This window comes from Gemmobacter fulvus (assembly GCF_018798885.1).
GTDB lineage: Bacteria > Pseudomonadota > Alphaproteobacteria > Rhodobacterales > Rhodobacteraceae > Gemmobacter > Gemmobacter fulvus.
The window spans coordinates 57,672-173,014 of the sequence record NZ_CP076364.1; the positions used below are offsets into that span (position 1 = coordinate 57,672).

At 61.4% G+C, this 115,343-nt stretch carries 97 protein-coding genes and 6 pseudogenes (2 of these 103 cut by a window edge); 56 read left to right on the forward strand and 47 right to left on the reverse strand.

The window, feature by feature from the left end:
• Positions 1 to 734, forward strand: partial view of a histidine kinase N-terminal 7TM domain-containing diguanylate cyclase gene (locus tag KM031_RS20270; RefSeq protein WP_215507832.1) — the final stretch only. The gene continues 922 nt to the left of window position 1, outside the view; 734 of the gene's 1,656 nt are visible here — the last part of the coding sequence; the start codon falls outside the window, past its left edge; its stop codon occupies positions 732 to 734.
• Positions 735 to 993: 259 nt separating this feature from the next.
• Positions 994 to 2,055 carry a GGDEF domain-containing protein gene (locus KM031_RS20275; protein WP_215507824.1) on the forward strand — a complete coding sequence of 354 codons (1,062 nt, stop codon included), beginning with the start codon at positions 994 to 996 and terminating at the stop codon, positions 2,053 to 2,055.
• Positions 2,056 to 2,175: 120 nt separating this feature from the next.
• On the opposite strand, the gene KM031_RS20280 is transcribed toward KM031_RS20275, so the two are convergent.
• The 6 genes from KM031_RS20280 to KM031_RS20305 all read right to left on the reverse strand — a co-directional run bounded on the left by KM031_RS20280 (position 2,176) and on the right by KM031_RS20305 (position 11,157).
• Positions 2,176 to 3,579, reverse strand: coding sequence for a tetratricopeptide repeat protein (locus KM031_RS20280; RefSeq protein WP_215507822.1), 1,404 nt, complete (start codon positions 3,577 to 3,579; stop codon positions 2,176 to 2,178).
• A complete protein-coding gene (locus tag KM031_RS20285; RefSeq protein WP_215507820.1) occupies positions 3,576 to 4,661 on the reverse strand; it encodes a family 8 glycosyl hydrolase in 1,086 nt (361 codons plus the stop codon). Before KM031_RS20285 ends, KM031_RS20280 begins: the two co-directional genes overlap by 4 nt.
• Positions 4,658 to 7,087 (reverse strand): cellulose biosynthesis cyclic di-GMP-binding regulatory protein BcsB, encoded by a 2,430-nt coding sequence (locus tag KM031_RS20290; RefSeq protein ID WP_215507818.1) that lies wholly within the window; start codon positions 7,085 to 7,087, stop codon positions 4,658 to 4,660. Before KM031_RS20290 ends, KM031_RS20285 begins: the two co-directional genes overlap by 4 nt.
• Positions 7,084 to 9,417 (reverse strand): UDP-forming cellulose synthase catalytic subunit, encoded by a 2,334-nt coding sequence (gene bcsA, locus KM031_RS20295; protein ID WP_215507816.1) that lies wholly within the window; start codon positions 9,415 to 9,417, stop codon positions 7,084 to 7,086. The genes KM031_RS20290 and bcsA overlap by 4 nt, the downstream gene beginning before the upstream one ends.
• A 50-nt stretch (positions 9,418 to 9,467) precedes the next feature.
• Positions 9,468 to 10,145, reverse strand: a complete 678-nt coding sequence (locus tag KM031_RS20300; RefSeq protein ID WP_215507814.1) for a hypothetical protein — start codon at positions 10,143 to 10,145, stop codon at positions 9,468 to 9,470.
• A gap of 85 nt (positions 10,146 to 10,230) precedes the next feature.
• Positions 10,231 to 11,157 carry an EAL domain-containing protein gene (locus KM031_RS20305; RefSeq protein ID WP_215507812.1) on the reverse strand — a complete coding sequence of 309 codons (927 nt, stop codon included), beginning with the start codon at positions 11,155 to 11,157 and terminating at the stop codon, positions 10,231 to 10,233.
• A 15-nt stretch (positions 11,158 to 11,172) separates the two neighbouring features.
• On the opposite strand from KM031_RS20305, the gene KM031_RS20310 reads away from it, so the two are divergent.
• From KM031_RS20310 to KM031_RS20320, 3 genes are all read left to right on the forward strand, one after another.
• Positions 11,173 to 11,550 carry a hypothetical protein gene (locus KM031_RS20310; protein ID WP_215507810.1) on the forward strand — a complete coding sequence of 126 codons (378 nt, stop codon included), beginning with the start codon at positions 11,173 to 11,175 and terminating at the stop codon, positions 11,548 to 11,550.
• A gap of 108 nt (positions 11,551 to 11,658) precedes the next feature.
• The gene (locus KM031_RS20315; protein WP_215507804.1) at positions 11,659 to 11,895 is read left to right on the forward strand and encodes a hypothetical protein; all 237 of its coding nucleotides are present in this window, start codon (positions 11,659 to 11,661) and stop codon (positions 11,893 to 11,895) included.
• 11 nt (positions 11,896 to 11,906) lie between these two features.
• Positions 11,907 to 12,860, forward strand: coding sequence for a sensor domain-containing diguanylate cyclase (locus KM031_RS20320; RefSeq protein WP_215507802.1), 954 nt, complete (start codon positions 11,907 to 11,909; stop codon positions 12,858 to 12,860).
• Positions 12,861 to 12,865: 5 nt separating this feature from the next.
• On the opposite strand, the gene KM031_RS20325 is transcribed toward KM031_RS20320, so the two are convergent.
• Complete coding sequence (locus KM031_RS20325; protein ID WP_215507800.1) at positions 12,866 to 13,738, reverse strand: hypothetical protein; 873 nt, start codon at positions 13,736 to 13,738, stop codon at positions 12,866 to 12,868.
• A 181-nt stretch (positions 13,739 to 13,919) separates the two neighbouring features.
• Positions 13,920 to 14,756 (reverse strand): hypothetical protein, encoded by an 837-nt coding sequence (locus KM031_RS20330; RefSeq protein WP_215507799.1) that lies wholly within the window; start codon positions 14,754 to 14,756, stop codon positions 13,920 to 13,922.
• Between the two features lie 345 nt (positions 14,757 to 15,101).
• On the opposite strand from KM031_RS20330, the gene KM031_RS20335 reads away from it, so the two are divergent.
• Both KM031_RS20335 and KM031_RS20340 read left to right on the forward strand, forming a co-directional pair.
• On the forward strand, positions 15,102 to 15,416 hold the full coding sequence (locus tag KM031_RS20335; protein ID WP_260692224.1) for a hypothetical protein: 315 nt from the start codon (positions 15,102 to 15,104) through the stop codon (positions 15,414 to 15,416).
• Positions 15,417 to 15,443: 27 nt separating this feature from the next.
• Complete coding sequence (locus KM031_RS20340) at positions 15,444 to 16,058, forward strand: SRPBCC family protein (protein ID WP_215507795.1); 615 nt, start codon at positions 15,444 to 15,446, stop codon at positions 16,056 to 16,058.
• 97 nt (positions 16,059 to 16,155) lie between these two features.
• Here KM031_RS20340 and KM031_RS20345 read toward each other — a convergent pair whose 3' ends face one another.
• Together KM031_RS20345 and KM031_RS20350 are read right to left on the reverse strand one after the other, a co-directional pair.
• On the reverse strand, positions 16,156 to 16,971 hold the full coding sequence (locus KM031_RS20345) for an IS3 family transposase (protein ID WP_260692143.1): 816 nt from the start codon (positions 16,969 to 16,971) through the stop codon (positions 16,156 to 16,158).
• Positions 16,947 to 17,312 carry a hypothetical protein gene (locus KM031_RS20350; protein ID WP_246567528.1) on the reverse strand — a complete coding sequence of 122 codons (366 nt, stop codon included), beginning with the start codon at positions 17,310 to 17,312 and terminating at the stop codon, positions 16,947 to 16,949. The genes KM031_RS20345 and KM031_RS20350 overlap by 25 nt, the downstream gene beginning before the upstream one ends.
• A 50-nt stretch (positions 17,313 to 17,362) precedes the next feature.
• Between KM031_RS20350 and KM031_RS20355 the strand changes: the two genes are divergently transcribed.
• From KM031_RS20355 to KM031_RS20395, 9 genes are all read left to right on the forward strand, one after another.
• A complete protein-coding gene (locus KM031_RS20355) occupies positions 17,363 to 18,244 on the forward strand; it encodes a recombinase family protein (protein ID WP_215507742.1) in 882 nt (293 codons plus the stop codon).
• Positions 18,245 to 18,693: 449 nt separating this feature from the next.
• Positions 18,694 to 19,896, forward strand: a complete 1,203-nt coding sequence (repA, locus tag KM031_RS20360) for a plasmid partitioning protein RepA (protein WP_246567424.1) — start codon at positions 18,694 to 18,696, stop codon at positions 19,894 to 19,896.
• Positions 19,886 to 20,842: a plasmid partitioning protein RepB gene (repB, locus tag KM031_RS20365; RefSeq protein WP_215507744.1), complete on the forward strand. Its 957-nt coding sequence runs from the start codon at positions 19,886 to 19,888 to the stop codon at positions 20,840 to 20,842. The genes repA and repB overlap by 11 nt, the downstream gene beginning before the upstream one ends.
• A 230-nt stretch (positions 20,843 to 21,072) precedes the next feature.
• On the forward strand, positions 21,073 to 22,251 hold the full coding sequence (locus tag KM031_RS20370; RefSeq protein ID WP_246567426.1) for a helix-turn-helix domain-containing protein: 1,179 nt from the start codon (positions 21,073 to 21,075) through the stop codon (positions 22,249 to 22,251).
• Between the two features lie 150 nt (positions 22,252 to 22,401).
• On the forward strand, positions 22,402 to 24,594 hold the full coding sequence (locus KM031_RS20375; RefSeq protein WP_215507746.1) for a ParB/RepB/Spo0J family partition protein: 2,193 nt from the start codon (positions 22,402 to 22,404) through the stop codon (positions 24,592 to 24,594).
• Positions 24,595 to 24,693: 99 nt separating this feature from the next.
• On the forward strand, positions 24,694 to 25,167 hold the full coding sequence (locus tag KM031_RS20380) for a UCP036055 family protein (RefSeq protein ID WP_215507747.1): 474 nt from the start codon (positions 24,694 to 24,696) through the stop codon (positions 25,165 to 25,167).
• A 106-nt stretch (positions 25,168 to 25,273) separates the two neighbouring features.
• Positions 25,274 to 25,534, forward strand: a complete 261-nt coding sequence (locus KM031_RS20385) for a type II toxin-antitoxin system ParD family antitoxin (protein WP_215507749.1) — start codon at positions 25,274 to 25,276, stop codon at positions 25,532 to 25,534.
• Positions 25,534 to 25,872 carry a type II toxin-antitoxin system RelE/ParE family toxin gene (locus tag KM031_RS20390; protein WP_119136406.1) on the forward strand — a complete coding sequence of 113 codons (339 nt, stop codon included), beginning with the start codon at positions 25,534 to 25,536 and terminating at the stop codon, positions 25,870 to 25,872. Before KM031_RS20385 ends, KM031_RS20390 begins: the two co-directional genes overlap by 1 nt.
• 450 nt (positions 25,873 to 26,322) lie before the next feature.
• Entirely contained in the window at positions 26,323 to 26,487 is a 165-nt protein-coding gene (locus KM031_RS20395; RefSeq protein WP_165375273.1) for a hypothetical protein, read from the forward strand.
• 274 nt (positions 26,488 to 26,761) lie between these two features.
• Here the strand turns inward: KM031_RS20395 and KM031_RS20400 are convergent, their stop codons facing one another.
• Complete coding sequence (locus tag KM031_RS20400) at positions 26,762 to 27,082, reverse strand: H-NS histone family protein (protein ID WP_215507751.1); 321 nt, start codon at positions 27,080 to 27,082, stop codon at positions 26,762 to 26,764.
• Between the two features lie 437 nt (positions 27,083 to 27,519).
• On the opposite strand from KM031_RS20400, the gene KM031_RS20405 reads away from it, so the two are divergent.
• Positions 27,520 to 27,924 (forward strand): single-stranded DNA-binding protein, encoded by a 405-nt coding sequence (locus tag KM031_RS20405; protein ID WP_028030787.1) that lies wholly within the window; start codon positions 27,520 to 27,522, stop codon positions 27,922 to 27,924.
• A gap of 87 nt (positions 27,925 to 28,011) precedes the next feature.
• Here the strand turns inward: KM031_RS20405 and KM031_RS20410 are convergent, their stop codons facing one another.
• The gene (locus KM031_RS20410) at positions 28,012 to 28,524 is read right to left on the reverse strand and encodes a thermonuclease family protein (RefSeq protein ID WP_215507752.1); all 513 of its coding nucleotides are present in this window, start codon (positions 28,522 to 28,524) and stop codon (positions 28,012 to 28,014) included.
• 173 nt (positions 28,525 to 28,697) lie between these two features.
• Between KM031_RS20410 and KM031_RS20415 the strand changes: the two genes are divergently transcribed.
• Together KM031_RS20415 and KM031_RS20420 are read left to right on the forward strand one after the other, a co-directional pair.
• Positions 28,698 to 28,871 (forward strand): hypothetical protein, encoded by a 174-nt coding sequence (locus KM031_RS20415; protein ID WP_246567429.1) that lies wholly within the window; start codon positions 28,698 to 28,700, stop codon positions 28,869 to 28,871.
• A 30-nt stretch (positions 28,872 to 28,901) separates the two neighbouring features.
• A complete protein-coding gene (locus KM031_RS20420; RefSeq protein ID WP_246567431.1) occupies positions 28,902 to 29,084 on the forward strand; it encodes a hypothetical protein in 183 nt (60 codons plus the stop codon).
• 50 nt (positions 29,085 to 29,134) lie between these two features.
• On the opposite strand, the gene KM031_RS20425 is transcribed toward KM031_RS20420, so the two are convergent.
• From KM031_RS20425 to KM031_RS20440, 4 genes are read right to left on the reverse strand one after another with little or no spacing between them, the layout of a single operon-like run.
• Positions 29,135 to 32,506: an error-prone DNA polymerase gene (locus KM031_RS20425; RefSeq protein WP_215507754.1), complete on the reverse strand. Its 3,372-nt coding sequence runs from the start codon at positions 32,504 to 32,506 to the stop codon at positions 29,135 to 29,137.
• Positions 32,503 to 34,026: a Y-family DNA polymerase gene (locus tag KM031_RS20430; RefSeq protein WP_215507756.1), complete on the reverse strand. Its 1,524-nt coding sequence runs from the start codon at positions 34,024 to 34,026 to the stop codon at positions 32,503 to 32,505. The genes KM031_RS20425 and KM031_RS20430 overlap by 4 nt, the downstream gene beginning before the upstream one ends.
• Complete coding sequence (locus KM031_RS20435) at positions 33,953 to 34,540, reverse strand: ImuA family protein (RefSeq protein ID WP_215507758.1); 588 nt, start codon at positions 34,538 to 34,540, stop codon at positions 33,953 to 33,955. Before KM031_RS20435 ends, KM031_RS20430 begins: the two co-directional genes overlap by 74 nt.
• Positions 34,530 to 35,210 carry an SOS response-associated peptidase gene (locus KM031_RS20440; protein ID WP_215507760.1) on the reverse strand — a complete coding sequence of 227 codons (681 nt, stop codon included), beginning with the start codon at positions 35,208 to 35,210 and terminating at the stop codon, positions 34,530 to 34,532. Before KM031_RS20440 ends, KM031_RS20435 begins: the two co-directional genes overlap by 11 nt.
• Positions 35,211 to 35,424: 214 nt before the next feature.
• Here KM031_RS20440 and KM031_RS20445 point away from each other — a divergent pair, with 214 nt between their 5' ends.
• The 14 genes and pseudogenes from KM031_RS20445 to KM031_RS20505 all read left to right on the forward strand — a co-directional run bounded on the left by KM031_RS20445 (position 35,425) and on the right by KM031_RS20505 (position 47,096).
• The gene (locus tag KM031_RS20445; protein WP_215507762.1) at positions 35,425 to 36,624 is read left to right on the forward strand and encodes a DUF932 domain-containing protein; all 1,200 of its coding nucleotides are present in this window, start codon (positions 35,425 to 35,427) and stop codon (positions 36,622 to 36,624) included.
• Between the two features lie 153 nt (positions 36,625 to 36,777).
• Positions 36,778 to 37,218: a JAB domain-containing protein gene (locus tag KM031_RS20450; protein ID WP_215507764.1), complete on the forward strand. Its 441-nt coding sequence runs from the start codon at positions 36,778 to 36,780 to the stop codon at positions 37,216 to 37,218.
• A gap of 113 nt (positions 37,219 to 37,331) precedes the next feature.
• Entirely contained in the window at positions 37,332 to 37,850 is a 519-nt protein-coding gene (locus KM031_RS20455; RefSeq protein ID WP_215507766.1) for a DNA repair protein RadC, read from the forward strand.
• 99 nt (positions 37,851 to 37,949) lie between these two features.
• Positions 37,950 to 38,441: a DUF6878 family protein gene (locus KM031_RS20460; RefSeq protein ID WP_215507768.1), complete on the forward strand. Its 492-nt coding sequence runs from the start codon at positions 37,950 to 37,952 to the stop codon at positions 38,439 to 38,441.
• Positions 38,442 to 38,451: 10 nt separating this feature from the next.
• A pseudogene (locus KM031_RS22720) lies at positions 38,452 to 38,595 on the forward strand (DUF6915 family protein); the annotation flags it as partial.
• A gap of 195 nt (positions 38,596 to 38,790) precedes the next feature.
• Positions 38,791 to 40,200, forward strand: a complete 1,410-nt coding sequence (locus tag KM031_RS20465; RefSeq protein ID WP_215507997.1) for a tyrosine-type recombinase/integrase — start codon at positions 38,791 to 38,793, stop codon at positions 40,198 to 40,200.
• Positions 40,197 to 42,020: a hypothetical protein gene (locus KM031_RS20470; RefSeq protein WP_215507996.1), complete on the forward strand. Its 1,824-nt coding sequence runs from the start codon at positions 40,197 to 40,199 to the stop codon at positions 42,018 to 42,020. The genes KM031_RS20465 and KM031_RS20470 overlap by 4 nt, the downstream gene beginning before the upstream one ends.
• Positions 42,017 to 44,164, forward strand: coding sequence for a site-specific integrase (locus tag KM031_RS20475; RefSeq protein WP_246567494.1), 2,148 nt, complete (start codon positions 42,017 to 42,019; stop codon positions 44,162 to 44,164). The genes KM031_RS20470 and KM031_RS20475 overlap by 4 nt, the downstream gene beginning before the upstream one ends.
• Complete coding sequence (locus KM031_RS20480; protein WP_215507992.1) at positions 44,161 to 44,598, forward strand: hypothetical protein; 438 nt, start codon at positions 44,161 to 44,163, stop codon at positions 44,596 to 44,598. Before KM031_RS20475 ends, KM031_RS20480 begins: the two co-directional genes overlap by 4 nt.
• 157 nt (positions 44,599 to 44,755) lie before the next feature.
• A pseudogene (locus KM031_RS20485) lies at positions 44,756 to 44,986 on the forward strand (DUF6915 family protein); the annotation flags it as partial.
• Position 44,987: 1 nt separating this feature from the next.
• Positions 44,988 to 45,182, forward strand: coding sequence for a hypothetical protein (locus KM031_RS20490; RefSeq protein ID WP_215508036.1), 195 nt, complete (start codon positions 44,988 to 44,990; stop codon positions 45,180 to 45,182).
• Between the two features lie 68 nt (positions 45,183 to 45,250).
• A complete protein-coding gene (locus tag KM031_RS20495) occupies positions 45,251 to 45,688 on the forward strand; it encodes a hypothetical protein (protein WP_215508034.1) in 438 nt (145 codons plus the stop codon).
• Positions 45,685 to 46,563 carry a DUF7007 domain-containing protein gene (locus tag KM031_RS20500; protein WP_215508033.1) on the forward strand — a complete coding sequence of 293 codons (879 nt, stop codon included), beginning with the start codon at positions 45,685 to 45,687 and terminating at the stop codon, positions 46,561 to 46,563. The genes KM031_RS20495 and KM031_RS20500 overlap by 4 nt, the downstream gene beginning before the upstream one ends.
• A 104-nt stretch (positions 46,564 to 46,667) precedes the next feature.
• Complete coding sequence (locus KM031_RS20505; protein ID WP_215508031.1) at positions 46,668 to 47,096, forward strand: antirestriction protein; 429 nt, start codon at positions 46,668 to 46,670, stop codon at positions 47,094 to 47,096.
• Between the two features lie 14 nt (positions 47,097 to 47,110).
• Here KM031_RS20505 and istB read toward each other — a convergent pair whose 3' ends face one another.
• Both istB and istA read right to left on the reverse strand, forming a co-directional pair.
• Positions 47,111 to 47,905: an IS21-like element helper ATPase IstB gene (istB, locus tag KM031_RS20510; protein ID WP_215508045.1), complete on the reverse strand. Its 795-nt coding sequence runs from the start codon at positions 47,903 to 47,905 to the stop codon at positions 47,111 to 47,113.
• Positions 47,895 to 49,430 carry an IS21 family transposase gene (istA, locus tag KM031_RS20515; RefSeq protein WP_215508047.1) on the reverse strand — a complete coding sequence of 512 codons (1,536 nt, stop codon included), beginning with the start codon at positions 49,428 to 49,430 and terminating at the stop codon, positions 47,895 to 47,897. Before istA ends, istB begins: the two co-directional genes overlap by 11 nt.
• A 50-nt stretch (positions 49,431 to 49,480) precedes the next feature.
• Between istA and KM031_RS20520 the strand changes: the two genes are divergently transcribed.
• The gene (locus tag KM031_RS20520) at positions 49,481 to 49,603 is read left to right on the forward strand and encodes an antirestriction protein (RefSeq protein ID WP_215507970.1); all 123 of its coding nucleotides are present in this window, start codon (positions 49,481 to 49,483) and stop codon (positions 49,601 to 49,603) included.
• A 48-nt stretch (positions 49,604 to 49,651) separates the two neighbouring features.
• Here the strand turns inward: KM031_RS20520 and KM031_RS20525 are convergent, their stop codons facing one another.
• The 4 genes from KM031_RS20525 to KM031_RS20540 form a co-directional block, all read right to left on the reverse strand.
• Complete coding sequence (locus KM031_RS20525; protein WP_215507969.1) at positions 49,652 to 50,569, reverse strand: nucleotidyl transferase AbiEii/AbiGii toxin family protein; 918 nt, start codon at positions 50,567 to 50,569, stop codon at positions 49,652 to 49,654.
• Positions 50,559 to 51,380 carry a type IV toxin-antitoxin system AbiEi family antitoxin gene (locus tag KM031_RS20530; protein WP_215507968.1) on the reverse strand — a complete coding sequence of 274 codons (822 nt, stop codon included), beginning with the start codon at positions 51,378 to 51,380 and terminating at the stop codon, positions 50,559 to 50,561. The genes KM031_RS20525 and KM031_RS20530 overlap by 11 nt, the downstream gene beginning before the upstream one ends.
• 325 nt (positions 51,381 to 51,705) lie before the next feature.
• Positions 51,706 to 51,954 carry a helix-turn-helix domain-containing protein gene (locus tag KM031_RS20535; protein WP_215507971.1) on the reverse strand — a complete coding sequence of 83 codons (249 nt, stop codon included), beginning with the start codon at positions 51,952 to 51,954 and terminating at the stop codon, positions 51,706 to 51,708.
• 238 nt (positions 51,955 to 52,192) lie between these two features.
• Positions 52,193 to 52,852, reverse strand: a complete 660-nt coding sequence (locus KM031_RS20540) for a flavin reductase family protein (RefSeq protein WP_215507967.1) — start codon at positions 52,850 to 52,852, stop codon at positions 52,193 to 52,195.
• 87 nt (positions 52,853 to 52,939) lie between these two features.
• Between KM031_RS20540 and KM031_RS20545 the strand changes: the two genes are divergently transcribed.
• The 4 genes and pseudogenes from KM031_RS20545 to KM031_RS20560 all read left to right on the forward strand — a co-directional run bounded on the left by KM031_RS20545 (position 52,940) and on the right by KM031_RS20560 (position 55,065).
• On the forward strand, positions 52,940 to 53,626 hold the full coding sequence (locus KM031_RS20545; protein ID WP_215507966.1) for a GntR family transcriptional regulator: 687 nt from the start codon (positions 52,940 to 52,942) through the stop codon (positions 53,624 to 53,626).
• 87 nt (positions 53,627 to 53,713) lie between these two features.
• Positions 53,714 to 53,899, forward strand: a pseudogene (locus KM031_RS20550) (DUF8835 domain-containing pootine); the annotation flags it as partial.
• Positions 53,900 to 53,965: 66 nt separating this feature from the next.
• Positions 53,966 to 54,367, forward strand: coding sequence for an MbcA/ParS/Xre antitoxin family protein (locus KM031_RS20555; RefSeq protein ID WP_215507963.1), 402 nt, complete (start codon positions 53,966 to 53,968; stop codon positions 54,365 to 54,367).
• Positions 54,364 to 55,065, forward strand: a complete 702-nt coding sequence (locus KM031_RS20560) for an RES family NAD+ phosphorylase (RefSeq protein WP_215507961.1) — start codon at positions 54,364 to 54,366, stop codon at positions 55,063 to 55,065. Before KM031_RS20555 ends, KM031_RS20560 begins: the two co-directional genes overlap by 4 nt.
• 220 nt (positions 55,066 to 55,285) lie before the next feature.
• On the opposite strand, the gene KM031_RS20565 is transcribed toward KM031_RS20560, so the two are convergent.
• The gene (locus KM031_RS20565; RefSeq protein WP_215507959.1) at positions 55,286 to 55,582 is read right to left on the reverse strand and encodes a hypothetical protein; all 297 of its coding nucleotides are present in this window, start codon (positions 55,580 to 55,582) and stop codon (positions 55,286 to 55,288) included.
• A gap of 176 nt (positions 55,583 to 55,758) precedes the next feature.
• On the opposite strand from KM031_RS20565, the pseudogene KM031_RS20570 reads away from it, so the two are divergent.
• Positions 55,759 to 58,350: pseudogene (locus KM031_RS20570) on the forward strand (strawberry notch-like NTP hydrolase domain-containing protein); the annotation flags it as partial.
• Between the two features lie 269 nt (positions 58,351 to 58,619).
• On the forward strand, positions 58,620 to 61,061 hold the full coding sequence (locus KM031_RS20575; protein ID WP_215508018.1) for a TOTE conflict system archaeo-eukaryotic primase domain-containing protein: 2,442 nt from the start codon (positions 58,620 to 58,622) through the stop codon (positions 61,059 to 61,061).
• Between the two features lie 70 nt (positions 61,062 to 61,131).
• Here KM031_RS20575 and KM031_RS20580 read toward each other — a convergent pair whose 3' ends face one another.
• Genes KM031_RS20580 through KM031_RS20590 form a run of 3 tightly spaced genes read right to left on the reverse strand, consistent with a single transcriptional unit; the run spans position 61,132 to position 64,579 of the window.
• The gene (locus tag KM031_RS20580; protein ID WP_215508017.1) at positions 61,132 to 62,142 is read right to left on the reverse strand and encodes a tyrosine-type recombinase/integrase; all 1,011 of its coding nucleotides are present in this window, start codon (positions 62,140 to 62,142) and stop codon (positions 61,132 to 61,134) included.
• Positions 62,139 to 63,050: a tyrosine-type recombinase/integrase gene (locus KM031_RS20585; protein ID WP_215508015.1), complete on the reverse strand. Its 912-nt coding sequence runs from the start codon at positions 63,048 to 63,050 to the stop codon at positions 62,139 to 62,141. The genes KM031_RS20580 and KM031_RS20585 overlap by 4 nt, the downstream gene beginning before the upstream one ends.
• The gene (locus KM031_RS20590; RefSeq protein WP_260692214.1) at positions 63,047 to 64,579 is read right to left on the reverse strand and encodes a tyrosine-type recombinase/integrase; all 1,533 of its coding nucleotides are present in this window, start codon (positions 64,577 to 64,579) and stop codon (positions 63,047 to 63,049) included. Before KM031_RS20590 ends, KM031_RS20585 begins: the two co-directional genes overlap by 4 nt.
• A 121-nt stretch (positions 64,580 to 64,700) precedes the next feature.
• Between KM031_RS20590 and KM031_RS20595 the strand changes: the two are divergent.
• The 4 genes and pseudogenes from KM031_RS20595 to KM031_RS20610 all read left to right on the forward strand — a co-directional run.
• Positions 64,701 to 66,494 (forward strand): annotated as a pseudogene (locus KM031_RS20595) (strawberry notch C-terminal domain-containing protein); the annotation flags it as partial.
• 11 nt (positions 66,495 to 66,505) lie between these two features.
• Entirely contained in the window at positions 66,506 to 67,537 is a 1,032-nt protein-coding gene (locus KM031_RS20600) for a DUF7146 domain-containing protein (RefSeq protein ID WP_215507952.1), read from the forward strand.
• 359 nt (positions 67,538 to 67,896) lie between these two features.
• On the forward strand, positions 67,897 to 68,832 hold the full coding sequence (locus KM031_RS20605) for a DUF2493 domain-containing protein (protein ID WP_215507953.1): 936 nt from the start codon (positions 67,897 to 67,899) through the stop codon (positions 68,830 to 68,832).
• Between the two features lie 338 nt (positions 68,833 to 69,170).
• Complete coding sequence (locus tag KM031_RS20610; RefSeq protein ID WP_215507954.1) at positions 69,171 to 70,379, forward strand: MFS transporter; 1,209 nt, start codon at positions 69,171 to 69,173, stop codon at positions 70,377 to 70,379.
• A 263-nt stretch (positions 70,380 to 70,642) separates the two neighbouring features.
• Here KM031_RS20610 and KM031_RS20615 read toward each other — a convergent pair whose 3' ends face one another.
• On the reverse strand, positions 70,643 to 72,226 hold the full coding sequence (locus tag KM031_RS20615; protein WP_215507955.1) for an ABC-F family ATP-binding cassette domain-containing protein: 1,584 nt from the start codon (positions 72,224 to 72,226) through the stop codon (positions 70,643 to 70,645).
• Between the two features lie 622 nt (positions 72,227 to 72,848).
• Here KM031_RS20615 and KM031_RS20620 point away from each other — a divergent pair.
• Together KM031_RS20620 and mauJ are read left to right on the forward strand one after the other, a co-directional pair.
• Entirely contained in the window at positions 72,849 to 73,526 is a 678-nt protein-coding gene (locus KM031_RS20620) for a hypothetical protein (protein WP_215507956.1), read from the forward strand.
• Positions 73,527 to 73,534: 8 nt separating this feature from the next.
• Entirely contained in the window at positions 73,535 to 74,263 is a 729-nt protein-coding gene (gene mauJ, locus KM031_RS20625) for a methylamine utilization protein MauJ (RefSeq protein WP_215507957.1), read from the forward strand.
• A 506-nt stretch (positions 74,264 to 74,769) separates the two neighbouring features.
• On the opposite strand, the gene KM031_RS20630 is transcribed toward mauJ, so the two are convergent.
• Positions 74,770 to 75,630 (reverse strand): hypothetical protein, encoded by an 861-nt coding sequence (locus tag KM031_RS20630; protein WP_215507958.1) that lies wholly within the window; start codon positions 75,628 to 75,630, stop codon positions 74,770 to 74,772.
• Positions 75,631 to 76,316: 686 nt separating this feature from the next.
• Here KM031_RS20630 and KM031_RS22725 point away from each other — a divergent pair.
• Positions 76,317 to 77,459, forward strand: a pseudogene (locus KM031_RS22725) (transposase); the annotation flags it as partial.
• Between the two features lie 284 nt (positions 77,460 to 77,743).
• Here the strand turns inward: KM031_RS22725 and tnpC (KM031_RS20645) are convergent.
• From tnpC (KM031_RS20645) to KM031_RS20720, 16 genes are all read right to left on the reverse strand, one after another.
• Entirely contained in the window at positions 77,744 to 79,312 is a 1,569-nt protein-coding gene (gene tnpC, locus KM031_RS20645) for an IS66 family transposase (RefSeq protein ID WP_215502983.1), read from the reverse strand.
• Positions 79,313 to 79,366: 54 nt separating this feature from the next.
• Positions 79,367 to 79,561, reverse strand: coding sequence for an IS66 family insertion sequence element accessory protein TnpB (tnpB, locus tag KM031_RS20650; RefSeq protein WP_260692135.1), 195 nt, complete (start codon positions 79,559 to 79,561; stop codon positions 79,367 to 79,369).
• A gap of 38 nt (positions 79,562 to 79,599) precedes the next feature.
• Complete coding sequence (locus KM031_RS20655) at positions 79,600 to 81,690, reverse strand: recombinase family protein (protein WP_035714956.1); 2,091 nt, start codon at positions 81,688 to 81,690, stop codon at positions 79,600 to 79,602.
• Positions 81,668 to 81,871, reverse strand: a complete 204-nt coding sequence (locus tag KM031_RS20660; RefSeq protein WP_035714909.1) for a hypothetical protein — start codon at positions 81,869 to 81,871, stop codon at positions 81,668 to 81,670. Before KM031_RS20660 ends, KM031_RS20655 begins: the two co-directional genes overlap by 23 nt.
• A 284-nt stretch (positions 81,872 to 82,155) precedes the next feature.
• Entirely contained in the window at positions 82,156 to 82,341 is a 186-nt protein-coding gene (gene tnpB / locus KM031_RS20665) for an IS66 family insertion sequence element accessory protein TnpB (RefSeq protein ID WP_215507579.1), read from the reverse strand.
• Complete coding sequence (locus KM031_RS20670) at positions 82,338 to 82,748, reverse strand: transposase (protein ID WP_260692076.1); 411 nt, start codon at positions 82,746 to 82,748, stop codon at positions 82,338 to 82,340. Before KM031_RS20670 ends, tnpB (KM031_RS20665) begins: the two co-directional genes overlap by 4 nt.
• Positions 82,749 to 83,020: 272 nt before the next feature.
• A complete protein-coding gene (locus KM031_RS20675) occupies positions 83,021 to 85,630 on the reverse strand; it encodes a DEAD/DEAH box helicase (RefSeq protein ID WP_215508003.1) in 2,610 nt (869 codons plus the stop codon).
• Positions 85,627 to 86,700 (reverse strand): HamA C-terminal domain-containing protein, encoded by a 1,074-nt coding sequence (locus tag KM031_RS20680; protein WP_215508004.1) that lies wholly within the window; start codon positions 86,698 to 86,700, stop codon positions 85,627 to 85,629. The genes KM031_RS20675 and KM031_RS20680 overlap by 4 nt, the downstream gene beginning before the upstream one ends.
• Before the next feature lie 465 nt (positions 86,701 to 87,165).
• Positions 87,166 to 87,651: a DUF5615 family PIN-like protein gene (locus tag KM031_RS20685; RefSeq protein WP_215508008.1), complete on the reverse strand. Its 486-nt coding sequence runs from the start codon at positions 87,649 to 87,651 to the stop codon at positions 87,166 to 87,168.
• Positions 87,652 to 87,660: 9 nt separating this feature from the next.
• On the reverse strand, positions 87,661 to 88,344 hold the full coding sequence (locus tag KM031_RS20690) for a DUF433 domain-containing protein (protein WP_215508009.1): 684 nt from the start codon (positions 88,342 to 88,344) through the stop codon (positions 87,661 to 87,663).
• Between the two features lie 400 nt (positions 88,345 to 88,744).
• Complete coding sequence (gene tnpC / locus KM031_RS20695; RefSeq protein ID WP_215502983.1) at positions 88,745 to 90,313, reverse strand: IS66 family transposase; 1,569 nt, start codon at positions 90,311 to 90,313, stop codon at positions 88,745 to 88,747.
• A 54-nt stretch (positions 90,314 to 90,367) separates the two neighbouring features.
• Complete coding sequence (tnpB, locus tag KM031_RS20700; protein WP_260692135.1) at positions 90,368 to 90,562, reverse strand: IS66 family insertion sequence element accessory protein TnpB; 195 nt, start codon at positions 90,560 to 90,562, stop codon at positions 90,368 to 90,370.
• Positions 90,563 to 90,600: 38 nt separating this feature from the next.
• Entirely contained in the window at positions 90,601 to 92,691 is a 2,091-nt protein-coding gene (locus KM031_RS20705; protein ID WP_035714956.1) for a recombinase family protein, read from the reverse strand.
• On the reverse strand, positions 92,669 to 92,872 hold the full coding sequence (locus KM031_RS20710) for a hypothetical protein (RefSeq protein ID WP_035714909.1): 204 nt from the start codon (positions 92,870 to 92,872) through the stop codon (positions 92,669 to 92,671). The genes KM031_RS20705 and KM031_RS20710 overlap by 23 nt, the downstream gene beginning before the upstream one ends.
• A gap of 284 nt (positions 92,873 to 93,156) precedes the next feature.
• On the reverse strand, positions 93,157 to 93,342 hold the full coding sequence (gene tnpB / locus KM031_RS20715; protein WP_215507579.1) for an IS66 family insertion sequence element accessory protein TnpB: 186 nt from the start codon (positions 93,340 to 93,342) through the stop codon (positions 93,157 to 93,159).
• A complete protein-coding gene (locus KM031_RS20720) occupies positions 93,339 to 93,749 on the reverse strand; it encodes a transposase (protein WP_260692076.1) in 411 nt (136 codons plus the stop codon). Before KM031_RS20720 ends, tnpB (KM031_RS20715) begins: the two co-directional genes overlap by 4 nt.
• Positions 93,750 to 93,899: 150 nt before the next feature.
• Here KM031_RS20720 and KM031_RS20725 point away from each other — a divergent pair, with 150 nt between their 5' ends.
• On the forward strand, positions 93,900 to 94,532 hold the full coding sequence (locus tag KM031_RS20725) for a tyrosine-type recombinase/integrase (protein WP_215507625.1): 633 nt from the start codon (positions 93,900 to 93,902) through the stop codon (positions 94,530 to 94,532).
• A gap of 244 nt (positions 94,533 to 94,776) precedes the next feature.
• On the opposite strand, the gene KM031_RS20730 is transcribed toward KM031_RS20725, so the two are convergent.
• Complete coding sequence (locus tag KM031_RS20730) at positions 94,777 to 96,360, reverse strand: LA2681 family HEPN domain-containing protein (protein ID WP_215507618.1); 1,584 nt, start codon at positions 96,358 to 96,360, stop codon at positions 94,777 to 94,779.
• 122 nt (positions 96,361 to 96,482) lie between these two features.
• Positions 96,483 to 101,348: an NACHT domain-containing protein gene (locus tag KM031_RS20735; RefSeq protein ID WP_215507616.1), complete on the reverse strand. Its 4,866-nt coding sequence runs from the start codon at positions 101,346 to 101,348 to the stop codon at positions 96,483 to 96,485.
• A 606-nt stretch (positions 101,349 to 101,954) separates the two neighbouring features.
• On the opposite strand from KM031_RS20735, the gene KM031_RS20740 reads away from it, so the two are divergent.
• Positions 101,955 to 105,470, forward strand: a complete 3,516-nt coding sequence (locus KM031_RS20740) for an NACHT domain-containing protein (protein ID WP_215507615.1) — start codon at positions 101,955 to 101,957, stop codon at positions 105,468 to 105,470.
• Positions 105,471 to 105,840: 370 nt separating this feature from the next.
• On the opposite strand, the gene KM031_RS20745 is transcribed toward KM031_RS20740, so the two are convergent.
• The gene (locus tag KM031_RS20745; RefSeq protein WP_215507613.1) at positions 105,841 to 106,503 is read right to left on the reverse strand and encodes a TetR/AcrR family transcriptional regulator; all 663 of its coding nucleotides are present in this window, start codon (positions 106,501 to 106,503) and stop codon (positions 105,841 to 105,843) included.
• 134 nt (positions 106,504 to 106,637) lie between these two features.
• Here KM031_RS20745 and KM031_RS20750 point away from each other — a divergent pair, with 134 nt between their 5' ends.
• The 7 genes from KM031_RS20750 to KM031_RS20780 form a co-directional block, all read left to right on the forward strand.
• Positions 106,638 to 107,783 (forward strand): ATP-NAD kinase family protein, encoded by a 1,146-nt coding sequence (locus tag KM031_RS20750; protein ID WP_215507611.1) that lies wholly within the window; start codon positions 106,638 to 106,640, stop codon positions 107,781 to 107,783.
• Positions 107,784 to 107,814: 31 nt separating this feature from the next.
• Entirely contained in the window at positions 107,815 to 109,218 is a 1,404-nt protein-coding gene (gene gcvPA / locus KM031_RS20755; protein WP_215507609.1) for an aminomethyl-transferring glycine dehydrogenase subunit GcvPA, read from the forward strand.
• A complete protein-coding gene (gene gcvPB / locus KM031_RS20760; RefSeq protein ID WP_215507607.1) occupies positions 109,215 to 110,759 on the forward strand; it encodes an aminomethyl-transferring glycine dehydrogenase subunit GcvPB in 1,545 nt (514 codons plus the stop codon). The genes gcvPA and gcvPB overlap by 4 nt, the downstream gene beginning before the upstream one ends.
• A gap of 177 nt (positions 110,760 to 110,936) precedes the next feature.
• Complete coding sequence (locus KM031_RS20765; RefSeq protein WP_260692217.1) at positions 110,937 to 112,385, forward strand: APC family permease; 1,449 nt, start codon at positions 110,937 to 110,939, stop codon at positions 112,383 to 112,385.
• A gap of 92 nt (positions 112,386 to 112,477) precedes the next feature.
• Complete coding sequence (locus tag KM031_RS20770) at positions 112,478 to 113,257, forward strand: SDR family oxidoreductase (protein ID WP_215507597.1); 780 nt, start codon at positions 112,478 to 112,480, stop codon at positions 113,255 to 113,257.
• A gap of 78 nt (positions 113,258 to 113,335) precedes the next feature.
• Positions 113,336 to 114,979: an acyl-CoA synthetase gene (locus tag KM031_RS20775; protein WP_246567381.1), complete on the forward strand. Its 1,644-nt coding sequence runs from the start codon at positions 113,336 to 113,338 to the stop codon at positions 114,977 to 114,979.
• Between the two features lie 132 nt (positions 114,980 to 115,111).
• Positions 115,112 to 115,343, forward strand: the 5' end (the start) of a protein-coding gene (locus KM031_RS20780; RefSeq protein WP_215507595.1) for a primary-amine oxidase. The gene runs 1,763 nt beyond the window's last position; the window shows 232 of its 1,995 coding nt (coding positions 1–232); the start codon lies at positions 115,112 to 115,114; its stop codon lies beyond the right edge, outside the window.

Consider the following 115,343-nt stretch of genomic DNA (forward strand, 5'->3'; position numbering starts at 1 on the left):
CGGAGCCGGTAACTGGGCCAACGGAGATGATGATCGGCGAGCGGGAGTTCGAGGTCTCCTCGACACCTCTCACCCAGACCATCCGCGCCGGTCGGCAGATCGTCATCGGCTATGCCTTCGTTTTTTTCGAAGTGACGGCCTACCGGCAAATCGAGCGCGAGCTCGCCCATGCGCTCAGCACCACCGACGCCCGGCTGGGCGAGCTTGCCCTGCAGAACCGCCGCATCTCGGACGAGGTCCGGACCGATCCTCTGACTGGACTGCTGAATCGCCGGAGCCTGAGCGACGCTTTTACCGCCATGTCCAGGACGGAAGAAGATACCATCTTCGCCGTGCTGATCGATATCGACCACTTCAAGAAGATAAATGACCGGCTTGGTCACGGTGTCGGCGACCAGGTTCTTGCCGCATTCGGAATCGGCCTGAAGAGGGCCTTTCGAAGCGAGGACAAACTGTATCGGCTTGGCGGTGAGGAATTCCTCGCTCTTCTGCCCAATATCGGGCTGCAGGAACTGCATGGCAGGATCGCCGGCCTGCGGCTGGAAATTGGCCAGATGGGCAGCCAGTTCCTGCCCGCTGACATGGATCTGCAATTCTCGGCCGGTATCGCCGTCATGCCGACGGATTCGCACGATCTGGCCGAGTTGCTGGATCTGGCCGACAAGCGGCTCTATTCGGCCAAAAACCGCGGTAGAAATCGAACAGTCGGTCCTCTGGCGGAGAAGCGGGTGTAATTCACTTGGGTCGGGCCATATTGCGCAGGGCCTGACGGTCAGCTGCATGATCATGCTGTCGGGCATGAGGTGCTGACGATCCTTTGGATCAACTTCCCCCTGCGACCGACCCTACCTCGGCGTGGTCGAGGGACGATCGGGGGTCAGGATCCTGCGGGGGGCAGGTCAACATCATGGCTGCATTTGGCCACATAACCGCCGTGTTGCGCCGCCACTTCTTGGAACCTGAGATCAGTAGAATTTTCTCCGGATTTTCATGATGATGTCGCAAGAACTGCTCTTCGCCGGATTGCATGCAGTTGGCCTGGTTGCGATATGCACCATGGCCTATGGCTGGTTTCAGCGCTTCGTGCCGCACCGGATTGTTCGCCAGCTTGCCATCGGAGGGCTGCTTGGGACAGGCGCGGCGCTGTCCATGACGCAGCCGTACATCATGATGGATGGCTATCAGGCTGACAGCAGGAACCTGTTTCTGGCCATTTCTGCCGCTTTCGGTGGCGCTCTGTCGACATTGGTATCCTTGACAATAGCCGGCCTGTTCAGGATCAGCATGAGCGGACATGGCGTGCTTGTCGGCGTGGCGACCATGACCATTGCCTGCATCTCGGCCGCAATCTGGACCCAGGCAACGCGCAGCAAGCGTCGGAGAAGCTGGGAGGCCTGGGTCATGCTTGGCGCGATCCTCAGCGCACCCTCGCTGGTCATCATGGCGGTCTTCGATCTGATGGACCCCTCTGTCGTCGCCGCTCGCATTGCGGCTGACATGATCGGTGCAGTCTTCTTCGGCAGGATGTTCGAGAGCGAGTTGCGCCGCGGCAATCGTGAAAGGCAGCTCAACCTTGAAGCCAGCACGGATCCCCTGACAGGTCTGCCGAATCGCCGGGCCTTGATGGACTATATTGATCACATCAGCCCGTCAGAGCGGGAAAGCATGGCGCTGCTGGTTGTAGACGCGGATCATTTCAAATCCATCAATGACCAGCATGGCCACGATGTCGGCGACGAGGTTCTTAAAATGATTGCCAGTTCACTGTCAGCATCCATCCGCCAAGGAGACTTCGCCGAAAGGTTTGGCGGCGAAGAGTTTGCAGTCTTGCTTCGGGTCGACCGGCCTGAAAACGGTTATGAAATGGCCGAGCGGCTTCGCAGGGAGCTGTCGGGTTTCCATGAAGTCTCCGGCAAGCGGATAAATGTGACTGTGAGCGTGGGCGGTGTATCCCTGCCACCGACAAAGTTCGACTTTCAGAAAGTGTTTCGCAAGGCGGATGCAGCCCTTTATGCGGCCAAACGTCTGGGACGAAACTGCGCGGTCTTTGTCTGATCCGCCTCCCGGCTGCGAAACAGGGCGGAAGTCGCTCCTGCCATGCATCGGACGCCAGAAAGCTGGCCCTCAAGACCGTCCTGATGACCCTGAAAAATTCTGGTTTCGATCAGCTCGCCTTTATTCGCCCTTCGTGGCCCGCAATCCGCGACGGGTTTCGTCGGTCGAAAGCTCGTTGTTGAGCTTCTCGAACTGGCGACGGGCCTCGGCACGGTTGCCGGCATTCAGCCAAGCATAGGCGCGCAACACCGCAAGATCGCGACGGATCCCGCCTGTCAGTTGCTCCAGCGCGTCGAAATAAGCGATCGCCTTCCTGTAATCCTTGCGTTTATAGGCGTTTACCCCGCGCTGATCCAGGATCTGCCGCTCGATATCCACCCGCTGCTTGCGCGTGAAATCGGTCGCGGCGGCGATACGAGAGGCGTCTTCCGTCATGCCCATCTTCAGATAGGCAAGCGCAATACCGTAAGCCGCATCGCGGCGCTGCTCACCGTTCAGCCCGGCCTTCAGCGCGGCCTGGAAGGTCGCAACGGCCTCCATCGGCTGATCAAGGTTGAAGGCGCACCAGCCGCGCTGGTACATCACGGATGCCGCCCGTGATCCGGCTGAGAGGGCGAGGCAGCGCGACCAGTCACCCGCATTGACCGCCGCCTGAAAACCGCCTCCCCCCCCGCCTCCGGATGGCGCCGGGGCGGCGCCGGCGGGTGGCGCGGCACTGGCCGTCGGAGCAGCAGGAGCGGGCGGTGCGTTGGGTTTCTTGCCGGCCTCGGGTGATGGGGTTGGCGCCTTTTCGGCGACGTCAGGGATCGTTGCGACTTGGCCCCGACCGGCCAGAAGTTTCTGGCGCAAGACCTCAAGTTGGGGTTCCATGGCCGGAATCCTTTGTCCGACCTGTGCGATCAGGGCGAGGATTTGCTCCTCACTCGCGACTGCATCCGCTTTCTCAAGCGTCGCGATCAGATCGGCAGGCGACGTGCAGGTGCCGGCCACGGCGGTATAGGTGCCAAGCGCATCCGCATCTCGTCCGGCCGCTGCCTGCGCCTCACCGATCCGCCAGGCATTGTTGATCCGGTCGCAGCGCAAAAGTCCGGGGACGGAGGAGGCCACGGAAATCGCCTGATTGAGGTTGCCCGCCGCGAGCGCGCTGTCGAAACGCGCCTGACCCTCGCCGGTTTCGAGCAGCGCGATCATCTCGGCGGGCGGCTCCCAAGCCGGAAATTCAGCCTGCGCAGCTGCGATCATGGCTCGTGCCGCGTTGAAATCCTGCGCCGCGATCAGGCGAAAGATCTCATCTATCTCGGTCGAAGGGCCAGTCATGGCAAGCCGGGCCAGATCCTCGGGTGGCTGCCAATAGGGATACTTCAGCTGCAGGCGGCGCATTTCTGCGTCGATCGCGGCCTGATCCTGCTGCTGCACGTAGAAATTCAACGCCAGCAGTTCCTCGGTCGGAGGTGCGGTATCCTGGGCAATGGCGGCCCCGGCACTGGCCATCAGCAAGCCGCATATCAGAAGGGAACGGATCATATCGGCACACATCTTGGGAAAGTGGAGGCCTGGGCGACCAACGCCATCAGATGCAACGTGGCCGGGTAATAGGGCTGATCGGCAGTAAAGCCCGGCATCAGGGCGCCGACCTCGTTGGTGGTAACACAGTTCGCAAGTGCCGCAACCGCACCATAGCCGGGATGGGTACTGCGCTCGAATACGCCCTGCCCCGCTGGGTCAAAGACCGTGGGGGCACCACCCACATCCTCCGCCGCAGCCGTCATGTCGGCATAAGACCTGACCGCCGGGCTTTGCGCCTGACCGGACCAGAGCGCGAAGAGCGGCACCCGCACTGCCTCATACCCTGAGACGCCGGAGAAGGGCTGCGGCGCAGGGGCAATACCCGCCGCTGTCAGCATCACCCAGTCGGGAATCGGGCCCCGCGCGGCCAAATCCGCGATAAGCGCATTACCGTCGTCGGCCAGCCGCGAAAGTTCGGGCATGGCACATGCGCTGGCCAGCTCGTGCATCGCAAGGGGCATGTAATAGGAAGGATTTACCACGATCCCTTCGGGTCGGCGAAAACCACTTACCCCCGGCAGCAAGACTTGCCGTGACGACCCATCAGGCCAAGGGGCCGTGCAGCGCCGGACCAGATCGCGTGTAATTTGTTCGGCCCGCGCAGTTTTGGCCTCTGCCTCGCCCTGCGCGGCCGAAAGGATCAGTCCCCAAGCGTAGAAGAGATCTCCATCGCTGGCATTGTTGCGGTCCGGAATACGGGGTGTCCTGTCCGGAAGCCAGCGCCAGGCAAGCAGCGCATCCTCGCGGACCGCGAGATTGGTCTCTGTCCAGTCGATGATCCGCGATACGGCCTCACCATCGCCAAAAAGCGCGGCGAGGGCCAGACCATAGCCCTGCCCCTCGGAATGGCTGGCGTTGCCCTGAAAGCCGTCCACCACCCGGCCCTCGGGGGCGAGGCAAAGCGTTTTCCAGGCCTGCCAGCTTTGTTGAAGCGGGTGATCCGCGCCAAAGGGCGCGGCCAGACCGCCGGTCTGTGACGATGCCGGCCCGCACAGCATTGGCGCGGCCAAGGCAGCACCAAGGAACGACCTGCGGTTCATAGTCCCATTCCTTTTCTGCGGCTCAGAAGCACATAGAGCAATGCAGGCACCGCCGAGACCAAGGCCAGCCCCAGCATCGCGAGGGTGAACAGCAGCGGCGACCAGGAGGCGTAATTCCCAAGCGCCGTGCGCAGCTCGCCTGCATCGGGCGTGACCAGAAGGCGTGGCGGACGGATCGGGTTCCAGATTTGCCAGCTGCCGTCGGCTTGCAAAAGTGCGGCCTCGCCCTGCGCCAGAGAATCCTCGCGCAGCCGGTTCAGCGCGCTGCCAACCTCCGCGGCCGAAACGCCCGGTCCAAGCATCAGCCACAGCTCGCCACTTTGCTCAAACTCCGGCCGCAGCAACAAGGCCTGGCCGCTGCGCCCTTCCAACCAGGCCGGCAGGCTTTGCGCAGTTCCTACGAATGCACTGTCCCGCAGCGCCCGAAGCTCGCCCTCCAGATAGCTGCGTGGTGACAAGTTCTCCCAAAGGTCACTTACAAACTCGGAAGCCGCGCTTGGTTCCTCAACCGGCAGGGGTTCTTCGGCTTCATCGGTCAAACTGAATGTCGGCGCCGCCGGCGTTGGCGTCGCTGTGACAGTGGCCGCCGCGGTATCCGGTTCAGGGGCGCGCGGGAAAAGCACGCGCTGAACGGCAGTCAGCGAAAGTCCGGTTTCTTCAAACGGAACCAGCCCGAAATCACCAAGGCCCACGACCTGCAGCCGGACGAGCGTGGAAACCTCGGCTGCAGGGGCCAGTTCGGCCGCAATCTGCGTTGCCTCACTCTCCAGCTTGTCCCGCTCGACAGCATCTTCGGGGGCAACGACCCCCGCAGGATCAAGCCTGAGCAGTGCCGTAACAAGTCCCGGCAGCACCATGGAGGGCGATGGCGGAATGGTCAGACTGCTTTCATCAAGAACCACCAGCATATCGGCGCGCATGACCGGACAGGCCCCCTCGGGCGGGTTTCCGGGAACCATCATCTCGAAGGAAAGGGTATTCTGCCCCGGATGCAACAGGTTGGCGTTGAATCCGACTGGCAGGACCGGAAGAATCTCTCCGCCCTCTTCGTCCAGCGGCAAAAGGCGGATCGTCTCATCATTGACTTTGACGAGCAGGATCGCGCCCGACGGCAAGCCGCGCGCAAAGCCATAGGACAGGTCAAGGCGGGCCTTTTGGTTGGCCATCAAAAGCCAGTCCGTCGGCAGGGCGAAGGTGATATCACGGCGAAAATAGTGCGTGTTACCAATGACGTCGCCTGAGCGAAGCTCGGAGATCGGTGTTTTCACGCCGGGGCGGATCTCTGCCTCCGTCACCGGAGGGGCCGGGGGAAAGGCGGCAAGGAAAGGCGTCAGATCGGGCAAAGCATCATCCAGGTATTCGATTTGCAGCACCAGCCCGCGGCTTGCACCCTGCCGAACCCAGGCGCGCGGCGCGTCCGAGGAGATCAGGGCGATCGAGGCGATCGGATGCTGTCCCAAACCATAGAAAGACCCCTGGGCGACACGTGCGCCGGGACCAAGCACCCGGCTCAGCTGCTCTGAAACCCTTCGGACCAGCGCCGGATCCGTGGTTTCATCGGTCAGCAACAAGATGCTGCGGCCGCCGGATGTTTCGCTTCGGGCAGCGATCGCAAAGCCCGCAGCGTCGGGCTTCAGCGCCGCATCGGGAACTAAAACCCCGGTCTGGGTGAGGTCGATCTCGGTCCAGACGCCAAAACTTGCCTCCGGGCCGCAGAAGATGCGGTGCGGCTGCTTGAGATTCAGCGCAATGCGGTTTGAGCCCGCCAACAGCGCATCCGTCGGAACCTCAATCGAGGCAAAGTCGCCCAGCCTGTCAAGCGGCACCGCCACCGGCTCGGCATCATTCACCGTGATCTGCATCGAGGCCTGTTCGGGCAGGACATTGACGCTGGAACGCAGGGTCAGCTGCAGGGAATCCGGTGTCTCAGAAGCTGGCGGCAAATCAAGAACAAGCTCGACCTCGGCTGTTTCACCCGTCAGCCGCACGATGCCCGGCGCCGACAGGCTTGCTCCCATTAATACACCCTCAGGCAAACGCCTTGCGGGCAGCGAGCGTATCAGCCAGCCCGCACCGTCAACCGCGCTGCCTGCGCCGCGATCTCGCAAAACCGGGATCGCCGGGGGTTCGGCCGCGGGTTCAGGGCTGTCTGCCGGACCCTCCGCTTCGGGGATGGTCGCGGCAGGTGGTGGCAGCCGGATGAGCCCGCTATCGGGCTCGGACGGCAAAGGTTTCGATATGGGCCCAGTTTCCGGGGTAGGATCAGTCTCCGGCGTGGGCGCCGTATCGGCCATGTCCTCGGGAACGGGCAGTTCGATCACCGGCGCGTCGCTGTCCTGGGCCAAGGAAACACCCGCAACGCCGCACAAGGCGGTTGCCAGCAGCAGGGCGACCAAAATGCCTTGGCGGGGACAAAGCGCGGTCATTGCGGTTTCTCCGCGCCGATAAAGGCCTCAGGCGCCAGTCTGTCATTGGCCAGCCGATACTCTTCGGCATCGAAATCGGCGCTGAAGGTGATCAGATGGGCGGGCCTTGGGCTTTGCTTCTCATACAGCGCCGAACGGCGGCGGCGGGCCGGTTCGCGGACGAAATCTCCGATCGTTTTGGGAAAAGAGCTCAGCGTAAGCCACAGCACATAGAACAGCCCGGCCAAAAGCCCCTTGTGTCGGCGGCTGCGTTGCCGGATCTCCAGCCAGTTTTCGGACGAGCCAAACAACAGCTGCGCCACCGCTTCGCGCACGATCATCGGCTGTTCCGGCAAGTATTGCAGGCCAATGCCGATGCCATTTCCTGTCTCGTTGAAGACAGCGCGGACCAACGCGCGGACCTCGCGCTCCAGATGCGGTGCGTGGGGGAAACTCGGACGAAACACGACCTCATCCCCCTTCACCACCATCCGACTGCCCGGTTCCTGAGGCAGGCCCACCATCCGCATCCTGAGACCACTGGTTGAGGCGTCATAGACCTCGACCGGCAGCATTTTCTCGCCAGACCCTTCCCAACGGACAAAACCAGCCTCATGCATCGCCACACGGGGCGAACTGCGGCGTTGCTGCTTTTCCGAAACCGCCCGCAAGGAAAGCGAAACAAGCAGGAAGTTGATGATCGCCCAGGTGCCGACCACGGACAGCACCGAATGGTCACCCGGATAGGCGATCCAGCGCACCGTCAGCGCCACAACCCCCGCCAGCATCAGGAAGAAAAGCCCCACAAGCGGCCCGGAAACAGGCGAGATGTAATCCTCGACCAGGGTCTCATCCTTGGCGGTCACGTTGAATTTCGCGCCTCGCGGCCTCAGGATGGTGCGGATGATCGCACCGGCAAGATAGGGGGCCTGCGCGATCTCATAGACCTCGGATATCAGTGGCCATCTGTGGCGCGAGAAGACAGCGTTCTGCACCAGAAGGCTGACGGCCATATAGCTTAGCGTGTAGGCCATCGCTTCGCGGAAGGTGGTCACGAAGATTTCGATGCTGAAGAAAAGATAGGCCAGCGGCGCCAGTAGATAGGTCATCCTGACCAGGGGGAACAGCCAGAAGGCCATCGAGTTCAGGTAGCAAAGGCGCTGGAACGGTTTGAGCCCCGGGCGGAACAGCGGGTTCTTCAGCATGAACATCTGCATCATGCCCGAGGCCCAGCGACCACGTTGCTGAATAAACGAGGCGAACGTCTCGGGTTGCAGGCCAGCGATCATCGCCCGGTCAAGATAGATGCTGCGCCAGCCCTTGGAATGGATCTCCAGCGCGGTTTCGGCGTCTTCGGTGATGGTCTCACCGGCAAAGCCGCCCACGGAATCCAGCGCCTTGCGCCGCAAAAGGGCGGCGGAGCCACAGAAGAAGGCCCCACCCCACCGGTCAAGGCCGGGGTGGATCTTGCCGTAGAACATCTCGTTCTCGGGCGGGCATTTCAGATCAAGGTTCCGCTCGATCGGGTCCTTGTTGATAAAGAAGTGCGGGGTCTGGACGAGGAACAGCTTCGGGTCCTCGACGAAATATCCCACTGTCCGGGCCAGAAAATCGCGCGAGGGAACGTGGTCGGCATCGAACACCACCACCAGATCGCCGTTCAGCTTGGCCAGAGCCGCGCTCATGTTGCCGGCCTTGGCATGTTCGTTCTTTGCACGGGTGGAATAGACCACGCCCAGTTCCGCACAAAGCGCCTGCAATTCTGCGCGCCGGGCCTTCGACTTCGCCGCCAGTTCGGCATTGGGCGAGTTGCACCGCTGATCCGTGCCACCATCGTCGCACAGCACCACCGTTCGCAGGCGCGCCGGGTAGATCATGTTGCGCGCCGCCGACAAGGTCACAGCCAGCATCTCGGTCGGCTCGTTGTATGATGGTACAAGGATGTCGACCGAGGGCAGGTTCTCCGGCTCCACCCGCGGCGGCAGCGCGCGCTCGACCGGGTCCGCCGTGATGAAGGCGTTCAGGAAGAAGACGAGAATCGAATAGGTCTCGACCACCAGAAGCGCGATGGCGAGGATAAAAGAAGCGTTGAGCCCCGGGTCCGGCAGCGTCGACGTCACGCGCCAAATCCAGTACCGCAGCGCGATCACGCTCGCGACACTCATCATGCTGATGCGACAGATGATGTTCCCGGCGAAGGGCTTTAGAAGAAGCACAATCACGAGGGCGGCAATCCCAAACATGCCCTGCGCCGCATTCGATACCGGAATCGATGCCAGGACCATAACTGGAAGCATCGCAGTGAGCCAGAACAGCAGCAGCACGATGTTGCGAATACGGTCAGATGTCATGCGCGCCTTCTCTTCGCTGCGGTGGGATCCCCATTCGCATCCTGCCGACCTTAGTCCATTCCCGGCGCCGCAAGGGGCGACAACATGCGGGTCCCCCCACCGGTGCCTGTCCCTGCAAGCGCGCTATAACCGATTCCCGCGTCAAGGACGGGCGCCAGAGCCTCGGCCTCGGTGCCCGCAATGCAGTTGCGCAGCATCACATCCATCACGCGCGCATCCTGTGGCAGACTGCGCTCGGACACCGTCAGCCGTCTGACTGCAAAGACGCAGGTGACATTGCTGCCGACGATCTCTTGCGACCAGAAATAGGTGCCAAGACTGTCGTCGGCCGTGATCAGCTCTCCAGGCTCTATATCCTGAAAGGGTGCCGGCGCACCGCCGGTCCGGGTCATGAACTCTTCAAACCTGAACCTTCCTGCCGCCAGATGGCCTGATCGGGTGCGAAGAACGAGAATATTGTCGCCGGCGACCGGCACAGTGTTCTTCAGGCCAATGCGCTGCTCGGCACCGTTCACAAGCCCCCGCTGCATGACAAACGTCATGCCTGGCGGGTTGGCCCACGCATTTGATATTGAAACCGACTGGAACGTCTCACGGTCCTCGGCCTGCCTCTGCGTCAGTCCAAGGTCGTCCAGTTCATGTTCATATCCGCACCCGGCAAGCAGGGCGCATAGAATGGCCCCGGCGATCATGCTGCAACAACGGGGATAACCTGCTCTTTTCGTCATGCTTCCGTGCCGGATCAGGACATTGTGATGCTCTGGATCGCCCACGCAATCCGCAACCGCAAGATGAGCCGATTATACCGGATAATCAACGCTCCCGGAAAATATCTTCAAGCGGCCGTGGCATACCGACCTCATATCCCTGAACCCGCGAGACGCCCATCCCGGCCAGCGCGGCCAGTATCTCGGCGCTGCTGACATGTTCGGCTACGACCTCGATGTTCAGGCGACGCGAAAGCGACATGATCGAGCGAACGATTTCAGCCTCGATACTGCTTTCATCGACCACGTTGGGAACCAGCGCCCCGTCGATCTTGATACTGTTCACGTCGAAGGCCCTCAGGTAGCCATAGCCCGAAAGCCCCGCCCCGAAATCATCCAGCGCCACGCCCAGACCGAACGACCTTGCCGCCCGAACCGTCGCAATCGCCTGCGGCATGTCTGCGATTTTCGTTGTTTCGGTGATCTCAAGATGCAGGCGGGACGGCGCGATGCCCGAGGCGCTGATGGTTTCTTCCAGAAAGGCCCATGTCTCGGCCTGGCCAAGCGTCCGGCCCGACAGGTTCAGCGAAAGCGAGATCCAGGGGCGTTGGCGCAGCGCCTCACCATATCCAAGCAGCACCTTCCGGAACACCCAGCGATCCAGATATTCGATGAGCGCGCTGTTTTCCGCCAATGGCAGGAAACGTGAGGGCGGCTGCACGCTGCCGTCGCAAGCGGTCATCTGGATCAGGATCTCGTAATGGCGCGCTTCGGATCCGTCGGGTGCCGGACTGCGGATTTCCTGACCAAGGATCGTCAGCCTGTCGTCAGCCATCGCAGCGCGCAGATCGCACAGCAATCTCGCGCTTTGCAGCGCCGCCTCACTCTGCTGACCGCGGATGCACAGGCTTTTGAGACCGGCCGAGGCCGCGTTCGCGGCGGCAATCGCCGCGATGGCAAGGGCGGCGCTGTCCTGCCCCTCACCATCATTTCTATCGGTTTCGCGCCAGGCTATGCCCGCGAAGACTGTCACTGGTGATCCAGCGAAATGACTGTCATCGTTCAGCAAAGCCAGCGAACGCTCGATCAGGGCCAGACTTTCTGCCTGATCCGACTGCCGCAGCGTTGCGATGAAGCCGCGGACAACACGCCTTACTGCGACATTTCCAGCGCCAAACACCGACTGAAGCAGCGCATGGCGCGCATCGAGAAAACGCTCTGCTTCCTCGTCCCCGAGGGCGAGGGCCAGCTGATCCAAGTTGTCGAACCCAAAATAGCAAATGCCTGTCAGCGACAGATCCTGAGGCAGTACGTCGAAAACTGGCAAGGTCTGATGCCTCATGTAAGTTCATGTCCGGCGAACGTCCGGCAGATCACCCATGTTAATCAATGGCGCGCCGTGGTAAAGATGCTTCCATCGGCCTGAGATCCGAAGTTGAGGCCGGGCCGCGGACACATCCTTCAGCTACGCCATATTTACCCCCAAATTCAGGGTAAAGGATGGTCCATCATACCTTCGGTCCGAAACGGAAGAATGACCATGGAAGCAAGTCAAGTGCTCGCCGCTGAACTGGACCGCAGCCTGCCGAAATGGGAGAGCTTACCTTCCGAACTCCGCCGCGCGCTTGAACACCACTGCGAGAACCTTGCCGGTCTCGTGTCCTCGTTGCGGGCAGCGGGACGTGATCACGATGAAATCCGCGTCCTTGTCGGTGAGCTGCTGCGCAGCTACGAGGCAGATCTGGTCGCGGTCTTGGAGTCAGGACAATAAGTATAAAGCATATGTTCCATCTGAACGACGAACCGGCACGACTTGCAGCTCTTCGCCGTTATGAAGTCCTCGATACGAAGCCCGAAGTCGAGTTTGCCGAGATCGTCACTCTGGTGAAGTCCATCTTCAAAACCAAATATGCTGCGATCAACCTGATCGATGTTGACCGGCAGTGGATGAAGGCAGCCGCGGGGCTGGAGGTCTTCGAATGCGCCCGGGAAGATGCCTTTTGCGCCCATACGATCCGTGCCACCAGACCGCTCGCGGTCGAGGATGCCACCGTAGACCACCGCTTCATGAACAACCCGTTCGTGACGGGGGATGCCTCTATCCGCTCGTATCTCGGTGCGCCTCTGACCAGCCCCGATGGCTATAACATCGGCGCGATCTGCGTTTTCGACACCGAACCGCGCCAATACAGCGTTGCGGACGAAGCCGTACTGGCGAGTTTCGCCAAGGTTGTAATGTCGCAGCTGGAATTGCGGCTGATTGCGCGACAGGACAGCCTGACGGGCAGCCTGACCCGCCGCGCTTTCGTGGATCGCATGGACCGCCTGCTTGAAAAGCAACAGACGGCAACGTTGCTTCTGATCGATCTTGACCGCTTCAAATCGGTCAATGATACCTTCGGGCATCCGATTGGCGATCTTGTGCTCAAAAGCTTAGCTGCGACGGTTCAGGCCAGTCTGCGGCGAACGGATGCTTTCGGGCGCCTTGGAGGGGAGGAGTTCGCAGTCCTCTTGCCCACTACGGACGAGCAAGGTGCGCTGGCGTTTGCCGACCGCCTTCGCGCCGAGGTTGCGGCCCGCGCTTTGCCCGAAATTGCCGGCGGCAGTATCACTCTCAGCATCGGAATAGCTGGACACAGAGAGGGTGAAAGCCGCGATGGTTGGATGGCGCGGGCAGATGACGCGCTCTATGCGGCCAAGAAGAACGGGCGCAATCGCTGCGTTGTGGCAGCCTGACCTCTTCAGCGTAGCAGATCGCTGAACCGGATATCCAAGGAGATCTGTTCGTAATCCGCAATTGCTGCGGTGGATCGGCTTGACATCAGCCCCAGCCGTGCGGTGACGCCGGGGCGAAGCGCGACCGACAGACCAAGACCCTGGCTGCGGTCTTCGCGCGCAACGCCAAGGAACACGCCACCATCGGCGCGCTGGTACCAAAGATCGGCACGCCAGTCGCGGTCAAGTGCGATCCAAGAAAACCCGACATCAAGCCTTTGCCGCAGTACGGTCGCCCCGTCGACCGGCATCCCCAGCGTCAGGCCAAGATCGGTTACGCCTGCAGTGCCAATCCTTTCGAGGGAAAGGTGCACACGATCCTGCATTCCCCCAGTGGTTGAAACGCTGTCATAGCGAAGGCCCGCTTCCTGCACTCCGCCCGCCGCGGCGAAAACCTTCGACAACCCAAGTGAGAGGCGATGCGCATTCCCGGTATCCAGGTCGCGCCAACTGCGCGTTCCAAGTGCGCAGAGATCCAGAAACGTCCAGTCGCGCAGATGGTTGCGCGAGCACAGGCTGATCATCGCATCGGCGCGCCCGATTTCATGCCGGGGGGACCAGGCGAGTTCGGTGCCAGCTGAGAGCTCAATCACTCGGCCCTCATCCCAGGCGAGGCGGACCGTAGCGCCGACAGACCCGCCGAAGACCAGCCCCGCTTTCGCCCGGAAGGCAGGATCGGCCTCCAGCACGATGCCCCCGATCGACAAGCGGTCCTGCAACACCCCGCCGTTTATATTCCCGTCCCAACCAAAGATCGGTGCGAAACTCAGCCGTTTCAGGGTGATCTCCGGCCTGCCGGGCGTGACGCCATAGCCTTGGGCCAAGAGATCACGGCGCATGAACGCGGTTTCGCGTGCGCCAAGCCGGCCTGCCTCTAGCGCCGAGCCAAGTGCGCGGAGGCGCAGCCTCTCGGATTGTCCCAGAAAGGCATTCCGCTCCAGATCCGCCGGATCGGCCCAGGTCGGCAGCGCGGCCAGTGTCGCGGAAAGACACATGGCCAGCAGCGCCGATTTGACAGCTTTACGGAGACGCATTCGGATCGCGGCCGAAGTAGATCCCGTAGACCGACACGGTGTGATCCCCGTCCAGGTCGGTCAATGTGCCGCTGCCGGAGTAAAGGCCCGACGTGGTCATGTCGTGTTGGTTATCGGTGTACTCTGGCGTTCCGCCGACATTGCCGCGCAGCGAGCCTTGAATCTCGCCCTCAAGGGCCGGATCCAGGACCTGAATGGTGACATCACCGCCATAGGCGCCGGTCCGGATGTTGAACGGCAGGTCTACGCCGGTCAGCTCGACCCGCGTCTCGGACCCGTCCTGTACGCCGGTACGCATGTTGATCGACGCGGTCTGCGCGTCGAAATCGAGCACCAGATTCACCAATCCGTCTCTGTCATATCCCGACAGCAAAGCCTGATCGTCGATCGCGACCCAGGCGTAGCTTGCGCCGCGGAAGTAATATTTGCCCGAAGCCTCGATCAGCGTTCCGCCACGTTCATTGACGAATTCCGACTGGTCGGCGGTCAACCGCAGAAGCCGGGTCGCCTTGCCGTCTTCGTCCACCTCGGCAATCACCTCGATCGTCATCTTGGAGTCGTAGAGCGTGTCGCTGATGTCGATCATGCTGAGATAGCCGGCCGGCCCGCCCGCGGGTGAGTCGAACGCGTCCAGAACCGCCTGTTCCTGCGGGGTCACGGCGATCTTGGATCGGACGCGGTTTCGGCCGTTATGCGCGGTGGTGTATGTTTCGAACTCCGGAGTGACGACGTTTTCTCCCGGGGGCAATGCCGTGCCGCCGCCCCCGCCGCCACAGCCCGATATCATCACTGCCGCGACGAGACAGATCACGATGCGCTTCATGCTGCGGCTCCATATGCTTCTTGCGCGGCTTTCCAGAAAGCCAATCTCCTACTGATTGTGTCCGCGCGCAACTCCCCGGCCGAAGTTATCCGGCATAGGGGCCTTCTCGGCCCGGCACACGTTGAGGATTTAACCGCCTTCATTCAGGCGGGCTACCGGGCGATCACCATCGATGCCTGCGGCTTTGGCGACACATCGGCCAAGTGGGATGACTTTTCCGCTCGCGCCGTGGGCCGTGATGCAGTGGCGGTGCTGAGACACCTTCGCGCGGTGCAAGCGACCATTTTTGGCAACTAGTTTGCCGCAGGGTCAGCGCTTTGGGCCGCGCAGGATGCGCCCGAGATTGTGAATGGCGTGGTGCTCCTGGGGCCGATCGTGCGGGATCTGGAAGCTTCTCTGGCTCAGAAACTGTCGCTGCTGGTGGGTTTCGCGGGGCCGTGGCGCGTCGAGTTCTGGACGATGTACTGGGACAGCCTGTTCCCCACGCACAAACCGGCCGATCAGGCGCAGGTCATGGCCGCCATCACTCAGAACCTGCGCGAACCGGGCCGCATGGATGCGCTGCGGGCGATGCTCGCGCTGTCCAAGGCCGAAACGGAGGCCATCCTTGACAAGACCCGCGTGCCGTCGCTGGTCGTCATGGGCACCAACGATCCGTAATTTGCCGATGCGATGGAAGAGGCGAGGATGCTGGCCGGCAAGCTGAATGCCGAGACGATGATCGTAGACGGTGCCGGGCACTACCCCCATACCGAGATGCCCGAGCTTGTCGCGCCACGCATCCTGTCGTTTCTTGAGGGTCTGCGAGCCGCCAGCAAACTGCCGGAAGCCCCAGTCATTAAGGTCCACAGCCATGAGCATCGTCATCGCCAACACCATCCAGATCGACTCTACACCGCAATAGGTCTGGGAGGTGCTGTCCGACTTTCCGACCTTTGGGGATGGAACAATTTCTCCCAATTCGACGGGGTGGCCCAGGTCGGAACCCGGCTGGAGCTGAAGATGGCCGGCAAGTTCTTTGGGTCCACGGTCTCAGCGGCCAGCCAGCAGGCCAGGCTGGAATGGGCCGCCACGCTGTTCCGCTCAGGCCAGTTCTGCAGTCGTCATATCTCAGTGCTGACTGCCAATCCCGATGTAACCACGCATCTGGACAATGTCGAAACCTTTTTGGGCGCGCTCGTCTGGCCGTTTAAGGGCCAGTTCAAACAGGGCAAGAAGGGTCGCGACAAAGGCTATGACGGATTCAAAGCGGCCCTGAAAGCCAGTGTCGAATGCAGATTCGCTGCTGCATTTCGAGTTTGAGCGCATGGATCCGTCGACACCCCCTGCTGCGCGGGACGACTGACCAACCCGAACTGGAGTGAACCCCTCGGGCTGGACCATAGGGGTGCCATCTGAGCTAAGCCGCCTTTTGGGCGAATAGGGTTTCGAATTCCTCGGGGGTTCGGTAGCCGAGGGCGGAGTGCAGTCTCTTCGAGTTGTAAACCTGCTCGATGAATTTGGGCAAGCGGGCCGCGACGTCGGCGAAGGTTTCGTATCCGGCCCTGTAGACTTCCTCGACCTTCAGCGTCTTCATGAAGCTTTCGGCCTGTGCGTTGTGATAGGGGTTTCCGACGCTGCTCATGGAACCGCGCAGACCTGCGGCCTGAAGAGCATCGCGATAGGTTTGAGATGCGTATTGGCAACCCCTATCCGTATGATGGAGACAGCCTTCGGGAGGGTTTCGGTTGGCCACGGCCGAGTGCAGAGCCGCAAGTGCCAAGGGCGTGTCGAGACGCTGCGACAGCGCATAACCGACAACTTTGCGGCTGCAGGCATCCAGAATGACCGCCAGATAGCAGAACCCTGTCGCAACGCGGATGTAGGTGAAGTCTGCGACCCAAACCCTGTCCGGGTGATCAGGGATGATGTTGCCGTAAAGGTTCGGGAATATTGGGGAATCGTGCCTGCTGTCCGTCGTTCTGACAAAGCGCCTGCGGGGTTTGATGCCAAGTCCCGCCTCCCGCATCACCCGTGCTATCCTCTTGTGATTGACTACAAACCCGTGGCGACGAAGCTCATGGGTCACGCGGCGGTAGCCGTAGCATGGCAGTTCATCCTGGATGTCTTCGATGATGGCCGTGAGTTCAGCGTCTGTAAGCCCTTCGGCCTTGGCGGCGGGGCGGTAATAATAGGTGCTGCGAGGCAGGTTCATGGCTTTGCACCCCCGCCTGATGGAGCAGGTGCGGGGCCGCTGATCACGAAGGACTTCTCGCTGTTGTTGGCGGTCGGCATCCGCGGTGTTTTTTTGGCAAGATCCAGCTCCATCGTGAGCTGGCCCACCTTGCGCTCGAGGGCTGCGATGCGGGCCTCGTATTCGGCGATGACGCTGGCTTCGGCCTCCTCGTCCGTCAGCTCGCCACGGTCGAACTGGGTCAGCCAAAGCTGGATGAGGTTGGCAGAGATGTTATGGCTGCGTTGCGCATCGCGTCGCCCGATGACGCCGGCCCGGATATCTTGGCAGAGCTGCAGCTTGAATGCGGTCGAATGTCGACGGTAGGGACCTCGTGATGTCATGAGCCTTCTCCAAACAAGGCCCGTTCAGCGTATCAGATCTTCAGGCTCCTGTGGTCCAGCCCGAGGGGTTCACTCCAACCGAAGATCAAACCGCCCTGCCCCAAGTTCAGGAGCTGCGCTCCGCAGGCTGCGTGGAAATAGTGGAGGAACAAGCATCTGGCGGCAGTCGCACGCGGCCAGTTCTGGCGCGCGTGCTGGATCAGCTGCGCATCGGCGATACGCTCGTCGTGGTTCGGATCGACCGCCTTGCCCGCTCGCTTTCTCACCTCTTGGAAATCATCGAGCGGCTGGAGGCGAAAGGCGCACATTTCCGGTCCTTGCAGGATCCAATCGACACGGCGTCGCCTCAGGGCAAGTTCACCTTGCAGGTTCTGGGCGCAGCCGCCGAGTTTGAACGGGCCTTGATACGCGAGCGCACCAAGGCCGGGTTGCGATCTGCCAAGGCAGAAGGGCGGGTTGGCGGCAACCCAGGCCTAAAGGCTGGCGACCCCGTGGCAATCCGCAAGGCAAGGGCCGCGCGAGTGGAAAGCCATTTCCATAAACTGAACGCCAATGCCGACCAATGGGTGCCGGAGGTGCGCCGTCTGAGACCGGGCCTGCCATGGGAAGACGTGCTGCGCATCGTCAATTCAGGTCTGCCGAGCGAGGCGCAGCCTTGGTCCCTGCCCCGCCTGATCCGTGCTGCCAAAACCTTCGTCCGCGAAGGCCTGCTGCCAGACACTGTCCTTTCCCGTGCCACCGCATCCGACAAAGATGATCGCCTGCCCGCCATCGTCGCGGGCATCAAAGGCGCAGATCCCAAGATGACTCTTCAAGCCATCTGCGACCGGCTAGAGACCATGCGCGAACGGACACCTAGGGGCCGCAGCAAGTGGGAGCCGTCATCGGTCAAGATGATCTTGGAGCGGGCGAAGAAGTTGAGACTGTTGTAGTAGGTAACGCTTTTCGGTGCCCAATAGGCCAAAAGGCATTCTACCGACGGGCTCAGACGAAGAATCGATTGCGATGCTCACGCGAACACGATTGCCGTGGTCAGGTCTGCTACAGCGTTACTGAGCCTGGTCAGAGATTTTCCAAGCATCACGCTTGGGCTCAAGGGCGTCGGGTCCTGTGGATAAGTCTCGCGACATTTTCTGTAATCTTTACAATACACTACACCCAATCTTTAACAGGTCACTTTAGCCTTTTCGCATCATATGGTGCCATGGTCCGCAGAAAGCACAAGATAGCTGCACAAGATTTGCCTTGAGTTTCTTCCCGACGGGCGTCATATCTGTAACGCGAAAACTAAGAAAACGACGTCCACTGCGTTCCTGCTGGCACCGATCGACTGCAGATCACGGGTAACGCTTAAGAGATGTCTCGAGACAGGCGAATTATGATGCACCAAGTGTTGCATGACAAGCTCAAGGCAGACGCAGAGCGGCTTTCTGAAGCCCTTGAACATATGTCGAAGCTTTTTCTGGCACCGAAGGAAGAAAAGACACTCCGCGCCTTCACAAGCGCAGAAGTCGGAGAGTTGTTGCGGGTGAGCGACGGCTATCTGCGCAAGGCGCATTTCGACGGCAGAATTCCAGAAGTCGAACAGGGACCGGGTAACAAGCGCCTTTATTCCGCCGAGAACATTCTCCAGATCCGCAACATTCTGGCTCAGAATGCAAAGGATCCGTTTCAGTTCCTTCCCGGTCGGCGACAAGGTGACAAGCTTCAGATCTGGTCAACCGTCAACTTCAAGGGCGGATCCAGCAAAACTACGACCACCGTGACTCTCGGGATGAGACTGGCCCTGCGTGGATACCGTGTGTGTCTGGTCGATGCAGACCCTCAGGCCTCACTGACGACCTTCTTTGGATACCAGCCAGAGATCGACTTCCGTCACGGCGGCACGCTGTATGATGCAATTCGCTACAACGATGGCGAAACGTCCCGGGTGCCTATCGTGGAAGTTTTGCGCAAGACCTACTTCCCGAACCTCGATCTAGTGCCCGGCGGGATCATGCTATCGGAATTCGAAACCGAAACTCCAACCGCGCTGAGCCGTGGCGAACAACCTGTCTTCTTCAATCGGATCCGCGACTCGCTACGACAGGTTGAAGACGATTATGACATCGTTTTAATCGACTGCCCGCCTCAGCTTGGCTATCTGACGATGGCGGCGGTCTGTGCATCGACGTCGCTTCTCATGACCATCATCCCTGAGCGTGTCGACCTGGCCTCGGCCAGCCAGTTCCTGACGATGGCGTCGGGCGTGTTGGAAGTCCTGTACTCGAACGGTGGCATCGGCGCGTATGACAATTTCGCCTACCTCCTGACGCGCTTCGACACCGCTATCAGCACGCAGCAGGACTTGTCTGAATGGCTCAGGCAATTGCTAGGCGACAGTGTGATCAAGACGCCCTTCGTGAAGTCTTCGGCGGTTAGCGAGGCCGGCCTTTCGCAGAAGACAATCTTCGAAGTGGACCTCGCTACGACCAAGAACCGAAAGACTTATGAGCGAGCCCTAGAGTCGGTGATGAGCTTTTCAAATGACATTGAAAAGATGATCCAGTCAGCATGGGGTCGAGGGGGCACAAATGAAGCGTGATCTTCTTGCCAAGAGCCTAGCACAAATGGGCTCAAAGCCTTTGATTGCTGCCGAGGCCGGGTCGAAGGTGGACGAAAGCTCGCCTCGTTCCCTGAAGAGCATGTCAGACGTCCTTTCTCAGGTCTCGGCACAGGCAGCCCAGGACGTGGATGTCAATGAGATCGGCGATTCTGAAATCGCGGATCGTTTTGACGTATCAGAAGGGCTCGATGATCTGATCGAGTCCATCAGGACATCAGGACAACAGCTCCCTGCCCTGCTCCGCTACCGCCGCGGCCCTGGCCCTCGCTATGAGGTAGTTTACGGACGCCGCAGAATTGCCGCGTGCCGAGTGCTTGGGATCAAGGTCAAGGCTTATGTCAAGGAAATGGACCACCGCGAGGCGCTTGTCTCGCAGGCCCTGGAAAACTCTGCGCGCCTAGAGCGCAGCTTCATCGAACAAGCCATCTTCGCCACCAAGCTGGAGGACCAGGGCTTCACCCGGGCCGAGATCGGCGATGTGCTAGCTGTCGACAAGGGAACGCTAAGCAAGCTGATTGGCGTTGCCCGAGACGTGCCCGACGCAGTGATCTACAAAATTGGTGCCGCGCATGAAGCAGGCCGTCGCCCATGGTTGGAACTGCGTCGTCTGGTCAAAACCGAAAACGCCCCTTCAGACAGTTCTGTCCTCTTGCTTGTTCCTGAAGAAGGCACCGCGGCCGAGAAGCTCAGCGCTGTCATCGATGCGCTGCAGAAGGTTGCGGATGCACAGCAGAACGCATCGGAGTCTGCCGCTAAGGGACCCTCCCCTGCCCCGCTCAACAAGATGCCCGCAACTTCGGTGGCTTTCAGGTCCAAAGGCCAGCGTCTTTTGATCGAGGTTTCCGACAAAAAGGAGCGAGGGTTCATCAACTTCGTGGAGACGCAGCTTGAGCGCCTCTACAAGGAGTGGAAAGAAAAATCATGACGCCGAAACGGTTAAGTGATTGATTTTTATAGGGTTGGCCATGGTCAACCCTGATCAAACAGGCAAGAAACAATCAAAAAGGAGGCAGACGTAGCGCAAAAAGAAACCCCCCGAAGGCGGTGAAGCACTCCAGAGGGTCCCGATTTACTCGCAATCTATTGGTACCCAAAAAATCGAATCACTGCAACACCGATTTCGGTGACCGGTATCCTTTTGCTGTCTGAAAACAGATGGAACAAAAAGCAGTCACGACCATCGAGGTCGAGGCACAGTTGGGTTGTGCGCCTTCAATCTTCGATTCTTTCGCCGGTATTGGCACGATCGAACACCAGCCACACTTCGTACCTGTAACGCGGCGCGCGCTTATGGCGGCGGTCAACACCGCAAGTCGCGCACTGAGCCTGCGGCCGTCTTCAGTCGTTGTGCTTGACGCACTCTTGAGCTGCCTTCCCTGCAACGATCCGAAAACCGGGAATGACAGCACAATCACGCCACTCACCCTGCTGACCGTGTTCGCTTGCAACGACACTTTATGTTTTCGCGCGAAAGGCATAACGGACAGGCAACTTCGGCGGCACCTTGAGAAACTTGAAGCTGCGAAGCTGATCCAACGGCGTGACAGCTCCAACGGCAAACGATTCCCAATTATGCGCAACGGTAAAGTCATCGGCGCGTTTGGCATCGACTTGTCGCCCCTGCTCGTACGGTCTGGTGAAATCCTTGCACTGTCTCAGAAACATCGTCAGGAAGCCGACGAACTTCGAGGCATGAAAGCCTACATCCAAAAACTGCGCGGTGAATGCCTCTCCCTTTGCCTGCAAGGCGAGGCCTTAGAGTTCGTCGAAGCTGCCCGCAACTTTATGCGTCGAACCGGAGTAACTGTACTTCAGGCAAGCAGCGTCATCAGCAGACTTAAATGCATCCTGCAGAGTAAGGTCGTCGCTCCAAGCGTACCGCATTTTGAAGAGTTGGCCACGGCCAACGATCCGGAACACGAACAACGCCAAGAGCAAGCACCGTCTTCTAACTCGAACAAAACGACCGCCTCAGACGGACAAAATGTCCGGCACAAAGAGACTCAAAAATCATATACAAAAAAAGCCTTACCGCGCTCGATGACAGAGCTGTGGGCTTGCTTGACCGAAATCCCGGCCTTTTATCCAGACCACCCCACCACAGAACACGGCCTCCTACAGCTGCTATTTGAGTTTGGTAAGATGTTGAGAGTAGACAGCGCTCTGCTGGGTAGGGCGGTATCTTTGCTTGGCCTGGCAGAGACGATTCAGGTGGCAGATCAGATGGCCTGCAAGATCGACCAAGTCAAAAGCCCTGATAGCTACCTTTTGAGGATCCTAGCCGGTTGCACCAAGACAAAAGTTGGCCATGGCCAACTTTGCGTTGGTACATAGATTACCAACCTAAAACGCGCCGCCCTGTCGGTCTGGCGCGCTGTCGTTGCCACCTATGTCCAGTAGGGAAGTGAGAGAATGGTTGGTTTGAGGGTGATGGGAAGTGAGATCGGGAGAGTGGCTCCCGGCGCCCGTCGTGGAGAAGACCTGATGGCCCAAGCTGCCCAGAAGATCACCCTGTCGTCCTCACGGGACATCCCCTTTGACAAGCTGGTGCTGAGCCAGTCCAACGTCCGGCGCATCAAAGCCGGTGTGTCGGTTGAAGAGTTGGCCGAGGACATCGCCCGCCGCGGTTTGTTGCAAGGCCTGAGCGTGCGGCCAGTGCTGGATGCAGATGGCGTTGAGACCGGCAAGTTCGAGATCCCGGCTGGCGGTCGGCGGTTCCAGGCGCTGTCGCTGCTGGTGAAGCAGAAACGATTGGCGAAGACGGCGCCTGTGCCTTGTGTGTTGCGTGATGTGACATCAGATATTCTGGCCGAGGACGACTCGTTGGCTGAGAACATGCAGCGCGTTGCCTTGCACCCGCTCGATCAGTTCCGCGCTTTTGTTGCTTTGAAAGAGAAGGGTCAGGGTGAGGAGGCTATCGCGGCGGCCTTCTTCGTGACGCCGCAGATCGTGAAGCAGCGGCTGAAGCTCGCATCCGTGGCCCCTGCCCTACTCGAGGTCTATGCCGAGGATGGCATGACGCTGGAACAGCTGATGGCCTTCACGGTGAACCCGGATCACGCGCGTCAGGTGCAGGTCTGGGACGCTGTGAAGGCTTCGTGGAACAAGGAGCCTTATTCGATCCGTCGCATGTTGACGGAAACCTCTGTGCGGGCTTCGGATCGGCGCGCGGTCTTTGTCGGTATTGATGCCTATGAGGCAGCGGGTGGAGTCGTCCTGCGCGACCTCTTCCAAGGTGATGATGGCGGCTGGCTGGAGGACCCTGCCCTGCTCGACCGTTTGGTCGCGGACAAGCTGCAAGCAGAGGCGCAGGCAATTGCTGCTGAGGGTTGGAAATGGATAGAGGTGTCAACCGATCTGCCCTACGGCTATAGCCACGGTCTGCGGCGTCTGGTTGGTGAACCGACGTCGCTCAGCGCGGATGAAGCTGCAGAGCACGCTAAGTCGCTCACTGAGTATCGCGCACTTGAAGAAGAACACTCTGGTCAGGACGAATACCCCGAGGAGATCGACACCCGGCTTGGCGAGTTGGAAGCTGCCATGGAAGCCTTTGAGCAGCGTCCGCTGATCTTTGATGCAGCAGAAGTTGGTCGCGCCGGCGTATTCATGACGCTGGATCGGGATGGCAACTTTGCTGTCTATCGCGGCTATGTCCGGCCGGAGGACGAGCTTCGCGAAGAGACCGTGGCCAACTTCGGCGATGAGCTGGGTGGGGCAGGGCAGGGGGTTGATGTCGGTGTCTCCGGCTATCAGCTTCCCTGTGGTCCGTCTGCGGCCACCGTCATCACTTCTAGGGGGCAGCCGTTCAGTGCCGGTCTTCCAGACGATGAGGATGATGGCGCGTTGAAGCCTTTGCCTGAGCGTCTGGTCATGGAGTTGACCGCCCATCGCACCCTTGCGTTGCGGGAGGCGATTGGGCGTTCGCCCGAGGTCGCCCTGACGCTGCTGCTGATGAAGCTGGTCAATGACACTTTCCGCAGTTCCGGGGCTTCGGGCAGTTGCCTCGAGGCTTCTGTGCGCACGGTCCACATGTCGGTTCAGGCGTCTGATCTGAAGGACAGTCCGGTGGCCAAGGCAGTGGACGATCGTCATTCTGCCTGGGAGGCCGATCTGCCGCTTGGCGACGATGCCGTGCTCTGGGATTATCTCTCGGCCCTCGATCAGGCCAGCCGTCTGGCTCTGCTGGCGCATTGCCTGAGCTTCGGGATCAACGCGGTGCATGAGAAGGTGAACCCTTACGGTGCGGGCATCTCGGCCAGCGGGTTGACCCGCCGCATGACGCAGTCTGAGATCGTAGCCCAAGCAATCGATCTCGACATGGTCGCGGCAGGCTGGGAGCCGACCGCGGACAACTATCTGAACCGGGTTCCCAAGGCGCGTATCCTTGAGGCCGTACGTGAGGCGAAGGGAGAGGGCACCGCGCAGTTGCTAGACCATCTGAAGAAGGGTGAGATGGCAACGGAAGCCGAGCGCTTGCTCAAGGGCAGCGGTTGGTTGCCGGAGGTTCTGCGGCGCGCTGATCTTGCCGCTCTGGACGGGGATGCCGCGGCAGAAGGGCAGGGGGATTTGAGCGAAGAAGCCTTGGGCGCTGCTGACATTGACGCTGAAATCGACTTGCCAGCCTTCCTGACGGTCGATTTGCCCGTGGCAAGCACCGCGATGATGGCTGCGGAGTGATCTGAGCCCCCGAGGGCGGGGAAACCCGCCCTTTTTCAACACAAAAGACAACAATATCAATATGATGGGTGCGAATGCTCGCATTCAAGATGAGGAATCATGTCCGCAAACACAATCATCGACCAAGCGCCTTTGGGCGCGCTCATTCGTTACACCGACGGCAGTCCAAAGCCGCCTGCGCGCTTCACCAAAAAGTTGGCAGCCTGGGAACGGTCCAACGGTGTTGGCCGCCTGGTGAAGAAAGAGCCGCCGCGACCCTTTCCGACATGGACGGCTCCAGCGTCCTTTACGCTGCATGAGGGGAACTTCTCCTCGGACGGGGTCATCCTCGTTACCATCATGCGCAGCCATTCGGCGGATAGCCGGTTGGTCTTCGAAGTCATCGAGGAGCCAAAGGTGGGGCAGGTCCGCGTGCTTCTGGACTTCGGTGGCAACACTGAGCTGCTGCATCTGGCGGTATCGGTCAATGCGGCGGAGCTTTGGATAGCCAAGGAGGGCTATCGCAACGCGCGGTTCGAGATGGTCGGAGCTGAGGACGACGATGGGGCAGGGGAGGCGGCTATCGCCGCCTGAGGGGATTAATTTCTGGCTCGGCCACTGCCGTCTTGCGGTTTGGTCGAGCCTCTCTCGACAGATAGGCGCCATTGGCATATATTGCCAATCAAATGGAGATCACGGCATGGCCACCCGCAACGTTGTTCTGACCGAACCCCAGTCAAAGCTTATCGACGATCTGGTTGCCTCGGGCCGCTACCAGAACGCCTCCGAGGCGCTGCGGGCCGGTTTGCGCTTGCTGGAGCGCGAAGAGGCCGAGTTCCGTGACCTGCGCTCACGGCTGACACGTGGCGTGCTTGAAGTCCGGGAGGGGGCTTTCGCGCGTGGATCGGGTGAAGAAGCAATCCGGCGGGTCTTTGCAGCGGCGCAAAAGTCCGCATCCTGATGCCAAAACCATGGGTGTTGACGCGGCAAGCAGAGGCCGCACTGAAAGATATCGCGGTCTGGACTGTTGAAACTTTTGGCAGGCGGCAGGCGGACGCTTACGCTGAAGACCTCATCGAAAAGTGCCAGGCACTGGCGGACGGTGCTGCACCTTCCAAAGACTGCCGTCGACTGGTTGATCCTGCGCTGCCCGAAAACCTACGTTATGCCCGCTCCGGACAGCACTATGTGGTCTTTATTGCCGCGCCAGACCGGATGATCGTCGTTGACTTCCTGCATGTCAGGATGGACCTGCCCGCTCGGCTTGCCGCCTTGGGCGAAGGCGACAGCGGCGAATAGCCAACTCTCAATTTCAAAACGCACGGTAGAGGGCACAGAAGGCGGACATCGCCGCCCGAGCCTTCTCAGAGACCAAGGGGGCCCGCCGCACGCGGGCCTCTCATCCAGCACCAACCTGTCCCGCGCATCTGCGCGGGGCACCAAAGGCTCCATCCCCAGTAAGGCCTCGGTCAACCAAAAGCATGTCTGCAAGGCTGGCGGGGTGAACATCGGCGGGACAATTCGGCTCCTTAGCGTCAAGGCACCATCCCCCGCTTGCCAGTCCCTTCCTTGGCCCAAAGCCGGTATTCGAGATCAAGCCACAAGGGCTCGGACTACGGGCAAGCCCGTGCCGCCGGCCGGATTCGGGGCAAGCCCGAACGCACCCGGTGATGTCAGCCCGTCTTTGGTCCTGCGGGTTCCTGTCAGCGCGGGGGATGGTCCCTCGCCTCCCAGCAGGAGCCAAAACAGATGTCCCGCAAAGATGCACACGCCTTCGCCGCCTCCCTCGCCGCCACGCTCATGGTTTCGATCGTCGTCTTCCAGGCAGGGGATGGAACCTTTGGTGCCGTCCCCGCCGATGAAATCGACGGCGACGAGGTTCAGGTGCTTGTTGAGATCGACCCGTGGGCGTAATGCCCACGGTCTTCAAGAAGGCCCCGGCACGGCGCGAACGCGCCTCCGGGCCTTTCGCCTGTCTCTCCTCAAGAGCCTGACAGGCACAAGGCGCCGACGGCGTGTCGGCATCCGGAAATCCAAAGAAGGCGGTGGCAGGAAACTGAAGCAGTTAGGGCAGGGGCGCTTTCTCATGTTAGGAGAATTACGATTTGTAAACATGACCGAGGCGACATGTTCACAAAAGTGGATTTCTATAACACGAACGTCCTACTGCTCGGTCACGCACAGGCGGTCAGGTGACTGCCAGGTCCTCGGGCGATTTGCCTGCGTCAAGGGCTGCAACAAACCACAGCGGTTTGCGCCCCCGGCCTGACCAGGTGAGGGCCGCGTTTTCTGGATGGCGGTATTTCGCGGCGGCAGGCGCACGGCTGGGTTTCACCTCGGTGCCGATCAGGTCGGCAAGAGAATAGCCCATCTCTTTGGCAATGATCTCGAGCTTGCTGCGGGCTTCGCTTTTCTGCCGGTCCTCAAATGTGGAAATGGCCTTGGTCAGATCCTTCTGCAGGCTTTTGAGCTCCTTGAGTGACATTGCCTCGATGTTGAATTCAGTCATGAGTGCCTCGTGTCCAAAATGATGCCCTTGGGATAGCCGTCACGGCGCGGGCTCGCAACTCCGATCGGGCTGGTTCGCGAATGGCAAGCAAAAGGGCTCTGAGGTGATCAGCCGCAATCGGGGTAAGGACTTCGGGCTTACCGTCTTATCAGGGCGAGGAAAGACATGTTCTGCATGAGCCCCCGATCACTCTGTCCCCGGTGCCATCCCTTCGACTGACAATCCCCTAAGCCTGTTCGGCCTCTGGCACGCAACCCCGCGTCAGTCCGGGCCGTGTTGGCTAGCGTTTCTTTGGAAACGCGGCACCTGCCCGCTCCACCCGGCCCTCTGGAGGTTTCCGGTCGCCGTTCCGTCTCCCGTGCACGCCTCAGCCGACAGGCTTTTTCCGGGTCTTGTCGAAGGGACGGTCCCAGGGACAGGAAAAACAGGAGCTTACCATGCAGAACATCGTCATCCTCGCCGGCAACATCGGTCAAAAGCCCGAAGTGCGCTCGACCCAAAGCGGCACCAAGATCACCAACTTCACCCTCGCCACCTCGCGGCCGCGCCTCTCGGAAGGTCGCGTGATGCGCGACGAGAACGGCTACCGGGTCATGGACACCGAATGGCACCGCATCACCTGCTTCAACGGTCTCGGCAAGACCGTCGCAGAGCACTGCGAAAAAGGCATGAAGGTCCTCGTCCACGGCCGCATCCACTACACGAAGTGGACCGACGCAACCGGTACCGACCGCTACGGCTGCGAGATCATCGCCGAGAAGGTCGACTTTCTGAGCCGTCCGAAGTCGGCTGAGAACGAAAACCCCGAGCTGGTCGACCGCGACGACGAAATCCCGTTCTGAGGAACGAGGTCTCCCCCTTGGGCCCGGCGGGGCAACCCGCCGGGTTCGACTTTCCCGAGACGAATGCGGGAAAGACCATAGGGCGTTTCACCAGAAACGGTGGCAGTGACCCTCCGCCATCATGACGGCCGCAAGATCGCGGCCATTGGTCAGCCGACAGCTGCCAATCTTGCGGTCATAGCTGGACCGCCCATTCAGATGGCAGGTCAGGGTCTCTCCAGAAGTCAGACTGCGCATCCGTGCTGTGGCGCGCTGACCTTCCTGCGTATCCCTTTCAGCGCAATCGAGAGAACCGAAGCGGATGGGTACGCCTTCCACCTCGATCGTGTCGCCGTCCCGCACATGGCTGACCCGTCCTTCTATAGTTCGCAGGCTGGTCGCTCCGACGACGGGGCCGAGATATTCCGGAAAGCGCTCCGTTGCCTCAAACACCCCGAACCCGAGGAAGCCGGCAATGATTAAGCCCCGAAGGAACATTGACCCGAAGTCGGTTTCGCGCGAACGGCGATTACGAAATACCCGGCCGGATGCGCCGGACGCTTTGGCCAGGCGCTCGGCCTTCATCCGGTTCCAATCGTCGCGCGTTGGTCGCTGGGTCATGCCTGAAGGTCTTCTCGACGTTTTTGCCACTCACGGATTCTGGCCGATTCCAATCGTAGCCTGACTTTGATGCAAGAGCGAGGGGAGGGGTGTATGCGCAGCTGTCAGACCAGCAGCCATCCCGCGTCGTCAAACAACTGGCCCCATCGGGTTTACGTGGCTAGGCTGCCCGGATGAACCCGGGAGACAAAGATCAGATCGCAGCAAGCCTGGCCAAAGTCATGGCCATGATGTGCGTGCGCAATACCGGACTGGAGGCTCTCCATGCCGGCACCGTTCCAGCCACCCGGACTGGCGATTATTCGGACGTCTTCGTGCTTGATGCCGATGGGCGCAGAATTCCCTAATCCGAGGTTTCTCATCTTGATGACGACCAGATGCGGGATCTGATGCGCGAGATCGTCAACCGACTCTATACCTTCCATGTCAACTGCGACGATCCGGAGTTCCTGCATCGGGCGGATCGGTGGATGACTGTGGCAGGGAAATGGGACGAACCCGAGCTTGACCGGAAGTTTCTCGGTGGGATCAGCTATGGTTCGGACAATCCGGGAAAATGATCCTGAGGCCCTTGCGCGGCCTTGGTGCTCCGCCTCTCTTTTGTCGCTGATCAGTGGAAATCCCGACTCGGGAAGAGCTTTCTCGCCTGTTCCCGCGGATGACGAGCGGTGGACTTGATGCTGTCCCCTGTGGAGCGTTTCGTTTCATCGGCACGGCCGTCATTGGCGTCGATGATCACCGGGCGTCCCAGGGTCGCTAGCAGGTGCGATACATCTTCGACCCGTTCTGCAATCAGATGGGTGACCGGACCATCGCGTTCGATCCGGCCGAGTACGCGGACCAGTCGTCCGGCGATCACCGCCTTGCGGAAGGTCTCGTAGACCTTTTTCCAGACCACGACGTTTGCGGTGCCGGTCTCATCCTCCAGCGTCAGGAAGATCACGCCCGACGCCGTGCCGGGCCGCTGGCGGGTGATGACAAGGCCGGTGACGGTGATGCGTCCTTTGGCCTGAAGCAGCCGGTCATGCGGCAGGCTTTCGGGCAAGCGCGCGCGCAGCAGTTCCATCGGGTGCGCCCGCAAGCTGAGGCGCAGCGATAGGTAATCCTCGATCACCTCCTGGCCCAGCGTCATCTGCGGCAGCGTGACCGTGGGCTCATTGCCGCCTTCACCATCCGAGCCGAAGAGCGGCAGCGGGGCAGGGGCCTTCAGTGCCTTGGCCGCCCAGAGTGCGTCGCGGCGGGTCAGGCCAAGGGCGGTGAAAGCATCGGCCTCGGCCAAGCGCTCCAGCGTGTCGGGGTGCACGCCCGCCCGGCGCCAGAGACTTTCGACATCGGGATAGCCGTTGCCGCGCGCGGCGGCGATCCAACTGGCGTCCTCTTCGCGCATGCCCTTGATCTGCCGGAAGCCGAGCCGCAGGGCCAATGCACCATCGGCGCGCTGTTCCAGGGTGCAATCCCAGAGGGAATGGTTGACAGAAATGGGGCGGACCTCGACGCCATGGTCGCGGGCATCCCGCACCAGCTGCGCCGGGGCATAAAAGCCCATCGGTTGGCTGTTCAAAAGCGAGCAGGTGAAGACCGCCTGGTGGTGGCATTTGAGCCAGGCCGAAATATAGACGAGCCGGGCGAAACTGGCGGCGTGGGACTCGGGAAAGCCATAGCTGCCAAACCCTTCGATCTGTGCAAAGCACCGCGCGGCGAAGTCAGCATCATAACCGCGTTCCAGCATGCCGGAAACAAAACGCTCGCGGAACGAACCGATGGTGCCCATGCGCTTGAAGGTGGCGAGGGAGCGGCGCAGACGGTCTGCCTCGGACGGCGAGAAGCCTGCGGCGACCACGGCAATCTGCATCGCCTGTTCCTGAAACAGCGGCACACCGTAAGTGCGCGCCAGCACCTCCATCAGGGCGGGGCCTAGGTCTTCGACTGGCTCGCGGCCCATGCGGCGGTTGATGAAGGGATGCACCATGCCTCCCTGAATCGGGCCGGGGCGAACGATGGCGACCTCGCAGACCAGATCATAGAATTTGCGCGGTCGCATCCGGGGCAGGAAGTTCAGCTGCGCCCGGCTTTCGACCTGAAACACCCCGATGGCATCGGCGCGGCAGAGCATGTCATAGACCGGCATATTCTCGGGCGGGACGTTCGCCAGCGTCAGCTTTTGCCCCCGATGATCGGCCAGCAGCGTGAAGGCCTTGCGGATCGCGGTCAGCATGCCAAGGGCGAGGATGTCGACCTTCAATAGACCCAAAGCGTCGATGTCGTCCTTGTCCCATTCGATGATGGTCCGGTCGTCCATCGCCGCATTTTCGATGGGACAAAGCTCGTCCAGCCGCCCGCGCGTGATGACGAAGCCACCAACGTGCTGCGACAGGTGACGGGGAAAGCCAATGATCTGGCCGATCAGTTGCACCGCCAGTTGCACGCGGCGATCCTCAATGGAGAGCCCCGCGTCGCGCAAGCGATCCTCGCCGGGGGCAGCCGAGGACCAGCCCCAGATTTGGCCCGAGAGCCGGGCGATGACATCCTGCGACAGACCCATGACCTTGCCCACCTCGCGGATGGCAGCACGGCTTCGAAAATGGATCACTGTGGCCGTCAGCCCGGCGCGTTCGCGACCATAGCGGGTGTAGATCCACTGGATCACCTCTTCACGGCGTTCATGTTCGAAATCCACATCGATATCCGGCGGCTCGCCACGTTCCTTGCTGATGAAGCGCTCGAAGATCAGGGTGATGCTCTCGGGTGGCACCTCGGTGATACCCAAGAGGTAGCAGACCACCGAATTGGCCGCCGAGCCGCGCCCCTGGCAAAGGATGCCCTCTGAGCGGGCGAACTGGACGATGTCATGCACGGTCAGGAAATAGGGCGCGTAGTCCACCTCGCGGATCAGGGTCAGTTCCTTCTCGACGCGGTGGGCGATCTTCGGCGGCGGCCCGGACGGATAGCGCCAGTGCAGCCCGGCGCGGGTGAGGCGTTCCAACCGGTCTTGCGCTGGCTCACCATCCTGCGCCTCGTCGGGATACTGATAGCGCAGATCGTTCAACCGGAACCCGCAGCGGTCTGCGATCTCCACCGTGCGGCGCAGGGCTGCGGGATGGCGGTGAAACAGGCGGGCCATCTCTGCCCCGGATTTCAGGCGGCGCTCGCCATTTGCCAGCCGGTGTTCGCCGATATTGTCGATGGTGCAGCCAAGGCGCAGGCAACTCAGCACATCGGCCAAGGGGCGACGGGCGGCGCGGTGCATCAGCACATCGCCCACCGCGACCATGGGCAGGTTTACACCTTGGGCCAGCAAGGCCAGCTGGTCGACGCGGGCCTGATCGCGGCCATCATATCGGGGGGCGGCCCCAAGGAAGCATTGGCCGGGGAAGCTGTGGGCGACGGCCAGCAGATCGTTGCGTGTATTCTTCGGCCTGGCATCGTCCAGCGGATCGGGCGGCAGGGCGATCAGGATCATGCCGTGCCCCCATTCCGTGAGGTCAGCCCGCTGCAGATGGCATTCACCCTTCGGTGCGCGGCGTTTGCCCAAGGAGAGAAGCCGGGTCAGTCGCGACCATGCCGCCAGATCGGTGGGCAGGGCGAGCCATTCCACGGCGCTGTCCGTCAGCACCAGCCGCGCCCCCGCAATCAGTTTCGGCAGAGGGGAGTCTGACTGGGCGGGTGCGGGTGTCGCGCCGGTGAAATGCGGCACGGTCTGGCGGCTGGAGGTGTCGGTCACGCGCTGCGAGCGAATGGTGGGGCCATCCTGCGCGGCCTCGGCCGTGGCATTCGCCTCATCGCGCAGCCGGGCCAGTTCCTTCAGCGCTGAGAATGCCCGGACTACGCCCGCCACCGAATTGCGGTCGGTGATGGCGATGGCGGCAAGTCCCAGTTCGCTGGCGCGGGTGACAAGCTCCTCAGGATGGGATGCCCCTGTCAGGAAGGTGAAGTTGCTGGTGACGCAGAGTTCGGCATAGGGCTGGACACGGGCGGAGGTCATGCGAACTCCCCCTGAACGTACCAGTTCTGCGCTGCTGCGGGCGCAGGCCTATTCGCATCCTGCGGGCCGTTCCACCCTTGCGCTTGCGGGGTCACGAACAGCCAGAGGCGCGGGCCCTGCTGCGTCTCGATCCGCCAGTAATCGCGCAGGCCGTCCCGCCAGGCGGGATCGTCAAACCACCATTCCGGGGTGATCCGCTCTGGCCCCGTCGCGCGCAGGGTGGTGAAGCGCATGCGCCGCCAGCGGAAACTGGCAGGCGGAGAGCCGGAGGCGGCGGTCACCGGCTCTGGCGGAAAGAGGGTGATCGGCCGCGCCACGCCAGCGCGATGCAGGATAGGTTCGGGTGTTGTATAGGCGGCGTGAGCCAGCAGGAAACTGCGCTCCGGGATCAGGCTGGTGGCGGGCAAAAGTCGTAGCACCCGGTCAAAGCCGATGCGATTGCCGACCGAGGACAGCAGGTCCGCCAAGGCATCTTCATGCCGGATCGTCGGGCGACCGCCGATCTGTTCTGGGGCAAGGGCTTCAGTCACGGGTGCGGACAGTCGCAGCGCATCAATGCCGAAGCCGGAATCGATCTCGTCCACACCCTTGGCAAACAGCGCCGCGATCCGGGCAGGGTCGCGCATCGGGCGCGCAAGGCCGATCTCGACATGCGTCGCGCCGCGATCTACCCGCCGCAGCTCCAGCCGCACACGCCGCGCGCCCATCCGATGTTGGGCCAGTTTTGCGCAAAGCCTGTCCAGCAGCCGCTCGAGACCTGCCATCACATCAGATTGCAGGCCGATCGGCTCAGGTAGGGTCATCCGGACCCCGAAATGCGGTACATCCTGCTCGGCCGCCACGGGCTCGGACTGCATTCCGAGCGCCTGATCCAGACGCAACACCAGCCCCGGACCGAAGCGCCGGGCCAGGGGGGCTCGCGGGAGCGGGATCAGATCGGCAATGCGCGTGAGGCCGACCCGCGCCAGCGCCTCAGCGGTGTCGTGATCGACCCGCAGTGCGGTGACCGGTAGATGCCCGATCCCCTCGGCGAGGCGCCCGTCGGCGACGATACCGCCGCCGTGACGCGCCAGCCCATGGGCCGCCCCACGGGTTCCGGCAATGGCGCTGGCGGCGTGAAGACCTGCCCGCTCCAGTCGGGCTTCAATGTCGTCGCGCAGTGCTTCTTCGCCGCCGAAGAGATGCGGCACGCCCGAGATATCGGCCATCAGCCCGTCGGCGCCGTCGACCGCCACCATTGGCGCGTAACGCCCGGCCCACCGGCGTAAGGAGGCGAGGGCCGCAGTCTCGCGCGCCAGATCGGTCGGGCGGGTGGCGAGATCGGGGCAGATGGCGCGAGCATCGGCCAGAGCCGTGCCGCGCGTGAGACCTCGTGCTGAAGCCGCTGTATTCAGGCAATGCAGGTGATCGGCATTGCCCGACCGATGGATCAGAGCAAAGGGCCCCTCAACGGGCCGTGTCCGCAGGCTCGTGTCGCTGGCGAGCCTCGGAAACCATATGGACAGCAGTCGGCGTGCCATTCCAGTTCAAGACCCAGCTTCCAATTGTTCCCTTTTTGTTCTTATTAAGGGTCCAGCGGTGCCGAGTCGAGTCCGGCGAAGGGCTGGCCAGCGGCTCGCAGGTCCAGCGGGTCTCGGTCGCGTTGCTGCCTGCTTCTTCGCGGATCAGCATCAGACCTGTGGTGCGGCCGGCCTCGGCGGCCAGCTGCAGGCGGCGCCCAGCGGTCAAGGAGAGGGGCTTTTCCGGCTCTGCGATGACCAGGCTGACCGGGTCAGCCCGTAAAGCCTCTTCGATACACCAGAGCAGATTGGTTTCGCCGGAGGGGCGGAATAGGTGCAGCCGCTCGCCCACGCCACGCGGCAGGCCGCGCAGCATTGGTAGTTCGGGGATATGGGCGGGTGCGATCCAGACCAGCGGGCCGGGATGCCGCACCGCCTGAAACAACGCAAAGGCACGGCGGCCGCGCCCCTCTGCCTCGTGCACACGCCGCGCCTGCAGATCGAACGGGTCGGTGGGCGTCGGTTCAGGCCGCATCTTCCCGCACCCCTTCCGCGACGATCTGCAGCAGCCCGTCCGCCAGCGGCCGCTGCAACTTGAGGGACTCTGCTACAGGCGCGGTCAGCCAGACGCGCCAGTCCTCTGCCTTCGTCAGGATGACCGGCATGGCCTTTGGATGGACGGGGGCCACTTCCGCATTGGGCGGGCAGGTCAGGAAGCCGAAGAGCTCCGCCGTTACTTCGCCCTCCTTCAACTTGCGCACAGAGGTCCATTCGGTGCGGATGCCCGCGAAGAAGGCCAGCGGTCGATCAGGACCAAGGGCGAACCAGACCGGATGGTTGCGCGCAGCACCGGGGCGGCTGTCGATCTCGGAAAAGCTGGTGAAGGGCACGAGGCAGCGGTGTTCCACCCCAAGCCAGCGCTTCCAGTGCGGCGAGGCGACATTGCGGATATTGGTCACCCCGGGATCGGTGCGCTTGCCTTCGAGAAATACCTGCGGCGTCGGCATGCCCCAGCGAGCCTTGGCCAGTTGCCAGCCTCCCTGTGGACCATGGCGGATGATCGGCGCGGCATAATCGGGGAAGATCCCGGTCATTGGCGGCAGATTGCCGGAGGTGTCGATCAGCTCCTCGTCTTCTTCGCACATGTCGTCAAAGACATGCCGCATCGCGTCCTGGCTTTTTGTCTGGGAATAGAGATTGCACATCTGGGAGCCGGGGAATCGGGGTTGGGAGAGATAGTTTGGAACATTGCCAGAACGCGGCCTCGTTGGGAAGATGGCCTTCAGGGCGCCTGGCGCCTGGTTGAGGCCGGTCGCTCCCTTGGCGGACCCTATCAGAGTCAGAGAAAGGTTGGGCTGTTCGTGACGGGTTTGAGGGTACGGGAGAGTGGCTCCCGGCGCCTGTCACGGAGGAATGCTGATGGGCGTTGTGGAAGTTCTGGATCCGGTTGCGCCGGTGCGGACTGGTGGCTGGAAGGTGAATGTAAGTCGGGGTGAGCGGAACGGGCGGGTGTCGTCCGAATGGTTCAACCGGCCCGACGACGAGCGGTATCTTTCGCTCGATGATCTCTGGGCCAATGTGAAGGGACGGTCCGAGCGCAGCCGCAGCCGGGTGGTGCAGACGGCCGAAATCAGGGTCGAGGCATCGCGCGACAGTGCCGAACGGCTGCACCTCGTCCTGCCGAAAGCGCATGAACCTGTCGCGCCCACGCATTGGGCGTTCGGGCAGCTTGCCAGCATCGTCGGCGCCCCCGCCGCTTACCTGCGGCAACTGCCTGCGCCGCTGGCAGGAATCAACCTGCAGTATGGTCTGGCCAATCACCGCGCAGAGCAGGTGAAGACCTTTGAGACAGAAGACGGCCGCACCGAACTGCGTGCCGTTACCGGCCCAGACTATGGTCGCATCCATGACTATGAACTGGTCGAAGCGGTGCAGCGCATCGCGGGCAATGGCACCGGCGACACGCGCTGGAAGGTCCCGGGCGTGCTCGATTGGTCGACCGGGGTCTACAACCCCGATGTCGAGATCAGCCGCGATACGACCACGCTCTACGCATCCGACCGCGACGTCTTCCTGTTCCTGGTCGACGATCACAACCCAATCGAGGCGGGCCGCCTGCCTGACGGCTCCCCCGATCTCTACTTCCGGGGCTTCTACTGCTGGAACTCCGAGGTCGGGGCGAAGACCCTTGGCATGGCAAGCTTTTACCTGCGGGCGGTATGTCAGAACCGCAACCTCTGGGGCGTCGAGGATTTTCAGGAGATCAAGATCCGCCACTCGAAATACGCCGCGTCGCGCTTCGCCCATGAGGCGGCCCCGGCGCTGACGCGGTTTGCCAATTCCTCGCCACAGGGCTTCGTGAACGGCATCAAGGCGGCGCGGCAGCAGATCGTCGCGCGGACGGACGAGGACAGGGATGACTTCCTGCGCAAACGCGGCTTTTCGAAGGCCGAGTCCGGCAAGATCATCGAGAAGGTGCTGATGGAAGAGGGCCGCCCGCCCGAGAGCATCTTCGACTTCGTGCAGGGCATCACGCGGCTGGCGCGCGACAAGACCCAGCAGGATGCACGCCTCGATATGGAAGGTCGTGCCAAGAAGCTCCTCGACCGCGTCGGCTGAGCCAGCGTCGTGGCCTGCCATCTCCCACCTTCGGTGGGGCAGGGGGCTGCTGCACCTCCACATCCACTCTTCCCCTTCCCGGGCTTCACCCCTCGCCAACCGCGTGCCGCGGTTCGGCGAGGGCATGTACCTTTTTTCTCGAAAGCACCGCCCATGACCCCGCAAGAAGAAATCGTGATCCTCGAGGCCCGCGAAATCCTTGGCCGCTATTTGAACCGGAATCCGGCGCTGACGTCGTGGCAGGCCGTCTGCGACTATTGCGCGCTGACAGTGAGGGGCCCGGAGGAACGGTTCCATGTCCTCTACCTCGACCGGAAGAACCGGCTGATTTCGGACGAGCGAATGGCGGTCGGCACCGTCGACCATGTCCCGGTCTATCCGCGCGAAGTGATCAAGCGGGCGCTGATCCTCGGGGCCAGTGCTTTGATCCTGATCCATAACCACCCGTCCGGGGATCCGACGCCGTCCGAAGCCGACCTTACCATGACCAAAGAAATCCAGAAGGGATGCCGCTTTCTGGGTCTGACGCTGCACGACCACATCATCGTCGGCGGGGGTTATGAGCTGTCGCTGCGGGGCTTGGGCAAGATGTGACCTGTCTGACGAGCCCGCTCCACCGACGCCACCCTTCGAGGAAGAGGGCGGCAGTTTTGTCTTTGACGGCTGAAGCGAGAGGAGAGGCCCCCCGCGCCGTCGGAGACCTCCCGATGCTTGACCATGTCCCCCTGGCTTCCAACATGCTGCCGCCCACCGAGCTTCCGGTTGCCTTTCTCCCGTCGTCCTTTTCGCCGGACCAACCTTTTGCCTTGACCCTGCCCAATGTGAACCCTGCCGCAGCCCTGTCGGGTATGGCGCAGCCCATGGTTCTCGCCCGCTTCGCGAGCTTGGCCGATGCGATGCAGGGTGCCGTCAAGGCAGCCGACCACATGGAATTCCAGGCCGCTCCCCAGATCCTCGCCATCCTCGACCGAGACGATCGGCTGGTTCTGGCGGGCGTCGCCATCTCCGGTACCGTCGCCTGGTGCCACCCGGTCCAGAGCGCCGCAGAGGCGCGCGCCGTCGTCATGGAGGCAAGCGCGCTGCGCGCCCAAGTCGCCCGCGTCAGCGATTGGCAGGAGGCTGAGCTCGCCGCCCGGCTTCGCCAGCGGGCCCGACGCCTCGAGGCACGCCTCGTCGATCCGCTTTGGCGCGCCTTTGCCGCCCGCACGCTGCAAATCGCCGCGTGATCCCAGAGAGGCAGAGGAGGGCAGGGGGATTGCGAACCTGGCGGGATGAGAGAGATCGCCCGTCCGGCTCCGATTCCTTCCCCCTTTCCGGAGACAGCCATGACCCAAGCCCACCCCACCCTCGCGGCCCCGCTGCCGTCCTTGACAATCGATCTGGCGTCGATCTTCGCAGGCCACGCCGAACGCACCGCCCGGATCGAAGCCCTGCGCCCCGGCAACAAAGACCGCCTCTTCGACGGCTTGATGGCCGCCGGCATCACCCATGTCACCGTGAGTTTCGATGGCGAAGGCGACAGCGGTCAGATCGAGAGCATCGCGGCCTGGAATGGCGAGACTGCCGTCGACTTCCCGCCCGTGGAAATCGCCTATGCCGCGTTGACCTGGGATGACCCCGAGATCGAAATGCGGCAGCTTTCATTTGAGGATGCTGTCGAGCAACTGGCCTACGATTTCCTCTCCGACACCCATGGCGGCTGGGAAAACAACGACGGCGCCTATGGCGAGTTCTGCTTTGACGCGGCTGCCCGCTCCATCCACCTAGAGTTCAACGAACGATTCACGTCGTCCGAACTCTTCACCCATGATTTCTGAGGGGGCGGCAATGGCACATCCGTATCACCACGCCCTGTCCTCGGTGAAGAAGTGGGGCGGCACCGTTGACGATTTCCAGCCTATCCACGCTTGGTACGATAGCTCGAAAGCCCAATGTGCGGACTTTCGTCACAGAGCGATGTTTCATCATGCCTTATCCTGACTCTATGGAAGCGTCTTATTCCTGTGCATGGTGCGGGTTATGCGGGGCCTTGGGATTGAGAGATGAGCCAGCCCCGGCCCGCTCTCCATCAAAAGGGCCGTAGGGACGGGGCTGGCGGCGTTTCGGTTTTAGGGCGACTGGAGTCGCGGGCGTCGTTTGTTGGACGCGAACGCCTTTGGAGGATGGATGACGCAGCTTTATTTTACCGACGGATCGGCGCTGCGCGCGCCGGTTTCGGTCGAAGGCGTTGCGGTCGATCTGACAGGGGTCGCTGGCAGGATCGGTCTGATGGATGGCATGCCGTTCTTTCTGGATCGGGACGGAAGCTACTTGCATGACGTGAACCGGTTCTTTCGCGCCTGTCCGACCATGGGGGTGTGTTCGCGGCACAGTTTGCGTGCCTACGCCCATGACATTTTCGTCTGGATGCGGTTTCTGGAAGAACGGCGTGGTGGCAAGCAGCTTTGGCGTGCCGACTACAACGATGTCATCGCGTTTCACCATGCACGGCGTTTGTCCGATGCACCGTTCCAGATTTCGGCACCCAGTTGGAATAGGGCGATCGCGGCGCTCGACAAACTGTATCGGTGGGCTCTCGATGAGGGACTGATCGCATCCTCGCCGTTTCGATACGACCTATCCTTTCGTCATGGGCAAGGGCGGGGAGCGCCGAAGGTGGTCGAGGGCAACAGGGCGCGGGAACGTGCCGCGCGCCCGCATGACATGCAATTCGTTGATCTCGGGCGCTACCTCGTATTTCGGGATATCGGCCTGAAGGGTAGATTGCCGGACGGGTCCGAGGACCCAGCTTGGCGCGGCCGCAATGGGGAGCGGAATGCCGTGTTCGCGGAACTGCTCGTTACGACGGGGATGCGCCTCGGCGAGGCGGGAAGCCTGATTATTGACGAACTGCCTCGGTTGACCTCCGACAGCCCGCGGATACTTCCTTTCGATCTTCCGGGCGTGATCACCAAAGGCGAACGCCCGCGACGCATCCGGTTGCCTCGTCGGGTACTCAAACTAATCGAGGATTACAGCGATATCGAGCGCCAGATCGCCCTGGCAAAGACCCCGCCTCATCCGGCCGTCCCGCTCGTATTGTCACCCGATGGCCGCAACGCCGTCGATGGCAGTGGCCGACGCGTCGCCCTGACTAGGCTCCGTCCGCAAGATCGCCAACGGCTGCTGCGATCGCCGGACGGGAGGGCTGAACACGTGTCGCTCTGGCTCACCGAACGCGGCCAGCCCGTGTCGTCGGGCACTTGGGAGGTGGCATTTCGCAGGGCAGGCCAGCGGTGTCGGGCTTTCGGCCTCGATATCACCGTCACGCCGCACATGCTGCGGCACACTTTTGCGGTCAACATGCTGTCGATGCTGATCCGCGAACAGGTTGGCGCAATCTTCAACCCGACCGATGCGCACGGCGCCGCCTATCGCCAGATGCTTGGCGATCCGCTCCGCCATCTCCAACACCTCCTCGGCCACGCGAACATCACCAGCACCTACATCTATCTCGACAGTCTTGCCGAGGCGCAGGAACTCGTCGATGCAGCGGCGGACCGCTGGACTGCCGAACTCATGGCAGACGACCGATGAGCGGCAAATCCGGCGTCTCACAGCCGCGCCCGGGGCGACGCGCGAGCTTTCCCGAACACCTTCCCGATCCAGGTCCCGCCGCTGCCATTGCCATCGCCGCGCGCCGTTTCGACATTACTCTGGCCGGACGGACCACGACGCTAGACCTGACGCGTTTGCCCGGTCGGGCTTCGCTTGCGCGTTCCTTCACTCAGGCACTCTGGCAGGCGTGTCAGGTAGGTGGCCCAGCCGGCACCGTCCGCACCGCCACGTCTTTGGCCGAAGCGGTCTATCGGTTCTGGCGCTATCTCGATGCGACAGGCTCGCCCCTGCAGGCTCTGGTCGAGATGGATGTCGCCGTCATTGATGGGTTCGACGCCTGGATGGAGGAGAGCGGGCTTCATCCCAACCATCGCCTCCATCTGATGGGCGACGTGGTGGGCCTGCTGCGGTTGGCGGACGCGGGAGAACCAGGACGCCTTTCGGAAGAGGCCTCACGCCGATTGTTCTATGTAAGCATGCACCCGGGTGTTCCACCGCGCCCGCGCGATGCCTACAGTGACCATGTCGCGGTGGCCCTGAAGGCAGCCGCGCGTGCCGATGTTGCCGCGATCATGCAGCGGTTTCGGTCAGCGCCCGTGAAGAAGTGCAAGACACGCATCGATCGGTTGGAGATCGACGCCTTCGCCGAGATCGACCGTGTCGGGTTCATTACCTGCAAAAGTTTTCTCTTCCGCCAGCTCTACGCGGCACGGGACTTTGGGGGGTTTTCCAATGAGGGGCTGAGCGACAGGATGCATGGCACGCGGCATCTGCTCTTGGGCGATCTGGTTGCCCTGTTCATCCTGCTGTCGCTGGAGACCGGCCTCGAGATCGAGGCGATCAAGTCGCTGCGTGCCGATTGTCTGAAGAACCCTTCCAGCGGATATGTCGAGATCGAGTATTGCAAGCGCCGCGCCCGCCATGCCGAGTGGAAGCGGCTCCGGGTTCGTGATGGAGGGTCGGGCACGCCGGGCGGTCTCCTGCGCCTTGCCATTCAATGGACTGCGACCGCGCGGCGCCATCTCCGGAGCGAACAGCTTTTCACCTATTTCTGTCGCGGCCGCCTGACCGATGTCGTGCTGCCGATGCAGTCGACCAGAAGGATCTGGATCAGAGATCACGGGCTGCAAGGTGATGACGGGAAGAGGTTGAAACTCTGCCTCTCGCGTTTGCGCAAGACGCACAAGGCTGCGTGGTATCGTAAGACCGGCGGTCAACTGCGCCGGTTCGCGGTCGGTCATACTGTCGAGGTCGCGGCGAACCACTATGCAGACATTCCGGCCCTGCGACCGACCCACGAAGCGACCATCGCCGAGGCGATGATGGACGCCGTCGAAGATGCGTTGCGGCCCACCGTGTTGACGCCGGAAGCCGTGGCGGTAGCCTTGGCCGCTCCTCCGGCACAGACAGGTTTGCCGGAGGGGATGGCAACCGATGTTCCGGCCTTGCTGTCCGGCAAACAGGATGTGTGGCTGGCAAGCTGTTCCGGCTTCTACAGCAGCCCCTTTGCCAAGTCGGGCGAGGCTTGCCCGGTACCGTTCTGGGGCTGCCTCGAATGCCGCAACGGTGTCATCACCACCCGCAAGCTTCCCGCGATTATGGCGTTTCTGGATTTCGTTGTGGACCAGCGCAAGGTTATGACGAAAGCTGATTGGCAGTCGAAGTTCGGACTGGCCCACCACCGGATCGATACGCAGATATTGCCGCAGTTTTCAGAGGCAGATCTCGAGACCGCGCGTTCGCTCGCCGCCGGTCAGCCGCCACAGATCTACCTTCCTCCGGAGGCGGGTCTGGCATGAGAGCAAAACCGGTCATCACGACTGCAAGGCCATCGCTGCCATCGGCAATCCATCCCGATGACGCCAATATTCTCGTGGGTAGGCCGCTGAGACCCGGAACGGACCGCTCAACGCTGCCCCGCTTCGGGGACGATCTCTGGGACCTCGGTCCAGCGATGTTTCGAACGAATGCGCGCCCCTCCTATTTTCGGCTGAATTTCGGCACCTTCGAGGATCCCGCGCTTCGGCGATTGGCAAAAGAGTATGTGCTCGCCCGCCTTTCCGCCCCGCTTCGGAACTACCGGGCTCCATGCAGCCCCTCCACCGCCATAGGCACCTTGTCATTCGTACGTCATTTCGGGGAGTTCCTGCGCGAACGCACTGGCTCAGTAGAACTGGGGCGCGTCGATCCGCGACTACTGGACGCTTATCTGGCGGATGTGCGGGCAGACCCGTCGCGCTCGTCGCAACAGGTCCGCCTCTATATCGATGTTCCCATCGACCTTCATTATTTCGGGCCATGGGTGACCGGGGGCGGTATTCCCTTCCTGCCTTGGGGTGGGCGCACCGCGAGCAACGTCAGCGGTCGGAGCCGGACGAGCGCGGAGAACTCCACGCCTCGGATCCCTGAGCCGGTCATCGGCGCACTGCTCCATTGGTCGATGCGATATGTCGATGTCTTCGCCCCCGATATCCTTGCGGCCCGCGAAGAGCTGGATCGTCTTCAAGCCCACTCTGCCCAAATCCTCGCGGAGGATGCCCGTCAGGGCCGCCACGAACGGTATCGCTACCGTCTGCGCGCCTGGCTCGAGGCCCGCCGGGCGGAAGGGCGGGGTGTGCCACTTTGGGAGCGTCGTCCAAACACCACCCGCGGCATTCCTGATCCCGCAGTGGGCGACGCGTATAATTTCAGGCTGATGTGCCTTCAGATCGGCTGTCCCCGAACCGGGACTCTCAGCAAATCCACCGCGACCGTCAGCATGTTGCAAAAGATGGCGTCTGAGATGGGAACCGAGGTCGGCGGCATGGATACCCCGATCAGCCTCGACCCCGATACCGGCTTGCCCTGGCGAGAGCGTTTCGACACGGACAGCTTGCAGCATGAAGAACGAATGTTGCAGGCGGCTTGCTACATCGTCTGCGCGTATCTGACGGGGATGCGCGACAGCGAGTTGCAGGACATGGAGCCGGGCTGCGTTTCGGTTGAACGCAGTGCCGATAACCTGATCGAGCGCTATCGGGTACGCAGCACCGTCTATAAGCACCGCGAGGCGGCGGGTGTTTCCGCCGATTGGATCACTATCGCGCCGGTCGCCCGAGCGGTCGATGCTTTGGAAGTCCTGTCACGGCGCGCACGCGGCGACCGCGACCTGCGATCTCTTTGGGTCTCGTTGAAGCCTTGGGACTGGACGGCGGACTATCTGGCCTCACAGGCGGCGCCGATCATCAAGATGTTTCGCGACGGTCTGGATGCGCGGGTCCCAAACCCGCCTGCCATTCCACATGTCGACGGACACCCCTGGCATTTCACCACCCGGCAGTTCCGGCGCACCATCGCATGGTATATCGCGAACCGCCCCTTCGGCGTGATCGCCGGAAAGATCCAGTACAAGCATGCCTCCGTGGCGATGTTCGAGGGCTATGCCGGCGCGCCGCACGGCGATTTTCGCCGGGCGGTCGAGCAGGAATGGGTGCTTGGCCAACTGGACGATGTCGTCGCCTATTATGAGGCCTACCTGCAGGGCGACGAGCCCGGTGGGCCAGCATCGTCCCGTCTCAAGCAGGAGTTCGACCACGTCCGGGATACCCTCGGTGATCTGCCCGGGCGCGTCCTCGACCAGAAACGCCTGCGAACGATGCTAGCGCATCTTGGAAAGACGTTGCATGTCGGATTTCTGAACGATTGCTTCTTTGATCCCGCCAGCGCCCTCTGCCTGCGGCCCGACGACAAGCCGGTGGCTCCGGTAATCTCGCGTTGTAGCCCGGACCGCTGCCCCAATTCCTGTCTGACTACGCGTCATGTTGCACCTTGGCTGGCCTCGATCGACGAGGGGGAGCGCCTGCTACAGGGCAACACCCTGTCGGCGTTTCAGAAGGTGGCCATCACTCAGGACAATGATCGAAAACGCCGACTGATCGCGCACTTGGAGGACCCGAAGGTATGACACAGCCCGTCAGTCAGAAGACCGAAGACGCTTTGCGCGTCGCTATGAAGCGCCTGCTCGACGGAACCTCCGTCCATACCGACGGGCGCCTCAACGTTGCCAATCTCGCGCGCGAGGCGGGTGTCAGCCGGGCTACGGCCAACCGGGCCACAGCCGTTCTCGCGGAATTCCGTGTGGCTGAGGCGAGGTTTCGGTCGGGTTCGGTCGCTGGATTGAAGGCCCGCATCCGCGAACTCGAAGCTGAGCTGCGGGCGGCACGCGGTGGTGAGTTGGCCGAGTTGCGCGCGACCGTGCGGACATTGGCACAGCAAATCCAGATCCTCGCGCTACAGGGCGAAGAGCAACGCCGCCTGATTGCGGTTCTGGAAGAGCAGATCGCGCGAGCTGACCCGAAAGTCCTGCCGTTCAGGCCACCCTCCCAGGGCGGTGCTTGAGGCGTCGAAACCGAAGAGGGAGAGGAAAGTGAGGTGGGGGTGAAACAAGGATAATAAGAGAGGGAGCCCCCAATGAACTGTCTCACCGATGCCACCCAAGAAAACCCCAATGACGGCAAGAGGTTTTCCAGAAGAGACGGATTGACTGTCCAGATAACATGCGGCCGGGATCTGGCTCTCGGAGGCGGTTTTCGGGGCGACGATCACGCTCTCGACGGGCCGGATCATCCCGACCCGCTGGGTCGGTGAGCAGCATGTGCGGGAAGATCTGGGGTTCATCCCGAGCTTCACCGACTGGGTGAAAACGATCCGGCCCGAGCCGTGGATGGGCCGGGCCGAGAAGATCGAAGCCTTGGTCGATCCGCATCTGGCCCCGTCGGTCCGCTGACATGTGCAGAGCCTATCAAGACCTTTGCCTGCCGCCCGAGGCGTCGAACCTGACGGTTCTGCGCACGGCGATCCGGCTGCTGCATCCCGACACGCTGGCCGTCCGCGGCTGGCGCGCGGCGCGCAAGCGTTACTACCGCGATCTGCTCAGCGCCCACCAAGCGGCGCAGGACCAGGCGCGCGTGCAGCCGGGCTGACGTCCGCTTCAGCCGCTTCCATCGCGCCCGGCCACTGGGGTCGGGCGCCCTCATTTCTGGAGGGCCCAATGGCCGACTACTTCACCCACTTCTCCTGCGTCTTGGACGCAAGCACTCCCGAGAAGGCCGCGCATGCACTTGATCTCCATGTCCGTCTGCTCGCCGAAGACGAGGCTTCCGGCGAGCCTGAGCATGGCGGCTTCGCGCTGGCGCTGCAGGACGGGCCCGGCACTTCGGTGCTCTGGTTCCATGATGATGGGCAGGGCGATGTCGACAGGCTCATCACATTCGTCCTGCGCCTGGCTGCCGAGGTCGACCTGACGGGCTTATGGGGTTTCGACTACGCCCTGACCTGTTCAAGGTTCAGGCTGGAGGCTTTCGGCGGCGGCGCCCATGTCATTGACCTCGGCGCGCGCAAGAGCATCGGCTGGATCAGTACCCACGAATGGCTGACCGCGGCATTGAATGGTGAGGATATCGACGCGGTGGAGGCGCTGCTCCAATGAATGCCGCCCTTCCGACCCACGCGCCCGTTTCCTGCCCCGTCCCGGACTTCGGTGTCAGCTCCGACGGCCTCTTTGTCGCCCGGCTCGGCGATGCCGCCTTTGCCATGATCCCGAAGCGGAACGGCGGGTACTTCCTGGGCAGCGGCTGGAGGCTGTCGAAATCCCTCTCGGACTGGACGCGCTCGGACTTCTTTGGTCATGGCGGGGATGTCGGCGACGAAACTGCCTTCCGCGCCCTGGTCCATGAGCAGACCGAACATCAGGCAGAGAAGGCTGCCCTCGGTCGACGCGAATCCCGCACTGCCGCTAGCACGCCCTGGGGGCCGTCGCAGGGCGCGGTCTGCCATGGCGAGGGAGTGGTGTTTCACACGACCGCCGGGCACGGTGGCTTTCATCTCTCGCCCGAGCGCAATGCCAAGGTGCATCCCCTTCTGCGCAACGTGGCGGGTTACTACGAAGAGGACGCCGCCTGGTCCGCCGTTGCCACCGCCTGGCCAGATCTCTTCACGGCCCTCGAGCGGCGGCAGGCCGAAGAGGCCCTGCGCCACAGCTGGCCGGATGCCTGGGAGGCCATCCACGGTCGGGCGCTCCGCCCCGGCGAATCTCGCGCCCGGGATGCCGAGGCCTTCGCACAGGATCATGCGAAAGACTGGGTCGTGATCTCGGCGATCCATTCGGATCACCATCCCGGCTTCACCGAGGTCGTCGCCACCCTCGGCGGGCAGCGCGACCCTTCCGCCCAAGAGCGTCGCTTCATCGTTCCCTCCAAGGACTACAAGGTCGGCCCCTTCGGCTTCGTCATGGATGAAACCCGCCATGTCGCCTATGACGGCCCGTCGAGCTTCATCGGCTGGCGCGACCGGGGCAGGGATTGACCTCGGCCCGCCGCCGTGGGGAGCCAATCACGACGGCTCTCGTTGGCGGCGGGTCGAGAGAGTTGCTGAAGTGCGTTCCTCACCCCTGAACCGGAGGATTTCCGATGATCCTGACTGCCAACGCCGCCACGCCCGCCACCCTCGTCCCCGAAGCCCGCCGCATGTCGTTCCTTCCGGGTCTCTTCGGTCGCAAGTTGATTCTGGTTGGCGAGCGCACCGTCTATCAGTTCATGTCCTTGCTCGCCCCGGACGACTACACCGTGGGCATGTGGCATTTCCATGAACTCGGGGGCCAGCCCTTGTTCCTCTCGCCCGCAGCTGAAAAACGCTTCCGCATCTCTTGCGAGACGAACGGCTACCAAGGCGAGGTCTCGGCGGAAGCGGCGGGCCTGATCGCCACCCTCTTCGCTCTCTCACACCTGTCCTTCCAGCAGGAATCCGACCAGCTCGCCGACGCCTACTTGCGGCTTTGCGCTGTTGATTTCCACCCAGAACTGAGCCGGGTTTTCCATCGAGAATTGAGCCACCTCTGACTATGGATTTCGGGTCATGTTGGGGTCAAGGCATGGTTTGCGTCCTTCTTTTTTCGGGCTGCTGCGGCTGAACTTGCTTTGAAGCGGAAGCTGTCGTTTCCGGTCTCGAGGATATGGCAGCGGTGGGTGAGGCGGTCGAGCAAGGCCGTGGTCATTTTGGCATCGCCAAAGACGGTGGCCCATTCGCTGAAGCTGAGATTGGTGGTGATGACGACGCTGGTGCGCTCGTAGAGCTTACTGAGCAGATGGAACAGCAACGCCCCACCCGAGGCGCTGAACGGCAGATATCCGAGCTCGTCCAGGATCACCAAGTCGAGGCGGGTCAGGCTTTCGGCGATCTGACCGGCCTTGCCTTTTGCCTTTTCCTGCTCGAGGGCGTTGACCAGTTCGATGGTCGAGAAGAAGCGAACCTTGCGGCGGTGATGCTCAACGGCCTGTATGCCAATGGCGGTCGCGACATGGGTCTTGCCGGTGCCCGGCCCGCCAATCAGGACGACATTCTGGGCCCCGCCCATGAACTCGCAGCGGTGCAGCGTCCTGACGGTCGCCTCGTTGATCTCGCTGGCGGCAAAGTCGAAGCCCGAGAGGTCCTTGTAGGCTGGGAAGCGTGCCGCCTTCATATGGTAGGCGATGGACCGCACCTCGCGTTCGGCCAGTTCGGCCTTCAGCAGTTGCGACAGGATCGGAATGCAGGCTTCAAACGCCGGGGCACCCTGTTCGATGAGATCCTCTACGGCTTGGGCCATGCCATACATCTTCAGGCTGCGGAGCATGATGACGATAGCGCCGGCGGCGGGGTCATGACGCATGGCGGCCTCCCGCGACGATCTGGCTGCGCAGTGCGTCATAGCGTTCGACATTAGCTTTGGGTTCACGCCGCAGAATTAGCGCTTGCGGGGTATCCAGCGGCGGACCACCGATCACCTTGCCGTCGACCAAGCGGTGCAGCAGGTTCAGCACATGGGTCTTGGTCGGCACGCCCTCGGCCAGCGCCAGTTCCACGGCGGTCAGCACGGCCTGTTCGTCGTGCTGCACGACAAGCGCGAGGATGTCCACCATCTCTCGGTCACCGCCGGGTTTGCGCAGCATCTGATCCTGCAACTGTCTGAAGGCAGGTGGTAATTCCAGGAATGGCGCACCATTCCGAAGAGCCCCGGGCTTCCTTTGCACGACCGCCAGATAGTGCCGCCAGTCATAGATCGTCTTCGGGGGCAGCTTGTGGCTGCGCTCGATCACCCGGGCGTGTTGGCACAGGATGTTACCCTCCGCCGCCACGACCAGCCGGTCAGGATAGACCCGCAGACTGACGGGCCGGTTCGCGAATGATGCCGGAACGCTGTAGCGATTGCGCTCGAAGCTGATCAGGCAGGTGGGTGAGACGCGCTTGCTGATCTCGATGAAGCCGTCAAATGCCACTGGCAGCGGCATCAGCGCGGCTTTCTCGTCAGCCCAGACATCCGCGATCGTGCCGGGCAATGTGCCATGGGCGGTCTCGTGCCATAGCGCGATGCAGCGCTCCTCCAGCCAAGCGTTCAGCGCGGCAAGATCAGGAAAGGTTGGCATGCCTTGCAGCATTTGATGGCGGGAGTCGCGGACGTTCTTCTCGACCTGTCCCTTCTCCCACCCTGCCGCTGGATTGCAGAACTCCGGCTCAAAGACATAGTGGTTCGCCATCGCCAAGAAGCGGATGTTGACATCGCGGGCCTTTCCGCGGCCCACACGATCCACCGCCGTCTTCATATTGTCGTAGATGCCGCGTTCCGGCACGCCGCCGAAGACCCGGAATGCGTGCCAATGAGCGTCGAACAGCATCTCATGGGTCTGCAAGGGGTAGGCCCGCAAGAGAAAGGCACGGCTGTGCGACAGCTTGATATGGGCGACCTGAAGCTTCGTGCGCTCACCGCCGACAACCGCGAAGTCCTCGCTCCAATCGAACTGGAACGCTTCGCCAGGGCGGAAAGTCAGCGGGACGAAGGTGCCGCGCCCCGTCGTTTGCTGCTCGCGTTGTCGATCAGCCCGCCAGTCCCGGGCGAAGGCCGCAACCCGGTTGTAGGAGCCGGTGAACCCGAGCGTCACCAGATCGGCGTGCATCTTCTTCAGGGTCTGCCGCTCTTTGCGTGGCTTCCCGGCATTGGTCTTCAGCCAGCCCGCCAGCTTCTCGGCAAAAGGGTCAAGCTTGCTCGGCCGCTCCGGCGTCGCGAACTTCGGCTCTACTGTGTCCGCAGCAAGATGCTTGGTCACAGTATTGCGTGACAAACCTGTGCGCCGCGCGATCTCGCGGATCGACAGCTTCTGTCGCAAGTGCATACGGCGAATGATGTTCAAAAGTCCCATGTGGATCACTCCGTTGCCCCCGCCGCTCGCCGCTTCGAGGGAAGGTTCACATGGCTCAGTTCTCAGTGGAAATTACGCGCCTACCCGGCTCAGTTCTGGGTGGAAATCAACAGCTTTGCGCCTTCGCCGGGGACCATCCCGAGGCGGGCAAGATCTTCAAAGCCATCGACTGAGAGGACCCATCATGTCCTGCCCCCCCGCACGACGGGGCGGGGCATGGCTCAGCCGAGGAGCTTCAACAACGCGTCGCGTTGCGCGGTATGTTTTCCGGAGTTGTCGCGCTTCAACTTGTTCAGGTTGAGGAGTTTCCACTTCACGGCCGGTAGGTCAGCAGCTTGCGACCGGTCGATCGCCGCAAAGTCAGGCGCTCCGTCCTGCAGTGTCAGGAGGAACTTCCTGGCCTTGTCATCGAGCCTCGATTGCAGATCGGCGACCAGTCTTTTGCGGGTCGCCAAGAGTGTGTCGAGAGGGACGGGTGTCCTGGTCATGCCCTCGAATTCCCGCGCATAGGGTTGCGCGAGATCAATCAGGTTGGGATCGAGCAGCTCATGCGCCGGGCGCGGGGAGCTGGCAACATAGATCAGGAAAGTAAGGAACAGGTCCTGCGTCAGGCCTTCGTTTTCGTAAAGAAGCGTGACGTCGTAGAGATCCCGGGGGTGCTGCCTGTCCAAGGCGGCGTGCAGCTTTCCAGCGAACAGGTCCTCGAACGAGACGATCTGCATTTCGGCATAGCCGTAGGCATCCTCGACGGCGGCCGAGACGGCCCGAGTCTCCGGGTCGTGGACGACGCCCCGGGTCACGGGTGAGGTTTCGATTTTGATCTCGGCATTCCCAAGACGCGCCAAGAGCCGCGTGGCCCCGCCGCCGCCTCCCTGGATGGGCTGAGATTTCGCGCCGCGGATGCCGGTCTTAATGGCCGCCGCAAGGCGATCCATCGCGGCATTGATCTCGGCCAGGCTCTCGGTGCGTTCCTTGATTGGCAGGTAGGTCAGGTCTATGTCGACCGACAACCGCGGCAGGTCGCGGTAGAACAAGTTGATCGCCGTACCGCCTTTGAGCGCGAAGACACTTTCGCCCGCGACATGGGAAAGGACGCGTACCAGGAGTGCAACCTGGGCTTCATAGGTCTCACGCGCCACTCTCGGCCTCCGGTTTCACGAATTCTTCCGGCACCACGATCCGGTAGTGTGGGTGGATCTTGCCGCCTTTGATCAGGGCTCGGTCGCCGCTTCCGAGGTCGAAGGCCTGCGGGTCGATCCGCTTGCGCCAAGGATGATTGTGACGGTCGGCGAAGACGAAGAACAGGCGCTTGACTTTGATCTTGCGGCACGCCTGCAAGAGGTCAGAAAGCAGTCTCGGGCGCAGGTTTGTCAGGCTCTCGAAGACCATGTCGAGCGTGTGAAAACTTTCATTGTCGGGCAGTTCGTCCATGGCTTCCAAGATCGCGCGCTCCGGCGTCGACATCGTGAGACCCCAATCCCATGGTAGGCCCGTCCTGTTACCTAGGGTCACGCCGAGCTTCGGATCGGCGAACAAGGACCGGGGGCGGATATTGATCGGGACATCCGTCGGCAGTTTGACCAACCACTTCGGGATACTGTCGCCATAGACCCAGACCGGGGCGCTTTCCCCGAGGCGCAAGTAGTGGGCATGTCCCTGTTCGCCAAGCGCCGTCGTGCCACCGACGTGCAGATCATGGCCCATGATGTGCTGCATGGACAGGATGCAGGTCTTCCAGTTGATGCTGTTCGACGGCGGGGTGCTTGGGGTGTTCGGGAGCGGCCGGCGGAAGACACCGCGGGCGATACGGTCCAGCCAGCCGCGTTTGACATAGTCGCGAAAACTCTCATAGGCGATGCCATGCGAGACGAGCCATGCGGCATCGACCAGATACCCGGCCGGCACAGCGTCGATCAGCTTCTTCAGGTTTTGTGATCTTACGGCGTCCATGACACCTAAAGTGACATGTTTCTAAAGAGAGTGCCACTGGTTACTTTGGAGGAAGACGGTTTTCAGCGTTATAGACGCTCCAAACTGCAGATCGTCAAAGAGCTTGGTGAGCGGCTTCAAACAGAGGGAGATCCGACGAAGCATGGTATCATGATGGCCGCCGTGCTGCTGTGATTGCCGACTGTCGGTTCGGGCGCCTCCCGGCGTGCCGCCGGGACCGGGCCTTGGTCCTGCGGGGGCTGTTGAAGAAGTCCGATGTCTCTGATTCTGTTGGCTGAATGTAAGCCGACGGGCTTGTCATGTGCCTTGATCCAGACATTCATCCTCATGCCCGCGGCTCCGCCAGCAGGTCGATGCCGAGCGCGCTGCACAGGCGCAGATAGGTGTCGAGTGTCGCCTTGGCGGTGCCGCGCTCGATCTTCGACAGGTTGCTCTGATCGACCCCAGCGCTGCTCGCGAGGTCGCCCTGCTTGATGGCGAGCGCTTCACGCCGGGTGCGCATGAGGTTGCCGAGTTCTGTCGCGCTGTGGATCTGCAGCTCTGGCCAAAGGTTTTGGTTATTTCGCCAAAACATAGTGGGCAGGGACGTTCCAGGCAACAAATTTGGCCGATCAGCCAAATTCGCATCTCAGACGGCGAAGGTTCGCACCATTTTGGTTATCAAGCCAAATCAAGCAGACGGGCGCGCTTGAGCGGATGCGCCTCGCGTTATCATTCTTTTTGACGATTGCGCGCCAAAAGCGCGACAGATTCCGCGCCATTTGCGCGCCATCAGAACCGAGTGATCTTGGTGATGACGGCTAAAAGGGCATTCAGATACCGGAGCGCCCCTCAAGGCCAGCCTGCGCATCACCATCTGATCCGGGAACGCGCATCTCGAACACGTTGTCGATCACCGTATAGTCGAAATACCCCAACCGTGCGATGGGTCGGATCGCGGGGACGTCAAGTCGGCCGTCCTGTCGAATGACACGGTCGTCGATGTGGATTTTTTCCACGCGCGCAAACACGATGTCGATTGTTCCGACAGGCGAGTTTCCTTTGATGCGGTGGGTGGACAGGTAGCGACACTCGAACTTGACCGGGCTTTCACGCACCATCGGAATCGGAGCGTTGTCGGCATAGTCGCGCGTGACGGTCAGATGATCGAATTCGGTTTCACCGGGCGGCAAGGCCATTGCGCTGAGATTGACCTGCTCGCGCAGATCCCATGTGGCCATGTTCCAGACGAACCAACCGGCAGTCTCGGCGTTGATGACCGTGTCCTTGCGCCGCCCATCCGGGTATTGATTGGCGGAGAACATCACCATGGGCGGGTCGAAGGACAGGTTCTGCCATTGGCTGTAGGGGGCGATGTTCTCGACTCCCGTGGGGCCGACCGAAGACAGCCACCCGATCGGCCGGGGGATCGTGCAACTCTTGAAAGGGGAAAAAGGCAACGGGCTCGGTTCGAGATGGGGGGCATATTTCATGGCTGATTTGTCCTCGGCTGCTGTGCATTAAGTAACATATCACCGATATATCGGTTGCATGGCAAGTGATTCCTTGCCAAGACCGCCGTGTCGCAAGAGCGGCTTTCAGTGAGTGCGGGGGGAATCATGGGTAGCCAGTCGGATCAGGCCGTTGCGTTGCTGCAGGACATGATCGAACGGGGAGAGCTGAAGCCCGGCTCGATGGTTTCGGAACGCGGGCTTGTGGAAGCGACCGGATTGGGCAGAACGCCGGTGCGTGAAGCGCTTCAGAGGCTCGCCCTGACCCGGATGCTGCGGATACATGCCAGCAAGGGGATCGAGATCCCGGCTGTGTCGGTCGAGGATCAGCTTAATGGGCTCGAAGTCCGCCGCGTGATGGAACGCCTGTCCGTGCTGCTGGCCTGCCAGCGCGCGACATCGAAAGACACCGGCGAGCTGGCCCAATTGCGGGCAACTTTGGCTGACGCGTTCGATCTGCGCGGCTATGCCGAAACCGTGCGGCAGACCCACGCAGTCATCATTCGCGCAACAGGCAACCCTTATCTCGAAGCCGCACTGACCCCACTGCAAAGCCTGTCACGCAGATTCTGGTTTCTGCATGTGCAGGACGAGACCAAGGAAATCACTGCGGGAAAGGCGCTGCACACAGCCATCCTGTCAGGCGTCATGGAGCGCGATGCCGATGCTGCTTGTGCCGCATCACTGGCGCTGAACGACTATCTTGTGCGCTTCGCACTTGCGACAGTGTCAGAACGGGCAAGACCTGCGTCCTGACTGCCGGGCGTTCCCACGACAAACGCCCCCCTCTCTCCATCACTTTTCTACACCGGACAGGGAGTGGAGGGTTCAGACGGCCCCGACCCGACCCGGCAACCGCCCACCGAGGACGCGGAAGAGGTCGTGACCGAGGCGCTGCGCGATCTGGCCCGCTGGCTCTACCGCCAGCTTGAGGCCGAATATGACCACCTCACCTCGGACGAGGCCATCGAGGAAGGGATCATCGTCAACGAGTACACCTTCACGGAAGGCGGACGGCGCTTCGGGTGATGATCAATGACGACGCGCAGTTCATTTGATCTTTACAATAGGGTCATATGAACTATGTTGAGGGCGATGGAGGACGACATGCACGTCGCAGAGAAAATCCGGGAACCTGCACAGGTCAACGCCGTCGCGTTGAAGGCCTATGCGCGCGTGGCCGATGCCTGGGGCCTCAACCTGAACGAAGCGGCTGGCCTTGCCGACATGACGGTGAGCACGTGGAAGCGTGCCAAGAAGCCGGACTTTGCGGGAGAACTGACCAAGGATCAACTGCTGCGACTCAGTGCGGTGATCGGCATCTACAAGTCGCTCGAACTCTACTTCTCTGAGCCGCTCGCGCGAAGCTGGTTCACCCGACCGAACACAGGGCCGCTGTTTGGGGGTAGCCGTCCGGTTGACATCGCCATCGACGGTGGCTTGCCGCAGATCCTCGCAGTGCGGACCTATCTCGATGCCCTTCGTGGTGGGGCATGAAGCAGACCGAGATTTCTGATCGCGGTCTCGTTCGCCTCCTGCCCGCCACCTACCACAAACCGCCATCGCTGCGCGGTCTCGTCGATAGCGATGACGAGATGGCGATCTTGGCAGAGATCGAGGGGCTGACCAGTGGCCGTCTTCTGGCCGAACGCGGGCGCAACCCGCATCTGGACCCGCGCGAGCTTGCCTGGCAGCGACGCAGCCGCGATCTGCGCATCTACGGCGACAGCCATGTCAATGCAGCCTTCACCTATACCCGCGCAGGAGGGAACCGCTTCAACATCGAGGAGCGCGGAGCTTGGTATTGCGCATGGGAAGTGATGGTGTCCGTCAGCGAAGTGGCCTGGCACCGCACGCGCGAACTTAGCTTTACGGGCAGCTTCCATGACAGCGCCCGCTATGTGGAACTGCTGGCGGATTTCATCGGGATCTTCGATGATCTGACCGATGAGCGGGAACATCCGGCGCTGCATCCCGATCCGGCCGTTGGATATCCTGAGGGGCAAAACCTAGCCCAACATCTGCGCCGATCGGGATCCCGCGGTCTGATTTACCCATCAGTCCGGGCGCCTGCTCCTGGCGGGAATTGTCTGGTCTGCTTCGAGCCGCACGCCATTCAGAACGTCCGACCGGGCGCATCCTGGGATCTTGTTTGGGATGGGACAGCACACTACTCGATTACGGCTGTCGGCTGACCAGTCAGTGTCCGTGCGCCCTTGGAGGTCCGAAGAAATGAAAGCACCTAGCGACATCAGCCCCGACATCACAACCTTGAAGCGATGCGACCATCAGGCGTTCTTTGAGGCGTTGGATTCCCCGGGTTCACCGACCGAGGCGCTGCGTGCCGCTTTTCGCAGGCGAAAGCACCTCCGTGCGGGTAAGCACGATTTCACGCAGTCCGACGAGTGATGTTCGTCACTTGTTCCCGTCGATCCACTTCGACATCAGGCCCTTATCGCGAAAGCATTCATCCGGGACAGCGCGGCGCTTGATGCGAGCGAGACGCTCGGCAAAGGCGACCTGCTTGGATGATGGCCGGCTGTCGAGCGCGGAGAGGGGTTTCATCTGCGCCTGCGCGTCGATCCAGGCGCTTAAGGAGCGCCGATCCTGCTGGATCTCCCACGGCAGCAGGGTCTGGTTTCGCAGGGCCAATGACCGCGCATAGGCGATCTGACGCGGGGTGGTCGGCAGGGCAAAGGTCGTGGCTTCCATGGGATATCTCCCTTGTGGCGTTGAGTTTATATATAGAACATTACGGGAACAAAATCAAGTCGCGCATCCGCAGTTCCGGGGTTTGAGAGGCAGAGGGGAGCGGGAAAAGGTTAAGCCGAAGGGGGAAAGAGAGAGTGCCCCGCCGGTTTGTACTTGTCCCAATCCGGAGATCCTCGATGACGTTTCAGACTTCTCTTGCAACCGCGCAGCCGCTGGTTGCACCACTGCAATGCACCGACACTGCCGCCGCTATTTTGATCGTGGCGCAATCCCTGCAGCCCGATCTGGCGCAGGGCTTCCAGATCGACGCCCTGCGCCTGCGCCTCGAGATGGAGCGTGCCTTCGGCGGCTCCGATGCGATGGGCGCTTGGGATTGGAAACTGGCCTATGAGGCGGGCGAGGCCGCACTTGTCCTCTTCCTGCGGAAATTCGGCCGCGCGCTGCTGGCCCGGGCTGGATCACTTGCCGCACTGATGCCGATCCTCGCCAAAGTTTCGGGGCTTCTGCCAACCCATACGCGACGGTCTGAAGAAATGGAGCGCTTCCAGCAATTCTCGACGCCCCTGCCCATGGGACTCGCGGCGCTCGCCGCCGCGCAGATCACGCCATGCGACCTGGTCCTCGAGCCGTCGGCCGGGACCGGGCTTCTGGCGATCCTCGCCGAGATCGCGGGCGGGAGCCTCGCGCTGAACGAGTTGGCAGACACCCGCGCCGACCTTCTGCGCTTGCTGTTCCCGGGCTGCCCGGTCTTTCGCTTTGACGCCGCGCAGATTGACGATCATCTCGACGCGGGCGTTCGCCCGAGCCTCATCCTGATGAACCCGCCCTTCTCGGCGGTTGCCAACGTCGATGGCCGCAACACCGAAGCGACGGCGCGGCATCTGCGCTCGGCGCTTGCCCGGCTGACCCCTGGTGGACGGCTGGTTGCCATCACGGGTGCGAGTTTCGCGCCAGAAACGCAGGCCTGGTCCGAAACCTTCGGTCGCCTGACCGAGTCCGCGCATCTGGTTTTCACCGGCGCGGTGTCGGGAGCCGCCTTCGCCAAGCATGGCACCAGCTTTGAGACGCGGATCTCGGTCTTTGACAAATGCCGTGGCGGCGAGCAGGGCGGCGTAACGGCTGACCTGCGTCAGCCGATGTCTACGGACGTTGCGCATCTTCTCTCTCGGATCACGGCCGAGGTCCCGCCGCGTCTCGAGTTGGATCAGGCCGCCATGCCAAGTTTGGGCCGCTCTTCGCTCTTCTTGGGAAGCTCTGCCCCAGCCACGCGCAAGACCCTCGGCACATCACGCGCGACCACTGTGGCCCAGCCCGATCAGTCGGATGCACAAGTTGGGGTTGAAGATCTGGCCTATACGCTGCGCGATGCGACTGAGGAGGCCAATACCGCGCGCCTTTCCGATGCGATCTACGAGACCTTCCGCCTGCAGACGATCGACATCCCCGGGGCGGAACCGCATCCAACCAAGCTGGTGCAGTCGGCCGCCATGGCCTCGGTCGTACCGCCCAAACCCAGCTACCACCCCAAGCTGCCCGCCGCCGTTCTACGCGACGGCATGCTCTCTGACGCACAGCTCGAGACTGTGATCTACGCTGGTGAGGCTCATTCTGCGCACCTCGCTGGATCGTGGTGCGTCGATGAAACCGGCGACATGGTCTCGGTCGCGCCTGACGATGCGCCGGACGCCGTCCACTTTCGCCGTGGCTTCTTCCTTGGCGATGGCACGGGGGCGGGCAAGGGCCGTCAGTCGGCCGGGATCGTGCTCGACAACTGGGTCCAAGGCCGCCGCAAGGCGCTCTGGATCTCGAAAAGCGACAAGCTGCTGGAGGATGCGCAGCGCGACTGGTCTGCGCTGGGTCAGGAGCGGCTGCTCGTCACGCCGCTCTCGCGCTTTGCCCAAGGCTACAACATCCCGCTCACCGAGGGCATCCTTTTCACCACCTATGCGACGCTGCGCTCGGAAGAGCGCGGGGCCAAGAAATCCCGCGTCGACCAGATCGTCGATTGGCTGGGGGTGGATTTCGACGGGGTGATCCTGTTTGACGAAAGCCACGCCATGGCCAATGCCGCAGGCAGCAAGGGTAATCGTGGGGACACGGAAGCCTCGCAGCAGGGCAGGGCGGGCCTGCGCCTGCAGAACAAGTTGCCCAATGCCCGCGTGGTCTATGTCTCGGCCACGGGTGCGACGACGGTCCACAATCTCGCCTATGCACAGCGGCTCGGGCTCTGGGGCGGGGAGGATTTCCCCTTCGCAACCCGCGGGGAGTTCGTCGAGGCTATCGAGGCGGGCGGCGTCGCGGCGATGGAGGTCCTCGCCCGCGACCTGCGCTCGCTTGGCCTCTACACAGCCCGATCGCTCTCTTATGACGGCGTCGAATACGCGATGCTGGAACATGCGCTCACCCCCGAGCAGCGCTGCATCTACGATGCCTATGCAGGGGCCTTCGCCATCATCCACAACAACCTCGCCGCCGCGATGGAGGCGGCGAACATCACGGGTGAGAACGGCACGCTGAACCGCCAGGCCAAATCTGCCGCGCGCTCAGCCTTCGAGTCCGCCAAGCAGCGCTTCTTCGGCCATCTGTTGACTTCGATGAAAACCCCCACGCTGATCGCGGCACTTGATGCTGATCTCTCGGCAGGCCATGCGGCCGTCATCCAGATCGTCTCGACCGGCGAGGCACTGATGGAGCGCCGCCTGTCGGAGATCCCGACCGAGGAGTGGAACGACATCCGCGTCGACATCACACCGAGGGAATACGTCTTATCCGGAACTCCGGATAAGACATAATATGCCGCATCCGCGTTATGCAGAGCGCGGCGCTTCAACTCGTTGATCTGCTGTTTCATTTTGGGATCTCCGCTTGGCATAATCATGATGCCTCTGCTCTCAACCGCAGAAGGACACCCTGACATGACCTCCCCCTCCAACTCTCACCCCGGCGGCGCGGCAGCCAACGGTCGCGGAGGCACGCTTACAGCGTGACCTTTTGACCGCTATGGTTGGATGGAGTGGAAAAATGACGGAAATTACAGGTGGTCGACAAGGGCAGCACGGCGGCACAATTGGCGCGAGTTCGGGCACGGCTGGCCGAGCTGGATAAGGAACAACGTCAGCTTCTGCAGGAGCTTTCGGCGCTGGAGGCCCAACAAACCGCAGAAATAGCCGCGCAAGCCAAACGTCCATCCTTTGAAAATGCCCCTGTCACCAACATGTCGACGTCGGGCGAAAAGGTCGAACTGTTCCGCAACCTGTTTGCTGGCCGCCCGGACGTGCTTCCGGTGCGATGGGAAAACCGCAAGACAGGACGCGCCGGCTATTCGCCTGCCTGCTTCAATGAATGGGTGAAAGGCATCTGCGGAAAGCCGACCGTCAAATGCGGGGACTGCAAGCATCAGCGGTTCATACCCGCCAACGCCGGCGTCATCGAACGGCACCTGCGGGGCGGCGAGGGCCCTTCGGCTGATTTCGTGGCCGGCGTTTATCCTTTGCTGCGGGATGATACCTGTTGGTTCTTGGCAGCAGATTTTGACAAAACGTCTTGGGCAGAAGACGCCAGTGCCCTGCTTGCAACTTGCCGGACGAAGGGTGTGCCTGCTGCACTGGAACGGTCCCGCTCGGGCAATGGGGGCCACGTCTGGATATTCTTCGCCGAACCTGTGTCGGCTCGGGCGGCTCGCCAGCTTGGATCGACACTGATCACGGAAACAATGGAGAAACGGCCAGAGATCGGATTTGCTTCCTATGACCGCCTCTTTCCGAACCAGGATACGATGCCCGTCGGCGGCTTCGGAAACCTGATCGCCCTGCCGCTGCAGCACAGCGCGCGGAAGGCCGGCAACAGCGTCTTCCTCGATCCGGATCTCCAGCCGTACGACGACCAGTGGGCATTTCTGTCGATGCTGCCAAGAATGTCGGCGGAGGCGGTAACCAGTATTGTTGCAGCCGCAGAGGTATCTGGTCAGGTGCTGGCAGTCCGGATGCCGGTTGATGATGAAAATGCTGACGAGCCGTGGAAAATGTCGCCGTCGCGCCGCCCGAAGGCGAAACCTGAGAATCTGGTAACCCCGAGCGCCGTCAAGGTAACCATCGCCGATCAGATCTACATCGACCGGACAGGGCTGCCCTCTGCGATGATAGCCCAATTGGTTCGCGTCGCGGCGTTCCAGAACCCGGAGTTCTATCGGGCACAGGCTATGCGACTGCCCACATTCGGAAAACCTCGCGTGGTCTCCTGTGCCGAGCTGCATCCGCGCCACATTGCCTTACCTCGAGGCTGCTTTGATGAAGCTGTTGAAGTCCTGAGCGAACAAGGTGCGAAAGCAGAACTGGACGACCAGCGGAGCAATGGAGCCCCGCTGCCGGACACGGTCAGATTCCTTGGCGAGCTTCGGCCGCAGCAACAGCGCGCCTTCGACGCGCTTGCAGCCCATGATACTGGCGTGCTCGCGGCGACCACAGCCTTTGGCAAAACCGTTGTCGCTTCCGCCCTGATTGGTCATCGCGCCCGAAACACGCTGGTTCTGGTCCATCGTCGGGAACTTCTCGACCAGTGGGTTGAGCGGCTGAAGACGTTCCTTCAGATCGACCCCAAACAGATTGGTGCAATCGGCGGCGGAAAGCGAAAACCGACTGGTGTGGTCGACGTGGCGCTGATCCAGAGCCTGGTCAGGAACGGCGAAGTCGACGACATCGTGGCAGATTACGGTCAGCTTATCGTTGATGAGTGCCACCATCTGTCAGCAGCGAGTTTTGAACTTGTCGCGCGCAGAACGAAGGCGCGCTATATCGCCGGTTTGTCGGCAACCATCGCCCGAAAAGATGGGCATCATCCCATCATCTTCATGCAATGCGGTCCCGTTCGGCATCGGGTGCATGCCAGATCACAGGCTGCTGAGAGTGGCATTCGTCATCGGGCGCGTGAGCGTCACACGCGGTTCAAACTGCCTGAAGTGCTGGCGATGGCCGAACGACCGTCGATGCCCGCGATCTACGCGGCGCTGGCAGACAACGATGGGCGGAACGATCAGATCTTTGATGATGTGCTGAAATCGCTCGAGGCGAAGCGCTCCCCGATCGTCTTGACTGAACGCAAAGATCATCTGGATTACCTGCAGCAGCGGTTCTCGAGTTTTGCGAAGAACCTGGTCGTGCTGCGGGGAGGCATGTCGGCGAAAGACCGGAGGTCTGCCGCCGCCGCGCTGAATGTCCCCGATGACGAGGAGCGGTTGATCCTGGCGACAGGACGCTACATTGGGGAGGGCTTTGACGACCCCCGGCTCGATACCTTGTTCCTGACGATGCCGATCGCGTGGAAGGGAACACTTGCGCAGTATGTTGGCCGTCTGCACCGACAGCATGACGGCAAGAAGGATGTTCTGGTCGTGGATTACGTCGACAGCGCCGTCCCTGTTCTCGCCAGAATGGCCGCAAAGCGTCGAACGGGATACCGCGCCCTCGGCTATGTGATGGAATAGCAGCGCCCCACTTTGGGCGGGACGCTGCTGTTGAATTGGGCGCGCGGAGCGCAGGACGGTGAAGTATCCACTATCGCGGCTTTGCGCCGGTTGCGGCAGCGAGGATCGACATGAGTTTGTCCGAGGGCGGCCGAAACTTACCCGGCTTGATCAGCGGGGCGTGGTGGGCATCAAGAAGGGCCAACTTCTCAGTCGGATCCGCGCGCAAATACATCTCGGTCGTCTGGAGGCTGGCATGACCCAGCCAAAGAGCGACCTTGCGGACATCGCCCGTGGCCTGAAGCGTGTGCATGGCGCAACTGTGCCGCAGCACATGCGGGGTCACGTGCTTGTCGGCAATCGAAGGGGTAGCGCGTTCTGCTGCAGCAACATGTTGACGGAGCCGGTAGGCAAAACCATCACGCGACATCGGACCGCCATCGCGATTCAGGAATAGTTCCGGCCCGAAATCGTCGGGACGAACGGCTAGCCAAGCCCGAATGGCTGCTTGCGTCTCCTTCCAGAGCGGCAGCACCCGTTCCCGACGGCCTTTCCCGAGCACACGGATGCTGGCGAACGATCCCCTTGGGAAATCGTCCATCCGAACTGCGAGAAGCTCAGACGCTCGCAAACCTGCGGCATAGGCCAGGTGAAGCATTGCCCGATCGCGCTGCCCGGCAGGAGTTCTGTTGTCTGGGGCTGCAAGTAGGGCGCGCACCTCGTCCTTCGTCAGGTAGTCGATCAGTTTTACATCTGTGCGTTTGACGGGCAGCGCCCTGACCATCATCGCTTGTTCGAGGCAGGCTGCGCGCCTTGGCTCAAGGAAGCGGAAAAACGCTTTGATCGCAGCCAGTCTCGCATTACGGGATCGAACAGTATTGGCGCGTCCTTCTTCGATATGCTCGAGGAAGGCCCTGATCAGCCTGACATCGAGATCCTCAATCGCGAGGTCTGATGGCTGCCGTTTATAGTGCGCAGCCGCAAACCGCAGCAGCAGGGTGAACGCGTGGGCATAGGCGGCGATGGTATGTTGGCTGGCGCCACGCTCATGAGGCAGATGCTTCTGCAGGAAAGCCGACAGGTCTGGCGCGAGCGGGGTCATGCTGCACCCCCGATCCACATCTCTTCCGCCCTTGCCGCGATCATTTGCAACAAGACAGGCGTGGCCTCGAGGTACCAATAGGTATTGTTGATATCGACATGGCCGAGATAGGTGCTCAGAGCCCGCATGTGCCGCAAGACGGACTGCGGATCAGACCCGCAGCGTTCGAGGGATCGAACCGCGAAGGTGTGGCGCAAATCGTGTAGCCGAGGGCCGGGGCCAGTCGGACGGCGATACCCCAGCTTGCGCACGATCCGAACGAAGACCACGTGCGCCCTCGTCGCCGTTGGTGCGTGACCGTGCCCGAGCACGAAAAGGTCATGACCGGCATCACGGACGATGCGCCGCCGATCAAGATAGCGCTCCAACGCTGCACGGGTCGAGGCGTGAAGCGGGACGAGGCGGCTCTTGCCAAATTTGCCCTTGCGTATCATCAGGCCATCTTCCGTCAGGTCGTCGCAACGCAGGGACAAAGCTTCCGAGATGCGAAGACCTGTAGAGGCCAGCAACCCGAACAGCGTGTGATAGGTCTGTGGGCTGATCGGGGACAGGCCCGGAACCAGTAGTGCCTCCGCTAGGATGCCACTGATCTGGTCGTGCGAAAGGATGTAGGGCGCAGGTCGGCGGCGCCTTGACCGGCCGAACAATCCTGCCACCGGAACCTCATGTTGCACGTCCTCTGCATGCAGAAACATCGCAAAGACGCGGGCCTGATCATACCGGTCTTGCGCTGAATTGGGCGTGGCCGCGCTGCCCACCCACGCGAGGATCAGTGACGCGGTGACGCGCTCATCGGACCGGTCAGCGGCGAAGGCCGCGAAATCGTGCAAGGACTTCTCATGTTTGTTGAACCCCTTTCCGAGGGCGCGGTGCAGGTTGATATAGCGGTCAACATGGCGGTGAATCATGCTGAATACCCCGGCCAAGGCTGGGCAACCGCCCCCAGCATATCGACATCGACCTTGGCGTAGATTGCCGTGGTGTCGCGCGACGTGTGGCGAAGAGCAGCCCCAATCTGATCGAGTTCGGCCCCATCGCGTAGCCATGCGGAGGCCAGCGAATGCCGAAACACATGCGAGCCGGTTGGCAAACCAACGAAACCGCTGCGGGACAGGACGCGTGAGACGATACCGGCAATCTCAGCGGATGAACGAAATGGCGTGAAAGGGGCCTGAGTGCGCAAGAAGACCAGATCGGATGCAACCACCGGGCGTGCGTCCTCGATATAGGTGAGCAGCGCGTCGCCGACGTCCTGCGGCAAAGGCATGAACACCCCGCGTCGGCTCTTGCCGTGCAATCGCAACCTGCTCGCGCGCCAGTCGATGTCGGCGAGGCGGAGCTGCCAGATATCGCCAGCCCGCAGGGCCATCCGCGCGAGAAGCAGGATGATGGCGCGGTCCCGCACCTCAACGGCTGTGACTGTGCCGCAGGACGCGACGATCTCTTCGATGGTCGAAGCCGGGATCGTCTTTGGGACGGTGGAAAGCCTGCGTCGCACCCCTGACGGCACCGCAAGAAGCAGCGACGGAGCACAATGTCCTTGGCCAATCATGAAGCGTAAGAATGTGCGCAGTACTGTTATCGTCATGCGGGCTGACGATCGAGAGCGATCCTCGCCCTGATCCAGAACAATCGAGCGGACGGCCGCTGCGGTGAACCCCTGCGGTTCCGATCCAAGCTTCATCAGCCAGCGGCCCAACTCTTGCTGATAGCGCCGGATCGTCTCGGACGTGGCGCCGCGCTCCCGACGCATCCAAGTGGTAAAATCGGCGAGACGTGGATCGGCCGGTGGTTCAGTGGCCACCGTCACCGGGATCAATCCTTCTATTCTGAGGAAAGCCACGAAGGCGCGCGCACCACGGCGACGATCCTTGGTGCCGGTCCCCGCTACCCGTTTGCCGCGCTTCGTTTTGATCCCGCATTGGCAGTCGTGCTGGGCAAACAGCTCGATCAGGTCACCATCGATGCCTTCTCTCGGAACTCGCATTTGCAGGGCCCATTCGGCGAAATGCCGGGCCTGGCTGATGCGGGAGCTGTAGGTGACCCTGCTGTAGCCTTGGGTCGCGAGGTTTGCCGAAAAGCCGGCCAAATGCGGGCCGAGCCGGGCAACCGCATCAGGAATAGCAACCTGACCAGCACCTTCGAGATGCCGCAAAAATCTGCGGGCATCGGTGATGTAGCCTGGGTCCTGCAACTGTGCAGCACTATAGCGACCGCACCGACACCGGTGCCGCGCAAAACGATCGACCGCCGCAGCATCAAGATCCTTGATCGCGACACGTCGGTCGGCGGCCCACTTCAGGAAATGCCGTGCCGCACTGAGAGCGCCAGCGGACAGGTTGGGATTGTCCGCAAGATAGGCGTTTACGAGTGCTTGGTCGACGACAGCCCCGTTGGCTGCCGCGCCGCCGGGGTGAGAGTTGGAGGGGGAGGTCATGTCAGGGTGTCCTTCTGCGGTTGAGAGCAGAGGCATCATGATTATGCCAAGCGGAGATCCCAAAATGAAACAGCAGATCAACGAGTTGAAGCGCCGCGCTCTGCATAACGCGGATGCGGCATATTACGTCCTGGATTACCTCGCCCATTCCTTCCCGGTGCAGCTCTACGAGCCCTTCACCGACAGCGAAGGCAATCTGTCGTCCCGGCCTGTGGTGCGGGATGGCCAGCCGGTCGAGTGTCGGGAGGCTGCCCGCCGCCGCGACGCGCTGATCGAGAAGCTGGCCTCTTTGCCGCCTGTGCCGGGGGCACTCGACCAGATCGTTCAGCGCTTCGGCACCGATCTCGCGGCCGAGGTCACGGGCCGCTCGCGCAGGATCGTCAGGAAGGGAGAGGGTCCTTCGGCGCGCCTCGTCGTGGAAAGCCGGGCGGTTTCCGCCAACCTTGCGGAAACCGCGGCCTTCATGGATGACCAGAAACGCATCCTGATTTTCTCGGATGCCGGCGGCACCGGGCGCAGCTATCACGCCGATCTTGGTGCGAAAAACCAGCGCTTGCGCGTCCACTATCTCCTGGAACCCGGCTGGAAGGCTGACGCAGCCATCCAGGGTCTCGGGCGCACCAATCGCACCAACCAGGCGCAACCGCCGCTGTTCCGGCCCGTGGCCACCGATGTGAAGGCGGAGAAGCGGTTCCTGTCGACCATCGCGCGCCGCCTCGACACGCTTGGCGCCATCACGCGCGGCCAGCGCCAGACCGGCGGGCAGGGGCTGTTCCGACCCGAGGACAACCTCGAGTCCCCCTATGCCCGCGATGCTTTGCGTCAGCTTTACCGCAAACTCTATCGCGGTGACGTGCCGGGTTGCTCGCTCTTGGCTTTCGAGGATGCGACCGGACTCAGCCTCACAGATGACAACGGTCTGAAGGACGATCTGCCCCCGATCACGACTTTCCTCAATCGCCTGCTGGCGCTGACGATTGCGATGCAGGGCATCCTGTTTACTGCCTTCGAGGAGCTTTTGGCGCAGCGCATCGAAGGTGCTATCGCCGCCGGGATATATGACCTCGGGCTGGAAACCCTGCGCGCCGAGAGCTTCCGCGTCTCGGATGCTCGGGTGATCTACACCCATCCCGGCTCTGGTGCCGAAACCCAGCTTCTGACCATCGCGCAGAAGATCCGCAATGCCCCAATCTCCTTGGCCGATACGCTGGACTGGCTGGATGACCCGAAGGCGCGTTTATTGGTCAACAGCCGCTCGGGGCGTGCGGCAGTGCAGGTGCCCGCGACTAGCCTGATGCTGGACGACGGCACCATTGAGCCGCGCCTTCGGCTGATCCGGCCAACGGAAAACCACACGTTCCCGGTCAAGATGATGGAGGACACCCATTGGTTGGAAGCTGATCGCACGGCCTTTGCCGCCGCCTGGACTTCGGAACTGGCTGAAGTGCCGGAGTTCTCGGAAGCCACGCTCCACATCGTGGCGGGCCTCTTGCTGCCGATCTGGAAGCAGCTCCCGCAGGACGAAACCCGTGTTTACCGCCTCCAGACCGACAATGGCCAACGCATCATCGGCCGTAGGGTTTCGCCCGCTTGGGTCGCGACCACGCTGGCGGGTGACGCGCCGCGGCTCTCAGCGGCGCAGATCCATGCCCTCGTTCTCGAGGGCAAGACCGTGGTGCGCTTGGCCGAAGGGATGGAGTTGCACCGCTCCCGCGTCATGGGCATCAACCGGATCGAGCTGTCCGGCTTCTCTGAGGCCGCCAAGGACCGGCTCAAGGCCGATGGCTTCTTCTCAGAAATCATCGCCTGGAAGCTGCGCCTTTTCTGTCCGACGGATCCCGGCGGTGTGAAAGTGCTCGATCAGCTGCTTGCACGTTTTCCCATCCAGGGCCTAGATGCACGCAAAGGTTGTTAATCGTGTGCGCCATGTCATTGGAAACAGAAGATCTGTTGCGAGACCTTTCGCAAAATGCCGAAAGCGTCTGCCGCCACTATCTCCCCGCCGGGAGGCGGGAAGGCTCTTACTGGATGGTCGGCGATCTGCAGAACAATCCAGGGAGATCACTGTTTGTCCGGCTAACCGGACCGACATCAGGGGCGGGCGCTTCTGGGAAATGGACGGACAGCGCGACGGGCGAACACGGCGATCTTCTCGACATCATTCGCGAACGCACGGGCATCACACGCTTTCCCGATCTTTTGGCCGAGGCCCGGGTGCATCTTGGCCGTCCGCACCCGGTTCTCCCGGATGCCAATTCCCCACGCAGCCGAAAATCCCCCTCGGGTACACCCGCAGCGGCATCGCGTTTGTTTGCGGCCTCGCTGCCTTTGGCGAGTTCACTGGCAGAAACCTACCTACGTTCCCGGGGCATCACCCAAACGGTGCCGAGCGCGGCCCTGCGCTTCCACCCAAAGTGCTGGCATCGGGATGAGGGTCAGACCAAGCCTGTGCCCAGACCAGCACTGATCGCTGCGGTCACGGATGGGGCAGGGGCCTTGCAGGGCGTGCATCGCACTTGGTTGGCACCTGACGGACAGGACAAGGCGGCTGTCGACACACCGCGCCGGGCTATGGGTCACCTTCTTGGCAATGCCGTCAGGATCGCTCCTGCAGATCAAACCCTCGTGCTAGGGGAAGGCATCGAGACCATGCTTTCTGTACGCGAGGCGGCACCTTCTTTGCCCGTCTGGTCGGCGCTCTCGTCGGGTCACCTCGGAGCAGTCCTGTTGCCGGATGGATTGCAGCGCCTCTACATTGCCATCGACCGCGATCCGGCGGGGCAGCGCGCGGCGGAAAGATTGACCGCCAGAGCAACTGAGGCCGGGATTGTGGTGCGGGTGCTGGAGCCACGTCTCGGGGATTTCAACGATGATCTGCGTGCCCACGGCGCTGAGGCGCTGCGCCAGCATCTGGCAAAGCAGATCGACCTCAAGGATCAGCATCGGCTGACGATCTGAACTCTAAAAGCGCAAAAGCAGTCAGGGAACGGGGCAGGGGTCAAGCATCGCTTGAGGAACTGGGTCGCGTCTCTCTCCTGTTCCCGGCTGTCAAACCCACCCGACACCCGCACGTCCTTCAAGAGATGGGCAGGCGGCCGTCAAAGGGGCCGCCCCTTCAAGGACGGGGGCAACTGATTTCCGCCGCGCACGCTGGCGTGCGCTTTGCATCGCGAGGCAAATCAGCCGCCCCCCGTCCTCCTCCACATGCGTTCCGGCCCCAAAGAGGGGGTGAAGGGGCGTCCCCAGTGACAGCTTCCGCAGCCCATGAAGGCCGCGCGGGATGTCGCGCGGGCCCGAGCAGCCGGAGGCAAAAGACCATGACGACCCAATTCCAGAGCGAAGGTTTCGACCGCAGCCCCGCCCTTTCCCAGACTGCCTGGGCGCTTCAGGAGCTTCAGCTCTACGGCACCCGTGCCTTCCAGGACGAGGTCGATCTGCGCCCAATGCCGGAACCGGAGTGCCTCAACGACGCGGTCAGCGATATCTTCGATGCCCTCGTCGCAACACTTGGCGACACCCGTATGGAACCCGACCTTGAAGAATTGCTCTGGGGCCAGGTCAACCTTTTCCACCGCGCCGCCGCCCGGACCGAGCGCCTACTCGATGACAACGAAGTGGCGCAACACCGCCTTCAGCGCGAACAGGACGGCTCCGAGGTGAAATCGACGGAGCTTGAGCGCCTGACGGCCGAAGGCACCAGCCTTGTCGAACGGCGGCATTGCCTGGAAGCCTTCCGCGACCGCAGCGCCGAGGCGTTTGAGCTGCACACGGGCTCCACCTGGCGGCCCCGCTCTGGCTCGATGGTGAACCACCGCCACCTGACGGCGGCCCTGATCGACAGCCGCGATTTCCTCTCCGCCAAGCGCCGCGCCGAAAACGAAGTGCTTCTGCCCGCAGGACCCAAGGTTGCCCTCACCGGCGGGACCGACTTCAACGATCACCGACTGATCTGGGCCAAGCTTGATCTGGTCCAGACCAAGTATCCCGACATGGTCCTTCTGCACGGTGGCAGCACCAAGGGGGCCGAACTCATCGCCGCCAAATGGGCTGATGCCCGCAAGGTCACGCAGGTCGCCTTCAAGCCCGACTGGACCAAGCATGCCAAGGCAGCACCCTTCAAGCGCAACGACGCCATGCTGGACGTGCTGCCCGTGGGTGTCCTCGTCTTCCCGGGCAATGGTATCCAGGAAAACCTTGCCGACAAGGCCAAAAAGCTCGGCATCCCGGTCCTGAAGTTCGAGAAGGGGGCATGAGCCCCTTTTAACTTCACTTTCGGGAGATCGAGCCATGACTGCGACACATATCTAACGACCGCTACGAGATGGCAGCCTGGGCACCGAGGCGGGCTTCCGTGTCGCCGCCGTTGTTGCGTTGCAGCATGCAGCAGCCCTGTCGCTGAATATGGTGGGGCCGCTGCGCATGTTGATTGTCTGCAGCCTGGCCGGAGCCCCTGGGCGTGAGCGTGAAACCTGGCGGACTATGCTGCCTTTCGCCCTTGCGGTTGTGGTCATTCTGCTGGCAACTTCCCTGTTGATCGACAGCGGTATGATCTGGCCCTGATTGCTTCAATCCTCACAACATCAAAGACACCATGACAGTTGCATCCCCGACAGGAACCCCGACCAGAACCTATCTCGCGGTTTTGGTCATGCTTGGCACCACCCATCTGCTGAATGATCTGATGCAATCGCTGATCCCGGCAGCTTATCCGATCCTGAAAGAGGCCTATCAGCTGGATTTCGTGCAAATTGGCATGATCACCATGACTTTCCAGATCGCGGGATCGCTGCTGCAACCGGTGATCGGCATGGTGACGGACCGGCACCCTGCGCCCTATTCGCCGGTGGTGGGGATGATGTTCACCCTCTCGGGCCTGGTCAGCCTGGCCTTCGCCCAGAGCTACGCGACTATTCTGGTCTCGGTCGCGCTGATCGGGATCGGCTCTTCGATCTTCCACCCCGAGGCAACGCGCATGGCCCGCTATGCCGCCGGTGGTCGGCAGGGGCTGGCACAGGGGATCTTCCAGGTAGGCGGTCAGGCCGGAGGCGCGCTCGGCCCGGTTTTTGCCGCCGTGATCATCGTGCCTTTTGGTCAGAACAGCCTGTCATGGTTCGCGGTGGCCGCGCTTCTCTCCATAGCGCTTTTGATATGGATTGGCAGCAAACAGCGGCAGATCAGCGCGGAATTCGTGAGCGCACGCAAAGCCGCGAAAACCGGCACCACCGGGCCACTGCTGTCACCCAGTACCATCGCGCTTGGCCTGTTCGTGCTGACTTTCCTGATGTTTACCAAGAACGTATATGGCGAGAGCTTCCGGTCGTTCTACACCTTTTACCTGATGGAGCGGTTCGGCCTGTCGATCCCTTCGGCTCAGATGATGTTGTTCATCTTCTTGCTGGCATCGGCGGTCGGGGCGCTGATCGGGGGTATCGTGGGTGACCGGATTGGCCGCTATCGGATCATCTGTATCTCCGTTCTCGGGCCTTTGCCGCTGACGCTCATACTGCCTTATGTGGACCTCTTCTGGACCGGAGTGCTGACGGTCATGATTAACCTGATTATGGCCAGCGCCTTCGCCTCGATCCTGATCTATGCGATGGAGATTCTGCCAAACCGCATCGGCCTGATTGGCGGATTGTTCTACGGGCTGAACTTCGGGCTTGGCGGCATCGCGGCGGCGCTGCTTGGTGTGCTGGCCGAAAGCTACGGGGTGGAAACGGTCTATCATATCTGCTCGTTCCTGCCCTTGGCAGGATTGCTGGCCTGGTTCCTGCCGAGAATAGAGGAGACAAAGGGCTGATAGGCAGTAGCTTCTGGTCCTCTCAGGATTTGCTGCGACGCCCGTCGAAGGGTCGGGTGTGTCCTGGTCGGCGGGTAATATACAGCCGCACAGCAGCCGAAAAGTTCTGCGGCCTCTCCAGGTGGACATCCTTGCAGTCATGGTCGGCCCTTAGCCGCCGGTCGAGCCTCGCCGATGCTGCGCTGCGGCATTCTCCGAAGCGGCCGTTCAGACAAAATGCAGCAAAATCATCCCAATCATTGCATCGATGCGGGACGAAGTCGTCATTCCGCAAGATGAACGATTCTGTCCGGCGCGAGAGTTTCAAGGAATGCCGTGTCGTGGCTGATCACGATCACCGCACCATCATAAGCAGCCAGCGCGGCTTCCAGTGCGGCTATCCCGTCCAGATCGAGGTGATTGGTCGGCTCATCCAGAATCAGCAACAACGGCAGCGGCATGGACCCGAGGGCGCAGGCCAGACCGGCGCGCAGGCGCTCGCCGCCGCTCAATTCACCCGCATAGCGCAAGGCATCCGCCGCGCGGAACCCGAACCGGGCCAGTGCGGCATGGGCCGCGTGTATATCTGCCACGGGATTCAGGTGCAGGAAGTTATCGCGAAGGCTGCGAGCGGGGTCGAGCAATCCGACATGTTGGTCCAGAAGCGCGAACGGCACCTTCAACTCCACCCGTCCGGATTGTGGCACAATCTGCCCGGTGATGATCTTCAGAAGCGTGGACTTGCCGCTGCCGTTCGACCCGGCAATGACGACACGTTCGGGTCCGGTGACTGTCAGCGACAGATCGCGGATGACGGGGTGGGCGGGATCATATCCGCCCGTCACCCAATCCAGCCGCAGCACCGTCCTGCCTGGGGCGAGGTCGGTTGGGGGAATGTCCATACGAAGCGGCTGCAGGACTTCTATCTTCTCGCGTGCAGCGGATAGTGCCTCGTCTGCCGCCTCGCGCCGGGCCTCCCGCAAACGCACCCCCGCCCCGCCCGAGGCTTCCGCCCGACCTTTGGCGAAGTCCATCAGTATCTTCGGCTGATCACCCTTCGCCCGCGCCCGATGCCCGGCACTGTCCTTGCGTGCCTTGCGCTCGCTTGCCTGCTGCGCGCGGCGCGCACTATCTGAAACGGCTTTTTCGGCGTGGGCGAGATCGTGGGCCGCGGCCTCCAGTTCTACATCCTTGCGCTGGCGGAAGGCGCTGTAGTTCCCGCCATAACGGACCGCCCCGAGCGACGTCAGTTCGACGATGGCATCCATTTCTTCTAGAAGTTCGCGATCATGGCTGACGACGATTGCCCCGCCTGACCAACCCCGAAGGAGATCGATCACCGCCCTGCGCCCCTCTCGATCGAGATTGTTCGTCGGTTCGTCCAAAAGCAGGAAATCAGGTTCCGCCAGGACCAACGCGGCTAGGGCGGCACGACTGCGCTGTCCGCCAGAGAGTGTCGCCAGCGGCGTATTCGGCGCGCCGGACAGGCCGCAACGTAAAAGCGCGGCCTCTATCCGGGCGGGCAAGGTCCAGTCGGCATCGGCCAGTTCATCGACTTGCGCCAGCCCTGCCTCGGCCCGGCCCAGCACATCGACCGCAGCCCGGACACCGAAAAGGTCGGCGATGGTGTCGTCAGGATGCGCGATCACATCCTGTCGCATCATGGCAATGCTGCCGGAAACCTTTACCTGACCCGACGCAGGATGCAGATCACCGCGAAGCAGGCGAATAAGCGTGCTCTTGCCGGAGCCATTGCGCCCGACAATGCCGGTCCGTTCAGGGCCGAAGGACAGGTTGAGCTCGGTGAAAAGCGGCGTGCCGTCAGGCGTGGACCAGTACAGACTGGACAGGGTAATGGATGCAGGCATGGGGCAGAATTTCTCGCAACGAAACCGAAGGGGTGAAGGCGGCGAGGTTCAGGTCCATGTCTATGGCATCTCCGGTGGCAAGATATCGAGGAGGTAGTGGTCGCTCGGCAGCTTTGCAAGCCGAAGCCAACGGCAGGAATGGGCTCGAGCAGCATGCTGCGCCACAGCAACGGGCGGGTTCGGCGGCCTCAGTCGTTCCCCGCCCACGTCAGGCTAGCGCGGCCGAGGCTGTGTGAAAACTCAAAATCAGCTCAGGCGACAAGAACAATTTTCCGGATAGCAGGCGCATCTTGATAGTAACGGAGACCATCAGCCTGCCCTATCTGCGTCATTAGAACATTGTTCTGGATTATGCGGGCAATGGGTGAGTTTTCACACAGGCTCGGCCCTGAGCCGCCGGTTGCCCCACGTGGATGGTGCGCGGCTGCGTTCCCCAAAGCAGCCTTTCACCGGATCGGCTATCGCTGCGATGCAGCTTCCCCAAAACGGTCATCCATCGCATCGTGCAACATGGCTTGGCAGCCCAAGGTCGGCAGTGCTGACGGAGCGACCGCCGGCGATCTTGTAGCCAAGGTCTGGTTGTTGATTTGATGACGGTTGCGCGGCAGTCGAGGCAGTTACCATGTATGCAAAAAATCTATCGCTTCTTCTTCATCGTGAGCTTTCTGAACAGCTATCATACGACGAAACGCTCAAGCGATTTGAGAGCTTGCGCGGATGTGGACAGCTCCCGCGTGGGAGAAACAGGGCAGCACAACGTCTTTTCAACGACGAGATTGCAAGCGCGATTTTGGGCTACGTGCCCACGGGGAGCGAATTGGCAGGGCACGTCGCCTTGATAATGGGTGATTTGCGGGCCGTTGGTGGGGAATCCGCATCATTTAAGGGCGCGGCTTCTCTCCGCGCGGCGATGGCGGCACTTTTCGCCAATGACGACGACTGCAATTCCCTCATGTCGCTCACGCTTTCTATAGCTCGAATTCCTGGAAACGATGAGTATCAGGCAAAGCTGATTTTCGAGGAAGACGGCCAACGGAGGACTATCTCCTACGTTTCGAAATACGCTTTGTCTCTGGCAGCGGTAGGAGCGGAAAAAGAATTCGATCATGACCGACCCTTGTCAACCAACACCCGTCAACTCGTCCTCAACCGAGAGTTTTTTCGCCAATTAAAGCGCGACGTCGACCTTTCGCGTCATTTGGATCGGCCATTGGAAACGGATTGGCGTGAATATGAAACAGAGGAAGAGCGCAACGCCTTCCATGAGCGCCTTGGTGCGCGCAAAGGGTCATTGTTTTGAACCTTGGCGTGGATACCACCGTCACTTGGCCAAAGAAACCAACGCGAGTTGAGTTCGGCGGCCATAATTTCGTGCTTTTCCCAAAAACCAAGGAAACTTCGCATTCGATCAGCATAGACCTACAGGGCGAGCGCATTAGCGCAGAAGACGCCAGGACTCTTCTCAACCGGTTTTTGAGTGTTCTTTCTTGGTGTGATGATCGTCACGCCATCCTGCGGCAGGGGTGGTCGGGAAACCCCGTGCCCGTGCCCGTGCCAAGGCGTGACATGGTATTCTCGACAATGATGACTTGGATGTTCTATCGCTCACTGCCAGATGATAAACAATTGCTAAACTGCCTTTCCTACTATCGAGAAGGATTGAATGCTGCTGAGGCCGAAATTGTATCGCAGGAAGTGCTGAGCTTCTTCAAAGTCTTCGAGATGAGGCGCGAAGGCCCCCAAGTCAGGCGTTGGATAGCGGAGGAATTCGACGCGGCTTGCAAGAATGTCCCGCCGGAGTTTTTGAAGCGTTTCAAAGAAGACAGACAAGAAAAGTCAGTTGAAAAGTATGTGTATGAGAATTGTCGCGTCGCAGCTGCACACGCCTCCATGAAATTCACGTCCGATGCAGACATGTCTTCCGAAACGCGTAGGTTATCTGTCGCTGCTGAGATTGTGCGGGCTCTGGCGCGGCATTACATAAGAACGACATTCAGTTTTTCAGATTCATACTTTAGCGACGAAATAAATCAATAGCAGCCATAGGGTCGCTTCGTAGCATCGGTTAGAACGGGCTCCTCGCGTCTAGCTGCGTCGCAGCATCGACCTCGCGGCTCTCGCGGACCGTGCCAGCGTCGTGCCCGGCCCAATGCTGCCACACGAAAAGAGGACAGGGCCCTTTGTGCGCCCTCTCAAAAGCCGCCTCTCTGTTCGTTTACGCGTCACTGATACAGTACGGACTATATCGCAGGTGACGCTCTCGATCGTCATCATGGCCACCACGCTTACAAGTCCATTTCGTGTCAGCCTAGATTGGGAGTAGAAAGTCAGGCTTGCGGCATTGCCAGAGGCCCAAAGCTACTTCCTACGGAAGCGTTCTATCCTGCCCTTGGGGCAAACAGAAAATAGGATGTTACGATTGTAATAAAGACCTGAAGCGCGCCTCGTTAAAAGTAATCCAGACCTCTAAAATACCAATCATTGCCGCGATATGGAAATGGTGGGGATATTGGCAATGTAACTAGCCGTTTTAGATCGAGAATCTAGAGAAACTTTGCCGCGGCTCCGATTGCGGCAGCGATTAATCCCAGAATGCCGAGAATGATCTTCTTGTCAGAGAAGTCTTTGCGCAACCAACTCCTATATGGGCGCGTAACGCGGCGAACTTCCGCCATATAATTTAAGCTGCCGTATACTTCAGGGGAAAGCTGAACGTAATATTTCTCTTGCGCTTGACTTTGCTCTAGATGCACCTTCTCAATCGCCTCAAGGGAACGCTGAAGTGCAAACTCCCTAGCAAGAAGCTTCCAAGTATTACTTCCCGTAACTGTCCTAGGAAGATTCGCATCCTCACGCAAAAATGGCGAGCTCAGATAAAGCAAGAACGCAGCCCGACATTGATCGGACTGATGTATTTCCTGATAGTTCTCCGAAAATTTTTGCAAGACGAGAGCGTACTCCAAGAACCTAAATCGTCTTCTGTGCTCTCGATTAATGTCCTCGGCCAAGTCAGTGCCGGTCTGTGGGTAGACAGTTAGAACACCCTGTTTGCTCGCCATCGAGAAAGCCGACTTTGCATACTTGATATCTAGGTCCTGATTCCGATCAAATATTTTTTGAGCTAGACTCTCATCTGCACTTTCAAAATGCCGATTATTGATCAATAGCCCAGCAAGCGCATTCGTATTTTCAAGCTTCCATACCTCGAACTCTTTGACATCGATCGGCGCTGCATATACCATAGCCGGTTTAGCCGCATAAGAATTTGAGGTCGGATAGCCCTTCAACTGGTGGCTCGTGATGATCCCAATAAGAGTGTCAACTGCGATTGAAGCCAAGCTGTGCGAGCTAAGATCTCTGGAAGCAAAGAAGTCATCAATTGACTCGCCTATCGAATCAGTCATTGACACTTCAATACAAAGCGTGCCGGGCCTATAAAATCGAAGGGCAAAATTATATTGTCGCAATGAACTTGATTCTTTACCCTCGAAACGCAACTGCGCGCTTCGACCTATTGCTCTCCCTTTCCCACTCTTGTTTACCCTTCGGCATATCTCCTGCCAAACCTCAAGCTTGGGTTGAACCAGCCAGGGACGGTAGGAGCGGTCAGAGGTTATCCCAAGAGGCTTAAGAAACCCAGGATTCTCGCTTACTGTCCAAAGATCACTTCTTGTTAGGCCCTCCTCTAAGGATGGGCCTATCCAAGATGTTACGATCCAAGAGTGTATCATATGACAACCTAAATAGCGTGGGCGGCGGGGGTCGAACCCGCTGCCGAAGCTCCAACCCATCTTGGCGCCCACGGGTCGATTTTTAACAGGCTGATTACGGAAAGCCAAGGAGATCTTGCCCGAGTTGCCAGCTCTATTCAGCTTGCGCTGGCCGCAATGACCTCGCCGGATCACCTGCAAGATTGCGCTCCAACTTGATCGATTGGCGAAGGCAGTCTGCGGTTCAGCGCATCCACGCGCCGATTGCCGACTTAGGGCTCATTTCGATTGCTGGCGGCGCACTATGCTAAGTGACCTGCCCCCCGGAAGTTCCCTCGCTGTGATGTAGAGTCTGCCCAACCTGAGAAGGAGCAGACGACATGAGAAAAAGCCGTTTCACCGAGGCGCAGATTATCGGGATGATCAAAGAACAGGAGGCGGGGCTGCCGACGGCCGAGGTGTGCCGCAAGCACGGGCTGAGCCCTGCGACGTTCTACAAGCTGAAGGCCAAGTATGGCGGGATGGACCTGTCCGATGCCAAGCGGCTGAAGCAACTCGAGGATGAGAACTCGAAGCTCAAGCGCCTACTGGCGGATGCTATGCTCGACAATGTGGTTCTCAAGGATTTGCTGGGAAAACCCTGACGACACCGGTGAAACGGCGGGACGCGGTGCTGCGGGCGCTGAGGGGCCACCCGATCTCTCAGCGCCGGGCCTGCGTCCTGATCGGTGTCGATCCGAAGACGGTGCGGCGCGACAGGCCACCCGATAACCCGGAAATCCGTGAGGAGATGCACAAGATCGCTGAGAAGCGTCGGTTATCGGCGCGTGGGCATCATGCTGGAGCGCAAGGGCATGATTATGAGCGAAAAGAAGCTCTACCGGATTTACCGGGAGGAAGGGCTGTCGGTGCGCCGCCGTCGTGGCCGCAAACGGGCACGCGGCAGTCGGGCACCAATGCCGGTGCCGCTGCGCCCGAACCAGCGGTGGTCCCTCGACTTCCTGTCCGATACCTTCGGGGCCTGCCGCAAGTTCCGTATCCTGGCGGTCAACGACGATTGCTGCCGCGAGAACTTGGCCCTGATTGCCGACACCAGCATATCAGGGGCCAGAGTGGCACGGGAACTGGATGCGCTGGTAAGGATCTATGGCAAACCGGGCTGCATCGTCTCGGACAACGGAACCGAGTTCACCAGCAAGGCCATCCTGAAGTGGGCCAACGAGAACGGCGTCGAATGGCACTACATCGACCCGGGCAAGCCGCAGCAGAATGGCTACATCGAGTCCTTCAACGGCAGCCTGCGCGACGAATGCCTGAACGAGGAGATCTTCGACAGTCTAGCCGATGCCCGCCGAAAGCTGGCCCTATGGCGCTACGACTACAACAACGTCAGGCCGCATTCCTCGCTGGGCAACAAGACCCCGACAGAAGCGCGCCGGGCGCTTGAGCAATCTGAGGGCTTCGCGCCCGGCGCGCTTGCCCAACCCGAAACCGATCACTATCAACCCCAAGGGCTCTCGTTATGAACGAGGGATGACCGGGGGGCAGGTCACCGCCGTTCGATCCTAGCCGACGCTGCTCCGCAGCGTTCCCGGAAACGGCCATTCGACGCATTGTGCAGAATTTCACAAGCCAAAAGTCCAGCGTTTGGCATGGAGTTGGCCTGTGCGCTCGGCCACGCAACCGGTGAGCGTAAGCCCTAAGCCGTCTGCCGCCTATGGGCATCGCGCTGCCTCGGGGCGATCTGAAGCCGCATCCTGGCGGCTTCGGGATCGTATGTAAGCGGTGCGTGATCCCCGTCAGGCTTTCAGCTTGACGGCTTTTGGAAGGCCCAGGGCATGAGGTCGTCGATGCGCGCTGCGGGGTGGCCGTTGGCGATGGCGGTCAGGGTTTCGCGCAAGTAGGCGTAGGGATCGATGGCGTTCAGCTTGCAGGTCTCAATAAGCGAGGCCAGGCGCGCCCAGGTTCGGCCGCCCTCGTCATGACCGGCGAACAGCGCGTTTTTACGATTGAGGGTTAGGGGTCTGATGGTATTTTCGACCGGGTTTGTATCCATCTCGACGCGGCCATCGGACAGGAAGATCTGCAGGCCATCCCAGTGCCGGTGGATATAGCCGAGCTTCTCGCCCAAGCGGGATTTGGCGGAGATCCGGCTGCGCTGGTGGGTCAGCCAAAGGCGGAAGTCGGCAATCAGCGGGGCCGATCGCGCTTGGCGGGCCGCTAGGCGCTCCTCGGGTGAGCGTCCCCGGACGCTGGCTTCGATCTTGTAGATCTGGGCGATGCGGCGCAGGCCTTCGGCGGCGATCTCGGAGCCGTCCTTTTGATAGATGTCATGCAGTTTGCGCCGGGAATGGGCCCAGCAGTAGGCCAGCGTCAGGGGCATGCCGCCCACGCGCTTTGGTTCGGCCAAGGCGTCATAGCCGGTATATCCATCGACCTGAAGAATGCCCTCGAAGCCTGTCAGGATGTCCATCGCATGGCGGCCATGGCGCCCGGGCGCATAGGTGAAGACGACCGCGGGCGGATCGCCTCCACCCCAGCCGCGATCATCGCGGGTCACCGCCCAAAGGTAGCCGGTTTTGGTTTTGCCCGCCTTGGGATCGAGGACCGGTGCCCGGGTCTCGTCCATGAACAGGCGGCCGGATCGCTTGAGGTGGACCAACATCCGGTCAACGACCGGGGCCAGATGATAGGCTGCTACGCCACACCACTTTGCCAGGGTTGACCGGTCCAGATCCACGCCGCCCCGGCCATAGATCTGGCATTGGCGATAAAGCGGCAAGTGATCCGCATATTTGGAGACGGCGACATGGGCGAGCGTGCCCTCGGTCGGCAAACCGCCTTCGATCAGCCAGTTGGGCGTGTCGGCCTGTATGATGCCTGCGTCGCAACGACGACAGGCATAGCGGGGGCGAATGGTGACGATGACCTGGAAGCGGGCAGGAACGATGTCGAGACGTTCGGCGCGGTCTTCGCCGATCGTCACCATGTCGGTGCAGCCGCAGGGACATATCTTCTGCGCGGGTTCGATCACCTGCTCGATGCGCGGTAGGTGATCTGGCAGATGGCCAAGGTTGCGTTTGGCTGCCGGACGCCTGGGCCTGCCATCGGCATTGCGCTCCGCCAGCGCTGCCCGCGCGGCCTCGGCTTCGGCGACCGCCGTTTCCAGATCCTCGAAAGCCAGCTGGCGCTCGTCGGGTGCCAACTGCTCGGACCGCTTGCCGTAAAGCGCATGGCGCAGCTCGGCGATCAGGTAATCCTGACGTTCGGTCTGCGCCTCCAGCCCGGTGACCTTGGCCTGCATGGTCGCAAACGCCTCACGCACGGCGGGCGGAAGGCTGTCCATATCAAAGGGGAGATCGGCGGGCGCAGGCATGGCTGTTTATACCGCGTGCCCCCAGGATTGCCCATATTTACAAGGCGATCCGAGTCACTCTGTCGCGGGGGGATGCGTCGGCCTGGGCGCATGGATGCGGCGCCAGTCAAGCCCTGCAAACAGCGCCTCGAACTGCACCCGCGACAGCCGCATGACCCCGTCGCCAACCTTTGGCCAGGCAAAGCCGCCCTGTTCCAGTCGCTTGTAGATCATCACGATCCCACTGCCGTCCCAAAACAGAACCTTGATCCTGTCGCCCGATCACGTTTCATAATGCATCTCCTCCTTCAGAATCCGGGTAGGGTCATGGACCTGTCTGCAATCTTATCAAGCGCTTGCCTTGGCCTGCGCGCGGCTATTTCCTGCAAGCCTATCCGAACCGCCTCGGTTTCGAGCGCGGCCAGCGGTATTTTCCATGGGGCGGAATACAGGATCTGTGTCGCGGGGAGGATCTGCGCGCGGATCAGTTTGTGGACAGATGCCACGCAGACGCCGAGCCGCTTGGCGGCAGCATCGACGCTCACGGTCTTCTCCTCCTCGGCCTCGGGATCATAGGGTGGGATCGCGAGCCTGTCGCGCAATTCAGCCACGCGGACGGTCGTCCATGTCTCGTCATCCTCAGTGCGGCAGCGCATCCGGTTGAGGGTCACGGCAAGTTCCCTGTCTGGCCAGTGCCCGCCAAGTTTGCGCAAGATGTCGGCAGCAGTGCGCTTTGGCCCCGGTGGGAAGCGACCGGTTCGGCGCCGGGCCAGCCTGACCTCGGTGTGGCGCCCGCCGATCCAGTGAATGAGCAGAACGAAGGCGTTCTCCGCCTGATCGATGTCGATCACCACTTCCTCGATCAGCAGGCGCACCAGTCGCTGCCGCGCGCGGGCATCGGTCCCGGCGGCATTCCATGCCGAGGGCAGGTCGGTGGCGAGCCGCAAGAGGACATCAGGATCGACCCCGGGCCTCGCGATGAGTTCTGCGCCCAAAGCGGCAAGTTTTTGCTCGACCGAGGCCACCCGCTCCAGGGCTGCGTTCCACCGCGCCTCCAGCGTGCGCGCAACATGCCGTTTGGCGGGATCGACATGCTCATATCGCCGCTCGGCCAGTTCCGCGGCGTATCGTGCCTCATCAAGCTCCTTCTCGACAGCAAGCCGCACCACCTCCTGTGCCCGGGTGGCCTGCTGTCCCGCCAATAGGGCAGCCTGCACGGCGCGGCCGGAGACCGCTTCGAGCAGTTGGCCGGTCACGGCCGCATCGATGCCGCCCCCGCCCGCACCGATGCAGAGCCCAGCCCCGACATGGCTGTCATCGCCCCGACATTGGTAACGATGGGACAGGTCGGTCCCGGTCTTGTAAAAGACCCGCATCATCCGGCCGCACCTTGCGCAACGCGCCATGCCGCTCAGCAGCGCCTGTCCGCCGCGCCCGGATTTGCGGGCCGTTCGCTTTTGCATATGCGCGTTCTCCCCCAGCAGGACGCGGTTCTCCTCATAGGCCTGCCAGTCGATGTATCCTTCGTGATTGCTCTTGATCAGCACGCCCCACTCCTCGATCGCCCGGTGATGGCCGCTGGTCTTGCGCGCCTCGCCCTCGACCACCGCCATCCGATTACCGGTCCGGCCGAAGGCATAGGCACCAGCGTAGACCGGATTATGCAGCACCTGCATCACGCTGTGATAGGCAGGCTTGCGCCAAGCGATCTTGCGCAGGGCACCGTTGCGCAGGACCACTGGCAGATGGACATCGGCCGCGCGCAGCCACAGGAACACCTGGCGACCGCTGCCAAGCTCGCGGAACTTGGCGAAGATCAGGTGGATGGCCTGCCGGACCCGCTCATCAGGATCCATCTCAATCCTGTCGTCCTCGCTCCAGCAGAACCCAGGCGGCAAGGTAAAGCGGAGTTCTCCCCGCTTCGCCTTCGCATCGCGGGCCGCCAGCCCACGTTGCCGCAGAAGACTGAGTTCGTATTCCGACATGGTGCCCTTCAGCCCCAGCAGCAGTCGATCATTCATTTGACGCGGATCGTAGACCCCCTCCGGGTCAACGACCAAGGCCCCCGTCAAGGCGCAGAGGTCAATCAGATGATGCCAGTCCCGGCCATTACGGGAAAGCCGCGAGGCTTCGATGCAATAGACCGCCCCCACCGTCCCGGCACAGACTTCCGCGACCAGACGCTGGAAGCCCGGGCGGGCAATCAGACCAGAGCCGGAGCGTCCCAGATCCTCATCGATGACCCGGACCTCGGCGAAGCCGGTGTCGCGGGCGGCTTCGGCCAGCTGGTATTGCCGCTTCTGGCTTTCGAGATTCCCGAGCACCTGAGCCATCGTCGACTGGCGAACGTAGACGAGTGCGCTGCGGGCAAGGTGCTCAGCGGTGATCTTTGCGTGCATCATGACCTGCGCCCTCCGCAATCTTGCCCGCCGCCATCAGCAGCAGGTCTGCCAATGCCTCCAGGATCGCCGGTGTCGCGGGCGCGGCCGGGGGGCGGTTCGGGCTGTCGTTCAGGTCCAGGCAGAGCTGACTCGGCGTCGCTTGCTTTTGTTGCGAGAGGGGTCGGGGTCGGCAGGGCATGCGTATCCTCCTCGGGAATCGATCCCCCACAGGATGACGCAAGCTGACCGTGACGCATTAGATCGAGTGTCTGTGCAAGCGACCGCAAGGCTTCGAGAGCAACAACCGGCGGGCCGCTTTCCATGCGTGCGCAATAGGCGGCATCGCACATCCAGGGGGGCAAAGTCCGGAAGAACCCCTGCCGTTCCTCGACCAGCACAGAGTCCGATCCGTGCCTGCGTCCCCCATCGCGCGCGCGTAGAACCCGCCCGTAAAGAGGGTGCCAAGGATATTCGATCCGCAAATCACGCAGTTGGTATGTGGAATGAAAGCCGATCACCACGTTTGGACCTGAAGACAACCATCACCCCCGCCTTGGGCGCAAAGCCCAACGCGGCATGCGCCATGGCCGCCAGCCCGTCATGTCCCTTGCGGAAGTCCACAGGCTTGGTCGCAATCACGATCCGGACGGCCTGATCCGGAAAGATCACAGCACCTTCCTCAACGCCGCCGCCAAGGCCGCCGCGCGGTCTGGACTGCAATCCGGCATCACATGCAGAACGACCCCACAGATCTCGACCCTGATCACGCCCGTGTCGGCCGACGCATCAGCCAATGGCTCGATCACCAGCGGCACGAAGGTCGGGGCCGTAGCGACCGGCACCACCAGTTCCCCTTTGCGCGCCTGACCACGCCATCCCGAAAGGTGCCGCGCAATCAACCCATACTTCGCCGCAACATCGCAGACCCGCGCGCCAGGCTGAAAACTCTCAGCCACAATCCGCGCCTTGAGATCATCCGGCCATCGCCGCCGCCCGGTCGGGCCATCAAGGATCTCGATCCGGGATACTTCCTTCGACCCACGCACCTCCATCCGGTGCTCGTTTTGGTGCTCCACGGCCAGCCTCCCGCAAACTCAGTTGCAGAACGGCATGCCCCAAGTCACATCAAGCCGAAACCACGGGGCCGGCGCACCGCTTACGATCGTATCGAGCCAAAGTATGGTGTTCCGTCCACCGGTGAAGCTCTGGGGCAGCGATGCGCGGGTTGTAGAGAATTACTGCAAACATGAACGCTATCTCAGCGCGGCCCTTAAGAGACCGGGGAATGCGCCCTCAATACCTACAGCATCGGAGCAAGAGTCGGCATCATCCGTGCCATCCTTTCTCCCTACGCTGCCAATTGGACAAGATTCAATTTCTTAAGTTCCTCGACGATCACTGGGCTCAACCCCAGGTCACGGACGTCGACCTTGGCCAGCCAAGAGCGGGCATCCTGGACCGATAGATTCGAATCTGGAAAATTCGGCTCAAGCGCGGAAGCAGCTATTCTAGACAGACCAAGCTCCATGAACGACCATCCGGATTTGGTCGCGACCCCCAGTTCTAGGGCGAGAGGGAAGTCGAAGATTTCGGCAATGCGGGCAGCGTTTCCCGTCTCCTGAAGCGCCAAACTCAATATGTCCACGTACGCTTTGCCGAGTTGAACGTACTGAAATCGTAGCACGTCCTCAATCATTTCGAATTCACGTCGGATGACTCCATTGACGTCGACATCACGCGGAGTCCGGACTCTGGCGTTGGGATTGGCAGCCTTTTCGGCCTCGTTTTCTGCAATCTTCTTAGCTCGCCTCTCCTCAGCCTTCTTCACCGCGATCGCAAGTAGCGCGGGATAGGGCAATCCCTTCATCCACTCCACCGCAGTACCCGCAGCGACCGCACCATACGCGTGCTGAACGTTGAAGACACAACGCTGGATTCTGAGAAAAATAGAGGCGTATCTCTTCTTTGAACCCGTGTCGTGCGGATTGACCGGAAACAACTCGTCGAACTCGCGCCCGGCAATCTTCGCCAACATGTTATCGTAGAGGCGACGGAGCCCGAAAGGATCGACGGTCCAGTTCGTCGCGAGCAATGAGAACGGCAGACTGATCGTCGTGTAAGCAGCGTTTGAAATCGCTACGAGCGAGTTTCGATCATCTGCCGAAAGTCCGCCAAGCGTCCGCTCAACAAATGGAGCGAGGTCGCCCTTCGCCGCCCTGGCAATTAATAGCCCTGCCGCCGATCGTACCCTGAGGCCCTCCTCGTCCCGCCGCCCGACAGTCGGCATATCGCCTGCCAACGCGCTTTGGACCCGACCGGATGCCTCAGTGACGGTTCTCCGGAAGGCGGGTTCGATGCTGTAGCCGACGAATCGATCCATCGGTTTTTCGGGCCAGTCCTGATAGTCGACGAGGAATACGTTACCGACGATATCCTTCCTCATCCTTCCAGCGCGACCGGCAAAATTCCACATCGCTGCAGGATCGAGCGCGTCGCCCGATCCTCGTTCCGGAGTGTCGATGAAGACGTTTCGGGCTGGCAGGTTGACGCCTTGAAACAGTGTCGTGGTGCAGGCCAAAAACTTAATAGCGCCCTGCTTGAAAGCGGCCTCCAGCGACTCTCGAAGGAGAGTGGGCATCCTGCCGTAGTGAAAAGCGACGCCCTTGCGGACCAGGTCGGCGAGGCTATAGCGCTCGTGGATATGTTTCTCGATGAATACGGCCAAATTCTCGAGTGACTTGTCCTCAACAACTTTGCATCCACGTGCGATTAGCGTAGCGACCGTTTCCGAGTCCTTCGGACCGGTCGAATAGACTAGGGAGCCGTCCTGCTGGCCCAGCTCGAGAACAACCGCGGCGAGACGGGTAGTTGGCAGATCGAAGCCGCGAGAACCTGTGAGGCGGCCGAGACTGTGCGTGCCCGTTTCGGTTAAGAGACTTAGCTCAAGTGTGTTCGGTACAGTGCTCTTGGTTACGACAATCCTGTTTTGGATAACCGAAGGCATCGATGAAGCGGCAATCTTCATTGCCTGCCTACCGATTGCTGCCCCAACTTCCCTGAAACCATCAGCTCCAGGGGCTAGCAATACAAGTCGCGTGCCGCCATTGCGGTCGAGTGCCTGCTCTAGGCACTCCTGAAGGATCATGCCACGAGAGCCGTCTGACATGTTCTGCGCCTCGTCGGCGACGATCAGATCGAAAACCAAGTCCGAGATTGCTAGCAGGACCTGGAACCGCTCCTGCGTCAAAATGAACACCTGCTTGGGTAGGTCCTCGGAATCGCGGCTGGGAACAGTAGATATCCGGATTCCAGGTTTTCCGTCGAGCCTGCGTTTTACGCTCTCGAAAACCTCCGACAGTAGGGCGCGAGTGGGTGCGACGTAGACCGCACAAAATTTGGACGCTGCCTCGACAGAGCGGCACATGTGTTCGATGACCAAGAACGACTTCCCGGCCGACGTCGGTGCGGTTATCGCTATCGCGTTTGCGTCGGGGAGGCTGTCCCACGCCTCCTTCTGAAAATCCGTTAGCGCGATCGGTTCGGCACCGACCTGTACGGTGTTCAAGGCTTTGGAGATCGATGTCCGCAGAAATTCTGTGAGGAAGTTTCCACCCGGCTCGGCCTTCCCGTGGTTGGCCGCATAGGTGACGGCCGGAAAGTTGCCGAGATCACTGAGTAGCCGAAGACTCCGGCTTCGGACATCCTCCCCGTGGTCCAAGAGCAGCATGTTCAACGCAATTGATTGCGCGAGATATCGGTATTTCGCGCTCTCTGTCTGAGAGAAGACGCCCGCGCAATAGAGCATCTTGAAGATCTCATCCTCGTCCAACGTCGGATCGAAATCCGTCATCGGCTGCGACAAAGTCTTTACAGCGGCGGCGCGCTGCAGCGAATTGTAGATTTCGTGGAATGCCTGATGGCTAGTCAGACGATTGGAAAGATCAAGTGCGAAACTCAAATCAAATCCCCCTCAAACTTCCCTGACAAGACCGCTTCAACTTGGTCGGCCGCCGCGGGCTCGTCCCCGTCGGGGCCGTCAATGACTTCCATTCCAGCGGGCAAGGGCACACCCATTTCTTGGTAGAAGCTCTTCCGCAGCACGTTCACATCCGGGACAGCTATATAGAACACCATGCATTTTCGCGGTGTGGCTCCGTTATTCTTCAGATGCTTCAATGCGACATCACGGTGATGACTATGTTCGGCTGCATAAATTGCGGTGAAATGCTTTTCGTGGACGTCGATCGAGCCGTCCGTCACGGACAACTTGTCCGCATACCTTTTCTCAGAATAGCAGATGACGCCGATATATCGCTCGCGACGATGAAGCTTCGGCTTTCCTAGGATGTCAAAATGATCGAGCGCCAGTTGGCGTTCCGGTTCGTTCAGAGCGTCGAGATTTCCGAGCTCCGAGACGATCTGGTACTCCCGCAAATACTGCGAGCGGTTAGAGAGAAAATTGGACGCCGACTCAGCGTAGTCCTTGGCTCCGCCGTTCGCAGTCTTGGCGAGCTTGGCCTCGAGGAAGTATATCGTGAGCGCACCGTTCTCATACTTTGCGTGCACGCCGTCCAGGCCGTGGACGGGCATGTTGGACGAAGTCTTCAAACCCATCTTGGCCACGACTTGGGAGGCGTCAAGGTAATGTTGGACAACGCAATAGGCGAGAACCTCAGCGACTTCGCTGGCTCTGCTAGGATTCTTCTCACTGAAGGCGATAAATGCATCGCGCGCAGCCTTGCCCACTCTCAGCATCGCCGATGGATCCTTTTCGGCTTCTTTCTTAAGCGCTAGTTGCCTGCGTCGAGGGAGGGCATAGTAGAAGCACTGTTCCCAGAGGAACCGGGCGAGGTCTTCGATTTTCGGGAGGTCCTCGTTGAACCTAACATGCAGCATAAAGGTCCGAGGACCGTCGCCCAAGGTGTCGATTGCATCAACCCCTGCGCAGACGAGATGCTCGTCAACCTTCGACGGATTCAACAGCGCATGAAGTGCCGCTATCAGAGAGCTATTTTCGGGGTCGCTCAAATGCCGGGTTCCGCAGTGATTCTCTTATCGAATACAAGACTTCGCGCTTAGCTTGAGAACTTATCTCAAAGGTTATACACGGTATCCACTTGTTTTGATGGTTTTCTCATTCAACCACGTTCGAGAACGTCAGATCGCCGCGACGTGACGCTCCTACAGGGAGTAGTTAGACCTTGGGCGGCCCATAGCCGCCGGTGGACCTCAACACATGCTGCGTGACCGTGCCCCCGGAAGCTGACGTTCGACCGGCCCTGCCGCAAAGTTTCGGCCACGAAAGTGACGATGCGGGACGAGGCCGCCGCTTGCAGCTGCCGCGCGACGACGCGCGACATCGCCCCCCGACCGATCTGCGGGCGGAGAGCCGCCCGACGGCAGAGCGAACGGCCGCTTCCCGCCCGGTCGACTTGCTCGGGATGGGCGGATCGAGGACGTCAAAGCTAACTCGGACTGAAGTAGATCAGACACTCATGCAGCAGGCGGCGGTGCATCCTCCTCATCGGCGGCTTGCGGGTTTGCGGCATCGAACAGGGCATGGTTCGCCGGAAAATCATAGCGTTCAACCTCGAGAAAGTCTTGCACCTCGACAAGCCAGACCTCCAAGATTTGATTTGTAAGATCGCCATCCTCTCCCAAGTCATCGAGTGCCGCACGGAAGAAGTCGATGTGATCCCCTCGCAAGGCACCGTTCGGGAGGTTCAAGCAAACAAGTCCAGCATGAAGCTCGATTCCGAGGTAGCAAGGCGCGTTTGAGTTGCTCCCCTCAGGCGGTCGAAAATCGTCCGAGTTGCGCGTGACTAAGGTCCAGTCCTCAGCAAGGATTCGCTCCATAAGCATATGATCCTTCCAACCGGTCATCCCGCGATGCGTCAGGTGAGCACTTTCGAGGTGTCCCGCCTCTACCGCCACCTGCGCCAGGTCGAGGGCAAGACACTCATCTATTAGAAACTTCACCGATGGCCCCTAGCTAACCTTACGGGTGTGCTTGCGTACGGATTTCAGTCGAAGTCTGTCAGACCGGTACGTGCTCCCGCTGATCGGTCGCCCCGTCCGCGGGTTGGCCTGCGCGTAGAGGACCGCCGCGTCCACCTTTTCTCGATCAATAGACGGGTAAATCTCAAGAGCCTCTTCCACACTCGCCCTGTCGACCACGTCGGCAACTTCATAAGCGCCGATCCGTGTTCCGGCGATTACGGGAATGCCTCCTCGGATATTCGGATCGCTCGCGATGTCCGCGCGGGACCGGCGGAGCGTGTTCCAACTGCTATTGACGTGCAGGCAATGAGACGTCATGTCCACCGAAAGTGCGCTGTCTAGAACGAAGAAGAACGCGTTGGGGCCTGCGCTGCATGGTGCATGGACCAACGGCGTCCTCGAAGAGTTGACCTTCTCAACGAACATATTCCAGACTTTGTACCGAGCTTTCGGTGCCAGAAGCTTGCCAGTGTCTTCATGGAACTTCACAAATACGCAGAGGTCCAAGTCCAGCATGCGCCGCCCTGAGACCCGGTCTACGGCCCAAAGCGAGTCGAAGTGGCCATCATCAAGCAGGCGGTTGATGTGAGTCTTTTTGACGCCGGTAACCGCCTCGGCTTCACTGATCGTAAGCCTATCGAGGCGAGGTGGGGCGCCGCTGAGCGTTTCCATGACAAACCCTTCCGAATTTCCGGATGCGTTTAAGATGCGCCTCGGCCGCTCTAAATTCAAGATGAAGTATAGCGGGTGATCAGGAAGTGGCCCTAGCACTTGGTCACCGTTGACATCGAGCGGACTCACGACCTGAGGGGCAGGAGCAACTGAGCTTCGCATGAATGGCCGCCTTCTCCAGGTTTGCTGAAACTGCCATCCTGCAGTGCCGCCAGTCGGCTCGCCGCCCGTCAAGGGACCCGGGTTGGGTGATCGCTGCGTCTCGCGCAATTGGCCGCTTTCCCAGGCATGCTGCGGCCGCCATGCTGCGACGCCATCAGGCCGCTTCCCGCCCGCGAGATAGAACAAAACGACTCAACGCTCCATGTTACGTAAGCGGTGCGTGATCCCCGTCAGGCTTTCAGCTTGACGGCTTTTGGAAGGCCCAGGGCATGAGGTCGTCGATGCGCGCTGCGGGGTGGCCGTTGGCGATGGCGGTCAGGGTTTCGCGCAAGTAGGCGTAGGGATCGATGGCGTTCAGCTTGCAGGTCTCAATAAGCGAGGCCAGGCGCGCCCAGGTTCGGCCGCCCTCGTCATGACCGGCGAACAGCGCGTTTTTACGATTGAGGGTTAGGGGTCTGATGGTATTTTCGACCGGGTTTGTATCCATCTCGACGCGGCCATCGGACAGGAAGATCTGCAGGCCATCCCAGTGCCGGTGGATATAGCCGAGCTTCTCGCCCAAGCGGGATTTGGCGGAGATCCGGCTGCGCTGGTGGGTCAGCCAAAGGCGGAAGTCGGCAATCAGCGGGGCCGATCGCGCTTGGCGGGCCGCTAGGCGCTCCTCGGGTGAGCGTCCCCGGACGCTGGCTTCGATCTTGTAGATCTGGGCGATGCGGCGCAGGCCTTCGGCGGCGATCTCGGAGCCGTCCTTTTGATAGATGTCATGCAGTTTGCGCCGGGAATGGGCCCAGCAGTAGGCCAGCGTCAGGGGCATGCCGCCCACGCGCTTTGGTTCGGCCAAGGCGTCATAGCCGGTATATCCATCGACCTGAAGAATGCCCTCGAAGCCTGTCAGGATGTCCATCGCATGGCGGCCATGGCGCCCGGGCGCATAGGTGAAGACGACCGCGGGCGGATCGCCTCCACCCCAGCCGCGATCATCGCGGGTCACCGCCCAAAGGTAGCCGGTTTTGGTTTTGCCCGCCTTGGGATCGAGGACCGGTGCCCGGGTCTCGTCCATGAACAGGCGGCCGGATCGCTTGAGGTGGACCAACATCCGGTCAACGACCGGGGCCAGATGATAGGCTGCTACGCCACACCACTTTGCCAGGGTTGACCGGTCCAGATCCACGCCGCCCCGGCCATAGATCTGGCATTGGCGATAAAGCGGCAAGTGATCCGCATATTTGGAGACGGCGACATGGGCGAGCGTGCCCTCGGTCGGCAAACCGCCTTCGATCAGCCAGTTGGGCGTGTCGGCCTGTATGATGCCTGCGTCGCAACGACGACAGGCATAGCGGGGGCGAATGGTGACGATGACCTGGAAGCGGGCAGGAACGATGTCGAGACGTTCGGCGCGGTCTTCGCCGATCGTCACCATGTCGGTGCAGCCGCAGGGACATATCTTCTGCGCGGGTTCGATCACCTGCTCGATGCGCGGTAGGTGATCTGGCAGATGGCCAAGGTTGCGTTTGGCTGCCGGACGCCTGGGCCTGCCATCGGCATTGCGCTCCGCCAGCGCTGCCCGCGCGGCCTCGGCTTCGGCGACCGCCGTTTCCAGATCCTCGAAAGCCAGCTGGCGCTCGTCGGGTGCCAACTGCTCGGACCGCTTGCCGTAAAGCGCATGGCGCAGCTCGGCGATCAGGTAATCCTGACGTTCGGTCTGCGCCTCCAGCCCGGTGACCTTGGCCTGCATGGTCGCAAACGCCTCACGCACGGCGGGCGGAAGGCTGTCCATATCAAAGGGGAGATCGGCGGGCGCAGGCATGGCTGTTTATACCGCGTGCCCCCAGGATTGCCCATATTTACAAGGCGATCCGAGTCACTCTGTCGCGGGGGGATGCGTCGGCCTGGGCGCATGGATGCGGCGCCAGTCAAGCCCTGCAAACAGCGCCTCGAACTGCACCCGCGACAGCCGCATGACCCCGTCGCCAACCTTTGGCCAGGCAAAGCCGCCCTGTTCCAGTCGCTTGTAGATCATCACGATCCCACTGCCGTCCCAAAACAGAACCTTGATCCTGTCGCCCGATCACGTTTCATAATGCATCTCCTCCTTCAGAATCCGGGTAGGGTCATGGACCTGTCTGCAATCTTATCAAGCGCTTGCCTTGGCCTGCGCGCGGCTATTTCCTGCAAGCCTATCCGAACCGCCTCGGTTTCGAGCGCGGCCAGCGGTATTTTCCATGGGGCGGAATACAGGATCTGTGTCGCGGGGAGGATCTGCGCGCGGATCAGTTTGTGGACAGATGCCACGCAGACGCCGAGCCGCTTGGCGGCAGCATCGACGCTCACGGTCTTCTCCTCCTCGGCCTCGGGATCATAGGGTGGGATCGCGAGCCTGTCGCGCAATTCAGCCACGCGGACGGTCGTCCATGTCTCGTCATCCTCAGTGCGGCAGCGCATCCGGTTGAGGGTCACGGCAAGTTCCCTGTCTGGCCAGTGCCCGCCAAGTTTGCGCAAGATGTCGGCAGCAGTGCGCTTTGGCCCCGGTGGGAAGCGACCGGTTCGGCGCCGGGCCAGCCTGACCTCGGTGTGGCGCCCGCCGATCCAGTGAATGAGCAGAACGAAGGCGTTCTCCGCCTGATCGATGTCGATCACCACTTCCTCGATCAGCAGGCGCACCAGTCGCTGCCGCGCGCGGGCATCGGTCCCGGCGGCATTCCATGCCGAGGGCAGGTCGGTGGCGAGCCGCAAGAGGACATCAGGATCGACCCCGGGCCTCGCGATGAGTTCTGCGCCCAAAGCGGCAAGTTTTTGCTCGACCGAGGCCACCCGCTCCAGGGCTGCGTTCCACCGCGCCTCCAGCGTGCGCGCAACATGCCGTTTGGCGGGATCGACATGCTCATATCGCCGCTCGGCCAGTTCCGCGGCGTATCGTGCCTCATCAAGCTCCTTCTCGACAGCAAGCCGCACCACCTCCTGTGCCCGGGTGGCCTGCTGTCCCGCCAATAGGGCAGCCTGCACGGCGCGGCCGGAGACCGCTTCGAGCAGTTGGCCGGTCACGGCCGCATCGATGCCGCCCCCGCCCGCACCGATGCAGAGCCCAGCCCCGACATGGCTGTCATCGCCCCGACATTGGTAACGATGGGACAGGTCGGTCCCGGTCTTGTAAAAGACCCGCATCATCCGGCCGCACCTTGCGCAACGCGCCATGCCGCTCAGCAGCGCCTGTCCGCCGCGCCCGGATTTGCGGGCCGTTCGCTTTTGCATATGCGCGTTCTCCCCCAGCAGGACGCGGTTCTCCTCATAGGCCTGCCAGTCGATGTATCCTTCGTGATTGCTCTTGATCAGCACGCCCCACTCCTCGATCGCCCGGTGATGGCCGCTGGTCTTGCGCGCCTCGCCCTCGACCACCGCCATCCGATTACCGGTCCGGCCGAAGGCATAGGCACCAGCGTAGACCGGATTATGCAGCACCTGCATCACGCTGTGATAGGCAGGCTTGCGCCAAGCGATCTTGCGCAGGGCACCGTTGCGCAGGACCACTGGCAGATGGACATCGGCCGCGCGCAGCCACAGGAACACCTGGCGACCGCTGCCAAGCTCGCGGAACTTGGCGAAGATCAGGTGGATGGCCTGCCGGACCCGCTCATCAGGATCCATCTCAATCCTGTCGTCCTCGCTCCAGCAGAACCCAGGCGGCAAGGTAAAGCGGAGTTCTCCCCGCTTCGCCTTCGCATCGCGGGCCGCCAGCCCACGTTGCCGCAGAAGACTGAGTTCGTATTCCGACATGGTGCCCTTCAGCCCCAGCAGCAGTCGATCATTCATTTGACGCGGATCGTAGACCCCCTCCGGGTCAACGACCAAGGCCCCCGTCAAGGCGCAGAGGTCAATCAGATGATGCCAGTCCCGGCCATTACGGGAAAGCCGCGAGGCTTCGATGCAATAGACCGCCCCCACCGTCCCGGCACAGACTTCCGCGACCAGACGCTGGAAGCCCGGGCGGGCAATCAGACCAGAGCCGGAGCGTCCCAGATCCTCATCGATGACCCGGACCTCGGCGAAGCCGGTGTCGCGGGCGGCTTCGGCCAGCTGGTATTGCCGCTTCTGGCTTTCGAGATTCCCGAGCACCTGAGCCATCGTCGACTGGCGAACGTAGACGAGTGCGCTGCGGGCAAGGTGCTCAGCGGTGATCTTTGCGTGCATCATGACCTGCGCCCTCCGCAATCTTGCCCGCCGCCATCAGCAGCAGGTCTGCCAATGCCTCCAGGATCGCCGGTGTCGCGGGCGCGGCCGGGGGGCGGTTCGGGCTGTCGTTCAGGTCCAGGCAGAGCTGACTCGGCGTCGCTTGCTTTTGTTGCGAGAGGGGTCGGGGTCGGCAGGGCATGCGTATCCTCCTCGGGAATCGATCCCCCACAGGATGACGCAAGCTGACCGTGACGCATTAGATCGAGTGTCTGTGCAAGCGACCGCAAGGCTTCGAGAGCAACAACCGGCGGGCCGCTTTCCATGCGTGCGCAATAGGCGGCATCGCACATCCAGGGGGGCAAAGTCCGGAAGAACCCCTGCCGTTCCTCGACCAGCACAGAGTCCGATCCGTGCCTGCGTCCCCCATCGCGCGCGCGTAGAACCCGCCCGTAAAGAGGGTGCCAAGGATATTCGATCCGCAAATCACGCAGTTGGTATGTGGAATGAAAGCCGATCACCACGTTTGGACCTGAAGACAACCATCACCCCCGCCTTGGGCGCAAAGCCCAACGCGGCATGCGCCATGGCCGCCAGCCCGTCATGTCCCTTGCGGAAGTCCACAGGCTTGGTCGCAATCACGATCCGGACGGCCTGATCCGGAAAGATCACAGCACCTTCCTCAACGCCGCCGCCAAGGCCGCCGCGCGGTCTGGACTGCAATCCGGCATCACATGCAGAACGACCCCACAGATCTCGACCCTGATCACGCCCGTGTCGGCCGACGCATCAGCCAATGGCTCGATCACCAGCGGCACGAAGGTCGGGGCCGTAGCGACCGGCACCACCAGTTCCCCTTTGCGCGCCTGACCACGCCATCCCGAAAGGTGCCGCGCAATCAACCCATACTTCGCCGCAACATCGCAGACCCGCGCGCCAGGCTGAAAACTCTCAGCCACAATCCGCGCCTTGAGATCATCCGGCCATCGCCGCCGCCCGGTCGGGCCATCAAGGATCTCGATCCGGGATACTTCCTTCGACCCACGCACCTCCATCCGGTGCTCGTTTTGGTGCTCCACGGCCAGCCTCCCGCAAACTCAGTTGCAGAACGGCATGCCCCAAGTCACATCAAGCCGAAACCACGGGGCCGGCGCACCGCTTACCATGTTACTATAGCGCCTGTCGGATCATCCGAAGTCAGGGTGGGCTTGGGGGCAGGAGGTATCGCCATGTCCATCGATTTTCTGCCCGCCCTGCGGCCTGACCACCCAGCCTGGAACAAAGGGCGCATCATCGGCCAAAAGCGTCCCCTGCAGCCAAAGCATGTCTGGTCTATCCGTGTGCGCCTTGAGATGGCGGACAACCTGCGCGATCTTGCGCTGTTCAATATGGCTATCGACAGCAAACTTCGCGGCTGCGACCTCGTCTGCCTGAAAGTCCGCGACGTCTTTGCTGCAGGGAGAGTGAAGGAGCGCACCTCGGTCACCCAGAGCAAGACGGGTAAGCCTGTTCGTTTCGAGATCACTGAAACCACAAGACAATCCCTCGAGCGTTGGATCGCTGATCCCGAGATGCTCGGGCTGGAGTATCTTTGGCCCAGTCGCTTGCACCACAGCGCGCATCTGTCGACGCGGCAGTACGCCCGCATCTTGCGTGACTGGGTGACATCGATTGGACTTGAGCCGAGCGCTTACGGGACACACTCGATGCGCCGGACGAAGGTTGCGCAGATCTACAAGAAGACCGGCAATCTGCGGGCCGTGCAGCTATTGCTCGGTCACACGAAAATGGACAGCACTGTCCGATATCTCGGCGTAGACCTAGACGACGCGCTGACGCTGTCTGAGGGGATAGACTTGTAGCGATAAGCCGGTCGGCGGGTTCTCTGCCGGCCGGCCCTTAGCCGCCGGTCAGCGCCGAAGGATGCTGGGATGCTGCTTTGCCGCATTCTCCAAAGCGGCCCTTCGAGGAGTGACGCAGCAAAACACTCGGGGCATGGTAGTGATGCGCCCCATCCCGGCCGTGAGGCGGCGCGGTAGAGCTCCCTAGAAATTGCCGTTCGCTGGGGATCCAGATACCTCAAGTTGATGAAGGCAGGCGGCACCACTACCAGCCAGGGTCGCGCCGCTTTCGTCTTTCCTCAAGCCCAATTAGAGGCATCGAACCAATCAAAAGTTTAGTGCCGCCGTCGTTTTTCTTGCGCTCCTCGACGCCAATAGCAAGCGCCAGTTGAATCAGTGCTGCCCTTGCGATTTTCATAACTCGAAGCGCTTTAGCTTCGAGCAGATCACTGTCGATCGACAGGCAAAAGCAGTTGGATGCAGGCGAATCAAGCATCAGATTCCATGCCCATCCCTCATGAACCTGCAGATATTTATGCTCGAGGGCGTTGCGGATATCGTGCAACTCACGAGCGTCCGCCGCGGTCGTACGCTTGAGCTCGTCGTCGAACAGTTCCTTAGACAACCAGTAAAGGCCGCGCAGCGGCCAGTTAGGATATTTCTTGAAGCCATCCAGCAGACGCGGCTTGCCCTCTACCATCCAGACATTCTTGAAGTTTATGCGGTCTGCGATCTTACCAAGCTTCCAGACATGGTCAACGAGGAACGCCACCTTGTCGAGCAACGAGTAAGAGATGCGATAAGCCGTGCGGACGCGCTCAATCGCTAACGAATGTGCAGGATAGTCGAGCGTATCGAACAAACGCACTCCGCGATCAGAGAAATGAATCTTAGTGCTGTTCAAACCCTCGTAAAGCATAAACCGTGCCGAGGCGTATTCTTGTTTCATCTGGTTGAAGAAGCCAATCACCGGCGGCGGAGTAAAGGCGCCGGACCGATCATCAAACGCCTCCATGATTGTCGGCAGCACGAGATCGTCTATTGCCGCCACCGAGAAAGCGCCGAGATCGTTCAGTGGGTTGAGGAAGAGCCTGCGGTCCAAGCACCAACGCCGATAGGCTCGCTCGGCCTTGCTGCGCCCAAGATCCGTGCCATCAAGATCCTGTAAGGCGCGTATGCGATCCAGATCGGCCGCGGCGGCATACTCGGCCGCGGTCGCTGCAAACTGCCGTCGCAGGACGGTCTGATTCTCGCCTTCGTAAATCGCGTCTGGTGCGAGCGCCGCCGCGAAACCGTCATGAGCGTGCAGCAGCAGGATCGCCCGTTCACGATCTTGCTCCAATAGCCCGGCGTAGTGTTTGAGGCCGAATCCGCGGTTTGCCAACGCCATCGCAAAATTTGGGAGGATCGACAGCGCCTTGTCCCAGCCCTCGATCGCGTCAACAAAGCGCCCCCTGGTGTTTAGCTGATTTGCCCGATTGGTCAGGATCTGGCAGCGGCGGACGATGTCCAGCTCGGCGAAGCCGGGGTGTGCGCTGGCGCGGGAGAGTGCCAAGATCTGTTGTTCTCTCTCGGGATGCTCCCAATCCCAAGAACCACGTTCACCTGCCGACACTTCTTTGGCGCTCCAGGCGTTTGCGCGAAAATACTCGATAAGAGCGCCTTGCCTGGGGGCCAGCTCCCGCCTCTCCAATTCGTCTAGCAGATAGAGCGCACGTTCGACACCGCGCGGGAACTTCGCATCTAGTGAAGTGTCGATTAAGATCGCGATATGATCGAGCGCGGCGTCGGTATTCAGCTTGGCGATCGAGCGCTGGCGTAGATTTTCCAGTTCCGCCGATGTCGGCATATGTTGTCCCTTGTTTAGCCTGATCGGTGTGTGAAAAGGCCTTCGAAAGCGACCGTTCACTTCATTTCTCGCAAGTCCAGCAGGCTGATTAGATCTTTCGCAATCCCGTAGGCAGGGCATTGTCAGCGAAGCAGGTCCGGGAGTTCGTAGAGCAGCTTCAACGCGTCCGACCAACCGACGTCGGAGAATAGGCGTAAGACCTCGACGAGCGCGGAGCGGCGCGTGTCATCCTCGAAGATTGAGCGGTGATCGGCAATGTAGCGGGTGATCATCCGCACGATGACCGGCGCGGCAAGGCTCTCGTGATGATAGCCCTCCCGCGCAGCCGGGCCTGTCAGCAGCGCATGGAGCGAGTCGAACACGCTTGATGGATCACCGGGGATCAGAAACTCATAAAGTTCGACGAGATGATGGTGCGTCGAAGGTTCGTGCGACGCCGCAAGCAGTGCGAGCATCGGGCGATAATCGACAAGGAACCGGCGCATCGTGTCGGGGGACATGAGCCCGACGGGCGCTTCGCGACTGTCGGCATGCGCGCCCGAGCCGAAATAAAGCTGATTCATGAGGTGGCCGATCACCGTCTCTGCCGCTTTGTAGGTGGCGATGGCGGCCTCGCGCTCGGCGCCCTCGACGGTCCCGCCCGTCACCGCGGTATGGCTGGCTTCTACCGCCGCCGAGCACGCCTCCAGGATGACCATCGCCGCATGTTGCGAGCGATTGGAAAACCCGACGTCGCGCTCCTCGCCATCCGCATAGCGGGCGAAGAACGCGCCACGCAGCGTCGACAGGAAAGAGGTGAGGAACTCGCGGTGCGCAGCGGGGTCACCGACCCAAGCCCTGAGCCATTCGAGCGCGATGGCCTCTTGCTGCCCGCACCAGAGCTGCGCGGTCAGGCCGCCGAGTTGTTCGGCGACGTTGTCGCGACCGGGCTTGTCGTCGCGCTCGATGACATCGCGGCGGGCACGGACGATCTCGATGATCGCCTTGCACTTCTCGGCATCGTTCCAGGTGAAGCGCGGGATCACATAGTGAAGGAAGGCGCTGAGCACGCCGGGGTGCGGCTCGTCACGCGCAACGCGTTCGGCCAGCGCCCACATCTTGTCGGGCGCGGTGCGGCTCAGAACCTGCAGGCTCTGCGCCGCCTGCAGGCGGACCTGCGGTACCGGGTCTGCGAGGATCGCGTCGAACATGTCGACGATCTCGCTGTGATCCTCACCGAACTGGTCAGCGAGCGAAACATAGGCGTCGGCCGCATAGACGCGGACGTCCCAATTGCTCCAGCTTAGACTGGAATCTTCGTCTTTCTCCCGGGTCTCCGGGAAGCGGCTCGCCCAAAGCCGCCGCAACACGGCGAGCAGTTCCTCGACCGGCGGCATGCCATCGACGCCGGGCACATAGGCTGCGGCACCTGCGATGCGCTGGAGCGCGTTGCTTATATTCCCCCAGACCGGCTGTTCGACCTTCGCATGCAGCGTATCAGTATGGGCGTCATAGAAAGTGATCATGGCCAACACTTCCGCCCAAAGCTCGGCGAGCTCCACACTGTCGCAGGCCAAGGGCGTGGTCCCCACTTTCTCGTAGAGCGCCTCAGATTGCGACAGCATCTGCGCATCGATACCTTCCTCGACATCGACGCCTTCACTGGCGAGCAGGCTGCGCGCAGCCCCACGCGACGACCCCGATCTGATCGACATCGAGTATGTTGGGGGATTGCCGGCCAGTTCCTTCGCCGCTGCCAGTTCCTCGCGCAGCGCTCGCATTGGGTCGGTTGCAATCGCGTTTACGTCGACCAGCGACAGGAAGCGGCTGAGGACGCTACGCCACCAACGCTGTTCGGCTTCACCTGTAAATAAGCCGGCCTGCAACGCCTCGGCCTCGAACGAGGCCCGCTCGGAAATTGACCGGGATGAATAGGCTGCGGCCAGAAAGCGCACTGAATAACGGACGATGTCGCCATGCGCTAGCATCGTGATGTTGCAAGCGAACGGCCACAAGACGTCAGAAGTCTCGCTGACGCGCTCGGAGCCGACGCCTAGGATCCGGGTCCACACCGCCGGACTGGCATAGTTAATAGCGGCCGCATCGACAGTTTCTGAAAAGTTGAAAGGCGAGCAGCCGCGCAGATGCGCCACTAGCTGCACGAGCACTTCGTCATCCCGGTGGCCGTCGATATTCTCGGCATCGTCCCAGGGCTCATACCCATATTTGTATCCAAGCAGATCAAATGCTGCATGGCCGGCGACTGCAACCGGCCTGCGCCCCAGACCCAAGGGCTGTGCGCGATCGGTGTCGCCGAGTGATGCCTCGACAATCGCACGCGTGCCGAGCGGAACCGAAAGCTCAAGAAGAGCTGTGATCCGCCGGGCCAGGTGGTAGCGGCAGTGGCGATAGTCTTGTCGACGGTTGGAGGAGAGCGGCATGATCCGGCTCGCCTGCCCTCCCATCAACGAGGTGCTGTCGTCGGTGATGTCACGAGAATAGAATACGCGGTAGATTTCGATCGCAAAATCACCGTCGGCCCGCGCGATTGGCATGATTTGCTCGGCTACCCAGGTCGCCTCCTTGTCTGCATGGGCCGAGAAATGCGGGTCGCGGAGTATCCGATCGAGCAACGCACGCGACGCGGCGGGATCGGCGGCGAAGCTCTTGCCGACGAAACGGATCGCGCTGGTCGCCGTCTGCTGCATTGGTGGATCGGTAGCCCAGGCGAAGTCGAGAAGCGCACGCGCGGTGCGGTTGAACACTTCAAGTAACACAGGCTCGGCGAGATCGCGCTTATCGAATAATGTATGGAGCAGGAAGCGTGTCGCATCGGAAAGATCGCGCGAGCCCGCCTTGATCGCGGCGTCGGCGACCATCGCCCAAGCAAGCGCTTCGTCCGATCCGATACTGCCGGCCGCATCGACTGCCAGCCCAACAAATCGGGCAAGTCGCGAAAGCATAGTTGCCAGCGCGTTATCACTCGAGCGAGCCGCGATCAGCTCGACCAGCCCCGCGATATCGGTCTGCGTCGCCACGCGCTCAATCGCGGTACGAAGCGCAACATTGGCAAGCACCGGATCGACCGCCGGATCGGCGTAGATGCCGGCGACTAGGCGCCAGATATGCACCTTGCCTTCGGCATCCTGGCGCCAGAGCCGCTCGATCGCGAATCGCAGCGCCGGCGCAAGCATAAGCGCGATTGAGCTGTCGCCGCCGAGTTGGGAAATCAACCGAGCGGGATCGTCCCACTCTAGAAAGAAGCGGCCCGCGACATGGTCGAACAGCACATGATGGGCGAAGCTGACGAGATCGCCGGACTCGGCGAGCACGCCGGTCCGAATGACCGCATCCAGCTGATCGTGCCCTACGATTACCTTGCGCACGGCGAGCCGGCGCCGCTCGACCATCTCGCTGACCGTCGCGGCCGCAGCCCGACGCGCGGGTGTGTCGACAAGCCGGCGATCCTCATAAGCGTCGATCAGGTCGGACTGAGTGGCGACCGTGCGGATACTGTCGGGGCTTGCCCCATCGGCGAGCAGTTGCGCGGCGAGCGAGAGGTTGAAGAGATTGCGCAGCAGGTCGCGTAGTTTGTCGGGCGCAGCAGCAATCAACACGCCAAGATCTTCGGCAGCGATGCCTACAGCGTCAAGATCATCGTCCACGAGCCGTGGCACTTGGAAATGCCGGACGTTGACCAAGCCCGTCTCCGTATAGGCCGGATCAGGTGGCGTACCAGGCATGGCATCCCGGAACCGACGACCATTGCGCAGATCGAACGTGCGGATCGAGGCGATGACGGTCCAGTCCGGCGCCGATACTCCCAGAACCTCGATCAACTGAGCGAACACGCCTTCTGCCGGACCGCCGCGCGCGGCATCCAGTGCATCGATGATGAGCAGCTTGCGTCCCGAGCCGGGCGCGGCGGCGAGCACCTCGGTCAGCGGGTGCGCCAACCCCAACTCGGACTGGAGATTGGCAGCAATGGCAACGCCCGGGAAGCGATCAACCGAAAGGAATACTACCGTATCGCTCGCTGCGCGGCGCGCCTGCGCCAACGCAACCAGCGCGCCGGTCTTGCCAGCCCCGGGCTCACCGGTGACGATCAGCGAGCCTGTATCGGCCGCCGCGGCAAGTGGCCCGTCGCTGACCCTCGTGATCGGAATGCCACCGGCGATCGGCAGGTGCGTATGTCCAGCTAGGCGCGCAAGCTCGGTCTCGCACGCGGTCGACAGACGCTCAAGATCGGCGGTGTAGTCGGCGGCCCCAACGTCATTGTGGCCAAGCCGACGAAGCTCGCGCAGGAGTCCAGCGCGATGAGCGGGCGCACCATTACCAATCATACCTCGGATGATACCCTTCAACTCCCGCAAGGGCGCATCGCCAACGGCTTCGGAGCCATAGAGACGTGTGCCCAGCAGTCGTGATGCTTCGCGCCAGTTGTCATCGCCCTCGTTCATCGAGAAACGTACGATGCGGAACAGCCTAGCCATCATCACCAGTTCGTCGTCGGTCGGCGGGACAGCTGAATGCGTTGCCCATGCCGTCCGCGCATGCATCGCGAACAGATCGAGCGCGTCGCGCTCTGCCGAAGACCGCCCGGCCTTGGTGGTTGCCCAGCTACCGCCAAGATCGAACGCGCGGCAACCTTGCTCCAGCGAGTCAAGCGTGCGCGGAGCATTGGCGGCAACCGCTAGGACGGCACGAACCTTCTTCGGATCGACCGGAACGCCCGTGGCGCGGGCATCGACCATGACACGAACGAGTTGGCTGATGGTCTTGCCTAAAGGGCTCTTGGGACTAGCAGCCAGCCCGGCACTGGTCTTGCTCTGCAGGTCGATGCGGCTGGTGTCGTCCTGCTCCAAGCGGATGTCGTCGAGCCCATCGCCGGTTTCGAGTTGGATCGAGACCGGCAAGGTGGCAATTCCGAGGCCGAAACGTCCGCCGATCGGCATCCGCGCCAGCAGATGGGCGGCAAGCCAAGTGCCGACCTCGGCTTGGAAGTCCATTCCGGCTTCGGTTGCACGCCCCCCTGCGTGCATTCTGGATGTCGGTGCAGTTCCGCTAGCCAATTGCCGTCCACTCTCGAGAAATAGCGTTGCTCAAAGTATTGTTGGAACAGGTAAAATCTGCAACGTAGCAATCTACAGAAAATTAGGCCGCGTAGGGCAGCTCGGACATCTTGTGAAATCATCGAGCTTATCGGATCATCCGAAGTCAGGGACGGGCTGGAGGACATAAGGTAACACGATGCCCGCCGGCCATTTTCCTGCGATGCGGTCTGAACGTCCCGCTTGGAGCAAGGAGCAAATCATTGGCCAGAAACGCACGCTACTGCCGAAAGTCGTAGACCTGCAGTTTAAAGGCCAGTCAGAGGGGTTCCTAGCAGTCGGCCCAAAAAATCTACCGTTCGACTTGCCGAAACTGCAGCGTGTGGCTTCTCGAAAGTAACCGCTCGCTGGCCGCAGCATAACACTAAACCCAATATCTCAAGTGCGGACCGTATGACTACCGGAGCCAGTTGCTCCAGCCCCAATGCGTTAACTCGCAGCTTAATGTTTGCCGTTTGTTCTAACCCTGATATCATGGGCAGGCGGGAACATGAAAGGACGTATGTGACGGAGACCGGCGGTTCGGCCACACAGGCCGGTATATTCTATCAGAACACAGTCGCCGCACTCGCGCTGGCCGATCTTCTTGATCTCGACCAACTGAGCGCTCGCGAACGCCTTCTCGAAGTGCGCGTCGAATCCACCGAGCATGTCGATGACATCGTGCTGTGCTTCGCCGACGGCCATCGAGATTTTCAGTCGGTCAAGCTCAGCCTGCGCGTTCAGAATGGCGCTTGGACCGCACTGTGGCAGAGCCTCCATGCCCAGCTTCAGTCCGGCTTTGGGCCCGTCGACCAGCTGACCATCGTGGTCGCCGAGCGCAATGCCGCAAGTGATGCAGTAGCTCAGCTATGCGAGCGCGCCGCAACGGCCGTCGATCAGGCCGGATTCGTTGGACGTCTGGCCGACGCGCAAAGTCGTGCATTGGCCAGCATTGAGAAGATCACGGGCGGGGCGCAGTCCGCTTTCGAACTGCTGCGCCGGATGCGCTTGCTCCACTTCGCCCAAGACTCCATCGAGAGCGAGCTCGGGCGCCGGCGGCTGACGGGCGCATCGCCATCGCTCCCCTCGTTGCTGCCGATCTTGCGCGATATCGTCGGCGGTGCTGCCCGCCGGCGCGGCCTCTTCCGCCCCGCATCGCTTCGTCGTCGCCTGAAACTCGAACACGACCTGCTCCTCGGCGAGCCGCCGGAATGGGGCCTAGCCGCCTTTCGGACGGCCACCAGGCAGATAGCGCGGCTCACGATACCGGGAACCTCAGTTTCGGGGACTGCCGAGGATATGTTCGTCTGGCCTCGCGCCCGCACCTTAGACACCTCAAAACGAACCGACTTCGAGAGCGAGAATCCGGAACAGTCCGGAACCAGCGAAGAGGTCGGGATCGATCTCCGAACCTTCCCGACCGATCAGTTCGACCGCGTCGTCGTCGTAGCTGGACCCGGCCATGGCAAGTCGGCACTTCTGACGACGATTGCGGGTCGGCTCGCCGCCGGTCCGCTTGTGCCCGTCGCCGTTCCGCTGGCGTCGCTGGCGGCCGCTGCTACCGGCGTCATCCAGTTCCTGCGCACCACCATGAGCACCGAACTGGAAATCAGTGCCGACTGGGAGCGACTCGCCGAACAGGGCCTGCTGGTCCTGCTCCTCGACGGTCTCGACGAAGTGCCCGCGACGAGCCGACCACAGCTGATGCGGCGGATTACGAACTTCTCGGCGCGTTATCCGCAATCGCCCTGGATTCTAACCGTTCGCGACGCGGCCGTGCTCGGCGACCTGCCGCAATCGGCGATCGTCGAGCTGCTTCCGCTCAGCGACGGCGACATCGAACGCTTTGCCGCGACGATGCGTGACCGGCTCGGCAGTTTGCAGCCGTGGCAGGTGGTACGTAGGCTGAAGCTTTACCCCGACCTCGATCGACTGGCTCGCATTCCGCTGTTTCTGATGATGCTGCTTGCGACCACGGACATCAATGATCCTAGGCCGTTGACTCGCTCTGACTTGATCGAGAGCTATCTGGCGATCTTATTTTCGCCGGGGCGCTCAAAGGCGACCGGCGCGTCCGACGACCGCAGCGTCATCCTTCGAGCGATCGCCGAAACTCTCGCATTCGAGCGGCTCGAGAAGCAGGAGATTGGCGCGACCGAGCGCGAGGTGCGCGCGGTAATCAACCGCTTTGTGTCAGACGTCGCCGAAGCCGACGTGCTATTCGAGCAGCTGCGTACCAACGGTATCCTCCGCCCGCAAAGTGCCATTCGCCTGCAATTCCCTTATCCGATCGTGCAGGAATATCTGGCGGCACGGCATCTCATCGACAAATATCTCGACAGCCTCCACCAGCGGATCGAGGATGCCGTCCAGCGGCCTTGGGCGCAGGTGATCCAGTTCGCACTCGAACTTGCGCCAGATCCCGAGCCGGTGATCGAAGCCATACTTCTACGTGACGACGATGCCTTTGCCACGGGCCTGCGTCTAGTTGGCCGGTGCATCGCCAACGGCGCAATCGTGAGCGAGACGCTCCGCCTCGACGTCGCCGAGCGTCTTGCTGCATTCTGGGTCCAAGCTCCATCGGACGCCCGCGAACGCGTGGGCCGAGTTCTTGCCGATGGCTTCTGGCACGTCGCGTCGCCAAAGCTGGAAGCAGCACTTCACCACCGCTGGCTGCTTGACCAAGGTGCCGGGGATATCCTGAGCAAGCGTAGTGATCGGAAGCTGACGCTCAGCGTATTGCAAGGGCTCATCGCAAAAGCTCGCAACAGCACGGGTATTCACCACAGCTTCAAATACGCATTGCGGGCAGCGGGTGACGACGCGCTTCAGGCAATCATCAATGCGATGAATCCCGACACTGCGGATGCCGACGTCGTCAGCGATATCTCAGGACTGTTCTGGAACTTCGATACTGCCTCTATATCGCCTGCGCTCGCGCTGAAAGTGGCACGCGATGAGCGTTTGCCGTGGCAAGCGCGATTTCGCGCTTATCTTCTGGCCGGTGCACCTCTTGAGAACGCCGGCGTAGAATTGGCGATCAAGGGGATCGAGCAGGCGGACTGGGACCGCAATTACGCGGCACGCGATCTCATTGGCGTTCATGCCGACCCGTCGGCATTTTTCGAACAGCTGCTCCGCTCGCCCACCATTCCGCTCGACCGTCGGGTCGAGCTTGCCGCCAGCATCGGGCACCACATCGAAGATCATAGTGAACGTAGAAGGCTTGCACGAATCTTGGTCAAGGATAACTCAATAGACCTTGAGGTTCGTATCGCGCTGCGGTTGATGGAAGCGCGGTACAGCGATGCCGAACAGTTCCGCTCCTTGGTTGATGACATTCCATCATTACCTGCGCAACACGTTGCTACAACAATCGCGCTGTTCGGCCACTATCCCGACCCAGCTCTAGCTGAACATGCCGCGGTACTGACGCGCGCGCGCGCTCAAAGCAACGCGGATATCGTAAGGATCGCAAATTCCGTGACGACCGGGATGCGCAGCATCTTCGAAATGGACTGGGGCTTTGGTGGTCTTATTCGGGCCGCGCCGCCGCACCCTGGCATTTTGCCGTGGATCGAATTGCTCGAAGATTGGTGTGATAGGGCGGATCTTACCCCTGCGGAAAGGATGCAAGTCCGTACCGCTGCGGTCGGCCTTGGCTCTGAACCGATGGCCGCAGCGCTCGAACGTGACCTACTTGTGATCGATGATTTTGACGCCGAAGTCTGGACCACGGATGATGAATATGGGCACACAATCAGCCATGTGCTTCACCAACTTAAGCGGCGTCTTCGCGAACTGCCCGACGATTTGGTCGAACGGCTGCTTCGCTCTAAGCGCTACAACATAGCCAGGTACGCCGTCCAGGCGCTTGGCGATCGGGGTGACAATCAAGCGCTCCGGAGGCTTATCGAAGCGCACCGCGTCATTCCCGAATGGAGCTTGCGTGATGTGGCCGCCAACCAGATCGAACAGTTGGCGGCCCGCCTCCAGATCGTTGTGCGAAAAGACGGATCTAGCTATCGGATCGACTGAGGTCACCCGGACGGCAAGTTCCCTGACGACCCGCCCGTCACGGGTCGCGGGGAAGGATGATCGCTGCACCATGAACGAACGACCGCTTTCCCAGGCTCGCTGCGGTAGCGATGCCGCGCCGCCGTCAGACCGCTCTCCGCCCTTCGCGTTGATGTCGTCGCGACCGGCCCTTTGCCGCCGCTTGTTGAGCGCCGCTGCTAGCGACGCAGCATTCTCAAGATCGGTCGCTCAGACTTGCCGCAGCGAGGTAGTTAACTCAGCAACGGCCTTACGGCACACGAAACACCAGATGTCGAACCACTCTGCGACGGTAAGCCCGGTACGCCCAGAATCGCATGACCAAGACGGCCACCCTACCGAAAACCTGACCCTAGCGCTGCGCACGTTTCACATTGGCGAACCGGCCATCGGAATCGAACTCCACCACCATTGTCTTCGGAACAGGGTCCAGCAATCCATTCAAGAGCGCCGGAAAGCTTGCCGCGACCCGTTGCGAAGCCCTTTGAGGGTCGTCAGAATTGGCGACCCAGATCGAGGCACCCAGAGCTGCCGAACTGATGATGTTTGCAGTCGATTCCGGGTCAAAGTTGTTCGTTGACAGTACTCCCTCGTCAGCCAAGGCCTCCAGTTGCTTTAAAGTGTTTCGAATGCACGATCGGTGAATTCTCCACTGTGATGGGTCTCCCAGGACCGCGGGCCCGTCCAGAAGGACTATGCGCTGGACCTCGGGCTCGGCGGCCATCATGACGTAGGTCACAATCGAGGAAACGAAGGCATCCCAACTGCTTTCGGCGTGTTGCGACATCTCACTTCGGCGCGTGTCCATTTCTTCGTCGATCTGTTCGATGACCGCTTCTAGCAAGCCCGGCTTCCCTCCGAACTGGTGATAGAGGGCGCCCCGCGTAACACCTGCTGCCGCAACAATTTCTTCCATCGGCGACTCCGAATAACCGCGCGACGAAAACATGGCTCGGGCCGCATGCATCAACTTGGCTCGTGTTTCCGCCATCGACTCCGCTCTTGTCAGTCCCATGAGTTCTCCTCTTCGCGATTTCACATACATAATGAATGTGAGTTGACATACGAAATGTTTTTCAGTTATGACCATAACCACGATCGGTCCAGCGGAGCAAGGCCGCGCCGTGGTCTTGGGGAAGGAAGAAGGCGATGGACATTCAGCGTCAGCAGAGCTCACACGGGATCGTCGGTCCGACGCTCGGACTCATTGTGAACCCCTTCTCGGGACTTGGGGGATCGGTTGGGCTCAAAGGTTCGGATGGGTTCGAGACGGTGCAAGAGGCTCTGCGACGCGGGGCGGTGCCACAGGCTAACCGCAAGGCGGGGCAAGCGCTGCAGGCGATCAGGAACGACTTGCCACAGCTTAGGATCGTTACCGCCGACGGCGCCATGGGGGAGTGGGTCGCACAGGGTGCAGAGGTCATTCACCGCCCGGATGCCACTCATACAACCGGCAACGATACGACCGCCGCCGCGCAGGCCATGTCTAATCACGCCGTGGATCTGATCCTCTTCGTCGGCGGGGACGGAACCGCGCGCGACGTCGCCGCCGGGACAGCCTCGAGCATTCCGATCCTGGGAGTGCCGGCTGGGGTGAAGATGCATTCCTCCGTTTTCGCGAAAACTGCGAAGAACGCGGGCCGACTTGCAGCGCTGTTCTTGGCTGGAAGCCGGGATGTGACCCTTCGCGAGGCCGAAATCATGGATCTCGATGAAGAACTGATACGTCAGGACAGGGTGTCCGCGCGCCTCTACGGTCACGTCCGCAGCCCCTACCTTGAGCGCCTGTCTCAGAATGCCAAGGCCGGTGCGCGCCCGGGCGAAGAGGCGACAGCCGATGCGATCGCGCGCAAGGTCGTTTCGGACATGCGTCCCGGCTGCCTGTATATTCTGGGGCCCGGTACAACAACGCGTCGCGTCGCCATGGTGCTCGGCCTGGGGGCCACTCTGCTGGGAGTGGATGCTGTGGTGGACGGCAAACTCGTCGGCCAGGATCTGGATGAGCGCGGGATTCTCGATCTGATGCAGGGCCGCGAAACCTGGCTGGTCGTCGGCGTCCTCGGCGGTCAGGGCAGCCTGTTCGGCAGGGGCAACCAGCAGATCAGTGCCGAGGTCATCCGCCGGGTCGGGCGTCAGCGCATCATCGTCATGGCGTCGGTCCAGAAGCTGATCGCGCTCGGCAACCAGCCGCTGAGCGTCGATACGGGCGACGACGCGGTCGATACGATGCTGACCGGCCATCTGCGCATTCAGACCGGACCAGATCAGCAAACGATATTCGCGGTCCAGTCGTGACCGCCGAGAGACACGTCAAAGGGAGAGAATAATGCGCGATGGATCAGCACATCCATATATGGCCAACTCGGTAGCGGACATACAAAGCGAGATGCTCAGGGCGATCGGAGCCGACAACATCGAGTCCCTTTTTGCCCAGATCCCTGAAAACCATCGTTTGAAAACGCCGCTGAATCTCCCGCCGCGGCTGAGCGAGATGGCACTTCGCCGCGAGCTGACCCGGACGCTTGCTAAGAACGAGACTGTCGAGAGGAACCTGAGCTTCCTGGGGGCGGGGCTCTGGCAGCACCATGTGCCCGCCGCCGTGGACGAGATCGTCCGCAGAAACGAGTGGCTGACCTCTATCTTCGGCGAGCCGAGCTCCGACCACGGAAGAAATCAGGCCTGGTTCGAATTCTGCAGCCAGATCGGTGAATTGCTGCAGATGGATCTGGTCGGGATGCCAGTTCGCAGCTGGGGCACCGCCGCCGGTCACGCAATTCGCATGGCGGCCCGGATCACCAGCCGAAACGAGGTCGTCGTTGTTCGCGCCATCGATCCCGAGCGTCTGTCGGTCATTCGCAATTATTGCGAGCCGGCGGAGATGGAAAATCACATCGCGATCCGCATGGTCGGCTACGATTCGGCGACCGGCATGGTCGATATGGACGAGCTGAAAGCCAAGATCGACGAGAAGGTCGCCGCCGTCTATTTCGAGGTGCCGTCCTACCTGGGTGTGATCGAAAGCCACGGCAAGGAAATCGCCGCCATCGCCCGCGCAGCCGGGGCGGAAACCATTGTGGGCGTCGATCCGATTTCCCTGGGCGTTCTGACTGCGCCAGTCGACTACGGCGCCGATATCGTCGTCGGGACGATCCAGACCCTGGGCGTGCATCTGCATGCCGGCGGCGGGACGGGCGGTTTCATCGCCTCGCGGGACGAAGACCGCTATTCCTCGGAATATCCCACGCTGTTCATCAGCATCTCCGAGACCCTGCAGCCGGGCGAATACGGGTTTGGTCTGAGCCTGTTCCATCAATCGTCCTATGGCATGCGCGAGAAGGGCAAAGACTGGACAGGTCACTCGGTCTACATGTGGGCGATTGCCGCGACGACCTATATGGCCCTCATGGGCCCGCGCGGGTTCGAGGAAGTGGGCTCCCTGATCCTCCAGCGTGCTCACCACGCCGCAGAAATGCTTTCCGAAATCCCCGGTGTCGACGTTCGCTTCCGCAACGGCGTCTTCAAAGAGATCGTGGTCAATTTCGACGGCACGGGATCCTCAGTCCAGGCCATCAACAAGGCTCTGCGCGCGGAGGGCATCTTTGGCGGCAAGGATCTGTCGGTCGATTTCCCCGAGCTCGGGCAGAGCGCGCTCTACAGTATCACCGAAATTCACCGGCTCGACGATATCCAGCGCCTTGCACGCGCTCTGAAGAAGGCGATTGCGAAATGACCACTGCTCCGAAGGAATATCACGCGCCTGTCTGGAACGAGCCCGTCATCATGGAAATGGGCCATCCGGGTCGTCGCGGCGTGCTGTTCGAGGCCCCCGAAGCGGCCGTGGCGCGCTCTGTCCCCGACCCTATCGCGATGATCCCGGAAGGTCTGCGGCGCCGCAACCCGCCGGCCCTGCCCGAAATGTCCGAACCCGAAGTCCTCTACCATTACCTGCGGCTTTCGCAGCAGACGCTGGGCATGATGGGGATGAGCATCTTCGGCACCTGCACGATGAAATACAACGCGCAGATAAACGAAGCGCTGGCCTGGAGGCCGGAGGTGACGCATGTGCACCCGCTTCAGCATGAAGACACATTGCAGGGTGCGCTGGAGATCGTGCACGAGATGGACCTCGCCCTGCGCGAACTGTCCGGCATGGATCAGTTTGTCTTCCAGGCCGGCGGGGGGGCGGAGGCCGCCTATATCAATGCGGTCGTGACCCGGGCCTATCACGCCTCGCGTGGCGAGCTCAAACAGCGCGACGAGATCATCACGACAATCCAGACCCACCCCAGCAGCGCCGCGACGGCTGCCGCGGCCGGCTTCAAGGTCATCACCCTGATGCTGGGCGAAAACGGCTATCCCACGCTCGACTCGCTCAAGGCCGCCCTATCTGAGCGCACCGCCGGGCTCATGGTGAACAACCCCGACGACATGGGGGTCTACAACCCCGAGATCAAGGAATGGACGCGGCTGGTGCACGAGGCCGGCGGGCTCTGCTTCTACGATCATGCGAATTTCAACGGCGTGATGTCCAAGCTGCGCGCGAGCGAACTGGGGTTCGACGCCTGCATGTTCATGCTGCACAAGACCTTCGGCGCGCCAAAAAGCGGCGTCGGCGGGCCGGCGGTTGGCGCTTACGGCTGTTCCGCAAAGCTCGCGCCCTTCCTGCCGACGCCCATCGTTGCGAAGATGGATGAGCGCTACTTCCTCGATTTCGACAGGCCGCAGAGCGTCGGCAAGATCCGGGAATTCTGGGGCAATTTCCAGGTCATCCTGAAGGCCTATGCCTGGGTCCGCGCCATGGGGGCCGACGGGATTGCCCAAGCGGCCGACATCTCGGTCCTCGGCAACAATTACATGGAAAAGGGCCTGCTGGCGATCCGGGGGGTCACCCGCTCCCACCCGGATGCGACGAGCCCGCGTCTGGAGATGACGCGATACTCGCTCGAGAAACTCCACGAGGACACGGGCGTCGACGTGCATGATGTCCTGAACCGGATGACCGATTTCGGCATCGATGCCATGTGGACCAGCCACGAACCCTGGCTGGTCCCCGAACCCTTCACCCCCGAAGCCGGAGAGATGTACGGCAAGGAGGATCTCGACCGCTGGATCTCGGTGATTTCCAGGATTTCGGATGAGGCGTACAGCGACCCGGAAAAGGTGAAGACCTCACCGCACAACCAGTCGATCCACCGGCTGAAACCCGGCGATACGGATGACCCGAAGCTCCGCGCAATGACCTGGCGCGCCTACAAGAAGAAGCGCGGGTAAACCGCCCCCGACAGCGTGGGCGGCAGGAAATCCTGTCGCCCCTTCAAGTCCAAAAAAATGCGTATGCGCGATCTTGCTTCGGCATCCTGTTGAGGATGCCGAGCCCAAACGGACGCGTGGACCGTTGAAGAAAAAGCGATCAACAGGGAGTCAGAAATGGAAAGTCCACATGGTGCAATGTCGTATGATGGATCACTCGCAGAGGGACCGGTCGGCAACAAGCTGACCGGGAAACTCGGTGTTGGCGAAATCGTGCTCATGGTGGTCGCGACCGCCTCGCCCTTGGCCGTGATGGTGGCGAACCTTCCGCTCATCGTCTTGCTGGGGAACGGACCGGCGGCGCCGGTCGATGCGCTCATCGCCATGATCATCATGCTGCTCTTCACGGTCGGGTTCATTTCGATGTCGCGCTACATCAAGAACTCCGGGGCCTTCTACGCCTATATCCAAAAGGGTCTGGGGCGGATTACCGGGCTTGGGTCGGCGACCCTGGCCTTGTGCTCCTACTCCTTGATCCTGATCGCGATCGAGGGGTTCTTCGGCTATGCGCTGGCGGACACGCTGAAGACTTTCCTCGGGATCGAGATTCCCTGGCAGGTCCTGTCGCTCGCCATCGTCGCGGTCGTCGGCTATTTCGGATACCGCCATATCGAACTGAGCGCCAAGGTGCTGGGCATCGCGCTTATCCTCGAGATCCTGATCGTGATCGCCGTCGATTTCGCTGTGATCTCGCAACAGGGCCTTGCCGCCCTTGATACGCGGGTTTTCGCGCTCGAGACGATCACCTCGGGCTCTCCCGGCTTCGGGATCATGTTCGCGATCTTCTGCTTCATCGGTTTCGAGGCCACGGTGGTCTTCCGGGAAGAGGCCCGCGACCCCGAGCGGACCATTCCCATCGCCACCTATGCCGCCGCCATCGGCGTCGGGATCTTCTATTTCGTCTCGATGTGGTGCTTCGTGGGCGGTGTCGGCTTCGACCGCGTCCTGCCCTTCGCCGAAGAACACCCGGGGGATGTCTATCTGTTGGTCAGCGAGCAGTTCCTCGGCACTGCGGCCAAGGACGCGATGCAGCTTCTGCTGATCACCAGCCTCTTCGCGGTCGTTCTGTCGCTGCACAATGTCGTCGTCCGCTACACGTACATCCTGGGCAGCTACGGCGCCTTCCCGCGGTTCCTCTCCGACATCCACCCCCGGAACGGCTCGCCGCACAAGGCTTCGCTGGTGCAGACGCTGTGTTCCCTTGCCGTTCTGGCCGTCGTCATGGCAATCGGGCTGGACCCCGTCACCCAAGTATACGCCTGGGGGGCAACCGCCGGAACCATCGGCTACATGTTCCTCCTCGCGCTGACCTGCGTAGGCGTTCTGGTGTTCTTCGCCAGTACGGATGGCGGCACCTCACGCTGGGTCTCCGTTGTCGCCCCCCTCGGTGCCCTGGCCGGTATCCTGTTCTGCATCTGGATTGCGATCGACAACCTTCCCACGCTCGTCGGTGGTGAAAATCCCTATCCAATCGCATTCGGGATCGCGCTCACCATTGCCGCGAGCTTCTTGGTTGGGGTGATCATGGCGGCATTCATCCGCGCCCGTAGGCCGGAGCGCTATCTGGAACTCAAGGCGCTGACCTAGTGCCGGGGCTGTCAGGGGGCCCGCCTCGTATCCCTTGTCAATTGCGGGGCAGGTCCCGGTTCTCACCAACAGATGAATACCTGAGGTATCCTATGATTTTTGAAGGAAAAACCGTCGCCATCACCGGTGCGGCAGGAGGCATTGGTACCGGCCTGTGCCGACAGTTCGGCCGGGCTGGCGCAAGCGTCGCCTTGATGGATCTCGATCGGATAGCGCTCGACAAGACCTGTGACGCGTTGAAGGCCGAGGGAATTGCGGCCGAGGCATTCATAACCGACGTGTCGGACCTCGATTCAGTCCGGCGAGCCGTGGCTGGCACGGTCGAAGCCTTTGGAAGCCTAGACGTGATGTGCTGCAACGCCGCGATCTTCCCGATCTCGACCATCGAGGACACGCTCCCGGAAACCTGGGACAGGTGCATGGCGGTCAACACCAGGGGGGCCTTTTTCTGCGTGCAGGCCGCTCTGCCCCACCTGCGCAAGAGCGGTGCGGGGCGCGTGGTTCTGACCTCCTCGATCACCGGCGCCGTCACGGGTATCCCGTCGTTCGCCCATTATGCCGCGAGCAAGGCGGCTTTGCTTGGGTTCATGCGCGGTGCGGTCATCGAGCTTGCGCGGGACGGGATCACGGTGAACGCGGTTCTGCCCGGCGTGGTCGAGACCGAAGCGCTCAAGCTGCTGGGCGAGGAATTTGCGACCAACGCCCGCGCCATTATCCCGGTGCACAGGCTCGGGCAGCCGGAAGACATCGCCAATGCCGCGATGTTCTTTGCCAGCCCTGCTTCCGGCTTCGTGACCGGACAATCCCTGATCGTCGACGGCGGCCAGGTTCTTCCTGAAACACCGGACGGCGTCTTGCCGCCCCGGCAATAGACGCAGGCGACGATGCGAGGGTGGCGCCCCCCTGGAGGGGGCGGCCACCCACAGCGGCAAAGTCATGGAGGAGCACAAATGCCCGAAGCAGGAAGAATGCCCAACATCTATAAGAGCGGCCTTGAGGCCAACGCCGCGAACTACGTGCCTCTGACGCCTGTGAACTTCATGGAACGGGCCTCGTTTGTACACCCGGATGCGCTTGCCGTTATCCATGGAAACGTGCGGCGCACCTGGTCCGAAACGTATCAGCGGACGCGGCGACTTGCATCTGCGCTACAGCGACATGGGGTTGCGACGGGCGAAACCGTTTCGATTATCGCGACGAACATTCCCGAAATGTTCGAAGTTCATTTCGGTGTGCCGATGGCCGGGGCTGTGCTGAACGCGATCAATACGCGCCTTGATGCGGCGGCCATTGCCTTCATCCTCGATCACGCGGAAACTAGGGTTCTGTTCGTCGATCCCGAGTTCTCCGGCCTTGCGCAGGAGGCGATTGCCCTGGCCTCCCGCACCGACCTGCTGGTGATCGACATCGAAGACCCCTGTTTCGGTGAAGGCACCAGAATGGGAGCGATGACCTACGCGGCCCTGCTGGACAGCGGCGACCCCGATTTCGTCTGGGAGGGACCGGCCTCCGAATGGGACGCCATCGCGCTCAACTACACCTCGGGCACGACGGGCGATCCCAAAGGAGTCGTCTACAGCCATCGAGGCGCCTATCTGAATGCCATTTCGCATATCGTCGACTGGGGGATGGCGCAGCACAGCGTCTATCTGTGGACGCTTCCCATGTTCCATTGCAACGGCTGGTGTTTCCCCTGGACCATTGCGGCAAATGCCGGGGTCAATGTCTGCCTGCGCGCCGTGCGCGACTCGTCGATCTTTCACTTGATCAGGGATGAGGGTGTCACCCATTTCTGCGGCGCGCCCATCGTGCTGAACATGCTCGCGAATGCTTCGGGTGACCTTGCAAGACCCAGCCATGGCGTCAAGGTCATGACGGCCGGTGCCCCGCCGCCGCCCGCAGTGATCCAGAAGGTCGAGGAGATGGGGTTCGAGGTCACGCATGTCTACGGTCTGACCGAAGTCTATGGTCCGGCGGTCATCAGCGTGTGGAAGACCCGATGGGACCGTCTTGGTGCCGCAGAACGGGCGCGGCTCAAGGCTAGGCAGGGTGTCGGGAACACCGCGCTGAGCGGGATAATGGTCGCCGATCCCGACACGCTGGAACGCCTGCCATCGGACGGTCAAAGCCTGGGCGAGATTTTCCTTCGCGGAAACAACGTCATGTGCGGGTATCTGAAGAATGCCTCAGCAACGCGGAAAAGCTTCAGGGGGGGCTGGTTCGCCTCGGGTGACCTTGGGGTCATGCACCCGGACGGCTATCTTGAGCTGAAGGATCGTTCGAAAGACATTATCATATCCGGCGGCGAAAACATCTCCTCCGTCGAGATCGAGAACGTCCTGTACCAGCATCCCGATGTCCTGGAGGCCGCAGTGGTTGCGCGGCCCGACGACAAATGGGGAGAAACGCCTTGCGCTTTCGTCACGCTGAAAGCCGGTAGGGACGTCAGCCCTGACGATATCATCCGTTTTTGCCGCGCAAATATGGCGGGATTCAAGATACCCAAAACCGTGATTTTCGGGCCGCTCCCCAAGACATCGACCGGGAAGATCCAGAAATTCGTTCTGCGCGAAACCGCGCGCGCGGTTCCCTGAGCCGGAGGGACCGATCAAAGCCTGAAACACAAGTAGACCAGACGGGCGGCGGACTTCTCGCGGCGTCGCGGCCCGCCAGTCCTCAATTGTCATCCGCCGCCGCAAGGGCGGCGAGCCAGGAGACTTGACCCCATGAATGACATGACAAAGACCTGCGGCGACACCAAGCCCGCGCTCCATCCGCTTGATCCCTTGACACTGGAGGAGCTGTGCCGGGCCGGTGACATCCTGCGCCGTGACAAGCGGCTGGGCGAAACCGCCCGCTTCCCCTACCTCATGCTGAACGAGCCGGCGAAAGCGGAAGTTCTGGCGCATCGACCGGGCCAGACGTTCCGACGTGAAGCCTATGCCCTTGTCCTCGACC

What these genes read in the sequence shown, in the direction of transcription:
- KM031_RS20275 (WP_215507824.1), top strand. Translation starts at nt 994, where the DNA reads ATGATGTCGCAAGAACTGCTCTTCGCCGGATTGCATGCAGTTGGCCTG.
- KM031_RS20280 (WP_215507822.1), bottom strand. Translation starts at nt 3,579, where the DNA reads ATGATCCGTTCCCTTCTGATATGCGGCTTGCTGATGGCCAGTGCCGGG.
- KM031_RS20285 (WP_215507820.1), bottom strand. Translation starts at nt 4,661, where the DNA reads ATGAACCGCAGGTCGTTCCTTGGTGCTGCCTTGGCCGCGCCAATGCTG.
- KM031_RS20290 (WP_215507818.1), bottom strand. Translation starts at nt 7,087, where the DNA reads ATGACCGCGCTTTGTCCCCGCCAAGGCATTTTGGTCGCCCTGCTGCTG.
- bcsA (WP_215507816.1), bottom strand. Translation starts at nt 9,417, where the DNA reads ATGACATCTGACCGTATTCGCAACATCGTGCTGCTGCTGTTCTGGCTC.
- KM031_RS20300 (WP_215507814.1), bottom strand. Translation starts at nt 10,145, where the DNA reads ATGACGAAAAGAGCAGGTTATCCCCGTTGTTGCAGCATGATCGCCGGG.
- KM031_RS20310 (WP_215507810.1), top strand. Translation starts at nt 11,173, where the DNA reads ATGACTGTCATCGTTCAGCAAAGCCAGCGAACGCTCGATCAGGGCCAG.
- KM031_RS20315 (WP_215507804.1), top strand. Translation starts at nt 11,659, where the DNA reads ATGACCATGGAAGCAAGTCAAGTGCTCGCCGCTGAACTGGACCGCAGC.
- KM031_RS20320 (WP_215507802.1), top strand. Translation starts at nt 11,907, where the DNA reads ATGTTCCATCTGAACGACGAACCGGCACGACTTGCAGCTCTTCGCCGT.
- KM031_RS20325 (WP_215507800.1), bottom strand. Translation starts at nt 13,738, where the DNA reads ATGCGCCGTGATCTCTTGGCCCAAGGCTATGGCGTCACGCCCGGCAGG.
- KM031_RS20330 (WP_215507799.1), bottom strand. Translation starts at nt 14,756, where the DNA reads ATGAAGCGCATCGTGATCTGTCTCGTCGCGGCAGTGATGATATCGGGC.
- KM031_RS20340 (WP_215507795.1), top strand. Translation starts at nt 15,444, where the DNA reads ATGCTGGCCGGCAAGCTGAATGCCGAGACGATGATCGTAGACGGTGCC.
- KM031_RS20350 (WP_246567528.1), bottom strand. Translation starts at nt 17,312, where the DNA reads ATGACATCACGAGGTCCCTACCGTCGACATTCGACCGCATTCAAGCTG.
- repA (WP_246567424.1), top strand. Translation starts at nt 18,694, where the DNA reads ATGCACCAAGTGTTGCATGACAAGCTCAAGGCAGACGCAGAGCGGCTT.
- repB (WP_215507744.1), top strand. Translation starts at nt 19,886, where the DNA reads ATGAAGCGTGATCTTCTTGCCAAGAGCCTAGCACAAATGGGCTCAAAG.
- KM031_RS20370 (WP_246567426.1), top strand. Translation starts at nt 21,073, where the DNA reads ATGGAACAAAAAGCAGTCACGACCATCGAGGTCGAGGCACAGTTGGGT.
- KM031_RS20375 (WP_215507746.1), top strand. Translation starts at nt 22,402, where the DNA reads ATGGCCCAAGCTGCCCAGAAGATCACCCTGTCGTCCTCACGGGACATC.
- KM031_RS20380 (WP_215507747.1), top strand. Translation starts at nt 24,694, where the DNA reads ATGTCCGCAAACACAATCATCGACCAAGCGCCTTTGGGCGCGCTCATT.
- KM031_RS20385 (WP_215507749.1), top strand. Translation starts at nt 25,274, where the DNA reads ATGGCCACCCGCAACGTTGTTCTGACCGAACCCCAGTCAAAGCTTATC.
- KM031_RS20390 (WP_119136406.1), top strand. Translation starts at nt 25,534, where the DNA reads ATGCCAAAACCATGGGTGTTGACGCGGCAAGCAGAGGCCGCACTGAAA.
- KM031_RS20395 (WP_165375273.1), top strand. Translation starts at nt 26,323, where the DNA reads ATGTCCCGCAAAGATGCACACGCCTTCGCCGCCTCCCTCGCCGCCACG.
- KM031_RS20400 (WP_215507751.1), bottom strand. Translation starts at nt 27,082, where the DNA reads ATGACTGAATTCAACATCGAGGCAATGTCACTCAAGGAGCTCAAAAGC.
- KM031_RS20405 (WP_028030787.1), top strand. Translation starts at nt 27,520, where the DNA reads ATGCAGAACATCGTCATCCTCGCCGGCAACATCGGTCAAAAGCCCGAA.
- KM031_RS20410 (WP_215507752.1), bottom strand. Translation starts at nt 28,524, where the DNA reads ATGACCCAGCGACCAACGCGCGACGATTGGAACCGGATGAAGGCCGAG.
- KM031_RS20415 (WP_246567429.1), top strand. Translation starts at nt 28,698, where the DNA reads ATGAACCCGGGAGACAAAGATCAGATCGCAGCAAGCCTGGCCAAAGTC.
- KM031_RS20420 (WP_246567431.1), top strand. Translation starts at nt 28,902, where the DNA reads ATGCGGGATCTGATGCGCGAGATCGTCAACCGACTCTATACCTTCCAT.
- KM031_RS20425 (WP_215507754.1), bottom strand. Translation starts at nt 32,506, where the DNA reads ATGACCTCCGCCCGTGTCCAGCCCTATGCCGAACTCTGCGTCACCAGC.
- KM031_RS20430 (WP_215507756.1), bottom strand. Translation starts at nt 34,026, where the DNA reads ATGGCACGCCGACTGCTGTCCATATGGTTTCCGAGGCTCGCCAGCGAC.
- KM031_RS20435 (WP_215507758.1), bottom strand. Translation starts at nt 34,540, where the DNA reads ATGCGGCCTGAACCGACGCCCACCGACCCGTTCGATCTGCAGGCGCGG.
- KM031_RS20440 (WP_215507760.1), bottom strand. Translation starts at nt 35,210, where the DNA reads ATGTGCAATCTCTATTCCCAGACAAAAAGCCAGGACGCGATGCGGCAT.
- KM031_RS20445 (WP_215507762.1), top strand. Translation starts at nt 35,425, where the DNA reads ATGGGCGTTGTGGAAGTTCTGGATCCGGTTGCGCCGGTGCGGACTGGT.
- KM031_RS20450 (WP_215507764.1), top strand. Translation starts at nt 36,778, where the DNA reads ATGACCCCGCAAGAAGAAATCGTGATCCTCGAGGCCCGCGAAATCCTT.
- KM031_RS20455 (WP_215507766.1), top strand. Translation starts at nt 37,332, where the DNA reads ATGCTTGACCATGTCCCCCTGGCTTCCAACATGCTGCCGCCCACCGAG.
- KM031_RS20460 (WP_215507768.1), top strand. Translation starts at nt 37,950, where the DNA reads ATGACCCAAGCCCACCCCACCCTCGCGGCCCCGCTGCCGTCCTTGACA.
- KM031_RS20465 (WP_215507997.1), top strand. Translation starts at nt 38,791, where the DNA reads ATGACGCAGCTTTATTTTACCGACGGATCGGCGCTGCGCGCGCCGGTT.
- KM031_RS20470 (WP_215507996.1), top strand. Translation starts at nt 40,197, where the DNA reads ATGAGCGGCAAATCCGGCGTCTCACAGCCGCGCCCGGGGCGACGCGCG.
- KM031_RS20475 (WP_246567494.1), top strand. Translation starts at nt 42,017, where the DNA reads ATGAGAGCAAAACCGGTCATCACGACTGCAAGGCCATCGCTGCCATCG.
- KM031_RS20480 (WP_215507992.1), top strand. Translation starts at nt 44,161, where the DNA reads ATGACACAGCCCGTCAGTCAGAAGACCGAAGACGCTTTGCGCGTCGCT.
- KM031_RS20490 (WP_215508036.1), top strand. Translation starts at nt 44,988, where the DNA reads ATGTGCAGAGCCTATCAAGACCTTTGCCTGCCGCCCGAGGCGTCGAAC.
- KM031_RS20495 (WP_215508034.1), top strand. Translation starts at nt 45,251, where the DNA reads ATGGCCGACTACTTCACCCACTTCTCCTGCGTCTTGGACGCAAGCACT.
- KM031_RS20500 (WP_215508033.1), top strand. Translation starts at nt 45,685, where the DNA reads ATGAATGCCGCCCTTCCGACCCACGCGCCCGTTTCCTGCCCCGTCCCG.
- KM031_RS20505 (WP_215508031.1), top strand. Translation starts at nt 46,668, where the DNA reads ATGATCCTGACTGCCAACGCCGCCACGCCCGCCACCCTCGTCCCCGAA.
- istB (WP_215508045.1), bottom strand. Translation starts at nt 47,905, where the DNA reads ATGCGTCATGACCCCGCCGCCGGCGCTATCGTCATCATGCTCCGCAGC.
- istA (WP_215508047.1), bottom strand. Translation starts at nt 49,430, where the DNA reads ATGGGACTTTTGAACATCATTCGCCGTATGCACTTGCGACAGAAGCTG.
- KM031_RS20520 (WP_215507970.1), top strand. Translation starts at nt 49,481, where the DNA reads ATGGCTCAGTTCTCAGTGGAAATTACGCGCCTACCCGGCTCAGTTCTG.
- KM031_RS20530 (WP_215507968.1), bottom strand. Translation starts at nt 51,380, where the DNA reads ATGGACGCCGTAAGATCACAAAACCTGAAGAAGCTGATCGACGCTGTG.
- KM031_RS20535 (WP_215507971.1), bottom strand. Translation starts at nt 51,954, where the DNA reads ATGTTTTGGCGAAATAACCAAAACCTTTGGCCAGAGCTGCAGATCCAC.
- KM031_RS20540 (WP_215507967.1), bottom strand. Translation starts at nt 52,852, where the DNA reads ATGAAATATGCCCCCCATCTCGAACCGAGCCCGTTGCCTTTTTCCCCT.
- KM031_RS20555 (WP_215507963.1), top strand. Translation starts at nt 53,966, where the DNA reads ATGGAGGACGACATGCACGTCGCAGAGAAAATCCGGGAACCTGCACAG.
- KM031_RS20560 (WP_215507961.1), top strand. Translation starts at nt 54,364, where the DNA reads ATGAAGCAGACCGAGATTTCTGATCGCGGTCTCGTTCGCCTCCTGCCC.
- KM031_RS20565 (WP_215507959.1), bottom strand. Translation starts at nt 55,582, where the DNA reads ATGGAAGCCACGACCTTTGCCCTGCCGACCACCCCGCGTCAGATCGCC.
- KM031_RS20580 (WP_215508017.1), bottom strand. Translation starts at nt 62,142, where the DNA reads ATGACCCCGCTCGCGCCAGACCTGTCGGCTTTCCTGCAGAAGCATCTG.
- KM031_RS20585 (WP_215508015.1), bottom strand. Translation starts at nt 63,050, where the DNA reads ATGATTCACCGCCATGTTGACCGCTATATCAACCTGCACCGCGCCCTC.
- KM031_RS20590 (WP_260692214.1), bottom strand. Translation starts at nt 64,579, where the DNA reads ATGACCTCCCCCTCCAACTCTCACCCCGGCGGCGCGGCAGCCAACGGG.
- KM031_RS20600 (WP_215507952.1), top strand. Translation starts at nt 66,506, where the DNA reads ATGTCATTGGAAACAGAAGATCTGTTGCGAGACCTTTCGCAAAATGCC.
- KM031_RS20605 (WP_215507953.1), top strand. Translation starts at nt 67,897, where the DNA reads ATGACGACCCAATTCCAGAGCGAAGGTTTCGACCGCAGCCCCGCCCTT.
- KM031_RS20610 (WP_215507954.1), top strand. Translation starts at nt 69,171, where the DNA reads ATGACAGTTGCATCCCCGACAGGAACCCCGACCAGAACCTATCTCGCG.
- KM031_RS20615 (WP_215507955.1), bottom strand. Translation starts at nt 72,226, where the DNA reads ATGCCTGCATCCATTACCCTGTCCAGTCTGTACTGGTCCACGCCTGAC.
- KM031_RS20620 (WP_215507956.1), top strand. Translation starts at nt 72,849, where the DNA reads ATGTATGCAAAAAATCTATCGCTTCTTCTTCATCGTGAGCTTTCTGAA.
- KM031_RS20630 (WP_215507958.1), bottom strand. Translation starts at nt 75,630, where the DNA reads ATGACTGATTCGATAGGCGAGTCAATTGATGACTTCTTTGCTTCCAGA.
- tnpC (WP_215502983.1), bottom strand. Translation starts at nt 79,312, where the DNA reads ATGCCTGCGCCCGCCGATCTCCCCTTTGATATGGACAGCCTTCCGCCC.
- KM031_RS20655 (WP_035714956.1), bottom strand. Translation starts at nt 81,690, where the DNA reads ATGCACGCAAAGATCACCGCTGAGCACCTTGCCCGCAGCGCACTCGTC.
- KM031_RS20660 (WP_035714909.1), bottom strand. Translation starts at nt 81,871, where the DNA reads ATGCCCTGCCGACCCCGACCCCTCTCGCAACAAAAGCAAGCGACGCCG.
- KM031_RS20690 (WP_215508009.1), bottom strand. Translation starts at nt 88,344, where the DNA reads ATGGAAACGCTCAGCGGCGCCCCACCTCGCCTCGATAGGCTTACGATC.
- tnpC (WP_215502983.1), bottom strand. Translation starts at nt 90,313, where the DNA reads ATGCCTGCGCCCGCCGATCTCCCCTTTGATATGGACAGCCTTCCGCCC.
- KM031_RS20705 (WP_035714956.1), bottom strand. Translation starts at nt 92,691, where the DNA reads ATGCACGCAAAGATCACCGCTGAGCACCTTGCCCGCAGCGCACTCGTC.
- KM031_RS20710 (WP_035714909.1), bottom strand. Translation starts at nt 92,872, where the DNA reads ATGCCCTGCCGACCCCGACCCCTCTCGCAACAAAAGCAAGCGACGCCG.
- KM031_RS20725 (WP_215507625.1), top strand. Translation starts at nt 93,900, where the DNA reads ATGTCCATCGATTTTCTGCCCGCCCTGCGGCCTGACCACCCAGCCTGG.
- KM031_RS20730 (WP_215507618.1), bottom strand. Translation starts at nt 96,360, where the DNA reads ATGCCGACATCGGCGGAACTGGAAAATCTACGCCAGCGCTCGATCGCC.
- KM031_RS20735 (WP_215507616.1), bottom strand. Translation starts at nt 101,348, where the DNA reads ATGGACTTCCAAGCCGAGGTCGGCACTTGGCTTGCCGCCCATCTGCTG.
- KM031_RS20745 (WP_215507613.1), bottom strand. Translation starts at nt 106,503, where the DNA reads ATGGGACTGACAAGAGCGGAGTCGATGGCGGAAACACGAGCCAAGTTG.
- KM031_RS20750 (WP_215507611.1), top strand. Translation starts at nt 106,638, where the DNA reads ATGGACATTCAGCGTCAGCAGAGCTCACACGGGATCGTCGGTCCGACG.
- gcvPA (WP_215507609.1), top strand. Translation starts at nt 107,815, where the DNA reads ATGCGCGATGGATCAGCACATCCATATATGGCCAACTCGGTAGCGGAC.
- gcvPB (WP_215507607.1), top strand. Translation starts at nt 109,215, where the DNA reads ATGACCACTGCTCCGAAGGAATATCACGCGCCTGTCTGGAACGAGCCC.
- KM031_RS20765 (WP_260692217.1), top strand. Translation starts at nt 110,937, where the DNA reads ATGTCGTATGATGGATCACTCGCAGAGGGACCGGTCGGCAACAAGCTG.
- KM031_RS20770 (WP_215507597.1), top strand. Translation starts at nt 112,478, where the DNA reads ATGATTTTTGAAGGAAAAACCGTCGCCATCACCGGTGCGGCAGGAGGC.
- KM031_RS20775 (WP_246567381.1), top strand. Translation starts at nt 113,336, where the DNA reads ATGCCCGAAGCAGGAAGAATGCCCAACATCTATAAGAGCGGCCTTGAG.